This window comes from Marichromatium sp. PS1 (assembly GCF_041155115.1).
GTDB lineage: Bacteria > Pseudomonadota > Gammaproteobacteria > Chromatiales > Chromatiaceae > Marichromatium > Marichromatium gracile.
In genome coordinates this window covers 737,501-849,341 of record NZ_BAAFHB010000002.1, presented here as the reverse complement: position 1 = coordinate 849,341, position 111,841 = coordinate 737,501, and the positions used below count along the sequence as shown (strand labels likewise).

Below are 111,841 nucleotides of genomic sequence, written 5' to 3'. Positions count from 1 at the left end.
GGTCGGCGCGGTGCGCCGCCTCGGCGCCAAGGCGGTGCTCCACGGCGACTCCTATGACGAGGCCTATGCCCATGCCATGGCGCTGGTCGAGGCGCAGGGGCTGACCTTCATCCATCCCTTCGACGACCCCGAGGTGATCGCCGGCCAGGGCACCATCGGCATGGAGATCCTGCGCCAGCACCCGACCCCACCCGACGCCATCTTCGTCCCGGTCGGCGGCGGTGGGCTGATCGCCGGGATCGCCGCCTATGTGAAGTGGCTCTATCCTCAGGTGCGGATCATCGGCGTCGAGCCCGAGGAAGCGCCGACCCTGTACCAGGCACTCGCCGCCGGCGCCCCAGTCGAGCTCGAACGGGTCGGGCTGTTCGCCGACGGGGTCGCGGTCAGGCGCATCGGCGAGGAGACCTTCCGCATCGCCCGTGAGCACGTCGACGAGGTGGTGCTGGTGAGCACCGACGAACTCTGCGCCGCGGTCAAGGACATCTTCGACGACACCCGCGGCATCGCCGAGCCGGCCGGGGCGCTCGCGGTGGCGGGGATGAAGCGCTATGTCGCCACCCACGACATCCGCGACCAGCAGCTGGTGGCCATCGAGAGCGGCGCCAACGTCAACTTCGACCGCCTGCGCCATGTCGCCGAGCGTGCCGAACTCGGCGAACGGCGCGAGGCCCTGCTCGCCGTCGCCATCCCCGAGCGGCCGGGCAGCTTCCTCGCCTTCTGCAAGCTGCTCGGCAGGCGCCAGATCACCGAGTTCAACTATCGCTATGCCGATGCCCGTCAGGCCCAGGTCTTCGTCGGGGTCGAGCTGAGTCGGGGCCAGTCCGAGCGCGAGGAGCTGACCGCCAAGCTCGCCGCCAAGGGCCTCGAGGTCGTCGACATGAGCGACAACGAGACGGCCAAGCTGCACATCCGCTTCATGGTCGGCGGACACGCGCCGGGGATCGCCGACGAGGTGCTGGTGCGCTTCGAGTTCCCCGAGCGCCCCGGTGCCCTGCTCAACTTCCTCACCGCCATCGGCAAGCGCTGGAACATCAGCCTGTTCCACTACCGCAACCACGGCGCGGCCTATGGCCGGGTGCTGCTCGGCGCCCAGGTGCCGGCGGGCGAACGCGCCAACTTCCGCGCATCGCTCGACGCGCTCGGTTACAGCTATTGGGAGGAGACCGACAACCTCGCCTACCGACTGTTCGCCGGCGCCGGGCCGCTCAGCACGGCGGACGCCGATAACGCCGACGCTCGGTGAAGACCGCATCGAGCGCCACGTCCCAGGGGCGTGGCGCGATACGCTCGAGACGCTGACACTCGTGGGCGATGCCGAACAGCCGTGGCCGGCGCCAGCGACGATGACGGCGCAGGTGCGCCAGGGCGCGGTCGTAGAAACCGCCGCCCATGCCGATGCGATGACAATCGGCATCGAACCCCACCAGCGGCACCAGCACCAGATCGAGCTGCCTCACCGGGCGGATCGCACGACCGCGCGCACAGGGTTCGGGAATGCGGTAGCGATTGGGACACATCCGCCGTCCCGGCTGGTGGCGCACGAACCACAGCGTCGAGCCACGGGCCGGCGCCGGGCGACGCAGCACCGGCAGATAGAAGTCATGCCCGCGTCCGCGCAGGGTCTCGATCAGCGCACGCAGATCAGGCTCACCGTCGCTCGGCCAGTAGAGCGCGATGCGGCGGGCGCGCAACAGCGCGAGTTCGCGCCCCAGCCGTCGCGCGAGCGCGCGGGCATGCAGACGCTGGGTCCTCGCCCCGAGCGCGCGACGACGCTGGCGCAGGGTACGGCGCAATGATGGGAGAGAGGGATCGGACATCAAGGGATGGGGTAAAGGACACCCCCCACGGGTGCCGTCGCAGGCCTTCGTTCTTGAACCAGAGGGTTCAAGTGGGAACAGTCAGCAATGGCATCAGGCTTTCCGCTCGGGGCGGACATGCACAACAGCCTTGCGGTCATGCTCCCAGGGTCGAGATTAGGCTCAAGAAAATACCCAGACCGCTGTCGAACACTACAGGGGGTGTCGCAGTGACAGGCTAACCCTTTTCGGACGATGCGTCCAGGGGGGGGACGGCGTGCGCGAGCGCCTCGGCGAGCTGCCCCTGAAGATGCCCCAGACGCTCCACCAACACATCGTCGCGGGGCACCCCGCCGGCGCGCTGGAGCTGGATCAGCTCATGGGCGATGTTGAGCGCCGCGATCACCGCGATGCGGTCGGTACCGATCACCCGCCCGGTCTGGCGGATCTCGCGCATCCGGCCATCGAGCAGCCGCGCCGAATCGCGCAGGCCCTCTTCCTCGTGCGGCTCGCAGGCGACCCGGTAGTCCTTGTCGAGGATACGGATGCTGACCTGCAGCGGTTCATCGCTCACAAGCTCTCCTCCATCGCACGCAGCCGCGAGAGCATCGCCTCGACCCGGCTACGCGCCTGTTCGGTCTTCTCGATCAACTCGCCGCGCTCGGCCACCAGCGTCTCCTGACGCACGCGCAGCGAGGCGTTCTCCTCGCGCAGCCGCTGATTGAGCCGGATCAACGCAGCGACCTGCCGTTCCAGTTGGTCTAGATCGAAATCGGCCAAGGTGCGTGACTCCATTGCAGTTCAGCGCACTATAGAAGGGGCTCGGAAGAGGGTCAATCGGGCGCCGGCCACCGGGAGATTGCCTTAACCTCAAGGGCGCAGCGGCCAGCAACCAGCAACCAGCAACCAGCAACCAGCAACCAGCAACCAGCAACCAGCAACCAGCGGGATGGTGCACACGAAGAAGGCGACCAGCAACCAGCCTTCAGCTGCCAGCGTCGGTTTGCAGTCAACTGCAACGCCATAAGACAAGCCCGCTCCCCGCACTGGAGGCTGACAGCTGGAAGCTCAGACAGCTGATCGCTCCTCCCGGCAACCAGGGCACCCGTCGGCGCGCGCGCGCACCCACTGGCGGCTGACAGCCGCAGGCTGGTCGCTCTGCCCCTTCGCGGCTTTGCGGTTCAATCCTCCCAGCGACCGGCGACCGGCGACCGGCGACTGGCGACTGATGGCTGATGGCTGATGGCTGGCGGCTGGCGGCTGGCGGCTGGAACCCATGCTATGATCGATTGTCGATTCACCGCGACGAGCGCGCCCCATGCGCCACGGAGGTTGCCACGGACATCGACGACACCCGGCTCGACCAACTCCTTGAGGCGAGCCCACTCACCCCGACCGCGAGCGAGGCGCACGGCATGCTGTGCGGCTTGATCTGCGCCGGTATCACCGACCCCGAGCAACGCTGGCTCGACCAGCTGCTGCCCGCCAGCTCGCCCCAGGCCGACGCCGAGCAGTCCGAGGCGGCCCCGCCCGAGGCTGAGACCGCCCCCGTCGACAGCGAGGAGGCCGAGGCCGCACGCGAGGAGACCCGCGCCGCACTCGGCGAACTCGCGCGCGCGACCCGCGCCGCACTCGCCGACGAGGACTACGGCTTCAGCCCGCTGCTGCCCGACGAGGGCGCACCGCTCGCCCAGCGCGCCACCGCGCTCTACGACTGGGTACGCGGCTTCCTCTACGCCTTCGGCATGCTCGGCATCTCCGAGCAGGGACTCTCCGAGCAGGGGCGCGAGATCCTGCGCGACTTCGCCGACATCACCCGCATGGACCTCAACGACCTCGACGACAACGAGGAGAACGAGGCCGCGCTGACCGAGATCATCGAGTTCACCCGCGCCGCCGCACTGCTGATCCATGACGAGGCCCCGGCACGCCAGGACAGCGACCAGGGACAGGGCACGGCATGAGCGCCGGCGAGTATCAACGCCGACGCGCCGCGCTGGCCGAGCGCATCGGCCCGGAGGCGATCGCCATCGTCCCCGCCGCGCGCGAGACCGAGCGCAACGCCGGGGTCAATCACCCCTTCCGCCAGGACAGCGACTTCCGCTATCTCACCGGCTTTCCCGAACCCGATGCGATCGCGGTGATCGTCCCCGGGCGCGCCGAGGGCGAATTCGTGCTGTTCTGCCGCGAGCGCGACCCCGAGCGCGAGCAGTGGGACGGTCGACGCATCGGCGCCGAGGGCGCGGTGACCGACCACGGGGTCGACCAGGCCCATACCCTCGCGGAGCTCGATCAGCGGATGCCCGAGCTGCTCGCCGGACGTACCCGGCTGCATTGCCCGATCGGCGCCGACGCGGCCTTCGAGGCGCGCATCCAGGACTGGCTCGGTCGCGCCCGCGCCGCCACCCGCGGCAGCGCCCCGGTGCCCGAGACCCTGACCCGGATCGGTGTCGCCCTGCACGAGCTGCGGTTGCGCAAGGATCCCGCCGAGATCGCGCTGATGCGCCGCGCGGCCGAGATCTCGGCCGCGGCCCATCGTGCGCTGATGCGGCGTTGCCGACCGGGCCTGCCCGAACTCTCGCTCGAGGCCGAATTCCAGTATCGCTGCGCCGATGCCGGCGCGCGCCTCCAGGCCTACCCGCCGATCGTCGCCGGTGGCGCCAATGCCTGCATCCTTCACTACACCGAGAACGACGCCCTGCTGCGCGACGGCGAACTGGTGCTGATCGACGCCGGCGGCGAGTTCGAGGGCTATGCCGCCGACATCACCCGCACCTTCCCGGTCAACGGCCGCTTCAGCACCCCGCAGCGCGAACTCTACGACCTGGTGCTCGAGGCCCAGCGCGCGGCGATCGCCGTCGCCCGCCCCGGCGCCAGCGTCGATGCCCCGCACCAGGCCGCACTCGGCGTGCTCACCCGCGGGCTGGTCCGTCTCGGCATCCTCGAGGGCGACCCCGAGACGCTGTTGCAGGAGGGCGCCTATCGCCCCTATTACATGCACCGCACCGGCCACTGGCTGGGCATGGACGTGCACGACGTCGGCCGCTATCGCGATCAGGACGGCGCCTGGCGGGCGCTCGAACCGGGCATGGTGATCACCGTCGAACCCGGGCTCTACATGCCCGATGATGCCCAAGTCCCGATCGCCTATCGCGGCATCGGCATCCGCATCGAGGACGATGTGCTGATCACCGCCGACGGCCACGAGGTCCTCACCGAGGGCGCGCCCAAGGACCCCGAGGAGATCGAGGCGTTGATGGCGAGCTGAGAACGCCCGGACACCCTCAACAGATGTAGACAGACCCGCGAGAGAGCTATGCACGAGTACGATGTGGTGATCGTCGGCGGCGGGCTGGTCGGGGGCGCCCTGGCCTGCGCCCTCGCCCCGACCGGACTCAGGATCGCGCTGGTCGAGGCCGTCGCCCCCGAAACCATGCGCCAGCCGAGCTATGACGAGCGGGTGATCGCCCTCTCGCTCGGTAGCCAGCGCATCCTCCAGGGCATCGGGCTGTGGCCGCGCATCGCCGCCGAGGCCGAACCCATCCGCAGGATCCACGTCTCCGATCGCGGACACTGCGGCTTCACCCGCCTCGATCATGCCGAGCTCGGCGTCGAGGCGCTCGGCCAGGTGGCCCCGGCGCGGGTCATGGGGCATGCCATCCGCACCCGGCTCGCCACCCTCGACACCCTCACCACCCTGTGTCCGGCGCGGCTCTGCAACCATCGACTCGAGGGCGACCGGGTCACGCTCGACCTGCACTGTCAGGGACGCGACCTCCAGCTCGGCACCCGGCTGCTGGTGGCCGCCGACGGCGGCGACTCGGCCATCCGCGCCCGGCTCGGGCTCGGCACCCGGGGCCACGCCTACGGTCAGGACGCCATCATCACCACGGTCACCGCCGATCACGCCAGCCCCGGCACCGCCTACGAGCGTTTCACCGAGAGCGGTCCGCTGGCGCTGCTGCCGATGACCGAGGGGCGCTACTCGGTGGTCTGGACCTGCCGCGAGGACGAGACCGCCGAGCTGCTCGCGCTCTCCGACGCCGACTTCATCGCGCTGCTGCAGGCGCGCTTCGGCCACCGGCTCGGCCGGCTCGAACGCCCCTCGGCGCGCCAGGCCTATCCGCTGCGACTCGCGCTCACCCGCGAGCCGGTACAGCAGCGCGTGGTGCTGATCGGCAACGCCGCCCACACCCTCCACCCGGTCGCCGGTCAGGGCTTCAACCTCGGGCTGCGTGACGTCGCCGCGCTCGCCGAGGTGCTCGCCGAGCCGGCCGGGCGCGCCGATCCCGGCGACCCCGAGACCCTCGCCGCCTATCGTCGCTGGCGCGGCGGCGACCAGCTCGTCACCGGGCTGGTCACCGACCTGCTGGCGCGGGTCTTCGTCAACCCGTTGCGCCCGGTGCTCGGGTTGCGCGCCGCGGCGATGCTCGGCATCGACCTGCTCCCCGGCGCCCGCCAGCGGGTCGCGCGACGCTTCATGGGGCTGGAAGGAACCCAGCCCCGCCTTGCCTGTGGTCTACCCCTGAGGACGAGCCATGTCTGATCCGGACGCGACCCACGACCTGCTGATCGTCGGCGGTGGCATGGTCGGCGCGCTCTGCGCCGCCGCCTGTGCCGACAAGGGACTGCGCATCGCGGTGATCGAGCCGCGCGCCCCGATGCTCGACTGGGCGGAGGGCACGCGCGATCTTCGCGTCTGCGCGCTCAGCCGTGCCAGCCAACGCATCCTGCAACGGCTCGGGGTGTGGGAGCGCATCCTCGCGCTCGGCGCCAGCCCCTATCGCGAGATGCGGGTGTGGAGCGGCAAGGGCGGCGGCGTGCACTTCGACAGCCGCGCGCTCGGCGAGCCCGATCTCGGCCATATCGTCGAGAACCGGGTCATCCAGCGCGCGCTCTGGGAGCATCTGTCGGCACACACCGAGGTCGAGCTGATCACCCCGGCGCGGATCACCGAGTTCACCCACGACGCCGACCTCACCCGACTCGGCCTCGATGACGGCCGGCGGCTGCAGGGTCGACTGCTGGTCGGCTCCGACGGGCGCGACTCCCAGGTCCGCGCCCTCGCCGGGATCGAGACCTATGGCTGGGACTACGACCAGCGCGCCATCGTCGCCACCGTGCGTCCCGAGCACGGTCACCAGGAGACGGCCTGGCAGCGTTTCCTGCCAAGCGGGCCGCTGGCCCTGCTGCCGCTGCGCGACGGCGCCTGCTCGCTGGTCTGGTCGGCCACCGAGCAACGCGCCGAGACGCTGCTCGGTCTCGCCCCGGCCGCCTTCTCCGAGGCGCTCACCGAGGCCAGCGAGGGGCGGCTCGGCAGGCTGGTGCTCGAGGGCGAGCGCGCCGCCTTCCCGCTGCGCCTGCAACACGCCAAGCGCTACGTACAACCGGGGCTTGCGCTGATCGGCGATGCCGCCCACGCCATCCATCCGCTCGCCGGTCAGGGGGTCAACCTCGGCTTCCTCGACGCCGCCGAACTGGCCGCCGCGCTCGACCTGGCACGCGCCCGCGGACGCGCGATCAACGGCTGCTGGACGCTGCGTCACTACGAGCGCGCGCGCCGCGGCGACAACCTGGCGATGCTCGCCGCCATGGACGGCTTCAAGCGGCTGTTCGGCAACACCAACCCGTTACTGGCGCGACTGCGCGGTCTGGGGCTCAGCGCCACCGATCGCCTGCCCGCGCTCAAGCGCGCCTTCATCGCGCGTGCCCTGGGCCTCGGCGACGACCTGCCGCCACTGGCGCGCCCCTGAGCCCGGCCACGCCATACCCGAATCGGAAAAGCATCCAAGGGGGACCACCGACATGTCCGCGAAGAACGCCTTCTACGCCCAATCCGGCGGCGTCACCGCCGTCATCAACGCCTCGGCCTGCGGCGTGCTCGAGACCGCGCGCCAGCATCCCGACCGGATCGGCAAGGTCTATGCCGGGCGCAACGGCATCATCGGCGCGCTCACCGAGGACCTGATCGACACCTCGGCCGAGTCCGACGAGGCGATCGCCGCGCTGCGCTACACCCCGTCCGGCGCCTTCGGCTCCTGTCGCTACAAGCTCAAGAGCCTGGAGGCCAACCGCCGCGAGTACGAGCGCCTGATCGAGGTCTTCCGCGCCCACGACATCGGCTACTTCTTCTACAACGGCGGCGGCGACTCGGCCGACACCTGCTACAAGGTCTCCCAGCTCTCGGCCAGCCTCGGCTACCCGGTGCAGGCGATCCACATCCCCAAGACCGTCGACAACGACCTGCCGATCACCGACAACTGCCCCGGCTTCGGCTCGGTGGCCAAGTACATCGCCACCTCCACCCTCGAGGCCTCGTTCGACGTGCGCTCGATGGCCAAGACCTCGACCAAGGTCTTCGTGCTCGAGGTGATGGGCCGTCACGCCGGCTGGATCGCCGCCGCCGGAGCGCTCGCCGAGGACCACGGCATCCCGGTGCTGGTGCTCTTCCCCGAGGTCGAGTTCGACCAGACCCGTTTCCTCGCCGCGGTGCAGGAGAAGGTCGAGCGTCACGGTTTCTGCACTGTGGTGGTCTCCGAGGGCGCGCATCACCCCGATGGCCGCTTCCTCGCCGAGCAGGGTACCCGCGACGCCTTCGGCCACGCCCAGCTCGGCGGCGCCGCGCCGGTGGTGGCGAACATGGTCAAGGAGGCCTTCGGCTACAAGTTCCACTGGGCGGTGGCCGACTATCTGCAGCGCGCCGCACGTCATCTCGCCTCCAAGACCGACGTCGAGCAGGCCTACGCCATGGGCCGCGCCGGGGTCGAGTTCGCCCTCGCCGGGCACAACGCGGTGATGCCGACGGTGCGCCGTCTGAGCAACGATCCCTACGCCTGGGAGGTCGGCGAGGCCCCGCTCGCCGAGGTCGCCAACGTCGAGAAGTTCATGCCCAAGGAATTCATCTCCGCCGACGGCTACGGCATCACCCAGGCCTGCAAGGACTACCTGATCCCGCTGATCCAGGGCGAGGACTACCCGCCCTTCGAGCGCGGCCTGCCCAAATACGTCACCCTCCAGAACCGCGCCGTCGAGCGCAGACTCGGACTGTTCGAGGTCGAGTAGGTGAAACGCTGAACCACAAAGACGCGAAGCACGCAAAGAAGCATGCCGTTGCCGTCAGCCCACATCTGGGCTGGCGGACATCCATCGATCACACCACGGCTCCACCTGTCGTCTGTCAGCGCACGCACCGAAGCGCATCGAGACAACCTGGACAATGACGCCTTGATCACCTTCGCGCCTTGGCGGTTCAATCCCCGGCTGGGCTGACCGCCAAAACCCACCGAAACCGCCCGCGATTGGGATTCCGTCACGGGGATCGTCTACAATCCGTCGCTTTGCGTCGCGCGTGTGCGTCGGGGGATCGACCGCCCCCCGGGCCTGCGTGCGCGCCGCGACAACCACCCCTCGCAACCATCAGAGTACTTACATGGATCTGAAGAAAGTCTCCAGGGGCGACAACGTCCCCAACGAAATCAACGTCATCATCGAGATCCCGGCCCGCTCCGAGCCGGTGAAGTACGAGATGGACAAGGACACCGGCGCGATGTTCGTCGACCGCTTCATGTCGACGGCGATGTACTATCCCTGCAACTACGGCTATGTCCCCCACACCCTGTCGGCCGACGGCGACCCGGTCGACGTGCTGGTGGCCACGCCCTATCCGCTGCTGTGCGGCTCGGTGATCAAGTGCCGCCCGATCGGCGTGCTGAAGATGACCGACGAGTCGGGCGACGACGCCAAGGTGTTGGCGCTGCCGATCGACAAGCTCTACAAGGGCTATCGTCACATCACCAACTTCCGCGACATGCCCGAGCACCTGCTCGACCAGATCGCCCACTTCTTCGAGCACTACAAGGATCTCGACGAAGGCAAATGGGTCCGTGTCGACGGCTGGTTCGGCCGCGAGGAGGCGCGCCAGGAGATCATGGAGAGCGTGCGCATGTTCGACGAGGCCCCGGAGAAGCCGGCCTTCTGATCCGCGTCCCGCCCGCCCCTGGGCGGGCGGCGCCCCGACCGACGGAGCCCCGCCGATGGACGATCTCACCCATTTCGACGACCAGGGCGCGGCGCGCATGGTCGATGTCGGCGACAAGCCCTCGACCCGGCGCGGCGCACTCGCCGCGGGCCGCATTCGCATGCACCCCGCAACCCTCGAGCGCATCCGTCAGGGCGGCGCCGGCAAGGGCGACGTGCTCGGCGTGGCGCGCATCGCCGCCATCATGGGCGCCAAGCGCACCGCCGATCTGATCCCGCTCTGTCATCCGCTCGCGCTCTCGCGGGTGGAGATCGCCTTCACCCCCGACGCCGAGACCAGCACCATCGAGTGCAGCGCCCGGGTCGAGACCACCGGTCCCACCGGCGTCGAGATGGAGGCGCTGTGCGCCGTCCAGGTCGCGCTGCTCACCATCTATGACATGTGCAAGGCGAGCGATCGCGGCATGATCATCGAGCAGGTGCGCCTGATCGAGAAGCACGGCGGCCGCTCCGGACACTGGCAGCGCCCCGTCGAGGCTTGACGCCGCCCCGCCACTCAGGCATCCCTACCCATCCCGGCGCCAGACGCCATTCCCCTCGCCCACACGGCGACCAATCCAGCACGCACACTCCATGAATCCCTTCTATCAACGCGCCCACTTTCTCACCTCGGTCCCGAGGATCGATCAGGCCCCGACCGACAGCGGTCGCGAGGTCGCCTTCGCCGGTCGCTCCAACGCCGGCAAATCGAGTGCCATCAACACCCTCTGTCACCAGAAGGCGCTGGCGCGCACCAGCAAGACCCCGGGCCGTACCCAGCACCTGGTGTTCTTCGAGCTCGACGAGCAGCGCCGTCTGGTCGACCTGCCGGGCTACGGCTACGCCAAGGTCGCCGAGTCGATCAAGCGCCAGTGGCAGCAACATCTGGCCACCTACCTGATCGAGCGACGCGCGCTCGCCGGGCTGGTGGTGGTGATGGACATCCGTCATCCGCTCTCGGCCTTCGACCGGCAGATGATCGCCTGGGGGCAGGAAGCGGAGCTGCCGCTGTTGCTGCTGCTGACCAAGGCCGACAAGTACCGCAAGGGCGCGGCACGCGCCGCCGAACTGGCGGTGGCCAGGGAGCTGCGCGAGGCCGGCGACCTGATCACGGTACAGCGCTTCTCCTCGCTCGAACGACAGGGCGTCGAGGACGTGCACGCCTGGCTCGATGCCCGGCTGGCGGTCGGCGAGGAACTCACCGACTGAGGCGGGAGGACAGGCGCCCGGAACGACCGGGCGCGTGCCCGGCGACGTCGCAACGGACGTCGCCTGCGGGTCACTCGATCACATAGATCTCGACCCGGCGGTTGCTGGCGCGACCGCTCGCGGTGGCGTTGCTGGCGATCGGCTCGGCCTCGCCGATACCCTCGGCCTCGACCCGCGCGGCCTCCAGCCCACGCTCGATCAGTCCCTGGCGCACCGCCTCGGCGCGCTGGCGCGAGAGTTCCAGGTTGATCGCATCGCTGCCGGCGCTGTCGGTATGACCGACGATCCGCAGGGTCAGCCCCGGATTGTCGGCGAGCAGCGCGACGATACCATCGAGCACCGGCAGCTCGCCGGCGGGCAGGGTCGCCGCCCCCGAGGGGAAGCGCAGGGTGTCGTTGGCCAGCCGCAGCCGCATCCCCTGCTCGGTGTAGCTCGCCCCCAGCTCGGCCAGGCGTTGGTAGAGCGCGCGCACCCGAGCGGTCTCGGCGCGCTCGGCGGCGAGCGCCGCGCTCAGCGCCTCGACCTGCCCCTCAACCTCGGCGTCGTCGGCCTGCTCGGCGAGCGCGGCATCGGCCTCGGCCAGCCGTGCCTGCTGCGCGGCGAGCTGCGACTCCAGCTCGGAGATCCGCGCCTCGCGCGCCGCCAGCCGCTCGCGCAGACCGGCATCGGCGTCGGCACCGGCGGCGAAGGCCGCCAGCTCGTCCTCCAGCTCGGCGATCCGCGCCTGAGCCGCGGCGAGGGCCTGCTCGAGCTCGCTCACCCGCGCCGCGGTGGGACGGGCATCGAGTTCGGCACTCAGCGCCTGGTGCCCGGCCTCCAGCTCGGCGAGCGCGGCCTCCAGCTCGGCGATCCGCGCCTCGCGCACGGCCAGCTGCTCGCGCAGCGCGGCACTGACATCGGCCCCCTCGGCGGCGGCCGCCGCCTCGGTCTCCAGTCCCTCGATGCGGGCCCGCGCCTCGCCGAGCGCGCGTTCGAGCTCGGCAAGCTGCGCTGCGCTCGGACGCTCGGCGAGCGCGGCCTCGGCCTCGACCCGCTGCTGACCGACCGCCACCAGCCGCGCTTCCAGCTCGCTGATCCGCGCCTCGCGCGCGGCCAGGGTCCGGTTCAGCTCGGCGAGCTCGGCCACGGCCTCGCCGGCCTCGGCGGGACGCGTCTCGAGCGCCGCCAGCGCCTCGTCGTAGGCGATCTTGAGCTGCTCGAGCTCGGCGCCGCGCGCCTCGGCCTTGGCCTCGGCCTGCTCCAGCGCCTGGCGCAGATGGGCGCAGTCGACCTCGTACTTGGCGCGGGCGGCGGCATAGTCCTCCTGCAGCAGTTCGAGCTTGGTCTTGAGCTCGGCGATGGCCTGACGATCGGCCTCCGAGGGCACGACCCCGAGGTTCTGCGCCAGACGCAGCAGCTCGGCATCCATCGGGGTGGTGGTGGAGAGATGGATGCGCTCGTTGAGATGACGCTCCAGGGTCTCGATGTGGGCACGATGCTCGGCCGCGGTGGCGGCGATCGTCTCATGGACCCGGGAGAGATCGTCACGCAGCGCGGCGATGGTCTCCTCGGCCTGCTGATAGCGCGCCTCGAGCTCGGCATAGGCACCGCTCGCCTGGGCACGCTCGGAGTCGAGATCGACCTCCATCGCCTGATGGCGCTCGAGCAACGTCTGGTAGCGCTCCTCCAGGCCCTGCTTCTCGCCGAGCAGCGCGGCGAGTCGCTGCTCGAGCTCACTCAGCTGCTCCGCGTGCTCGGCGCCCAGCCGATCGAGCTCGGCGGCCAGCAGCTCACGGCGCGACTCGGCATCGGCGAGCCGGGCATCGAGCTGGCGGGCATTGCGCTCGGCCTGGGCGAGCGCGCTCTCCTGGCTGTCGAGCTGTTCATAGAGCCGGTCGTCATACCACTCGTAGAGCAGATAGACGCCGATCAGGGCGACCAGCAGGAACAGCGCAACCGGTCTCCAGAACGTGGAGCTGGTATCGGACATCGTCACCTCCTTGGGGTGGCTCGTTCGGTCGTTGTTCTCGTGCGTGGCCGACGGGAAACCCCAAGCGGACCACGGTTGAATGACCGATTATCTCGCATTTAACCGACAGGCCGCACATCCGACGGATCAGCAGCATGACAGCGCGCGTCCGCTCACTCCCCAACCGGCAGCCCGTGACCTGCGTAAAACATGAACGGCGCGCGGGCCTCGCCCGGCGCGCCGTTCATGTCTTGTACGCCTGATCGAGAGGACAGCGCCAGCCGCCACCGGCCAAGCGCTGGCGGCTGACGATCCCGTCGAGGTTCAGCGCCGCTTGCGCTCCACCGTGGCCAGGGTCTGCTGGGCGATCTCCAGCTCCTCGTTGGTGGGGATCACCCACAGCTGCACCCGGCTCTCGGCGGTGCTGATACGCAGTCCGGCCTCATCGGCGCGACCGGCGTTGGCCGTGGCGTCGAGCTCGATGCCCAGCGCCTCGAGACCGGCGCAGGCGCCGGCTCGGACCTCGGCGGAGTTCTCGCCGATCCCGCCGGTGAAGACGATGGCGTCGACCGCGCCGAGCTCGGCGTAATAGGCGCCGATGTACTTCTTCAGCCGATGGGTCATCATCCCCAGCGCCAGCTCGGCACGCTCGTTGCCGCGCTCGGCCAGACGCACCACCTCGCGCATGTCGTTGACGCCGCAGATGCCGAGCAGCCCGCTCTGACGGTTGAGCATGTGGTCGATCGCCTCGGCGTTGAGCCCGAGGTGCTTGCTCAGATAGATCGGCACCGCCGGATCCATGTCACCGCAGCGCGTGCCCATCACCAGCCCCTCGAGCGGGGTCAGCCCCATCGAGGTGTCGACACAGCGGCCGTTGCGGATGGCGCTGGCGCTGGCGCCGTTACCGAGATGCATGGTGATCAGGTTGCACTGCGCGAGCGGCTTGCCGAGCAGCTCGGCGGCGCGCTTGGCGACATAGTGGTGCGAGGTGCCGTGGAAGCCGTAGCGACGGATGCGGTGCTCGGTGTAGAGATACTCCGGGATCGCGTAGCGATAGGCCGTCGGCGGCATGGTCTGGTGGAATGCGGTGTCGAACACCACCACCGAAGGGACGCTCGGGAAGTGCTTGCGTGCGACCTCGATCCCGGCCAGATGACCGGGGTTGTGCAGCGGCGCGAGCGGGATCACCTCGTGGAGCTCGGCGAGGACATCGGCGTCGACGATCACCGGGTGCTTGAAGTGCGGCCCGCCGTGGACCACCCGATGGCCGATGGCGCTGAGTTCGGAGACGTCGCCGAGCACGCCGTGCGACTGCAGCGTCTCGACGATGAAGTCGATGCCTTCCTGGTGCGAGGGCACGGCGAGATCGTTCTGATCGCGCTGCATCACCCCATCGGCGTCGAGCCATTCGAGACGCATCTCGCCCTCGGTCTCGCCGATACGCGCGACCATGCCCGAGGCGATGGCGGTCCAGTCTTCGCTGCGGAAGAGCTGATATTTGATCGAGGAACTCCCCGAGTTGAGGACCAGCACCTTCATGCCTGGATCTCCTGTTCGGTCTGCGCCTGGATGGCGGTGATGGCGACGGTGTTGATGATGTCGGTCACGGTACAGCCGCGGCTGAGGTCGTTGACCGGCTTGTTGAGCCCCTGGAGCACCGGCCCGATGGCCACCGCCCCGGCGCTGCGCTGCACCGCCTTGTAGGTATTGTTGCCGGTGTTGAGGTCGGGGAACACCAGCACGGTGGCATGTCCGGCGACCTCGCTGTCGGGCATCTTCGAGCGCGCCACGTTGACGTCGACGGCGGCGTCGTACTGGATCGGACCCTCGATCTTGAGATCCGGACGACGCTCGCGGGCGAGCCGCGCGGCCTCGCGCACCCGCTCGACGTCCTCGCCCTTGCCCGAGCTGCCGCTCGAATAGGAGAGCATCGCCACGCGCGGCTCGAGGCCGAAGGCCGCGGCGGTCTCGGCCGAGGTCACGGCGATCTCGGCGAGCTGCTCGGCGGTCGGGTTGGGGTTGACCGCACAGTCGCCGTAGACCAGCACCCGGTCGGGCAGGCACATGAAGAACACGCTCGAGACCAGCTCGACGCCGGGCTTGGTCTTGACCGTCTCGAAGGCCGGGCGGATGGTGTGCTGGGTGGTGTGCACCGCGCCCGAGACCATGCCGTCGGCGTCGCCCACGTGCACCATCATGGTACCGAAGTAGCTGACGTCCTCGAGCACGTCGAGCGCCATCTGCTCGGAGATGCCCTTGTGCCGGCGCAGCTCGTAGTAGGCCTTGGCATAGCGCTCGCGCTCCGGCGCCGTGGCCGGGTCGAGGATGCGGATCCCCTCGAGCTTGAGCCCGAGCTCGCCGATGGTGCGATGGATCTCGTCGGGGTTGCCGAGCAGGGTGAGGTCGGCGACCTGGCGCAGCATCAGGATCTCGGCGGCGCGCAGCACCCGCTCGTCGTTGCCCTCGGGCAGCACGATGCGCTGGCGCCGCGCCTTGGCGCGCTGGATCAGCTCGTACTCGAACATCAGCGGGGTGACCCGCTCGGAACGCCGCCCGGTGAGCCGGGTACGCAGATCGTCGACGTCGACGTGCGCCTCGAACAGCCCCAGCGCGGCGGCGATCTTGCGCGCATCGCCGGGGAGGATGGTCGACTCGATGCCGTGCAGGTTCATCGCCGTGGTGAAGGTGTCGGTCGGCACCTGGAGGATGGCGACCTTGGTGCGACGCAGCCCCTCGATGAGCTGACGCACCTTGTCCGAGGGTTCGATGCCGCCGGTGAGCAGCAGCCCGGCCACCCGCGGGAAGGCGGCCGAGGCGTCGGCGGCGAGACTGGCGAGGATGATGTCGGCGCGGTCACCCGGGGTGATGATCAGGCTGCCGTCCTCGACATAGCCGAGGAAGTCGGGCACCGCCATGGCGGCGATCTTGTAGCTCGACACCACCTGGTTCATCGCGTCATCGTCGCCGTAGAGACGCTCGGCGCCGAGCGCCTGACAGACCTCGCCCACCGTCGGCATGCCGAGCTCGGCATCCTCGGGGATGACGCAAACGTTCTCCTTGTCGGTGAGCAGGTCGCGGGCACGGTCCTTGACCGTCTCCACGCACTCGGGCTCGACGCCGTTGACGATGCTCACCAGGAAGTCGCCGCCACGCTCGCGCATCAGTTCGTGAGCGATGTGCAACGCGTCCTGCGCCTCCTGCGGGGTGCGGCCGAAGCCCTTGACCACCGCCACCAGACCGCAGCCGAAGTGACTCGCCAGGTCGGCGTTGAAGCTGAGCTCGAGCGAGGGGATCAAACCGTTGTAGTCGGTCCCGGCGCAGACCACCAGGTCGCAGCGCTCCTCGAGCATCTTGAACTTGTTGAGGATCAGCTTCAGCAGCTCGTCGTAGCGGCCACTGCCGATCAGCTGACGGGCGGTCTCGACCGTACAGCCGTAAAGCATCTCGGGCGGGAACGGCAGATCGTAACGGCTACGGATCAGCGCGGTCAGGTTGTCCTCGGTCGCGCCCCGGGGGGCGAACGGCCGGAAGAACCCGACCTTCTGCTTGACCGACGAGAGCATCTCCATGAAGCCGAGCACGACCACGGACTTGCCGCTACCGCGTCCGGCGCCGGCGATATAGACGCTTTGCATTATTCTTCCTCTTACGGGGCATGACGATCGTGCGCGATCGTCAGACCGTCAAAAACAGCGACGCGGAAAAATAACAGATAATAACCATGCCGGGATCGCGCTATTTCAATGACGTAGCGCCGGACTCCCTGATTTTCCCAACACTAGCACTGTACACGAAACGGTCGATTTCACTCTCCGGGCGTCTCCACGCTCGCCCGCCAGCGACCATAGGGAAGGTCGCGATAGGCGCGGCTGTCGATGTATTCGAGCACCCGCCCGAGCCGATAGAAGCTCGCCACCGAGTCGACCCGCAGCAGCTCACGACCACGCTCGTCGAAGAACAGCACGGACGGCGCATAGAACAGGCCCAGCTCGGCGGCCCAGTCACGTGCGCGGACACGCCGACCGTCCGGGGTGATCACCGGGGTGGGGGCATCCATGTCGAGCTGTACCGCGTCGATCCGGGTGAAAGACGCATCCAGCCCGGTCCCGCGCAACACCTGGCCGTGGAGCACGTCGCAGGCATGACACTCGCCGCGCTCGAAGAAGACCGCCAGGGGCCGTTCGGCAGGGAAGCGACGATCGAGGTTGTGCGGCGGCGGCTGGAAGAAATCGGCCTCGTTGAGCGCGTCGAGCTCGAACACCAGACGATTGTCGCCACGGGCGAGATAGTCGCGGAAGGACTCGTTTTGATAGTGGGCGTCGGCGACGTATTCGAGCGCGGCGCGAAACTGATAGGGCGGGTAGTAACCGCGCAGCCGCAGCGCCAGTCGTCCCGCGGCGTCATAGAACAGGATCGTCGGGGTGAAGTCGGCCTGCTCGCGCAGCGCCAGCGCCCGCTCGCTGAGCACCGCGCCGTCGATGGCGGTGACCTCGGCCACGCCCCAGGCATCGAGTGCGACGACGTCGAAATGACGCCGGGTGTAGTCGCGGATGTCGGCCTGGCCGAACACCTCGTCCATCAGCAGATGACAATAGGCGCAGCGGCGCTGGCCGACATAGACCATCAGCCCGCGCTTGCCCGCCGCCACCGCCCTGGCCAGATCATCGGGAAGATCGAACAGGGTCTCGGTGAACCAATCGGGGTGTTCGAGCAGGGTCGCGCGCGGGCGATCGTCGAAGGCCCCACCGCCCTCCTCTGCCACCGCGGCGATCGTCACCCCCAGCAGAGCAGCGGCCAGCCATACTCGAATGATGGTCATGCGGATCCCTCCCGATATCGACCCCAGCGGTGACGGCGCGCCGCTCAGTCCCCGGCGGCGAGCGCGCGCTGCGCGAGAAAGAGCGCGGCAATGGCACGGGCCTCGTCAAAGTCCTCGCGCGCGAGCAGCGCATCGAGCGCGTCGAGGCGCCAGGGGACCACCTCGATCTCCTCGGGCTCGTCGCCCGGCAGGCGACTCGGATAGAGGTCCTGGGCAAGCACGATCAGGCTGCGATGGGCGATATAGCCGGGCACCAGCGAGACCCGATCGATGATGCGCAGCGTCCGCGCCCCATGCCCGACTTCTTCCTGGAGTTCACGGTTGGCGGCAGCGAGTGGATGCTCGTCGGGCTCCACCACCCCCTTGGGCAGACCGAGTTCGTAGCGTTCGCTGCCGGCGCCGTACTCGCGGATCAGCAACACCGTCTCGGCATCGAGCATCGGCACGATCATCACCGAGTCGTTGCCGCTGCCGGGCACCCGCTCATAGGTACGCCGCGCGCCGTTGGCGAACTCCAGATCGATCTGCTCGACCCGGAACAGTCGACTCTCGGCGACCACGCGACGGTCGAGGATCTTGGGTTTGGACCGCATCAGGGACTCCTTGCAGGGATGAGAGCGCCGCGGCGGCCCGACACCGGGCACGCGGCTCGAAACCACCATAACCGAAGGCCGCCGGGGCCCGGCGGGTTGGCGTCGCGCCCGGGCATCGGGCATCCTCTGCCCCACCGGCCCCGACCCAAGGCAGCCGTCTCCCACTCGCAACCAACCTCCGGCGCAGCACATGACCCCAGAGCCCATCGACATCGACTGGACGCGGATCGACACCGTCTTCCTCGACATGGACGGCACCCTGTTGGACCTGCACTTCGACAACCACTTCTGGCTCGAACACATGCCCCGGCGCTACGCCGAGGCGCGCGGCATCCCGGTGGCGACGGCCAGGGCCGAGCTGCACGCCCGCTATCACGATCTCGCCGGCACCATCGAGTGGTACTGTCTCGATCACTGGAGCCGCGAGCTCGGCTTCGACGTCGCCCTGCTCAAGCGCGAGGTCGAGCACCTGATCGCGGTCCACCCGCGGGTGGTCGAGTTCCTCGAGCTGCTCGGCGCGCGCGGCAGACGCCGGGTGCTGGTGACCAACGCCCACCAGCGCGCGCTCGCGCTCAAGCTCGAACGCACCCGTCTCGCCGGTCATTTCGAGCACATCATCTGCGCCCATGACCTCGGCGCGGTCAAGGAGACACCGGGATTCTGGTCGCGGGTGCAGACCATCGAGCCCTTCGACCCGACGCGCACCCTGTTCGTCGACGACAACCCGCAGGTGCTGCGCGCGGCCCACGACTACGGCTTCGGCTGGCTGCTCGCCGTCGGCGCGCCCGATTCACGCGCCGCGCCGCGCCGCGTCGAGGGCTTCGCCACCATCACCGACTTCGGACAGCTGATCCCCGGACTGGACGCGGCTCAGTCGACCGGCTCGATCTCCTCGGGCTTGGGCGACTGAACGCCTGTCTCCTGACTGGTTGAGGGCTTGCGCCGACGCCGCCGACGCCTCTTGCGCGGGGCCTCGGCCTGGCTGGCATCGGTCTCGGTGGGGGGCTGGGGGGCGGGATCGGTGGCGGGATCGGTGAGGGCACAGGAGGCCGGGGCGTCCGAGACCTTGGTCGAACGCCGTCGACGCGGGCGCGGCGGCTGCGCGGACGACTCGGTCGAGGCGTCACGGGTCGAGCCTTCGCTCTCCGCGACCGGCTCGGCCGATCTCGGTCGCGCGCTGCGTCTGCGCCCATCGCGTTCGCCATGGCCGCGCTCACCACGCTCGCCGGAACGATGCCCATCGCGACGCGCGCGCTCGGGACGCAAGCGGCTGCCGGGATCGACCTCGGCGAGCAGGCCCGGATCGACCGGCTCGACGGTGATCTTGGCGTCGATATAGGCCTCGATGTCGGGCAGACAGAAGGCATAGGTCTCGCAGACGAAGCCCACGGCATCGCCCGCGGCGCCGGCGCGCGCGGTGCGCCCGACGCGATGGACATAGTCCTCCGGGTCCTCGGGCAGGTCGAAGTTGACCACGTGGGTGACGTCGGGGATGTGCAGCCCGCGCGCGGCCACGTCGGTACCGACCAGCACCGGCAGCGAACCCTCGGTGAACTCGCGCAGCAGGCGCAACCGCTGTTTCTGCGGCACGTCGCCGGAGAGCACGGCGGTGTTGATGCCGTTGCCCTGCAGATAACCCCAGACGCGATCGGCCTCGCGCTTGGTGTTGACGAAGACCATGATCCGCGCATCGCCCTCGAGCCAGCCGCGCGCCAACCCGACCAGCAGCGGGATCTTCTCCTCGTTGGCGGTCATGTAGCAGCACTGGCGCACCCGATCGGCGGTGACCTGCTCGGTCTCGATCTTGATCAGGCGCGGCTGGTTCATGTGCTCATAGGCGAGCTCGGTGACCCGGTAGGAGAGCGTGGCCGAGAACAGCAGCCCCTGACGCGACTCGGGCGGCGGCATCCGCCGCAGCAGGAAGCGGATGTCCTTGATGAAACCGAGGTCGAACATGCGATCGGCCTCGTCGAGCACCACCACCTCGATGCCGCGCAGGTCGAACACCCGCTGCTTGAAGTAGTCGATCAGCCGTCCCGGGGTGCCGATGAGGATGTCGACACCTGCGGCCAGCTCATCGCGCTGTTTCTGATAGCCGGTGCCGCCATAGGCCAGCCCCAGACGCAACCCGGTGTGGGCGCCGAGGGCGAGCGCGTCCTTGTGGATCTGCACCGCCAGCTCGCGGGTCGGGGCGAGGATCAGCGCCCGCGGTCGACAGATGGTGTCGGCGGCATCGCGCGGCTCGGCGGGGTGGCCGAGCAGCCGCTGCATGGTCGCGAGCAGGAAGGCTGCGGTCTTGCCGGTGCCGGTCTGTGCCTGACCGGCGATGTCATGCCCCTCCAGGGCGATCGGCAGGGTCTCGGCCTGGATCGGTGTACAGTGGGTGAAACCGGTCTCGGCGAGACCCGCGAGGATCCGCGGATCAAGCGCCAGCGAGTCGAGGCGCGTCTGGGAGAGGTGTGTGTCTGTCATGACGTTTCGGGTATCCCTGAGCTACAGACCTCGCGGACGGGCAAGGCTTGCAAATTCTCTTCGCTTTGGATCAAATAGCATCTTACCCAAGGGCCCATATCAACGCCAATTCGCCCGCCCGCTCCACAGCCGACCCGCGCGACGCCTCAACGGCGAGTTCTCACGCCCTTCACCACACGAATTCAACGGGAGACGACTCCAGTGAGCGACAGCATCGTCCACGTGACCGATGACACCTTCGAGGAAGAGGTGCTGAAATCCTCCAAGCCGGTGCTCGTAGACTACTGGGCCGACTGGTGCGGTCCGTGCAAGATGATTGCCCCGGTCCTCGATGAGATCGCAAGCGAGTACGGCAAGGACCTCAAGGTCGCCAAGCTCAACATCGACGACAACCCCAACACCCCTCCCCGTTACGGCATCCGCGGCATCCCCACGCTGATGCTGTTCAAGGATGGCGAGGTCGAGGCGACCAAGGTGGGCGCCGTCTCCAAGTCGCAGCTGACCGCTTTCATCGACAGCAACCTCTGACACCCGGCAACCAACCAGCGCGCGGCGAGGCACCCGCGCGTTCGAGGCGATCGACTTTCTAATTTCCACGGGGCGTCCGCCCGGACGCCCCCTCTCCGGTGGGCTGCTGTCCTGCAGCCGCATCCTCTCGCGACACCGATCCTTCTCGCGGGGCGCTGCCCACCAGCCACGACCTCTGTCTTTAACGATAACCGTGATGAATCTAACCGAACTCAAGAAGACGCCTGTACCCGAGCTGGTTGCCCTTGCCCAATCGATGGACATCGAGGGTGTCGGACGCTCTCGCAAGCAGGACCTGATCTTCGCCATCCTCAAGGCACAGGCCAAGCGTGGCGAGGACATCTACGGCGACGGCGTGCTCGAGATCCTGCAGGACGGATTCGGGTTCCTGCGCTCGGCCGACGCCTCCTATCTCGCCGGCCCCGACGACATCTACGTCTCGCCCAGCCAAATCCGGCGCTTCGCGCTGCGCACCGGCGACACCATCTCGGGCAAGATCCGTCCGCCCAAGGACGGCGAGCGCTACTTCGCCCTGCTCAAGGTCTCGGACATCAACTTCGATCGCCCCGAGAACGCCAAGTCGAAGATCCTGTTCGAGAACTTCACCCCGCTGTTCGCCCAGGAGCGGCTCACCCTCGAGGTCGACAACGGCAGCACCGAGGACATCACCGCCCGCACCATCGACCTGGTCGCCCCCATCGGCAAGGGTCAGCGCGGCCTCATCGTCTCGCCGCCCAAGGCCGGTAAGACCATGATGCTGCAGAACATCGCCCAGTCGATCGGTCACAACCACCCCGACTGCTACCTGATCGTGCTGCTCATCGACGAGCGTCCGGAAGAGGTCACCGAGATGGCCCGCTCGGTGCGCGGCGAGGTCATCTCCTCGACCTTCGACGAGCCGGCCACGCGTCACGTCCAGGTCGCCGAGATGGTGATCGAGAAGGCCAAGCGTCTGGTCGAGCACAAGAAGGACGTGGTCATCCTGCTCGACTCCATCACCCGCCTGGCGCGCGCCTACAACACCGTGGTGCCCTCCTCGGGCAAGGTGCTCACCGGCGGCGTCGACGCCAACGCGCTGCAGCGTCCCAAGCGCTTCTTCGGCGCCGCGCGCAACGTCGAGGAAGGCGGCAGCCTCACCATCATCGCCACCGCGCTGGTCGACACCGGCTCGCGCATGGACGACGTGATCTACGAGGAGTTCAAGGGCACCGGCAACATGGAGATCCACATGGATCGCCGTATCGCCGAGCGTCGCATCTTCCCGGCGATCAACATCAACCGCTCCGGCACCCGCCGCGAGGAGTTGCTGATGGGCCCGGCGGAACTGCAGAAGATGTGGATCCTGCGCAAGATCCTGCACCCGATGGACGAACTGGCGGCCATGGAGTTCCTCTTCGACAAACTCAAGGCGACCAAGACCAACGACGAGTTCTTCTCCTCGATGAAGGGCTGAACGACCGCAGCTCGCCCCGAACACGCCAGGCGCGCGGCGTCACCGTCGCGCCATCGGCCCCGCCATCGCCGCACGTCCGCAACACCCCGCACCGCCCCCGTCTCTCCCCCCGCCCCGTCACCGGACATGCCGCACGGACGGTCGTCAGGGCACGGATCCCGAAAAGACATCGCCCCGGCCCGGCACGAGGCCGAACCGGGGCGATGGAGATGCCCGCCGAACCCGCTCCCGCGCGTCCGGCGAAACGACTCAGTTGGCGCCGAGTCGGCTCAGCACATCGAGCACCTCGGCATCGACCAGACCATTGACGGGCAGCTCGCGCACCCGCTGGAAGACCTTCAGCGCCTCGCGCGTCTGCGGCCCGAAGCGACCGTCGACACCACCGCCGTAGACCCCGAGCCCGCGCAGCGCGGCCTGCACATCACGCCGCTGCTCGAGGCTCAGTTCGCGATCGAAGGTCTCGGCGTCACCCGCCTCGGCCTGCTCGCTCTCCCCCGCCTCGACGACCGGCGCACCGACCTCCAGGGGACGCGCCTCGACCCAGATCACCGCATCCTGCGACAGCTCCTTGCCCTCGTGCGCCTTCTCCGGGCCACTGCCGAGACAGGCGAAGCCCCACACCCCGGGCGTCGGGATGCCGAAGGTGAAGCGCCCGTCGCTATCGGTGATGGCGACGATCGCGGTCGCCGGCACCGTGCCCAGGGTGTCCTCGCCGAAGGCGTTGGCGGTCATGTCGATCTCGGTGTTGATGTACTCGATCTCGCACTCGGCGCCGGCCACCGGCTGGCCCTCGGCGAGCAGCTGACCGGTGAAGGTGCCGCCGGCGAACACCTGATAGGGCTTGTTCAGCGGCACGATCTCGGTGGGCAGGCCGAGCGGCTCGCTCCAGTTGGTGGGCATCGCGCCCTTGTTCAGATAGGACTTGGTGATCTGCTGGATATAGATGTCCTCGCTACCCTCGTAATAGGGCGCGGGTACCAGCGCGAACACATAGTCACCGTTGCGCCGAACCTTGTAGGTCGCCTGATAGGCCTTGGCCTGGTTGTGGGCGCCCTGCCAGGTGATCGGCTGCAGCGCGTCCTTGAGGTCGATGCGCTGGTCCTTGAACTGGACGAAGAAATCGAGCGGCTCGCCCATGTCCATGGCGTGGCCGTTCTCCATCGGGTGCCCGAACACCAGCTTGAGATCGACCTCGGCCGGCGACTCGAGCATGGTCTCGGGGGTGTAGAGCAGCTGGAAGTGCGCCTGGGCGGCGCCGGTGCCGAGACCGAGCGCGGCGGCCGAGGCGAGGAGTGCGAGAGGGGTCTTCATCATCGTGGCTAGGGTTCCGGTGTCAGAAAGCGGGGTATTGCGGCCAGCGCGGCTGGCCCTTACTCGACGATGTCCTCGCCGTCGATCTCGATCTCGTGACCGGGACCGGCATCGAACACCACCTTGTACTCGCCATCGGGCTTGTCGAACTCGAACTCGCTGTCCTCGGTCATCGCGCCCTCGATGACGGCGCTGCCGCTGGCATCGAGCACGCGGATCGCCACGCCGGAGGCCGAGGAGCCGTCGGAGAAGCCGCCCTCGCAGAAGACGGTGCCGTCACCGTTGTCGTAGCAGGAGCACAGCGGCGTGTGGGCCAGGGCCGGGGTGGCGGCCAGGGTGGCTGCGAGCAGCGTCAGTGGCGGCAGGATCTTGCGCATCGAACTCTCCAGATTGCGATTTTCGTCGTCGCCGGGATCGGCATCCCGGTCGATTCGGGGCGCGAGAGACCTTACCCCAAGAGGGCATAATCACGCAAACGCTAATCTTTATCATTTGCGCCAAAGCATCAATAAGTCTAGAATTCCGCCCTCAGCCCGCTCGTACTGCTCAAGGCCCCGCCATGCCGAACCGACCGAACTGCCCCCACCGCACCCTCAACGACATGCGCCCCGGTCACCGCGCACGCATCCGTCGTCACCATGCGCGTGGCGCCGTACGCCAGCGCCTCATGGACCTGGGACTGATGCCGAACGTCGAGGTGGTGCTGGTGCGCAGCGCGCCACTGAACGACCCCATCGAACTGAAGCTGGAGGCGACCAACGTCACCCTGCGCCGTCAGGAGGCAGCCACCATCGAGGTCGGCGACGATGACTGAGCGCAGAGACCTGCTGGTCGCCCTCGCCGGTCAGCAGAACGCCGGCAAGTCGACCCTGTTCAACGCCCTCACCGGGGCGCGCCAGCACGTCGCCAACTACCCCGGGGTGACGGTCGACAAGAAGTACGGCCAGTACGGCGACACCGAGGGCCGGGTGCGCATCGTCGACCTGCCCGGCACCTACGGCCTGACCTCCTTCTCGCTGGAGGAGCGGGTGGCGCGCGACTTCCTCATCCAGGAGCGCCCGGACGTCGTCGTCAACGTGGTCGACGGCTCCAACCTGCGCCGTTCGCTGCACCTCACCCTGCAGCTCCAGGAGATGGAGCTGCCGCTGGTGCTGGCGCTGAACATGATGGACGTCGCCGCCGGGCGCGGGCTGGAGATCGACCCGCAGCGCCTCGCCGCCCGACTCGACGTCCCGGTGATCCCCACCGTCGGGCGCCGCTCCGAGGGGCGCGAGGCGCTGCGCGCGGCGATTCGCGCGCGCGCGTGCGATCACCGCAAGACCGCCGCCGCGGTCGACTACGGCGAGCTGGAGCCGGCGATCGGCGCACTCGTCGAGCACGCGACCACCACCCCGGAGCTGGCCGCCGTGCCCGCGCGCTGGCTCGCGCTCAAGCTGCTCGAGGACGACGCCCAGGCGCAGCGGCAGCTGCGCGAGCGCCTGCCCGCACCACAGGCCGAGGCCCTGCTCCAGGAGGCGGCGCGCCGCCGCGGCGACTTCGAGACCCAGGCGCGACTCGACGTCGCCGACCACCTCGCGGCCTGTCGCGACCAGACCGTCGGACAACTGCTCGCGGGCGTGGTCGAACGGCGCGAGGACCGTCCACGCACCACCCTCACCGAGCGCATCGACCGCGTGGTGCTCAACCGTCTCGCCGCGCCGGCCTTCCTGGTGCTCACCGTGTTCCTGATCTATCAGGTGGCGATCGTCTGGGGCTACGAGCTGACCAACTACACCTGGCCGCTGCTCGCCGGGATGCGCGAGCTGGTCGCCGGGGTGCTGCCCGATGCCGGCTTCCTGGTCGATCCCTACACCCGCGCGCTCGGGCTGTGGCTGGTCGACTCGGCCAACACCCTGCTCAACTATGTGCCGATCTTCCTCATCCTCTTCGCGCTGATCGCGGTGCTCGAGGACTCGGGCTACATGGCGCGCATCGCCTTCATCCTCGACAAGGTGCTGCACCGCTTCGGGCTGCACGGCCAGAGTACCCTGCCCTTCATCCTCGCCGGGGTGTTCGCCGGCGGCTGCGCGGTGCCCGGGGTGATGGCCACCAAGGGCATCCCCGACAACCGCGCACGGATGGCCACCATCCTCACCGTGCCCTTCATGAACTGTCTGGCCAAGGTGCCGCTCTACACCCTGCTGCTCGGGATCTTCTTCGTCGAGCACAAGGCGCTGATGATGTTCTACATCTCGACCATGACCATCATCTTCGCGCTGCTGGTGGCCAAGCTGCTCACCCGCACCGTGCTGCGCGGCGAGGAGACCTCGCCCTTCGTCATGGAGCTGCCGGCCTATCACCTGCCGACCCTCGGCGGCGTGCTGCGCCGCGCCATCGATCGCACCTGGCTCTACATCAAGAAGGTCGGCACCATCGTCATCGCGGTGGCGGTGGTGGTCTTCACCCTGCTGCACCTGCCCGGACTCTCCGACGCCCGCATGGCCGACTTCGAGGAGCGCGGTCGCGCGGCGGTGAGCAGCTTCGAGCAGGCGATGGCGGGCAACGCCTATGACTGGGTCGCCACCGCCGAGCACATCACCCCGCTGCTCAACTATTACAACGACTACAAGCGCGCCAAGCTCAACGCCTCCGGGGCCGAGGGCTCACGCGCGGTCAAGGCGCGCTTCGAGCGACGCAACCCCGACTACTTCCCGCTGGTCGCACCGCCCAAGGGCGATCGCGACGCCCGTCAGGCCAGTCGCGAGTTGCGCAAGCTCAGCTCGGCGCGCAAGTCGCTGCGCCGCGAGATGCGCGAGGAGCGCATCACCAGCTCGATCCTCGGCATCATCGGGCGCGGCATGGAGCCGGTGACCCGGTTCGCCGGCTTCGACTGGAAGATCAACGTCGCCCTGCTCTCCTCCTTCGCCGCGCGCGAGAGCAGCGTCGCCACCCTCGGGGTGCTGTTCCAGCAGGACGAGGACCAGAACGCCACGCTCGAGCAACGCATGGGCGAGGAGACCCGCGCCGGCGGCGCCACCGCACTCACCGCGGTGGCGGTGATCCTGTTCTTCGCGCTCTACCCGCCCTGTCTCGCCACCACGGTGATGGTCAAGGTCCAGACCGGCTCCTACAAGTGGATGCTGTTCTCGATCGTCTTCCCCACCCTGCTCGGGCTCGGTGTGGCCAGCGCGGTCTACAGCATCGGCGTCGCCACCGGCTCCTCGGGGATCGAGATGATGAGCTGGACCTACTTCGGCGCACTCGCGCTGCTGTTGCTGCTCGGGTTGTTCACCGGGCCGGGCCGGAGACGCCCCGTCGCCCTGACCACCGCACCCGAACACGGCTGACCGGGGGCCGGGGCCGCGCCCCGGCCGCCCCCATTCACAGACCACGGAGCACCGCATGCAAGAGACCGCAACCGACAGCAGCGCCGCGACGGTGGTCGCCGCCGGCAATGCGCTCGGCTGGGCCGACATCCTCATCCCGCTGATCGCGCTCGGCGCCGCGCTCTACTATCTCTACCGCACCCTGTGGGCCAACCGCGGTCGCTGCGGCGGCTGCTCGGGCAAGGGCAAGGGTGGCGGCTGCGCCACCGCCGCGCCGCCCCGGGTGATACCACCGCGCATCGGCCAGGGCCGTCGCTGAGCGCCCTCCCACGGATGAGCGACACCGCCAGCGAGGGCCCCGGCCTCATCCACCACGATGGCCGCCGCACCATCGATCGCGACCTCGCCCGCGTCCCACGCGCTCAGGTCGTCGCCCTGCCGGGCAATCCGGCCGCCGACGGACGTCCTGCGTCCCGTCGGCGGCCACGACCGGATGCTCGCGCAGCTCGCCGGGATCCGCCGCGCCGCGAGCCGCGACTGCGATGTGCTGGCGCGGATCGGCGGCGAGGAGTTCGCGCAGATCCTCCACCGCATCTCCCCCGAGCAGGCCCGCGCGCGGCTGGCGCGACTGCGCGAACGCCTGCACCGCGACCCGATCGGGCTCGATGGCGACACCCGCCTCAGGGTCATCGACAGCATCGGTGACACCGTGTGTCGGCGAGTGTCAGGCGCAGACCCAGTTCGCACCACCGCGCGCCCCTCAGGAGATCGTCAAGCGCGCCGACGACGCCCTCGACTGGGTCAAGGCCAGCGGGCGCAACGGCCGTATCGCCTGGAGCGAACTCGACCCCCACTACCGCAGACATCGACCGGCGCTGCTACACTGCGACACACGCCGCCCACCGTGCGTCTCCCCACCGACCGGCCAGGATCCGCGCGCCCCCTCCGAGCAACCCGACGAGCAGTGCTCTGCCACCAGCAACCCATGTCCCTGCAAGACCACGAACGCGTCCGCTTCCACGTCAGCGACGCCCTCGGCGGTCTCGAGTGGCTGAGCGCACGCTATGTCCACCAACGCTTCTCGCGCCATGCCCATGCCGGCTACAGCATCGCGCTGATCGAGCGCGGCACCCAGGGCTTCTTCAACGCCGGCGCCAACCATCTCGCCCCGACCGACAGCCTCATCCTCGTCAACGCCGACACCATCCACACCGGACAGGCCGCGAGCAGCGGCGGCTGGGCCTATCGCGCGCTCTACCCCACCCCCGAGCAGTTCGAGCAGGTCTGGCGCGTACTCGGCCAGCCCGGTCGTCGCGCCCCCTGGTTCCGCTCGCCGGTGGTGCACGACCCGGCCCTGGCGCACCGTCTGCGCACACTCTTCACCCTGCTCGATCGACCCGCGAGCCGGCTCGCGCGCGACACCGCGCTCCACGACACCCTCGCACGACTGATGCGCGATCACGCCGGGATGCACGCCGCACCCGGCGAGCCGGGCGCCAACCCCCGTCTCGCGCTGGTCCGCGACCGGCTCGAACAGGCCGCCGAGGAGGAGATCCCGCTCGCCGCGCTGGCGCGACTCGCCGGCTGCAGCCCGGCACATCTGGTGCGCGCCTTCCATCGTCGCTACGGCCTGCCTCCGCACGCCTATCAGGTCCAGGCCCGGCTCAGACGGGCCGCCGCGTTGCTGCGCCAAGGCGCGACGATCGGCGCGGCGGCCTGCGCCGCCGGCTTCCACGACCAGAGCCATCTGCACCGTCACTTCAAGCGCGCCCGCGGCATCACCCCGGGGCAATATCTCGCCCAGTACCGCGCAAGAACGTACAAGACGCCGCGCCCCCGCGAGCGCTAGGCTCGAACGCTCCACAACAGCACTAGAAACCGCATGAACGCAGCACCGCTCCCTCACCCCGGCAGACGTCTCGCGCGCGGCGCGGTGGCGATCGCACCACTCTGTCTGGCGGTCGTCCCCTGGGGACTGCTCGCCGGCTCCTATGCCGTCGGCAGCGGGCTCTCGCCGCTCGAGGGTCAGGCACTGTCGATGATCCTGTTCGCCGGCGCGGTCCAGCTGGTGGTGATCGGCATGGCCCAGGACGGCGCCTCGCTCGCCGCCATGTTGCTGGCCACCGCCTTCATCACCGCCCGTCACCTGCTCTACGGTCTCAGCCTGCGCGACCGGGTCGGCACGCTGCCGCTGCGCTGGCGACTGCCGCTGGGCTTTCTCCTCACCGACGAGCTGTTTGCCGTCTGCACCCGTCACGACACCCCCGCCTTCGACCGCTGGTACATGCTCGGCGCCGGACTGGTCTTCTATCTGGTGTGGAATCTGGCGACCCTGGTCGGGGTGGTGATGGGCGAGACCCTGCCCGGGATCGAAGGGCTGGGGCTGGAGTTCGCGGTGGCGGCGACCTTCATCGCCATCGTCGTCCCCAACCTGGTCGACCGGCCGCTGCGGGTCGCGGCGCTGAGCGCACTGGTGGTGGCGGTGCTCGCCGCCCATCTGGGGATCCCCGGCGGACTGGTGCTCGCCGCGCTGGCGGGGATGGGCGCGGGCTATGTCACCGAGCAGGTGGCGCCATGAGCCTGTTCGATCTGCTCGCCCTCACCCTGGTGATCTTCGCCAGCCGCTATCTGTTCCTCGAACCGGCGCTGCCGCTGCGGCTCAACCGCCATCTGCGCGGCATGCTGCGCTATGCCGGCCCGGCGGTGCTCACCGCGATCTGGGGCCCGGTGGTGTTCATCCACGGCGAGCCCGGCCGGTTCGCCCTCGCCCTCCCCGAGCTCGCCGCCGCCACCCTGGCCGCGCTGCTCGCCTGGCGCACCCACCGCGTACTGCTCACCGTCACCCTGAGCATGACGCTCTATTTCCTGTTGCGGCTGTGGTAGCGGCAGCGCTCAGCTCGCCAGCCACAGGATCAGCGCATAGCGCGCACCCTTGCCGAGGGCGACCAGCGGCAGGAACAGCCGCAGCGGTACCCGCATCACCCCGGCGACCAGGGTCAGGGCGTCACCGATCAGCGGCGCCCAGGCGAACAACAGGGTCCACACCCCGTAGCGGGCGAAGCGTGTCTGCGCGGCGGCGATCTGCGCCGGGGTGAAGTGGAACCAGCGCCGATCCTGGAAGCGCAACAGCGCCCGCCCCAGCCACCAGTTGAGCAACGACCCCAGGGTGTTGCCGAGGGTGGCGACGAGGAGCAGCAGCCAAGGCGTGGCCCCGGCCTGTAACAGCGCGTAGAGGGCGACCTCGGAGGAGGCCGGCAGCAGGGTCGCGGCGAGAAAGGCCGAGACGAAGAGCAGCAGATAGCCACCGATCACGACAGGATCAGTCGCGATAGAGCCCGATGGCGTCGAGACAGAGTTCAGCCTCGAAGGCGCGACCGATGGCGACCACACCCAGCCGGGTCAGCCGACGCGGGTCGAGCGGGCGATCGACACGGTGCGGCCTGAACGCGGCGAAGGGCAGATGGCAGGTGCGCCACGCCGGGGTCGCGGTGAACCCCGCACGATAGGACTGCCAGGGGTGGTGCAGCGCGTCGCTCTTGAGATGGAGGTTGTAATCCTCGCCGTTGCCGCGCACCCGCAGCCACAGCCCGGTGAAGTCACCGGCATCGAAGGTCCCCGACTCGGCGAGCGGCAGCAACAGCTGGAGGAATCCGCCACCCTCGGCCAGGCTCACCGCGCCGCGCATGCACAGCACCCGCCGACCGTCCTCCTCGCCGTACCAGTGCGCGCCCTGCGAGCGCCCGCCCATCACCTGATCGGCGACCAGCCGCCAGCGGGTGCCGAGGCACGAGCGGCCATCGGCGGCGCCGAAATCGTCGATCAGCCGCTCGCGCACAAGGCCGCCCGCAGCGCATCGACGAGCACCGCGTTCTCCTCCGGGGTGCCGACGGTGATGCGCAGACAATCGGCGAGGGCCGGGTCGCTGCCGTCGAGGTTCTTCACCAGCACGCCGCGCTCGCACAGCGCCGAGAACAGACCACCGGCGCGCCCCCTGGGGGTACGCACGAGGATGAAGTTGGCCTCGCTCGGATAGGGGTGCAGACCGTCGAGCGCGGCGAGCGCCGCGAACAGCCGCGCGCGCTCCTCACGGATCGCCCGGGTCTGGGCGTCGAACAGCGCCTTGTGACGCAGCGCGAACACCGCCGAGACCTGGGTGAGGACGTTGATGTTGTAGGGCAGCCGGGTCTTGTCGATCTGCGCCAGCCAGTCACGCGGCCCCACCAGATAGCCCAGACGCAGCCCCGCCAGCCCCATCTTCGAGACGGTGCGCATCACCAGCAGGTTGGGCCAGTCGCCGAGCAGACCGAGGAAGCTGGTGTCGGTGAAGGGCGCATAGGCCTCGTCGACCACCACCAGGCCGGGGGCGGCCTCGATGATGCGTACCATGTCCTCGGAGTCGAAGCGGTTGCCGGTGGGGTTGTTGGGATAGGCGAGGAAGATCAACGCCGGACGCTCGCGCTCGATCGCCGCGAGCACCGCCGGCAGGTCGATGGCGAAGTCGGCGCGCAGCGGCACGCCGACGTACTCCATGCCCGCGCACTGGGCGATCTGGCGATACATCACGAACCCCGGATCGAGCGACAGCAGCCGCCGTCCGGGGCCGCCGACGGTCATCGCCAGCATCTGGATGAGTTCGTCCGAGCCGTTGCCGAGCAACAGCTCGAACTCGGGGCCGATCCCCATGGTCTCGCGCAGCGCCGTGTGCAGCGCCTCGCCATTGGGGTCGGGGTAGCGGTTGAGATCGAGCCCGCGCAGGGTCTCGAGCCATTCCGCCTTCAACTCATCGGGCCAGCCGTAGGGGTTTTCCATCGCGTCGAGCTTGATCATCCCGTCCGCCGCCGCGACCCGGTAGGCCGGTATGGCCTGGATCTCGGGGCGGACCAACGCATCGATCACCGTGGTCATGTCACGCCACCAGAGGCTATTCGGCGGCGTCCTCGCCGCGATACTCGGCCGAGCGCGCGTGCGCGGTCAGACCCTCGCCCCGCGCCAACACCGAGGCGGTGCGCGAGAGCGTGGCGGCACCGGCCGCCGAGGCCATGATCAGGCTCGAGCGCTTCTGGAAGTCGTAGACCCCCAGCGGCGAAGAGAAGCGCGCGGTGCGCGAGGTCGGCAGCACGTGGTTGGGGCCGGCGCAGTAGTCACCCAGGGCCTCGGCGGTATAGCGACCCATGAAGATGGCGCCGGCGTGACGGATGCGCCCGACCACCGCCTGCGGATCGGCCAGCGACAGCTCGAGGTGCTCGGGGGCGATCTGGTTGGCCACCGCGATGGCGTCGTCGAGGTCGCACGCGGCGATCAGCGCGCCACGGGCGCGCAGCGCGGTGGCGATGATCTCGGCGCGCTCCATGGTCGGCAGCAGACGATCGATGCTCGCCGCCACCCGGTCGAGGAAATCGTGGTCCCAGCTCACCAGGATCGACTGCGCGTCCTGATCGTGCTCGGCCTGGGAGAAGAGGTCCATGGCGATCCAGTCGGGATCGGTCTGGCCGTCGCACACCACCAGGATCTCGGAGGGACCGGCGACCATGTCGATGCCGACCTGGCCGAACACCGCGCGCTTGGCGGTGGCGACATAGATGTTGCCGGGACCGACGACCTTGTCGACCGGCGGCACCGAGTCGGTACCGTAGGCGAGCGCGGCCACCGCCTGGGCGCCACCGATGGCGAAGGCGCGATCGACCCCGGCGACGTGCGCGGCGGCGAGCACCAGCTCGTTGAGTTCGCCATCCGGGGTCGGCACCACCATGATCAGCTCGGCGACCCCGGCGACCTTGGCCGGGATGGCGTTCATCAGCACCGAGGAGGGATAGGCCGCCTTGCCGCCGGGGACGTAGAGCCCGGCGCGATCGAGCGGCGTGACCTGCTGACCGAGCAGGGTGCCGTCGGCCTCCTCGAAGCTCCAGGACTCGACGCACTGGTGCTCGGCATAGGCACGGATGCGCGCGGCGGCCTGCTCCAGCGCCTCGCGCTGCGCCGCGGGGATGCGCTCCCAGGCGGTGGCCAGACGCGCACGCGGGATCTCCAGGTCGGCGGCACTGGCCGGCGACCAGCGATCGAAGCGGGCGGTGTAGTCGATCAGCGCCGCGTCGCCGCGCGCGCGCACCTCGCGGATGATCTCGGCGACCGTCTGCTGGACGCGATCGTCGGAGACCGACTCCCAGGCCAGAAGGCCGTCGAGCCGCTCCTGGTAGTCGGCGTCGGTGGTGTCAAGACGTTGGATCTCGGTCACGGATGTCACTCCCGGTCCGTCGCCACGGACCCCATAGCATTCAATTCTGGTTGCTTGCCAGCGCCTCGCGCAGGCTCTCGAGCAGCCCATTGACCGCGGCATGCTTCATCTTCCAGGCGGCCTTGTTGACCACCAGCCGCGAGCTGATGTCGCTGATGTGCTCGAGCGGCACCAGGCCATTGGCCTTGAGCGTGTTGCCGCTCTCGACGAGGTCGACGATACGATCGGCCAACCCGACCAGCGGGGCCAGCTCCATCGAACCGTAAAGCTTGATGATATCGACCTGCTCGCCCTTGGCGGCGTAATAGCGCTCGGCGCTGCGCACATACTTGGTGGCAATGCGCATGCGCCGGTTGGTCGGCGGCGTGCTGTCGGGCAGCCCGGCGACCATCAGCCGGCAGCGGGCGATGCGCAGGTCGAGTGGCTCGTAGAGCCCCTCGCCGCCGTGCTCGAGCAGCACGTCCTTGCCGGCGACGCCGAGATCGGCGGCGCCGTACTGGACATAGGTGGGGACGTCACTGGCGCGGATGATGACGAACTTCACCCGCGCGTCCGTGGTCTCGAGGATCAGCTTGCGGCTGCGCTCCGGATCATCCAGCGGATGGATCCCGGCATGGGCCAGCAGCGGCAGGGTCTGCTCGAAGATACGGCCCTTGGACAGGGCGATGGTCAGGGGGGTGTTCGCTGTCATGGTGTCGCGATCCTAGTCCGCGCCCGAGGTCCGCCGCAGATCGGCGCCCAGGGCGTGCAGCTTTGCTTCGATGTTGTCATACCCGCGATCGAGGTGGTAGAGGCGATCGACCAGGGTCTCGCCCTCGGCCACCAGACCGGCCAGCACCAGACCGGCCGAGGCGCGCAGATCGGTGGCCATCACCGGCGCGGCGGTCAGTCGTCCGACCCCGCGACAGATGGCGGTATTGCCCTCGATCCGGATCTCGGCGCCCATCCGCTCGAGCTCGGGGACGTGCATGAAGCGGTTCTCGAAGATGGTCTCGGTGACCGTGCCGACGCCCTCGGCGATGCTGTTGAGGGCGCAGAACTGGGCCTGCATGTCGGTCGGGAAACCGGGGTGCGGCGCGGTGTGGATGTCGACCGCGCGCGGGCGCCGACCGTGCATGTCGAGGGCGATCCAATCCTCGCCGGTCGCGACCTCGGCGCCGGCCTCGCGCAGCTTCTGTACCACCGCGTCGAGCGCCTCGGGACAGGTCCGCTCGACCCGCACCCGCCCGCCGGTCATGGCGGCGGCGACCAGGAAGGTGCCGGTCTCGATGCGATCGGGCATCACCCGATGGCTGCCGCCGCCGAGCCGCTCGACACCCTGGATGCGGATGCGATCGCTACCGGCGCCCTCGACGCGCGCCCCCAGGGTATTGAGGAAGGCGCCGAGGTCGGCCACCTCGGGCTCGCGCGCGGCGTTCTCGATCACCGTCTCGCCCTCGGCCAGGACGGCGGCCATCATCAGGTTCTCGGTGCCGGTGACCGAGACCATCTCCATCACCAGCCGCGCCCCGCGCAGACGGCGCGCGCGGGCGCGAATATAGCCGCCCTCGACGGTGATCTCGGCGCCCATCGCGCGCAGCCCCTCGATGTGCAGGTTGACCGGGCGGGCGCCGATGGCGCAGCCCCCGGGCAGGGAGACATCGGCACGACCATAGCGCGCGAGCAGCGGCCCGAGCACCAGGATCGAGGCGCGCATGGTCTTGACCAGCTCGTAGGGCGCGGCGAAGTCGTGCAGCGTGCGCGGCTCGACCTCGACCCGATCACCCTCGCGGCGCAGCGCCGCACCCATCCGCCCGAGCAGCTCCAGGGTGGTGGCGATATCGCGCAGGCGCGGGATATTGGTCAGGGTCACCGGCGCGTCGGCCAGCAGGGTGGCGGCGAGGATCGGCAGCGCCGCGTTCTTCGCCCCCGAGGCCTCGACCACGCCATCGAGCCTGGTCCCACCGTTAATCAGCAGCTTGTCCATGGTCTCGGCGAACCCCTGAGGGACGAAGGCGCTCGCGCCCGCTCCCTCGCTCTGTTTCGATTGCGACGGACACGCCGCCGCCGGCCCAGGCTCGAGCATCACTCCAGCATCCACCACAGGCTCCCTGTCAGCTCGATCGCGCCGCTGCCGGGGTGGTCGATACCGGCAACAACTCCAGGATGTTCGAAAAGGCCGCGATCCGCCGCAGCGAATCGGGAAGATTGGCATAGCTCAGCGCGACACCGCGCGCCCGGGCGAGGTCGAGCCATTCGAGCAGCAGCGCCAGACCGGCGCTGTTGGCGGCGCTGACGCCGGCCAAGTCGATCTCGACGGTCGTGGGCGCGCGCAGCAACGCCTCGCCCTCGACCGCCAGCCGGGTAACCGTGGCGAGATCGAGTACGCCGTCGAGACGCCAGCGACCCGGCGCGGTCTCGCTCAGGCGGGTGGCGCTCATTCGCGCCCCTTGAGGTTCATGTCCTCGAGCCGGGCGATCAGACCGTCGATCCCGGAGCGCTGGATCTCGGTGGCGAAGTCGCTGCGATAGTTGCCGACCAGGCTGGCATTGCTGATCACCACGTCATAGACCTTCCAGCCGGAACCACCGTCGTACATGCGGTAGTCGACCGGGATCGGCGAACCGCCCGACTGCTGAACCTCGGTGGCGACGGTCACCATGTTCGGGCGCGAACTCGGGCGCACCGGCAGATAGCGGATCTCCTCGCCCGAATAGCTCAGCAGCGAGCGCGCATAGGTGCGGATCAGCACCTGCTTGAAGCTGTCGACCAGACGCTGGCGCTGCGCCTGACTGGCCTCGCGCCAATAGCGACCGACCGCGCCCTGGGTGATGCGCACGAAGTCGAAGTGAGGCGCGACCTGGTCCTCGAGCAGACCATAGATCAGGCTCGGATCGCGCTCGATCTCGGCGCGGCGCTGCTCGAGGGTGTCGAGCATGCGCATGGTGGTGCGCTCGACCAGGGCGGTGGCCGACTCCTGGGCCGCGCTCGCCAGACCACTGCCGAGGCTCGCCAGCACCAGGGTCACCAGCAATAGAAAATGACGTTGCCGCAACATCAGCCGTCTCCGCTTGCCTTACTGAATAAGAATTGTCCGATCATCTGCTCGAGGATCATCGCCGACTGGGTCTGCATGATCTCGTCACCGTCGCGCAGCACGTCGGGGCTGCCGCCGGGCTCGAGTGCGACGTACTGCTCGCCGAGCAGTCCGGAGGTGAAGACGTTGGCGAAGGTGTCCATCGGCAGGTTGTCGACCGCCGAGTCGATGCGCAGCGTCACCACCGCCTCGAAGGTGCGGGGATCGAAGTCCACCGCTTCCACGCGCCCGACCCGAACCCCGGCCATGCTCACCGGCGCACGCGCCTTGAGGCTGCCGACGTTGGCAAAGCGTGCGGTGAGCCGATAACCCTCGTCGACCCCGGCGAGATTGAGGTTGCTGACCTGCATCGCGAGGAAGAACAGGGCGACGAAGCCGGCGACCATGAAGGCCCCGACCAGGATCTCGATGTTGCGTTGTCTTGCCATCTCATCAGCCTCCGAACATCAACGCGGTGAGCACGAAATCGAGCCCGAGCACGGCCAGCGCGCCATGCACCACGGTACGGGTGGTCGCGCGGCTCACGCCCTCGGAGGTCGGGCTGCAGTCATAGCCCTGGAACAGCGCGATCCAGGTCACCACCACGCCGAACACCAGCGACTTGATGACACCGTTGACCACGTCCTCGCGAAAATCGACCGCCGACTGCATCTGGCTCCAGAAGGCGCCGGCGTCGACGCCAAGCAGCCCGATGCCGACGAAATAGCCGCCGATCACGCCGACGGCACTGAACACCGCCGCCAGCAGCGGCATCGCCAACACCCCGCCGAACAACCGCGGCACCAGGATCCGGCGCACCGGATCGACGGCCATCAACTCCAGCCCGGCGAGCTGCTCGGTGGCCTTCATCAGGCCGATCTCGGCGGTCAGCGCCGAGCCCGCGCGACCGGCCACCAACAGCGCCGTGACCACCGGGCCGAGCTCACGCACCAGCGAGGCGGCGACCATCAGCCCCAGGCTCTCGGCGGCGCCGAAGCGAGCCAGCACATAGTAGCCCTGCAGCGCCAGCACCATGCCGACGAACAACCCGGAGACGCCGACGATCAGCATCGAGAGCACGCCGACGTTGTAGACCTGCGCGATCAGCAGCCGCGGCCGGCGCAGCACCTCACCGATGCCGAGCACCATCGCCAGCAGCAGCCGATGGGCGCGTCCGAAGCGCGCCAGGGCATCGAGCCCACCGCGACCGAGTCGCGCCAGGGGATCGAACAACATCTCAGCGTCCTCCCCGGCTCAGCAGGTCTTCGGCCAGCGAGGGCCCCGGATAGTGGAAATGCACCGGCCCGTCGGCCTGACCGTCCATGAACTGGCGCACCCAGGTCGAGCGCTCGGCGGCGATCTCGGCCGGTGAGCCCTGGGCGACCACCCGACCGTGCGAGATCAGATAGACATGATCGGCGATCCGGCTGGTCTCGGCCACATCGTGCGACACCAGCACGCTGGTGAGGTTCGCCGCGTCGTTGAGCTGGCGGATCAGCGACACCAGCGCGCCCATGGAGATCGGGTCCTGGCCGGTGAAGGGCTCATCGTAGAGGATCATCTCGGGATCGAGCGCGATCGCCCGCGCCAGCGCTACCCGACGCGCCATGCCGCCGGACAGCTCGCTCGGCATCAGCGCGCGCGCGCCGCGCAGCCCCACCGCCTCGAGCTTCAGCAATACCAGCTTGCGCAGCAGCGAAGGCGAGAGGTCGGTGTGCTCGCGCAGCGGATAGGCGACGTTGTCGAAGACGTTGAGATCGGTCAGCAGCGCCCCGCTCTGGAACAGCATGCCCATGCGTCGGCGCAATCGATAGAGCGCGCTCTTGTCGAGCTCGTGCACCGCCACACCGCCGATCTCGACGCGACCGGCGTCAGGACGCAGTTGTCCGGTAATCAGTTTGAGCAGCGTGGTCTTGCCGGTCCCGCTCGGTCCCATCACCGCAGTCACGGCGCCGCGACGGATGTCGAGATCGAGCCCGTCGAAGATGACCCGCTCGCCGCGGCGGAAGGTCAGGTCGCGGACCCGCACCAGCACATCGTCGGTGGCGGATGCCCGCGCGGCTCCATTGGTGCCCGCAGACGCGTCCTCGACCCGGACGCCCGGCGCGCCGCCTGGGCCCTGGCTTGGCATCATGGTGAAATGTCGCTATCGACGCATCGGTCGGCCAAAGCGGGCAATTCTCGCGGCCCCGGCGCGGGGCGTCAAGCAAAGGGCGGCCAGCGACCAAGAAGATTGAACCGCCAAGCCGCGAAGGGCGCAAAGAAGAGGTAGGGCCTCCAGCGACCAGCCTCCAGTCGCCAGTGGGTGTGCGTCCTCGACAACAGCACGGCCTGCCATCACCATTGGCGCCGGCGCTTGAGGACACGTGACCACGGGCCGCTGGTCGCCGACCACCTGAACACCTTTGCGCTCTTTGCGGCTTGGCGGTTCAATCCTGGCGGCTGGCGGCTGGCGGCTGGCGGCTGGCGGCTGGCGACAGCCCCCTCGCCCGATGCGACATGTCCGCGTGGCATGGTGTATTTTTCTTGGTTTGACCGACCACTCATCGGCTCCATCCCCGAGACCATGACCGAACGACGACAACTCGGCGCCCGTCTGGCGCCGCTCGATGCCGGCGAGCACCAACGCATCATCGATCTCGCCCGTGCCGTTCTCGACACCGAGGCCCAGGCGATCACGGCGCTCGCCGCACGGATCGACACCCCTTTTGTCACCGCCTGTCGCTACATGCTCGCCTGCGCCGGACGCATCGTGGTCACCGGCATGGGCAAGTCGGGGCACATCGGCGGCAAGATCGCCGCCACCCTGGCGAGCACCGGCAGTCCGGCCTTCTTCGTCCACCCCGGCGAGGCCAGCCACGGCGATCTGGGGATGATCACCCCGCTCGACGTCGTGGTGGCGATCTCCAATTCCGGCGAGACCGCCGAGGTGCTCACCATCCTGCCGGTGCTCAAGCGCCTCGGGGTGCCGATGATCGCGATGACCGGGCGGCGCGACTCGACCCTGGCGCGCGAGGCCGACGTCCATCTCGATGTCACCGTCTCGGCCGAGGCCTGCCCGCTCGGCCTGGCGCCGACCACCAGCACCACCGCGGCGCTGGCAATGGGGGATGCGCTCGCCGTGGCGCTACTCGAGGCGCGTGGCTTCACCGCCGAGGACTTCGCCCGCTCGCACCCGGCCGGGAGCCTGGGGCGGCGCCTGCTGCTGCACGTCGACGACATCATGCATCGCGACGAACGGGTCCCCCGCGTCGGGCGCGAGGCGAGCCTGCTGGCCACCCTCGAGGAGATCTCGCGCAAGGGGCTGGGGATGAGCGCGGTGGTCGACGAGGGTGGGCGGCTGTGCGGCATCTTCACCGACGGCGACCTGCGCCGTGCGCTCGATCGCGGCGTCGACGTCCACCACACCCGGATCGAGACGGTGATGACCCGCGACTGTGTCACCATCTCCCCCGGCGCGCTCGCCGCCGAGGCGCTGCAGCTGATGGAGGCGCGCTCGATCAACGCGCTGCTGGCGCTCGACGACGAGCGCCGCCCGGTCGGCGCACTCAACATGCACGACCTGTTGCGCGCGGGCGTGGTCTGAAACTGCCCCCGCTGGTCAAAACCGCCCGCGCACCCGACAATGCGCCGCACAGGGGCCCGCCCCTTCTTCCTCATCAAGGAGTCACCAGGGAGATGCAAGAGATCCGCAACCGCGCCGCCGCCATTCGTCTGGCGATCTTCGACGTCGACGGCGTACTCACCGACGGCAGCCTCTATCTCGGCGACGACGGTCAGGAATACAAGGCGTTCAACGCCCGCGACGGTCACGGCATGGTGATGTTGCGCGAGTCCGGCGTGACCCTCGCGGTGATCACCGGGCGCAGCTCGCGGGTGGTCACCATGCGGATGAAGGGATTGGGGGTGAACCACGTCTACCAGGGCCAGCGCGACAAGCTCGCCGCCTATCTCGAGCTGCGCGAGCGACTGGGGATCGAGGACGCCGCCGTGGCCTATCTCGGCGACGACGTCATCGACCTGCCGGTGATGCGCCAGGTCGGGCTCGCCGCGGCGGTGGCCGATGCCCACCCGATGGTACGCGCCGAGGCGCACTGGCACACCACGGCGCACGGCGGGCGCGGCGCCGCGCGCGAGTTCTGCGAACTGATCATGGACGCTCAGGGGACGCTCGCGCGACTGGCCGGACAGCGTCCATGAGCACCCGCGCGCACTGGCCGCTGCGCTACTACCTGCTCGCCGCCTTCTTCGCCTTCAGCGGGCTCGCGGGCTGGTGGCAGGTCCAGCGCATCGACCAGCCGCAGGGACCGGCCACCGTACGCCCCCGCGTCCCCGACTACGTGGTCCACGCGTTCACCGCGCTCGAGACCGACACCAGCGGCGCACCGAGCCGACGCCTGAGCGCGACCGAGTTGCGTCAGTTCGTCGCCGAGGATCTCTCCGAGCTCGACCGCCCACACATGCAGCTGTTCCAGTCCGACGGACCGCCGTGGCGCGCGCGCGCCGAGCACGGGCTGGTGCTCGACGGCGGCGCGGAGGTGCGGCTGACCGGCGACGTCCATCTCGAGCGCGACGCCACCGCCGAGGCCCCGCCCGCGCACATCGAGACCGAGCAGCTCAACGTCTGGCACCAGCGCGCCTATGCCCGTACCGACCTGCCGGTGCGGGTGGCCAGCGGCGAGGACTGGCTGAGCGCCACCGGCATGCAGCTGTGGTACGACGAGCCGGCGCGCGCCACCTTCCACGGTCGCACCCGGATGCTGCTCGCCCCGACCCAGGAGACCCAACCATGAGCCCTCCACTGCGCCTGCTGGCACTGTTGCTGTTGTTCGGCTGGAACCCGGCCAACGCGCTCGACGACGACCCCCAGCAACCGATGTACATCGAGGCCGACGACGTCGAGGTACGCGAGGCCGAGGGCACCAGCATCTATGTCGGCAACGTCGAGGTCACCCAGGGCAGCATGCGCCTGCACGCCGACCACATGACCGTCTATCACCGCGAGGACCGCCGCCCGCGCCAGATCATCGCCATCGGCACCCCGGCGCGCTTCCGTCAACTGCTCGAGGACGACCAGGGCGAGGTCCGCGCCTTCGCCAGGCGCATGGAGTTCGACACCGACCGCGACGAGCTGGTGCTGATCGACGAGGCGGTACTGATCCAGGGCGAGGACCGCGTCGCCAGCGAGCGCATCGTCTACGACCGTGCCCGCGAACACTTCCGTGCCGGCGGCAGCGGTCGGGTGCGGATCACCATCACCCCCGAGGAGGAGTCATGACAGGGATCGACGGATGAGCGTACTGCGCGCCGAACAGCTCAAGAAACGTTATCGCAGCCGCGAGGTCCTGCGGGGAGTGAGCGTCGAGGTCGAGGCCGGCGAGGTGGTCGGGCTGCTCGGCCCCAACGGCGCGGGCAAGACCACCTGCTTCTATCTCATCGTCGGGCTGATCCCTGCCGACCAGGGGCGCATCACCCTCGACGAGCACGATGTCACCCTGATGCCGATGCATGCGCGCGCGCGCGCCGGACTGAGCTATCTGGCGCAGGAGCCCTCGGTGTTTCGCAAGCTCAGCGCGCGCGACAACATCCTCGCGATCCTCGAGACCCGCGGCGACCTCGACCGCGAGCAGCGCGAGCAGCGTTGCGAGCAGCTGCTCGAGGAGCTCGGCATCGCCCATATCGGCGAGTCGCTGGCACTCAGCCTCTCCGGCGGCGAGCGCCGTCGTCTCGAGATCGCCCGCGCGCTGGCCGTCGACCCCAAGGTGATGCTGCTCGACGAGCCCTTCGCCGGCGTCGACCCGATCGCCGTGGGCGACATCAAGGCGATCGTCTCGCACCTGCGCGAGCGCGGCATCGGCGTGTTGATCACCGATCACAACGTGCGCGAGACGCTCGACATCTGCGATCGCGGCTACATCATCAGTAATGGCGAGGTGATCGCCGCCGGCCGCCCCGACGAGCTGCTCGCCAACCAGCAGGTACGCGACGTCTATCTCGGCGCCGACTTCGCCATGTAGCATGTAGGCGGCAGCATCCGCGCCCCGCTGCTACATATTGGGAGTAAGATGAAGACCATCGCGCCCCGGCAGGGGGCGCGCTTGACGTGACTCAGGCACCTTTGTTGCCACCCGACCTATAATCGTCATAGGACGGTCATCGACCCGGCATAGAGACAGACGCAAGACGCATCGGCGATCCATGAAGCAAACCATCCAGCTTCGCCTCGGCCAACACCTGACGATGACGCCCCAGCTGCAGCAGGCGATTCGCCTCCTGCAGCTGTCGACGCTCGAGCTGCAGAAGGAGATCCAGGAGGCGCTGGACTCCAACCTGATGCTCGAGGAGGCCGAGGAGGCCGACCGCTTCGCCGCCAACGGAGAGGACAGCGGCAATGGCGCACACGAGTCCCCGCCCAGCGATGAGCAGGGCAGCGCCGAGCGTGAGCTCCAGGGCGAGACCAACGAGATCCCCGATGAGCTCCCGGTCGACACCCAGTGGGCCGATGTCTACGACGGCTATCTACCGCCGAGCACCCAGGGCAGCGCCGAGAACGCCGATTTCGACCCCTTCCTCCACCAGAGCCGCCCTCAGACCCTGCACGATCACCTCCTCTGGCAGCTCAACCTGATCCGGCTGAGCGAGCGCGACGAGATGATCGCCGAGGCGGTGATCGATGCCATCGACGCGCGCGGCTATCTTCGGGCCGATCTCGACGAGCTGCTGAGCACCATCGGCGACGATCAGATCAGCCTCGAGGAGATCGCCACCATGGTGCACCGGGTGCAGTCGTTCGATCCCCCGGGGGTCGGCGCCCGCGATCTCGCCGAGTGCCTGCAGATCCAGCTGCGGCAGCTCCCCGCCGAGACCCCGCAGCGCGACCTCGCGCTGGCGATCTGTCGCGACGGCTTCGAGCACCTGCCGCGCAAGGACATCGCCGCGCTGATGCGCCGCTTCAAGCAGACCGAGCCCGAGATTCGTGGTGCACTCACGCTGATCTGCCAGCTCAACCCGCACCCCGGCGACTTGATCGCGCAGGAGCCCCCGGAGTACGTTGTACCCGACATCTTCGTGCGCAGAGAGAATGGTCGCTGGTCGGTGGAACTCAACCCGGAATCCACACCTAAACTGAGGGTGAACGCAGACTACGCCCGGCTGATCCGGCGCGCCGACACCAGCAGCGACAGCGTCACCATGCGCAACCACCTGCAGGAGGCGCGCTGGTTCATCAAGAGCCTGGCGAGCCGCAACGACACCGTGCTGCGGGTGGGCGCCAAGATCGTGGAGATGCAGCAGGCGTTCTTCGAGCACGGCGAGGAGGCGATGCGGCCGATGGTGCTGCGCGACGTCGCCGAGGCGCTCGAGCTGCACGAGTCGACCGTCTCCCGGGTCACCACGCAGAAATACATGCATACGCCGAGGGGCACCCTGGAGTTCAAGTACTTCTTCTCGTCCCACGTCAGCACCACTTCTGGTGGGGAGTGTTCATCAACGGCGATCCGCGCGCTCATTCGTAAGCTGATCGCCGCCGAACCCGCCAGAAAACCCTTGAGCGACAGCAAGATCGCGGCCGAACTGGCCGATCGCGGCATCCAGGTCGCGCGTCGAACCGTCGCCAAGTACCGCGAGGCCATGGGTATTCCAGCCTCGAACGAGCGCAAACGCCTGGCATGAGCAGGCTGTTTGGAACCCCTGTAAGGAGTCCAATGATGCAAATCAATCTGACGGGTCATCACGTCGACATCACCGAGGCACTGCGCGACTACGTCGACAGCAAATTCGCACGCCTGGCGCGTCACTTCGACCACGTCACCAATGCCCACGTCATTCTCAGCGTTGAGAAGCTCGACCAGAAGGCCGAGGCGACGCTGCACATCAATGGTGGGAAGCTCTTCGCCGACTCCGTGCATGAAGATATGTATGCCGCGATCGACGGCCTGACCGACAAGCTCGATCGCCAGATCCTGCGCCACAAGGAGAAGAAGAACGACTATCGCAGCGCACCCGGCCCGAAGGCGGCCGACTCTGAAGCCGAGGCCGACGCCGAGGCCGATACCGAATAGCCCGGCAACGGCCTGATGGCCCATGCGTCGGCGGGGCGTCGGGACACCCGACACCCGCCGGACCGACGCACCGACACCTCGAACGGATCCGTGATCGCGCCGTTCGGGGTGTTTTGCATTGAGACCCTGAGATCCGAGCCGATATCGACACCTGCGGGCTCCGACGACTCGAAGGACACCCAGAATCCATGACCACGACCACGCGCCCCGATCACCCGCCGGTATGGACACCGGACACCGTCACCGCCCAGCGCCCCTGTCCCTGCGACCACCAGGAGCCTTGACCGATGTTCAGTCCAGACCTGATCAGCGAGGCCCGAGTCAGCTGCGGTGCCGAGATCGCCAGCAAGAAGCGGCTGCTCGAGACGCTCGCCGAGCTGCTGGCCAACGACCACCCCCGTCTCAACACCGAACTCGTCTTCGAGCGTCTGCTCGAGCGCGAGCGACTCGGCAGCACCGGACTCGGTCACGGTGTGGCGCTGCCGCACGCCCGCATCAAGGAGATCAACGAGGTGCTCGGGGCCTTCGTCAGCACCAGCACCGGGGTCGACTATGACGCGATCGACGGCGAGCCGGTCGATCTCGCCTTCGCCCTGCTGGTCCCGGAGAGCGCCACCGAGGAGCATCTGCGCTTGCTCGCCCGGCTCGCCGGCATGTTCAGCGACCCGGCCACCCGCGCCGCGCTGCGCGAGGCCGGCTCGGCGGCGACCGTCCTGCAACTGATCGAGACGAGCGAGGCGCGCTAGCGCCACGCCGACCTGGGCCATGCTCGACAGCCTCCAGTCACTCCTCGAACAGACCGGCCCGCGGCTGCAGCTGCGCTGGCTCAACGGCGAGCCCGAACAAGGCTCCCCACTGCGCCGGCCCGAGCGCGCACGCTCGCGCGAGTCGCTGATCGGCTCGCTCAACTGCATCCATCCCAACTGTCTGCAGGTGATCGGGCGCGCCGAGCAGCGCTATCTCCAGGCACTGGGACGCACCGCCTTCGAGGAAACCCTCGAGCAACTCTTCGCCGAGCAGCCGGCGGCGATCCTGTTCGCCGACGGCCTCGAGCCCCACCCCGCCTTCTTCGCCTTCGCCGCCGAGCACGACACCCCGCTGCTCGGCTCGCCGCTCGGCGACGAGGAGCTGATCAACCACCTGCGCTATTTTCTCACCCACGCCCTGGCCGAGCGCCAGACCCTGCACGGCGTCTTCATCGAGGTGCTGGGGATGGGGGTATTGCTGGTCGGCGATCCGGCGGTGGGCAAGAGCGAGCTGGCGCTCGACCTGATCACCCGCGGTCATCGGCTCATCGCCGACGACGCGCCGCGCTTCGCGCGCATCGCCCCGGAGGCCATCGAGGGCACCTGCCCGGAGACCCTGCGGGACTTCCTCGAGGTGCGCGGGCTGGGTATCCTCAACATCCGCGCGATGTTCGGCGAGGGCGCGGTCCAGCGCAGCAAGACGCTGAACCTGATCATCGATCTGCAACCCCTCGACCAGCAACAGATCGCCGGTCTCGACCGGCTCACCGGCAGCCTCTCGGCAACCGACGTGCTCGGGGTGGCGATCCCAACCATCACCATGCCGGTGGCGCCGGGACGCAACCTGGCCATCCTGGTGGAAGCGGCAGTGCGCCACCAGATCCTACGTATCCGTGGCTATGACGCCGGCGTCGACTTCATCGACCGGCAGGCGCGGGCGATCCGTCTCGACCGCCCCGACCCGCCCGGCCCCGGATCCAGACCCTAGCACCGCTCCCGACCTCGATCGGGACCGGCCCGGAGCAACCCGCAGCCCATGAAACTCGTCATCCTCAGTGGCCTGTCCGGCTCGGGCAAGAGCGTCGCCCTGCATACGCTCGAGGACCTTGGCTATTACTGCATCGACAACCTGCCGCTGTTCCTGCTCAAGGACCTGGTCGCGGGGCTGCGCAAGGCCCCCGACGACGGCTTCTCCAGCACCGCGGTGGGCATCGACGCGCGCACCAGCCCGCGCGCGCTCGGTCGGCTCGCGGAGCTGATCGAGGAGGCACGCGCCCAGGGCATCGACTGTCGGGTGATGTTCCTCGACGCCGACACCGACACCCTCAAGCGCCGCTTCAGCGAGACCCGGCGGCGTCACCCGCTCACCCGCGGCAACCGCTCGCTCGACGAGGCCATCCGCCTCGAGCGCCGTCTGCTCGAGGCCATCGGCCGCTGCGCCGAGATCCGTATCGACACCACCCACACCAATGTGCACGAACTACGCGACCTGGTCCGCGCCCACCTCGTCGGCAGCGACTCGCCCAAGGTCTCGATCCTGCTGCAGTCGTTCGGCTTCAAGCACGGCGTGCCCAAGGACGTCGACTTCATCTTCGACGTGCGCTGCCTGCCCAACCCGCACTGGCAGCCGGAACTCAAGCCACTGACCGGACTCGATCAGCCGGTGATGGAGTTCCTCGACGCCAGCACCGAGGTCGGCGAGATGCGTGACGACATGCTCGCCTTCTTCGACCGCTGGATCCCGCGCTTCGAGACCGACGGGCGCAGTTATCTCACCATCGCCATCGGCTGTACCGGCGGCCAGCATCGCTCGGTCTACATGACCGAGGCGCTGCGCCGTCACTTCGAGCAGACCGGTCACAAGGTGCTGGTCAGACACCGGGAGTTACCGTGAGCATCGGACTGTTACTCATCACCCACCAGCCACTCGGCGGCGACCTGCTGCGCATCGCCAGCGCCATCCTCGGCACCGAGCCGGCAGCCACCGAAGCGCTCGAACTGGTCAACGACCGTCCCTGCGAGTGCATGCTGCGCGAGGCGCTCGACTGCGTCGACCGACTCGACCAGGGCGGCGGCGTACTGGTGCTCACCGATCTCTACGGTGCCACCCCGGCCAACATCGCCCTGGCGCTGCACGAGCAGCGACGCCGGGTGCGGGTGATCTCCGGGGTCAACCTGCCGATGCTGCTGCGCGCGCTCAACTATGCCGAGCTCGACCTCGACAGCGTCGCCGAGAAGGCGCTCGAGGGCGGGCGCGAGGGTGTGATTCGCTGCCAGGAGCAGGACGCATGACCAGCAAGGACTTCGAGATCATCAACAAACTCGGCCTCCACGCCCGCGCTGCGGCCAAGCTGGTGCAGTGCGCCAACGGCTTCACCAGCCGCATCGAGGTCGAGCGCCGCGGTCAGCGCGTCAACGGCAAGAGCATCATGGGGGTGATGATGCTGGCCGCCAGCCGCGGCACCTGGATCACCGTCAGCGCCGAGGGCGAGGACGAGGCCGCTGCACTGACGGCGATCGAGCAACTCATCGGCGACCGCTTCGGGGAAGGCGAGTGACCATCGCCTACCAGGGCATCGGCATCCACTCGACGCGCGCCATCGCGCTCGGGCCGGCGCTGGTCGACAGTCGCAGCCTGGCCACCATCGGCCATATCGAGATCAGCGACGAGCAGGTACCCGCCGAACTCGAGCGGCTGGAGCGGGCGATCGCCTCGGCACGTGGCGCGCTCGAGGCGGTGCGCGCGCAGATCCCCACCCAGACCCCGCAGAACATCGCCGAATTCATCGATACCCATCTGCTGATGCTCGAGGACGCGGCGCTGGTCGAGGAGGTCCGGCGCATCGTCAGCGCCGAGCGCTGCAGCGCCGAGTGGGCGCTGCAGCAGCAGCGCGACACCCTGGTGCGCATCTTCGACGAGATGGACGACCCCTATCTGCGCACCCGCCGTGACGACGTCGAGCACGTCGTCCACCAGATCCAGTCCTTCCTCGCCGGCGAGTCCCCGGAGCCGCGCCTGCCCGAGCACGATCTCGACGGCCATGTGGTGGTCGCCCGCGACCTCACCCCGGCCGATACCATCCTGCTCCATCATCGCGGCATCGCCGGCTTCGTCACCGAGTTCGGCGGGCCGATGTCGCACACCGCGATCCTCGCGCGCAGCCTCGGGGTCCCGGCGGTGATCGGGGTGCGCAACATCACCCGCTACATCGAGCCGCGCGAGTTCCTGGTGGTCGACGGCGAGAACGGCACCGTGCTGTGCGATGCCGACGACCTCACCATCGCCCACTTCCGTGATCGCGTCCGCGCCGCCGAGGCGCGCCAGCACCGGCTGCGCCGACTGATCGGACGCGCCGCGCGCACCCGCGATGGCATCGCAGTCGGCCTCCAGGCCAACCTCGAGCTGCCCGAGGACGTGGAGACGGCGCGCGCCAACGGCGCCGCCGGCGTCGGACTCTACCGCACCGAGTTCCTCTACATGAACCGCCTCGACCTGCCCGACGAGGAAGAGCAGTTCGCCAGCTACGCGGCGATGATCGAGGGACTCGGCGGCATCCCCACCACCATCCGCACCCTCGATCTCGGTGCCGACAAGGACAGCGCCGCCCAGCCCATCGAGCCGAGCGGCAATCCCGCGCTGGGGCTGCGCGCGATCCGTCTCTGTCTCAAGGAACCGGCACTGTTCCGACCACAGCTGCGTGCCATCCTGCGCGCCTCGGCGCTCGGTCCGGTGCGGCTGATGCTGCCGATGGTCTCGGGGGTGCGCGAGGTCATGGCGGTACGCCAACTGCTCGAGCAGCTCAAGCGCGAACTCGCCAGCGAGGGGCTGGCGCACGACCCGGCGCTACCGCTCGGCGCGATGATCGAGGTGCCGGCCGCGGCGCTCGCCGCCGGGGCCATCGCCCGTCACTGCGATTTCCTCTCGATCGGCACCAATGACCTCATCCAGTACACCCTCGCCATCGATCGCCTCGACGACGCCGTCAACGACCTCTACGACCCCACCCACCCGGCGATCCTGCGGCTGATCCGCATGACCATCGAGGCCGGTCGCGCCCGCGGCATCCCGGTCGGGATGTGCGGCGAGATGGCCGGCGACGCGCGCTTCACCCGTCTGCTGCTGGGGCTCGGGCTGCGCGAGTTCAGCATGCAGCCCGGTGCCCTGCTCGACGTCAAGGAGGTGGTGCTCGCCGCCGACACCAGCACCCTGCAGCGACGCACCGAGGCGCTCTTCGCCCGGCTCGACGAGGCCGACCCACAGGACCTGCTCGCGGCACTCAACACCGATTGACGCCGCCCCCAGGCCCCTCCCATCGGCTCTGTTAGGATAGGCGCAACCGAGCGCCGGCCCCCGCGATGCACCGCCACCCCGCGCCCGGCGAGCGTCTCCCAATCACAGCAGCCACGGGCAGCCATGACAGCCGCAGCACCCAGCACCACTGACGACCAGCGTTTCGCCGATCTTCACCAGGTTCTCGAGCAGGGCGCCATGCGCAAGGCCGCGCGCATGCTCAATGCACTGCAGCCGGCCGAGATCGCCCACCTGCTGGAGTCGCAGCCGCCCAAGGAGCGCGAGCTGGTGTGGAGTCTGGTCGATGCCGAGTACGACGGCGAGATCCTCACCTATCTCAACGACGACGTGCGCGAGCAGCTGATCAGCCAGATGGACGCCGGCGAGCTGGTCGCCGCCGTCGGCGGGCTCGACACCGACGACCTTGCCGACCTCATCCAGGACCTGCCGGTGACCATCACCAGCGAGGTCCTCAAGTCGCTCGACCAGCAGCGTCGCGAACGGCTGCAGACCGCCCTCGCCTTCCCCGAGGACAGCGCCGGCGGCTTGATGAACACCGACACCGTGACCGTCCGCCCCGAGGTCACGCTCGACGTGGTGATGCGCTATCTGCGCCGACTCAAGGACGGGCTGCCGGACATCACCGACAACCTCATCGTGGTCAACCGCGAGGGCTACTATCTCGGCGTACTCTATCTCACCGATCTGCTCACCCACGACCCCGAGGAGACGGTGGCCGAGGCGATGACCCTGGCGGTGCAGGCGATCCCGGCGACCTGGGGGGCGCGCGAGGTGGCCACCCGCTTCGAGCAGCACGACCTGGTCACCGCACCCGTGGTCGACGACTCGGGACTGCTGCTCGGGCGCATCACCGTCGACGACGTGATGGACGTCATCCGCGAGGAGGCCGAGCACCAGTTCCTCGGCCAGGCCGGTCTCTCCGAGACCGAGGACATGTTCGCCCCGGTGCTGCTCAGCGCGCGACGTCGCGCGCTGTGGCTCGGGGTGAACCTGCTCACCGCCTTCCTCGCCGCCTGGGTGATCGGTCGCTTCGAGGACACCATCCAGCAGGTGGTGGCGCTGGCGGTGCTGATGCCGGTGGTCGCGAGCATGGGCGGTATCGCCGGTACCCAGACCCTGACCCTGGCGATCCGCGGCCTGGCGATCGGTCAGCTCTCGAGCAAGAACGCCCGCTGGCTGCTGTGGAAGGAGCTGGCGGTGGCGGCGATCAACAGCGTGGTCTGGGCGGTGGTGGTGGCGGCGGTCGCCGCCTACTGGTTCGGCGATCCGCAGATCGCGCTGGTGATCGGCGTGGCGATCACCATCAACCTGCTCGCCGCCGCCCTCGCCGGGGCGCTGCTGCCGATGGCGCTGGAGCGCTTCGGCATCGACCCGGCGCTCGCCGGCGGGGTGATCCTCACCACCGTCACCGACGTGGTCGGCTTCGTCGCCTTCCTCGGGCTCGCCACCCTGTTCCTGGTCTGAGCCAGGCTCAGCCGCGCCAGCGCTCGAGCAGGGCCAGGGTCGCCTCGACCCGCGCCCGCGCACCTTCGGCGCTGTCGGCCTCGGCATAGACGCGCAGCTCCGGGGCGTTGCCCGAGGGGCGCAGATGGACGATCTCGCCGGCGGCGAAGGTGAGACGCAGCCCGTCGGTCTGGTCGACCTCGGCGACGGCGCCGAGCGCCTCACCGAACAAGGCGCCGATCGCCGCGGGATCGGCGGCGAGCGCAGCGATACGCGACTGCGCCTGCGCCGAAGGGAACTCGCGCAGCCGATCGCTCGCGGTGAAGCGTGGCGGCAGCTCGGCGGCGAGCGCGGCGAGCGGCAATGCGCGCGCGGCGCTCGCCTGCAGCAACGCGAGGGCGACGATCACCGCGTCGCGTGTCGGCAGCGCCGCCAGCACCCGCCCGTCGCGCTCGATGGCGCTGCCGAGCAGGAAACCACCATTGGCCTCATAACCGACCACCGGCGCCAGACCACGCCCGAGCAGCGTCGTCATCCCGGCGATCACATAGGGCGACCCGATACGGGTGCGCAGCACCTCGGTGAAGCCCCCGCAACGCTCGACGGCGGTATTGCTGCTCACCGGGGTGACCACCGCCGCGGCGCCGAGCTGGCGCGCGCAGAGGATGCCGGCGATATCCCCGCGCAGCCACTCGCCCCGGGCATCGGCGACCAGCGGGCGGTCGCCGTCGCCATCGGCCGAGACCAGCGCATCGAACGCGCCATCGGCGCACCACTCACGCGCCAGCGCGACGTCCTCGGGACGGATCGCCTCGGTATCGACCGGCACGAACCGATCGGCGCGCGCCAGCCGCCGCACCTCGGCGCCAAGTGCTTCGAGCAGCTCGGCGAGACAGTCGCGTACCACGCTCGAGTGCTCGTAGACCCCGACCCGCAGCCCACGCAGACAGCCCTCGGGGAAGAAGTCGAGATAGCGCCGCAGATAGGCGCTGCGCGCCGCGTCACTCGCCGGCGGCAGCGGCGCGGCGGCGGTGTCGACAAAGGCCCCCGCGGCGGTGAACAGCTCCCCGGGCGCGATCACCGGCAGGGCGCGGATCGCCGCCTCGTCGTCCTTGAGGATCTCGCCACTGGGCAGATTGAACTTGATGCCATTGCGGTCGTCCGGGATATGGCTGCCGGTGACCATCAGCGTCGGCACGCCCCGGGCAAGACCGTAGGCCGCAAGCGCCGGGGTGGGGATGCGACCGTGGTCGCGCGGTTCCAGACCGAGATCACGCGCGGCACGGGCACAGGCGCGGAGGATACGCTCGGTGCTCGGGCGCAGGTCGCCGGCGAGGCCGACCTCGGCGCCGGCGGCCAGCGCCCCCTGGTCACGAACATAACGGAGAAAGGCATGGGCATAGGCGTAACAGACCCGGTCGGTCATCGCCGTCGCCAGCCCACGAGCGCCACTGGTCCCGAACTTGACCCCTGAGGTCGTCATCAACTCGTCGATCAGCACCCTTGCCTCCCTTAGCTCTTCAACGCATGGCCGATTGCGACAGTCTAGAACCGCCAGCGGCCAGCGGCCAGCGGCCAGCGGCCAGCGGATTGAACCGCAAAGCCGCGAAGAACGCCAAGGGATGAATAGCAACCAGCCGCCGGCCTCCAGTGGGCGCGCAGCCTCGACGACGGGCGCACTGACGACTGGTGGCTGGAGGCTGATCGCTGGCGGCTAAGACCCGACGGCTACGCCGCCGTCACGGGTCCATGAACTCGAGTTCGCGGCCGATGTTGCGGCCGTAGAAGATCTCGCTCAGCTCGCGGCGCAGCAGCTTGTGGATGCGCTTGTACTCGCGATCGGAGAGGTCCTTGGCCTTGATGCAGAAGAGATAGTCATCGACGCGGAAGTGCTTGAGGACCATCTTGGTGTGGAACATGTTCTCCTGATAGACGTTGACGTCCATCATCTGGAACTTGCGCTTGGTGTCGTTCGAGAGATAGTTCTGGATCGAGCTGATGTTGTGGTCGATGAAGTGCTTCTTGCCACGCACGTCGCGGGTGAAGCCGCGCACCCGGTAGTCCATGGTGACCACATCCGACTCGAAGGAGTGGATCAGATAGTTGAGCGCGCGCAGCGGCGAGATCCGACCACAGGTCGAGACGTCGATATCGGCGCGGAAGGTACTGATCCCGGTCTGGGGATTGGTCTCGGGATAGGTGTGGACGGTGATGTGGCTCTTGTCGAGATGCGCCACCACCGCCTCGGGCAGCGGCCCCGGGGTGGCGTTGTTCGACAACGCCTCGGCGGCGATCGGCTCCTCCGAGATCAGCATGGTCACCGAGGCACCCTGGGGCTCATAGTCCTGATGCGCGATGTTGAGGATATTGGCGCCGATGATCTCGGTGACATCGGTCAGGATCGCGGTCAGGCGCTCGGCGTTGTAGGCCTCGTCGATATACTCGATATAGGCCTCGCGCTGCTCGTCCGAGTCGGCGTAGCAGACATCGTAGATATTGAAACTGAGCGACTTGGTCAGGTTGTTGAACCCTTCCAGGCGCAGCTTCTTCAACGGATTGGGCATTCCTCAGGAACCTCGGAAACAACGGAAGGCGCGGGCGCTAACGTGGTGGCGCATCCGCAACGGAGACGGCTGTATCACGCAGCTCGAAGTCGTGGGTGATCTCGGCGGTGGCGCCGAGCATGATCGAGGCCGAGCAGTACTTCTCGGCGCTGAGCGCGATCGCGCGCTCGACCCGCTTGGGGTCGAGTCCCTGTCCGCTGACGATGAAGTGCGCATGGATCCGGGTGAAGACCTTGGGGTCGCGCTCGGCACGCTCGGCCGTGAGCTCGACCACGCAGTCGCTGACCTGCTGGCGGGCCTTGCGCAGGATCTGCATCACATCGAACTGGGTGCAGCCACCCATGCCGATCAACAGCAGCTCCATCGGTCGAGGACCGAGGTTGCGCCCCCCGTACTGGGGCGGTCCGTCCATCACCACTGCATGTTCGGACCCCGCATCGCCGGCCATGCCGACCATGGCCGCACCCTCGAGCCACTTCACCCGCGCTTTCATATCCCGTTTGCTCCCGTCTGCTCCGCCGTCACCCGCCAGGCCACGCCCGACCGACCCCGGCCTCGAACCGGGCGAAGGCTAACACAGTTCGACAATGCACAGCAGCATGCATAGAATCGTGAGACGACAAGGCGCTCTGGCAAGCTTCGCATGAGCATTCTGACACCACCGAAAAAGGACCCGCCCTGGCTGCAGCCCTTCCTGTCGCAGTGTCATACCAAGACCTACGACAAGAACGTGGACTTCATCCGCCAGGGCCAGCCAGCGGAAAGCCTCTACTATCTGATCGAGGGGTCGGCTGCCGCATTGATCGATGACGCCGACGAGCGGCGCACGATCATGCTCGCCTATATCAACAAGGGCGAGTTCATCGGCGAGATGGGGCTGTTCGTGCCGCAGAACACGCGCAGCGTGATCGTGCGCACCCGCACCAAGTGCAAGGTCGCCGAGATCACCTATCAGCGCCTCGACCGGCTGCTCGAGAACGAGTTCAAGGTCTATGCCAAGGACTTCCTCTACAGCGTCGGCTACCAGCTCTCCACCCGGCTGCGCCAGACCAGTCGCAAGGTCAGCCATCTGGCCTTCCTCGACGTCACCGGGCGCATCGCCGGAACACTGCTGGATCTCTGCAAGCAGCCCGACGCCATGACCCACCCCGACGGGATGCAGATCCGCGTCACCCGTCAGGAGCTCGGACGCATCGTCGGCTGCTCGCGCGAGATGGCGGGCCGGGTGCTCAAGAACCTCGAGGAGCAGGGGCTGGTCAGCGTCAAGGGCAAGACCATCGTGGTGTTCGGCACCCGCTGAACCCCGGACCACGCCGGCCACAGCCCCCCGGTCGGCGCATCACGCCCGGCGGCACGCTCGCGGCGCATCTCCCCCGATCACGACTCACGGACTCGCCCCCGCGCGCCGTCGGTGCGATCGTGCACGCACGGGCTCGGGGATGATGCGGGACGAGGACCCGACCGCCGCCGCGTCCTCTCGGCAGCGCGGCGCGGCGCCGGGGTCTAGTCGGCGAAGAACAGGGCGTGCAACGCGGCGCCGGGGTCCTCGGCGCGCATGAAGGCCTCGCCGACGAGGAAGGCATTGACCCCGTGCCCGCGCATCCGGGTGACATCGGCACGCTCCAGGATCCCGCTCTCGGTCACCAGCAGTCGCTCTTCGGGTACCCGGTCGAGCAGTCCCAGGGTGGTCTCGAGACTGACCTCGAAGCTGCGCAGATCGCGGTTGTTGATACCGATCAGCTCACCGGGACAGGCCAGGGCGCGATCGAGCTCCTCGCCGTCGTGGACCTCGACGAGCACGTCGAGCCCAAGCTCGCCGGCCAGGGCGCCGAGATCGCGGAGCTGGGCGTCGTCGAGACAGGCGGCGATCAACAGGATGGCGTCGGCGCCGATGGCACGCGCCTCGACGACCTGATAGGGGTCGATGATGAAGTCCTTGCGGATCACCGGCAGCGCGCAGGCCGCGCGCGCCTCGCACAGATAGGTCTCGCTGCCCTGGAAGAAGTCGGCGTCGGTGAGCACCGAGAGACAGGCGGCGCCGGCGGCGGCGTAGCGCGCGGCGATCTCGTCCGGGACGAAGTGCTCGCGCAGCACCCCCTTGCTCGGGCTGGCCTTCTTCACCTCGGCGATCACCGCCGGGTCGCCGGCGGCGACACGCGCGCGCAGCGCCTGCGCGAAACCGCGCACCGGGGATTGCTCGGCGGCGGCGGCGCGCAACTCGGCGAGCGGGCGACGCGCGGCGCGCGCGCTCACCTCCTCGGCCTTGCGGTGGACGATCTTCTTCAGGATATCCGGGGTCTCTCGCATCTCTTCGTCCTCAAGTCGTGGCCAGCGCGGCTTCGAGACCGCCGGTCAGGGCGCACAGTCGATCGAGCCGGCGACGCGCCTCGCCGCTGTCGATCACCTCGGCGGCGCGCCCCACCCCCGCCGCCAACGAAGGCGCCCGCCCGGCGACATAGATCGCCGCGCCGGCATTGAGCAGCACCATCTCGCGCGCCGCGCCCGGCTCGCCGTCGAGCACCCCGCGCAACACCCGCAGACTCTCCTCCGGTCCCGACACCCGCACCTGCTCGAGTGCGGCGCGGGTCAATCCGAAGTCCTCCGGGCGCACGCTGTAGCGATGAATCTCACCGTCGCGCAGCTCGGCGATGTCGGTGCGCTCGCCGATGCTGATCTCGTCGAGCCCGTCGCGCGCGTGCACCACCATCACATGACGGCTGCCGAGCCGGCGCAACACCTCGGCCAGGGGTTCGAGCAGGTGCTCGGCGAACACCCCGAGCACCTGGTTGGAGACCCGTGCCGGATTGGTCAGCGGACCGAGCACGTTGAACAGGGTGCGCACCCCGAGCGCGCGACGCGGCTCGACCGCGTGCTTCATCGCGCTGTGATGCCCCGGGGCGAACATGAAGCCCACCCCGACCTCGTGGACACAGCGCGCCACCTCCGCCGGACTGAGGTCGAGACGTACCCCGGCGGCCTCGAGCACGTCGGCCGCGCCGGACTTGCTCGACACCGAGCGGTTGCCGTGCTTGGCCACCCGGCAACCGGCGGCGGCGGCGACGAACATGCTGGTGGTGGAGACGTTGAAGGTCCCCGAGGCGTCGCCCCCGGTGCCGACGATGTCGACGGCATGATCGAGACCGTCGAGCTCGACCCCGGCGGCGAGATCGCGCATCACCGCCGCGGCGGCGGCGATCTCGGTGACCGACTCGCCCTTCATCCGCAGCGCGACCAGGAAGCCGGCGATCTGTGCCGCGCTCGCCCCCCCGGTCATGATGGTGTGCATCACCGCGCGCATCTGCGCGTCGTCGAGGTCACGTCGCTCGATACAGTGTGCAATGGCGTCCTTGATGTCCATCAGTCCCGGTCCTCGATGAAGTTACGCAGCAGGTCATGACCGTGATCGCTGAGGATCGACTCCGGATGAAACTGCACCCCCTGGATCGGCAGGGTGCGGTGCCGCACCCCCATGATTGCATCGAGCGCGCCGTCCTCGGTCTGCGTCCAGGCGGTCACCTCGAGACACTCGGGGAGGCTCTCGGGGTCGATCACCAGCGAGTGATAGCGGGTCGCCACGAAGGGGTCGGCGAGCCCGGCGAACACCCCGCAGGCGCGGTGGTACACCGGCGAGGTCTTGCCGTGCATCACCTCGCGGGCGCGGACGATGCGCGCGCCGAACACCTGACCGATCGACTGGTGACCGAGACAGACGCCGAGGATCGGCACCCGCCCGGCCATGGCGTCGATCAGCGCCATCGAGATCCCCGCCTCGTTGGGGGTGCAGGGTCCGGGTGAGATGACGATGCGCTCGGGGCGCATCGCCACCACCTCATCGACCGTGCACTCGTCGTTGCGCACCACCCGCACCTCGGCGCCGAGTTCACCGAAATACTGCACCAGGTTGTAGGTGAAGGAGTCGTAGTTGTCGAGCATCAGCAACATGGTCATTCCCCCTTCAGCCCGCAGCCGTAACGATCGATGCCCATCTCGGCGGCACTCACCGCGCGGAAGATGGCGCGCCCCTTGTTCATGGTCTCCTGCCACTCCAGCTCGGGCTGGGAATCGGCGACGATGCCGGCGCCGGCCTGGATGTGCAGGGTCCCGTCGCGGATCACCGCGGTACGGATGGCGATGGCGGTATCCATGTTGCCGTTCCAGGAGAGATAGCCCACCGCGCCGGAGTAGATCCCGCGCTTGACCGGTTCGAGTTCGTCGATGATCTCCATGGCGCGGATCTTCGGCGCGCCGGAGACGGTGCCCGCGGGGAAGGTCGCGCGCAGCACGTCGATCGCGCTCATCCCCTCGCGCAACCGCCCGGTGACGTTGGAGACGATGTGCATGACGTGCGAGTAGCGCTCGATCACCATCTTGTCGGTGAGGCGCACGCTGCCGATCTCCGAGACCCGGCCGGCGTCGTTGCGCCCGAGGTCGATCAGCATCAGGTGCTCGGCCAGCTCCTTGGGGTCACTCAGCAGGTCGCGTTCGAGCGCCTGGTCCTCGGCCTCGTTGGCGCCGCGCTTGCGCGTCCCGGCGATCGGGCGCACGGTCACCTCCTCTTCCTCCAGCCGGGTGAGGATCTCCGGCGAGGAGCCGACGATCTGGAACTCGCCGAAGTCGAGGAAGTACATGTAGGGCGAGGGATTGAGCCCGCGCAGTGCGCGATAGAGATCGAGCGGCGGGGCCTTGAAGGGGATCGACAGACGCTGCGAGAGCACCACCTGCATGCAGTCGCCGGCAAGGATATAGTCCTTGGTCCGCTCGACCGCGTCCTTGAAGCCCTGCTCGGTGAAGCCGGAGACGAAGTCGCTCTCGTCGACCTGGCGGCGCTCGCCGCTGTGGTGCGGCACCAGCGGTCGACACATGCGCTCGGTGAGCGCGTTGATCCGCGCCTGCCCCGACTCCAGGGTGTCGCCCGCGGTGGGGTCGAGGTGGAGGACGATATAGAGCCGACCGCTGAGGTTGTCGAACACCACCACCTCGTCGGAGACCATCAGCAGGATGTCCGGGGTGTCGAGCTGATCGGGATTGGGCGAGTCGCCGAGCCGGGGCTCGATATAGCGGATGGTGTCGTAACCGAAATAGCCCACCAGACCGCCGGTGAAACGCGGCAGCCCCTCGACGTCGAAGGCCTCGAAACGCGCCTGATAGGACTCGATCCAGGCCAGCGGGTCGGCGACCTGGTGCGACTCGATCACGGCGCCGTCGCGCTCCAGGCTGACCTCGTGACCACGCACCCGCAGCAGGGTGCGACAGGGCAGGCCGATGATCGAGTAGCGTCCCCATTTCTCGCCGCCCTGGACGGACTCGAAGAGATAGGAGTTGGCGCCGGCGGCGAGCTTGAGATAGACGCTCAGCGGGGTCTCGAGGTCGGCGAGGACCTCGCTGACGAGCGGAATGCGGTTATAGCCCTGCTCGGCGAGGGCACAAAAGGTCTCGGGAGTCATATGGATCTCCTGACGGCTGAGTTTGGACGATAGGGGTCAGACGAAGGCGACTTAGCGTCGCCATCGCCACCCTACCGTCACTCGAGCCGCGTCGATCCACATGATGTGTCAGAGTCCGTTTGCCGTGTCGTCGCCCCGCGCTCAGCGGGACGGGGCCAGTATCCCGGTCAATTCGGTCAGCGAGTCGATGACCGCGTCGGGACCGCTGTCGCGGATGTCCTGGCCGTGATTGTACCCATAGCTGGTGCAAATAATACCGAATTTTGCCGCTCGTGCAGCACGCACATCGCTCACCGAGTCGCCGACCATCAGCGAGGCGGCCGGGTCGGCGCCGAAATGACGCGCCGCATGCTGCAGCGGTAACGGATCGGGCTTGCACGCCGGCAGGGTATCGCCGCTGATGATGATGCCAAAGTCCTCGTAGAGCCCGAGATGACGCAGCAGCGGCCCGGTGAAGCGCGCCGCCTTGTTGGTCACCAACCCGAGCGGATAACCGGCCGCCTTGAGGAAATCCAGCCCCTCGCGCACCCCGGGATAGAGCGCGGCGCGCTCGAAGGTGTACTCGGCATAGAGTTCGAGGAAGATCGGATAAGCGCGGTCGAACTCGCTCGCATCGGGCTCGCCATCGAGCGCGCCGACCAGGGCGCGGCGCACCAGCCGCTCGAGCCCGTTGCCGACCCAGTTGCGCACTGCCGCCTCGCCACAGGGCGCACGGCCCAGACGCGCCAGCATGGTATCAACGCAGTAGGCGAGGTCGGGGACGCTGTCGACCAGGGTGCCGTCGAGATCGCAGAGCACCATCTGCGGGCGGAGGAGCGAGGCGGCGGCGGTCATCAGCGCCCCGCCCCGGCCAGCGCCTCGCGCATCTGGCCGATGATGGTGTCGTAGCGGTTGGGGTCCTCGACGCGGCCCTTGCCGAAGATGCCGGAACCGGAGACGAAGGTGTCGGCGCCGGCGGCCTTGATCTCGGCGATGTTGTCGACCTTGACCCCGCCGTCGATCTCGAGACGGATGTCACGACCGCTGGCATCGATGCGACGGCGCGCCTCGCGCAGCTTGTCGAGGGTCGCGGGGATGAAGCTCTGGCCACCGAAGCCGGGGTTGACCGACATCAGCAACACCATGTCGACCTTGTCCATCACATAGTCGAGATAGCTCAGCGGCGTGGCCGGGTTGAACACCAGCCCCGACTTGCAGCCCTGGTCGCGGATCAGCTGCAGGCTGCGGTCGACGTGCTCGCTGGCCTCGGGGTGGAAGGTGATGTAGCTCGCCCCGGCGGCGGCGAAGTCGGGGATGATGCGATCGACCGGCTTGACCATCAGGTGCACGTCGATCGGGGCCTCGACCCCGTGCTTGCGCAGCGCCTCGCACACCAGCGGGCCGATGGTGAGGTTGGGCACGTAATGGTTGTCCATGACATCGAAGTGAACGATGTCGGCGCCGGCGGCCAGCACCTGATCGACCTCCTCGCCGAGCCGGGCGAAGTCGGCCGAGAGGATCGATGGCGCAATCAGGTCTCGAGTCATGGCTAGGTCCCCCTGGATTCGTTTTTTTCGGCGTCGCGCCCCGGGTAGGGCGCGGACTGGATCGATGCGCGCGTCGCGCGGCCTCAGAGCCCCAGCGGCGGCGACAGCGTGAAGGACACGCCCGGCGCCTCGTCATACTCGGCGTCGCCCTCCTCCCACTCGAGCGAGCCCATGCTGTGGGCGTCGCGCCAATAGGTCTGATAGAACTCGAGCATGGGGTTGTCGAGCACCTGACTGGGTGCGCCGAGGGTCGATTCGAGCTGATCGCGACTGGCGCGATACCAGTCGAGCCCGGCGTCCTCCTTGATGAAGGAGATCGCCGCCAGACGACCATCGACGAAGCGGTAGATGCGTTGATCGAAGCGCACATCGCCGACCGTGGGGGCGGCGGAGGGATCGACACAGAGGGTGAACTCGCGGCCCTGGAAACGCTCCTGGTGCAGCACCTCGAAGCCCGCCGGGCGGTCATCGTTCCAGTCCATGCCACCGAGTGCCTGATCGAGTCCGGCGGCGAGCGCCTGGCCTCCACACAGCAGCGCCAGCGCACCGATCAAACCGTACCCTTTCGCTCTACCGCTCATCCTACAGTACCGCCGTTGGTCATCTCCTTAGAGCGCCCGAGTATAGGCAGAGCCCGCACACGGGTGCAATGACAGGCCGGCGCCAGCGAACAGCGAACAGCGAACAGCGAACAGCGAACAGCGAACAGCGAACAGGAGATTGAACCGCCAAGATACCGTCTTGCCCGTCAATCGCCGATCATGCACACCAGCCTCGCCTACTGGAGGCTGGATGCTGATCGCTGGAAGCTGATTCGAACCGCAAAGCCGCAAAGCACGCAAAGCACGCAAAGCACGCAAAGGAAAGGTAGAGCCTCCAGCGACCAGGCTCCAGTCACCAGTGGGTGTGCGTCCTCGGCAGCAGCACGGCCTGCCATCACCTTGGCGCCGGTGTCAGCGACCAGCGACCACTGGTCGCTGGTCGCTGGTCGCTGGTCGCTGGTCGCTGACAACTTGAACACCTTTGCGCTCTTTGCGGCTTGGCGGTTCAATCCTCCCGGCTGGCGGCTGGCGGCTGGCGGCTGGCGGCTGATGGCTGATGGCTGATGGCTTGAATCCCTTCGCGCCCTTTGCGGTTCAAACTTCCTGGCGGCTGGCAAGCGCCAAGCGGCGGCACTCACCCGCGGGCGCGGGTGATGGTCTCGTAGGCGCGGCGGATCTCCTGGGTCTTCTGCGAGGCGGCGCGGATCTGCGCCTCGCTCACCCCCTGCGAGACCAGCTTGTCGGGGTGGTGCTGACTCATCAACCGGCGATAGGCATGCTTGACCTCGACGTCGCTCGCCCGGGCGCGGAGGCCGAGCACGGCATAGGCGCGTGAGAGCGGCAGCTCGCGCCGCGGCGCCGCGCCAGGCCCGGCGGAGCTGTCGCCACCGGCATCGCGGACCCGACGCTGCAGCGAGACCAGCAGCTCGATGCGTCGATAGGCGCCGTTGGAGACCTCGAGCCCGCGCCGGATGGTCTCGAGCGCGGCGCGCTGCGCGCGCGAGGGCGGACCGTCGACATAGGCCATCGACAGCGCCACCTCGAGCAGCAGATGCAGCATCGGCCCCTGACCGGCGGCGACCTCGTGCAGCGCCGCGATCTCGGGCGCCAGCGCGAACTCCGGCGCCTTGCCGGCGCCGAACAGCGCGATTGCGCTCTGGCGCTGAGGCGCGCCCAATCCCATCCGGGTCATCACCGATTCGGCATAGGCGATCTCGGCCTTGCTCACCCGGCCATCGGCCTTGGCCACATGCCCCATGACACGGAACCCGGCCTCGAAGAAGCGCTGCTGGATACGCGAACGCTGCTCCAGGGTGAGCCGCTCTCCCCCCTTGGCGCTCCAGCCACGATCGACGCCACGCCCGAGCGCGGCGCCGAACAGGGCACCGAGCGGACCGCCGAACACCAACCCGAGACCGCCGGCGACGGCCGTACCGAACCAGCGCATGCATGTACTCCGTATGATGATTGCGAGATCAGGATGTCGGGCCCGCCCCAGGAACACCAGGGGCCGGCGCAGGCTCGCAAGACTAGCACGGCACAGCGGGCCTAACCCGTCCGGTTTGGAGGGGTTGCTAAGATGGTGCGATCACCACTTCGCAGCGGTCACAGGAGACCCAGATGCACTACAGACGACTCGGCCGCACCGACCTCGAGGTCAGCGCGCTCTGTCTCGGCACCATGACCTTCGGCGAGCAGAACAGCGAGACCGAGGCGCACGCCCAGCTCGACCGCGCCCGCGCCGCCGGGATCAACCTCATCGATACCGCCGAGGTCTATCCGGTCCCGCCCCGCGGCGAGACCCAGGGGCGCACCGAGACCTATATCGGCAACTGGCTCAGACAGCGCGGCTGTCGCGACGAGATGGTGCTCGCCACCAAGGTCGCCGGTCCTGCCGACTGGCTGCCGCATCTGACCCGGCGGCTCGACCGGCACAACATCGCCAGCGCGATCGAGGGCAGCCTGCGCCGCCTGCAAACCGATGTGATCGATCTCTACCAGCTGCACTGGCCGGATCGTCAGACCAACTTCTTCGGTCGGCTCGGCTACAGCCCCGCCGAGATCGACGACAGCGTGCCGCTGCGCGAGAGCCTGGAGGCGCTCGCCGAGCTGGTGCGCGCCGGCAAGATCCGCCATGTCGGCCTCTCCAACGAGACCCCCTGGGGGCTGATGCACGCCCTGACCCTGGCCGAGCAGCACGGTCTGCCCCGGGTGGCGAGCATCCAGAACCCCTACAACCTGCTCAACCGCACCTTCGAGATCGGCCTCGCGGAGGTCGCACTGCGCGAGGACTGCGGTCTGCTCGCCTACTCGCCGCTGGCCTTCGGCGTACTCTCGGGCAAGTATCTCGACGGCAAGCGCCCGGCCGGGGCGCGAATCACGCGCTTCTCGCGCTTCAAGCGCTACAACAACCCCCAGGCCGAAGCGGCCACCGCCGAGTACGTCGCCCTCGCCCGTCACCACGGTCTCGACCCGGCGCAGATGGCGCTGGCCTGGGTCAACACCCGTCCCTTCGTCTCCAGCACCATCCTCGGCGCCACCACGCTCGAGCAGCTCGAGCACAACCTCGGCAGCCTCGAGATCACGCTCGACGCCGCACTGCTCGCCGAGATCGAGGCGATCCAGACCCGCTGGCCCAACCCATCCCCCTGAGCCGGCCCAGGGCTCAGTCGAGCACGCCGGCGGTCGCGAGCGCCGCATCGATCAGGTCGTCGAGACCGGGCCGGGCGCACTTGAACCCGGCCAGCCGCACCGCCCGCGCGCTCGCCTCCGCCAGCTCGAGCCCACGCAGCAGGCCGTCGATCACCCCGGCGTTGAGACAATCGCCCGCGCCCAGGCTGTCGACCACCCGCGCCAGCGGCCAGGCCGGATGATGACGCGGGGCGGCGCCGGGCACCCGGCTCCAGGCACCGCCCTCGCCCCAGCCGAGCACCCAGCAGGCCTGCGGCGCCAGCGGTGCCAAGGTCGCGAGCGCCCGCGCCGGCGTCTTGCCACCACCGGCGCGCGCATGATCGCGCCCGACCAGCACCAGGTCGGCCAGCGCGGCCAGCGACTCGATCCCGGGACGCGCTTTCTCCAGCTCGACCGAGATCCGCGCCCGCGGACGCAGTCGCCGCACCCGGCGCATCATCTCGGCGGTCTCGGCGGGGTTGCGGCCCTCGAAGTGCACCCAGTCGAACCCGTCGAGTCCGACGCGGGCGAAGCCTGCGGCATCGAGCTCGGGAAGATCGCGATGATGGACGATGGTGCGACTGCCGGAAGCACGGCTGAGGGTGACGTAGGAGGTCGGGGTGGCGGCCCCGGCGACCCGTTCCACCGCGGCGAGCGCGATCCCGCGCCGCGCCAGATCGGCGGCGATGAAGCGTCCCCCGGCATCGTCGGCCAGGGTACCGCTCCAGGCACAGCGCCACCCGAGCTGGGCCAGCACCGCCAGGGTATTGGTGGCATTGCCACCACGCGCCCGACGCTGCGCCAGGGCGCGCACCTCGGCATCCTCGGGCGGATAGTCGGCGACCTCGTTGATCAGATCGAGCGTGGCCACGCCGACGGCAAGCACCCGCGGACCGGGCTCAGGGGTCACGGGCGACCCGGAAACCGAGCATGTTGAGCTGGGTCCGCGGCGGGAAGTGCTGGCGCGCATAGGTGCGGATCGCCGTCGACGGCTGGCTGAAGGAGCCACCGCGGGCGACACGCTCGGTACAACCACCGTCGACCCGGGGACTGCCGTCGACGGGTGCATCCTGATAGCCGAAGACATAACAGTCGGCAACCCATTCCATGACATTACCGGCGGTATCGAACAGACCGAAGGGGTTGGCCCGCAGGCTGCCGATCGGGGCGCTGGAGCGTCGATCCCACTCGCTGCCGCAATCGAAACAAACCGCACGCCCCGGCTCCTTGCCGAACCCCCACCAGTAGGACCCCGTCCCGCCGGCGCGGGCGGCATACTCCCACTCGGCCTCGGAGGGCAGCCGGTAGCGATGACCGCTCGCGCGCGAGAGCCAGGCAACATAGGCGCTCGCATCCTCCCAGCTCACCCCGACCACCGGCCGGTCGCCACGCCCCCAACCGTAATCGTCCGGCAAGGGACGTCCGCTGGCGCGGGCGAAGCGATCGTAGTCGGCGAAGGTGACCTCGTAGGCGCCGATCAGGAAGGCGTCCACCCTCACCTGGTGCGCGGGCATGTGGTCGGTGCGGGCGAGCGAGTTGTAGCCCATGCGGAAGCTGCCCCCGGGCAGCTCCACCAGCTCGGGACCAAAGGCGCCGTCGGCCAACCGATCGCGCAGCAGCAGCGGCATCTGCTCGGCGCGCGGCGGCGCAGTGGCCGGGATCAAGGGGCGCGCGGTCACGGTCGGCGGCGGCGCGGGCGCTGCCGGGGACGATGTGGCCGGCTCCGGCGGCTCGGCCCAGATCAGCTCGGCCGGTCCATCGGAGAGCGACATCGCCGAGAACCAGACACGCAACTGCGGCAGGAAGACCGCGAGGCTGATCAGCACCAGCACCACCAGTACCAGACCGATGACCAGCCGTCCCTCGCGCTGCCCCCGTACGTACGCCAACGACGGCGACGGCGACGAGACCGGTGGGCGCGGCGGCGCCGCCGCACGGGCTGGGGCTGCACGGGGCGACGGCGGTGAGGCCGCAGCCGGGGGCGGCGAGAGTGGCGCACCATAGGCACGTTTCTGCAGCCAGGCCATCTCCTGACGCATGCGTTCGAGCTCACGCTGGGTCTCGCGCAGCGAGCTGTCGCGTTGCTCGAAGGCCTGCTGCAACCCGTCGAAGGCGAGATTGCGATCCTCGAGCAGGTCCTCGAGCCGCTGGCACTCGTCGGTGATCCGCGCCAGCGCCTGCTCCTTCACGCCCAGCGTCTGGCGCAACAGGGTCAGCTCCTGCTGCAGCGCCAGGCGCTCGGTCTCGGAGGCCACGCTGTCCTCGACGGCCTGCTCGCGCGCCACCAGGCGACGGTTGAGGCGGTCGATCTCGCGCGCAGCCTGCTCGCGCATCTGCTCGAGCGAGTCGCGCAGGGTCCGGGCCTCGCCGACACCGGTCTCCTCTGTTGGTTCGGACATGGTGAGTCGTCGTCGTTCTTGAGCGGCGCGCCCGCCAGCCACCAAGGGCCTTCGCGAACGCTATCGGACACCCATTGTCCGGGCACCCATCCGATTTTGCCAGGCGGGCGACGGAACCTCGCCCACGCGCGCCGGTCATCCTTTTCCGCTACTCTGAGCACCCGTGTCAACAACGAGCCTGTTTCAATCGATGTCCCCGGCCTTCAAGGAACACCCGCTGCGTCATTCGGTCACCGCCGAGCTGCACGCGCGCACCTTCGACCCGCTGCCTTCCCCTGCACGCGTCTTCCACCTTGCCGCGGTCTGTGGCGAGCGACGCAGCGGGGCCAATGCCGAGCACCTGCTGCGACTGCTCGATCATTTCGGCGTGCGTCGCCCCGAGCAGGTCGGGCAGTACTATGCGGTCGATCTCGGCGGCGGGCTGTGGCTGCGCTGGGAGCGCCATACCGAGTTCGTGACCTATACCTTCAGCCGTCACGAACGCTTCAACCACCCCTTCACCGACCCGCTGATCAACGAGCTGCCACAGGACTGGCTGCGCGAGATCCCGGGACAGGTGGTCACCGCCACCGCGCTGGCGCTGGAGTCGTGCGAGATGCCCGAGCGCGGCAGCAACGAGCTGCTGGCGCTGTTCGAGGGCAACCCCTTCATCGGCTCCGAGGTGGTCGGTGGTTCGAGCCGCGCCTGGTCGGACCTGCGCATCCACAGCGACGGCTATTCACGCATCCTGCTGCGTGACTGCGGGCTGTCGGAGAACCAGGCCGGGCGCCTGGCCAAGCGCATCCTCGAGGTCGATGCCTACCGCGCGATGGCGCTGCTCGGGCTGCCGGCGGCACGCGAGGCCACGCGCGCGCTGAGCGAGGCCGAGCGCCGCCTGGTGGCGCTGGCCGCGCGCATGACCGAGGGCAATGACCACGACCGCGGCGCCAGCGAGAGCGAACTGCTCGCCGAGCTCACCACCCTGGCCACCGAGATCGAGACCGTCGCCGCGCGCACCATCTATCGCTTCGAGGCCTCGCGCGCCTACTACCGCATCGTCCAGCAGCGGCTCGAACAGCTGCGTCAGCGTCGTATCGAAGGGCTGCAGACCTTCACCGAGTTCCTCGAGGCGCGGCTGGCCCCGGCGATCGCCACCTGCGACTCCACCCGCGAGCGGCAACAGGACCTGGCCAAGCGCGCCGCACGGCTGGCGAGCCTGCTGCGCGCGCGCGTCGAGGTCGACCTGCAGCACCAAAACCGCGGGCTGCTCGAATCGATGGACCGGCGCGCCCGGATCCAGCTCAGGCTGCAGGAGACGGTCGAGGGGCTGTCGGTGATCGCCATCGGCTACTACGGCGTCGGCCTGGTCGGCTATGCCCTCAAGGGTCTGGAGGCCCAGGGGCTGCTACCGATCGACGCGACCCTCGGCATGGGGCTCTCGGTGCCGATCGTGGTCGGTGCCGCCTGGCTCGGACTCAAGCGGATGAAGCGCCGGCTGCTCGACGGTCACCACTGAGCGGACGGGGCGCGACAGCGCTCAGTCCCCGCCCAGGGGACGCAGCGACAGGGTGCCGTCGCGCAGCACCACCTCCATGTGCTTGAGATAGGACATGCCGAGCAGCGCCTCCTCGCCCTGCATGTTGGGCAGCACCGTGGCCTTGACGTTGGTGACCGCCAACCCGCCGACGTCGACCCGTTCGAGGGTTGCGTGCCAGGTCGCCACGTTGCCGTTACCGGTCTTGCTGTAACCGCCGCTCCTCAGCCTCAGGCCGAGACGCTGGGCGAGCAGGTAGGGCATGGCGACATCAGCCGAGCCGGTATCGACGAGGAAGTCGACCGGATGGCCGTTGATCTGCCCGGTGGCGACGTACTGATCGACCTGGTTGGGCTCGAGCACCACCGCGGGCACGCCGTCGCTGCCGAGATAGGCGACCGGACGCGGATTGGGGTTATGGCGCTGGCCGAGCTGAGTCCCGACCAGGCCGACCAGGGTCAGCGCCGCGGCCAGCAGCAGCAACGAGCCGAAGCGACGGCGCAGCGACGGCGGCAGGGTGACGGGGCGGAGCGAAGGTTTCATCACGGGCATGTCCCTGGACGAACTGGGGAGAGGAGACGGCGGTCTCGCCGGTATCCGGGCCCGCCTGGGCGGACCCCGGCGACGTCTCGCGCGCGGCGGAGACGGCCGGAGTGTAACCCAGGCGAGGCGTGGCCACCCTCAGCGGTGATACTCGCCGCTGCGCTCGGGCTGATAGAGGACCTCCTCGATGCACACCCGCATCAGCGTGCCACCGGGACGCGGCCAGTCGATCTCGGCGCCCTCGGCGAGCCCGAGCAGCGCGCTGCCGACCGGCGCGAGGATGGAGACGGTGCCGCCCTCGGGGTCGACGTCCTTGGGATAGACCAGGGTCAGCACGAAGGTCTCGTCGGAGGACGAGACCCGCACCCGTACCCGGGAGTTCATGGTCACCACGTTTGCGGGCACCTGCTCCGAAGCGACGATCTCGGCGCGTTCGAGCTCCTCCTCGAGGTTGTCGCGTCCCGGGACGCCATCGGCAGGCAGGGTATCGAGCAATCGCTGCAGACGCTCGAAATCGGTTTCCGAAACGATCAGGGGTGGTTTCTGGCTCACGGTGTCATCTCGATGGAAAAGACCAGTCCGCGCCCCCTCATGGGGCGCTCGACATCAGGGATCGGGGCCGGCGCGCCAGGCGCGCGGCCCCGGATTTCTTGCAGCTCGCGCTGCCGGCGCCGGGCTCTCCAACCGACGCGCGAACGAACACGTCGCCACTGACGGCGACGCCTCGGCAACAGGGGGCGTAGGGGATCAGCCCGACGCAGGCCTCAGGGTCAGGGTCTCGCCGCGCTGGACGAGTTCGAGGCGCTCGAGAAAGCTCATCCCCAGCAGCACCTCGTCTCCCGGCATGTTCGGCAGTACGGCGGCGCGCACGTCATGGGCGACCAGACCTCCGAGCTCGACGCGCGCCAGCCGCGTGCGCCATACCCGCACCTCGCCGTTGGCGGTGCGGCTGATCCCACCGGGGCGCAACTCCAGGCCCAGGCGACGCGCCAGTGCCAGCGGCAGGGCGACATCGGTGGCGCCGGTGTCGACCAGAAATCGCACCGGCTCACCGTCGATCCGGCCATCGGCGACATAGTGCCCGGCGCGATTGCGCTCGAGCACCACGCTCGGCACCCCGTCGGGGGCGACGAACACCCGCGGCGGCGGTGCTCGATCGCGATCGAGCAGATCATCGAACAGCCACGCCAACAGCCCGAGCGCGACGACCCAGGCGGCCAGCAGCATCGCCCGACCGATCCGGTGGGGGAGTTCCTCGGGGCGTGACATCGATATCTGACGACCTGGGGTGCGGGAGTCCGGATTTCACGGGCGCCTGGCCGACCGCCCCCGGTCGTGACCGGCAACGCGGATGCGCGAGCGCGGACACGAGCCGAAGCGCGCCCAGCCACGGTGCGCGCAGGGGCTCTCACCCCCGGCCAGCGGGGCGGACAACCTGCACGATGCAGGTGACATCGCCCACTGACGCCGACACCACGGCGCCCATCTCGAATCGAGGGTGCCAAGCGGCGCGCCCAAAAGCAAGCGGGCCGCGACCGGCCACTGCACTATGCTGGACGCAGGACCGGCCGGACAGCCGTCGGGCCGGAATCGGCAACGCCGCCACGGAGATCCCGCCATGCCGCTGGAACCCCTGCATTACCGCATGATCGGCCAGGACGACTATGCCGTCGAGATCCGTATCGACGCCACTGGCGACTACCGCATCGAGAATGGCGACTACACCAGCCACGCCCCGCGCCGAGGCTGTCTCGACGAGACGCAGCGCGCGCGTCTGCAACGGCTGACGAGCGCCCTCGGCGCACCCGACGAACGTCCGGCGCCGACCGACACCTCGGGGTTCATCGTCGAGTTGAGCATCGGCGAGGGGGCGACCCAGCGACGCTACCGGGTCTGGGAGGGCGCGCTCGCCGAAGACCCCGAACTCGAGGCCCTGGTCCGCGCGCTCGAGGTGCTCTGAACCGAGCCTCGGGCGTTCAGCCGAAACAGCGCTCCAGCCCGATGCGCCAATCCTCGACGAAGGTCTCGATCGACTCGACGAACTCCGGCTCGGGGTCGTGCCGCGCGATGGTGCAGTGGATCATCACCGCACCGCCATCGATCGTCTCGGTCAGGGTCCAGGCCAGCGCATTGGGGCACTCCGGCAGGGCGAAGCGCACACCGCCACGAAGACACTCGCGACGCACCAGGAACTGCCCCCACAGACAGTAGAGCTCGCCCTCGCGCCATCATGCCAGAGCACCCGGTCGATGCTGGCGCAGCAGTCGGCGAGCTCGGCAATCCCGAGCCGTGACTGCAACGTCTGGGCCGCGAGCGCGACCCGCGCCAGGGCGAAACGCTCCATCCCCTAGTAACGCACGCAGCGCCCGCCGCGTCCCAGTGCCAGCCCCGGCGGACAGGGCTGCCCCTGATAGGGGCGCGGCCCATAGCGCGAGGGCGGCGGACGGCGCGAGGCGTTCTCGGCATCGATCAGATAGCCGCCGAGCGCGCCGGCACCGGCACCGATCAACGCACCCTTGCCGGCGTCGGCGCTCAACGAGCCGATCGCCGCACCGGTGGCCGCCCCCATCAGCGCGCCGCCGGTGGTGGCGCGCCCGGGTTGGGTGGCGCAACCGGCCGAGAGGAATGAAGCGAGCAGGCACAGCGCCGCTGCACCGAATCGGATGGACATGGGACAACACCTCACAGAAGGACGATCAACGACGCATGTGTCGTCGTTGCATCAGATGACGCAGCCGCGCCACCGTGGCCTGGTTGAAGCGCCCGGTGACCGCCAGCCCGTGATGACGCTGGAAACGCTTGATCGCCGAGCGGGTGGCCGGACCGTAGATCCCGTCCGCCGGGCCGGGGGCATAGCCGAGTTCCTGGAGCGCGATCTGGCCGCGCTGGACGTTGAAGGGCGCGGCGTGCAGCGGGGCGCTCAGCACCGCCAGACAGAGGATCGCGGAGATCAGGGCGAGACGTTTTGGAATACTGCGCATGGATTCCCTCGCGGTTCGGATGAACTGGATGGATGTATGCGTGGATCGAGTGACCCACCGGCATCGGCAGTCTAGCCGTCCCACCCCACCGATTGAAGCCGCCCTGAGCCAACCGCGCGTCCAGTGACGCGCGGTTGGCCCCTCAGCGCACCGCGCGTCTTACCTGGCCTTGCCGGTGAGCGAGCGCACCGTGCCAACCACGCGCGCCTGGAAATCACGCGCCCACTGCGGCTGCGGCCAGTTCCAGCCGATGACGATCCCAACGGCCAGGAGAAGCAGGACATACAACAACATGATGAAGACCTCCTCATCAACGAGATGCAAGAAAGTGGAACCAATACAACCATTCAGCAACCAGGGTTGTAGACCTGAGCCTAGCCCATAAGTGCCCGATTCGTTCCCGAGGCAGGCGCTCAAGCGATCGCCTGCAGATCGATACCGAGCGATTCCAGCAGCAGACCGGTGAGCGCGCCACCGAGCGCGCCGCCGAGCAGACCTGCCGGGACCTCGGCGAGAATCGCCTCGAAGGCCGCACCGGGCGCGACATGCAGCCCGGCGGTGGTACCGCCGACGATCCACACACTGGCGCCGACCACCGCGGCGATCAAGCCCGCCACCACTGGCGCCGACAGCCCGCCCGGCAGCCAGTCGGCGGCGTGCGCCAACCGACGCACCGAGAATTGATAGATCGAGCCGACCAGCGCCACGACCCCGGCGGCGAGCGTGAACATCCCGACCTCGATCCCGCTCAGCCCGAGGAGCAGCGCCAGCACCGTCCCGGCGAGCAGACCGGCGAGCAGACCGCTGAAGGTCTGCGCCAGGGGGCGGGCACCGCTGCTGATGGCCCAGGCATAGAAACCGCCGGCCAGCACCCCGGCGAGACCGGCAAGGCCGGCGATCAAGGGCAGCTCGACCTGATGCCCGGTGGCGATCAGATAGGCGATCGAGGCCAGCACCCCGGCCATGGCCCCGGCCAGGGCCACCGGCATGGCGCTGTAGAAGGCCGAGGTGGTGGTGGCGGCAATGGTGGCGGCGATCAGCAGCGGCAGCCAGCCCGCAATCCCCAACCCGACCAGCAATTGATACAGGCCCGCGAACAGCGCACCGAACAGCGCACCGGCGAACCCCCAGACGAACAGCCCCATGAAGATGGCCGCGACCTTGTCCCTATGTTGCATTGATGCTCTCTCGACAGCATGGATCCAGGCGGCCCGGCAGCGGTAGCGAACCCGATTGCCGCCCCATGGCATCAGTCTAGACTCGGCAAGGGCTGACGGCGCGCAAGCTCTTCTCTACACTGCGCCCCATTCCGGTCATTTCGATCCCAGCGACGTATGTCCCAGACCATCGCCAACGGCACCAGACGCAAGATCGACGGCGACACCCGGGTGCACTACGACGGGTACTGGATCAAGTACTACGAACCACCCGCCGACACCCTCGAGACCAAGCGCCAGCTGATCCAGGCGCTGACTCGCAGGCTGTTCAACCACGTCGAGCACGGCATCAACATCCCCGGCGCCCGGCTCGACGAGGCGCGCGCGGCCTATGCCGCCGAATGCCATCCGGAGCGCAAGCGGGTCAACGGCGCAATGCTCGCCGGCGCCCTGTTCAACCGCGCCGCCGACATCTTCAGCTGTCTCGTCGAGCTCCAGGCCACCGGGGTGGAGATCGGCCCCGACAACAGCCTGATGCGCGAGTGCGGACAGTATCTGCTCGAGGCGCTCGAACTCGGCAAGATCGTCCGTCATCGCGGCGGCGACGAGGGGATCGACGAACTCTGGGGCGAGCCCTTCAAGGCCTTCTCGATGCCGATCGCCGCCTTCTACGAGAGCCGCTATGTCAAGATTGCCATGACCATGCGCGACATCGACCGCATCGCCGGGGCGATCAAGGATGGCTTCGCCGCCAGTCGTCAGCTCCCCAAGATCGCCGCGCCGGTCGATGCCCTGGCCGAGACGGCCAAGCGCAAGTGCGAGATCCTGCGCACCGACCCGACCATCTTCGACGTCTGGCCCGCCTTCGCCGTCGCCAGCGACCGACTCTGCGAACTCGAGCCCCAGCTCCCGACGAATGCCGGCACCCTGGCCATCCGCGAGGCGCTCGAGGGATCGCGGCTGCTGTGCGAAGGGGCCGAGCTGGTCCGCTTCATCGTCCGCGCCCGCGTGCCCATGCCCAAGAGCACGCGCGAGTACATCGAGCGCTGCGCCCAGTTCCGCCAGACCTTCTTCGGCCCGACCGCCGACGAACGCCAGAGCCCGCCCACCATCCGCTGACCCCGACCCGGAACCACCCCGCCATGCTCGTCTATCTCCACGGCCTCAACAGCTCCAGCCGCTCGTTCAAGGCCGGTTTCCTGCGCGAACACCTCGCCCCCCACCCGGTGCGGGCGATCGACTACCCGGCCCATCGCCCCGATGCCGCAATCGCCACCCTCGAGCGCTTCTTCGCCGGGCTCGACCATCCCTCCCCGGCGGTCGTCGGCAGCTCGATGGGGGGCTTCTATGGTCAGTATCTGGCGCGCCGCTTCCGCTTCTCGCACCTCTATCTGATCAACCCCGCGCTCACCCCCTGGGCCTTCTTCGACGACTATGCCGGCCAGACCCTGACCACCGCAGACGGCGAGCGCTATCAGGTCAGTCGCGAGCAGACCGAACAGACCCGGCGCTATGCCGTCGAGCAGCCCTGCGACGGGGTCCCGACCACGGTCTTCCTCGACCGCGGCGACGAGGTCATCGACCATCGCATCGCCGAACGTCTCTATGGCGAGTGCGGCGCCGGCGCCCGGGTGCGGGTCTGGGACGGCGGCGATCACGCCTTCCAGCACCTCGACGAAGCGGTGGCGCTGATCCGCGCCCAGCTCGACGCCGACGCCTGAGCCGGGCGCCGGCGCGCTCAGTGCGCCTCGACCAGCTGGCCGACGATACGCAGTCCGGCGATATAGGTGCCGAGGGCCGAACCGAGCGAGCTGAGCAGGAACACCAGGAACACCCGCGCCACCCGGTTACGCCACCAGCCGCGCAGCGAGGCGACGTCGTCGCGCAGCCGGCTGAAGTCGCCGACGCTCGGCTTGCGCACCGACAACTCCACCGCGCCGGCGACCATGCCGGCGCCGATGGTCGGGTTGAGCGAGGTCAGCGGCGCGGCGACGAAGGCCGAGAGCACGGTCAGCGGGTGCGCGACGGCGACCAGGGCGCCGAGCGCCGAGAGCCCGCCGTTGATCACCACCCAGCTCACCACCAGTTCCCAGCCGAGTTCCGGGCTCATCGCGAAGCCATAGCCGAAGCCGGCGAGGATCAGCGCCACCAGCACCCAGGGCAGGCGACGCGGCCAGGGGTTGGGAGGCGGCAACCGCTCAAGCTCGGCGGTCACCTGGTCGGGCGACTCGTCCTCCTCGGCCAGACAGCGCCCGATGCCGCGCAGGTGGCCGACACCGATCACCGCCAGCACCCGCTTGGCACCGGTGCGCTCGGCCTCGCGCCGCAGCTTGGCGGCCATGTAGCGATCGCGCTCCTCGATCAGCGGCTGGTAGAGATCGCGACGATCGGCGGCGAACTCGGCGAAGGTGGTCTCGAGCACATCGCCCTCCTTGAGCCGCTCGACCTCCTCCTCGGTGACCTGCTCGGAGGTCACCATCGCCGCGAGCAGCCCGGTGAACAGGGTATAGCGCCGCCACCAACCGAGATTGGCCGAGATCCGCCGCAGCGTCGTCCCGATCTCGCGGTCGATCAGCAGCACCGGCAGTTCGCGCTCATCGGCCAGACGCAGCGCCATGCGCTGCTCGGCGCCGGGCTCGATGCCGAACTGATCGGCGAGACGCTGCTGATAGGCCGAGAGCGCGAGATTGGCGACCACCATGTAGACCCGGTTCTGGCGGATCACCGAGAACAGGTCCATCCGTGACAGCGACTTGGGGTCGATCACCGCCTTGTAACGGCTGCGACAGAGTTCAACCGCAACGGCATCGTAGTCGCCGCTGCGAATCAGTCGACGCACCTGCTCGGCGCTCACCCGCGAGACGTGGGCGGTGCCGAGCAGGGTGTAGTGGACCCCGTCTCGGACGATTTCGTGATTGGGTTCAGCGATCTCGGGCATCAGGGGTTCACCGCGGACAGCAACAGAAAAGGACACCGCAGCCCCGTTCCTGGAGGACAGCGGCACGGAATCAGGCTCATTCGGTTCATGGCCGCGGACGTTGGCAGCCGCGGGTCGAGTCCCGCCGAACCAGGGTGCGCTCGGCGAACCGACGAACAAACGCGGCGAGCGGCGCGGACAGCGGCGACACATCCCGGTGTCGATGAGGGCCGGCATCATACCCCCCCGGTCGCGGATTGGTCGAACGCGCCCGATGGCTTATCATCGCTCGACGGTGCAGCACAGGAACCCCGGAGCCCACATGCAGCCTCGCTCATCGACCCCAGGTTTCGTCTCGCTGGTCCTCGCCGCCGTCGTGCTGGCGCTGCTCGCCGGCGGTTGCGCCACGGTCGAGAGGGACAAGCGCAACAACAGCCTGCAGGCGGCCACCTACCGCTATCACACCGCCATCCGCTGGAGCTATTTCGATACCGCTTACGGCATGCTCGACCCCGAGCTGCGCGCCGAGGCGCCGATGCCCGATCTCTCCGGCGTCCGCGTCACCGGCTACGAAGTGATACGCCCGCTCAACCTGCCCGATGAGGACACCGCCAACCAGCTGGTGCTCATCGACTACCTGCACGAGGACACCCAGGTGCTGCGCCAGGTCAGCGACGCCCAGACCTGGCGCTGGGATGCCGAGCGTGAGACCTGGTGGCTGCACACCGGGCTGCCGCAGTTCGAGCTGCCGGCAGCGCGCGAGCGATGAGCGAGGAGATCGGCTTCAGCTCGGCAGCCCGGCTGCTGCTGGTCGCCGGCGCCTTCGTGGTGGTCATCGCCGGGATGCAGGCGGCCTCGTCGCTGATCGCCCCCTTCCTGCTCGCGGTGTTCATCGCGGTGATCGCCAGCCCGCCGCTCGGCTATCTGCGCCGCCGCGGCCTGCCCAACGGGCTGGCGCTGGTGGCGGTGATGCTCGGGCTGGTCGGGGTCGGCAGCATCGCCGGGGTGCTGGTGGCAGGCTCTCTCGGCGGCTTCGAGGCGAGCCTGCCGGAGTACCAGGAGCGGCTCAAGCAGCTCACCGGCGAACTGGTCGGCTGGCTCGACGGCATCGGTATCCACACCTCGCGCGAGGCGCTACAGACCTATATCGACCCGGCGCGCGCGCTCGGCTTCGCCGGCGAGCTGATCTCCGGGCTGAGCGGCGCGCTGACCAATACCTTCCTGATCCTGCTCACCGTGGTCTTCATCCTGCTCGAGGCCACCAACCTGCCGGCCAAGCTCACCCTCGCGCTCAAGACCCCGGAGGCCTCGATCGCGCGGCTCAAGCACGTGCTCGACAGCGTCAATCACTACATGGGGCTGAAGACCGTCACCAGCCTCGGCACCGGCTTCGCGGTCTGGGTGTGGCTGGCGATCCTCGGGGTGGACTTCGCGGTGTTGTGGGCGGCGGTGGCCTTCCTGCTCAACTTCGTGCCGACCATCGGCTCGATCCTCGCCGCGATCCCGGCGGTGCTGCTGGCGCTGGTCCAGCTCGACCTGCAGAGCGCGCTGCTGGTGGCGCTCGGCTATGTGTCCATCAACACCCTGGTCGGCAACATCCTCGAGCCCCGGATCATGGGCCGCGGACTCGGGCTCTCGACCCTGGTGGTGTTCGTCTCACTGGTGTTCTGGGGCTGGGTGCTGGGGCCGGTCGGCATGTTCCTCTCGGTGCCGCTGACGATGTCGCTGAAGATCGCGCTCGACGCCACCCCGCAGACCCGACCGATCGCGATCCTGCTCGGCCCCGAGGTCACCACCGGCGACACCCGCGAGGCGCACGCAGAATGAGGACCGGTCAATCGTCGCAACGCCATTGGCGCGCACAGCGCCACTCGGTCTCCACCAGCGCCGTCAAGCGCTCGACCGAACGCTGCTGCGACGCCGTCAGCCCGTGCCCCAGACGCCGCAGCGCTGGCAGCCCGGCGCGCGCCTCGGCGACGCGGGCCGCGGCGAGATCGGCGCGGATCTCGACCATCAGGGCATGCAGCGCGCGCAGCTGCGCGGCATCGGCGGGCGCGCCCGGATCACCGCCGCCGCAGCCGGACAACAGCACGGCGAGCAGCAACGGCCAGCAGCGCCGGAGCGGCGCCATCACGGGAATCGGGGGATGAGCGAGGAGCTGTTGGCGATCCTGCTGCTCGCCGCGCTCGCCGGGCTTTGGGCCGATGGTCTGCGCGCCCGCGAGCGGGCACTTGTCCTGTGCGATCGCGGCTGCGCCCAGCGCGACCTGCAGCTGCTCGACCAGACGGTCGCGCTGCGCCGGATCGGATTGAGCTGGGGCGCCGGCGGGGTGCGACTGCGCCGGGTCTATCGCTTCGAGTTCAGCGAGGAAGGGACCGGACGGCGCAGCGGCTATCTGGTGTTGCGCGGGATCGCGCTGGAGGAGCTGAGCTTCGGCCTGCCGGCGCGCAGCGAGGACGCCTGAACGCAAGTCGCGTTACTTGACGACCTTGAGGGTCGGGCCGCCCTTGCTCCTGGCCGGACGCGACGGCGCCTCATCGCGCGCACCCTCGCCACTCTCGACCGGACGCAGTGTCGGACCGCTCTCGACCGGGAGCTCGTCGTCGAGCAGCAGGTCCTCCTCGGGGGCATCGGGCTCCGGGAACACCATGCCCTGACCGTTCTCGCGGGTGAAGATGCCGATCACCGCCTCGGCCGGGATCAGCAGATCGCGGGCAACGCCACCGAAACGGGCGTTGAACTCGATCCACTCGTTGCCGATCAGCAGGTTACGGGTTGCCGAGGGCGAGATGTTGAGCACCAGGCGGCCATCCTCGGCGAACTCCGTGGGGACACGCATGCCCGGGTAGCTGACGTCGACGACCAGGTGCGGGGTCATGTCGTTGTCGAGGATCCACTCGTGGATGGCGCGGATCAGATAGGGTTTGGTCGAGGTCATCATAGCGGTCTGGTGTTGGAGGTCTGGGCGATCCGGGAAGGCCTGGATCGGCGGCGCCTGACGCACGGAATGGTGTTCCGGCACACCGCACACGGCACTCACCGGCCAAGCCCGGACGAGACGCTCAGTGTAGCGACGCGCCCGGACCGCCTACAAGAGTAGCAGCCGCCGCCATGCCGGGGCGACTCGGGGACCGACGGTCGGCTCAGCCCGCTAGGCGGCCATTTCCTTCTCGGCGTCGCTGAGGCTCTGACGGAAGGCGTCGGTGGAGAAGATCCGCTTCATGTAGGCGCGGATCGGCGCGCACTGCGCCGGGAGCTCGATGCCGAGACGCGGCAGACGCCACAGCAGCGGTGCCACGCAGCAGTCGACGATGGAGAACTCCTCGCTCATGAAGTAGGGATGGGCACCGAACACCGGGGCGGTCACGATCAGGCTCTCGAGCAGCTCCTTGCGAGCCTGCGCCGCTTCCTTCTGATCGCCCATGGCGATGCGCCGCATCAGCGCGTACCAGTCGCGGTCGATGCGATACATGAACAGACGCGCATTGGCCCGCGAGACCGGATCGACCGGCAGCAGCGGCGGATGCGGGAAACGTTCGTCGAGATACTCCATGATGATCTGCGACTCGTAGAGGCGCAGGTCACGATCGACCAGGGTCGGGACCGTACCATAGGGGTTGAAGTCCATGACCTCGTCGGGCAGATCGTGGGCGTCGACGTCGACCACGTCAACGCTGATTCCCTTCTCGGCGAGAACCATTCTCACCCGATGGCAATAAGGACAAACAGGATCCGAATATAGCGTCATCACAGCTCGTCTGCTCGCAGCCACTGCCATTCTTCCCTTCTCCAGCGCGTCGGCTGAGCCCGGCAGGGCTCCAAAGAGTCAAGACCGCCAGCCTACCCTGGCAGCGGCACCACCAGCCTCGCGCGAAAACCGCGCCATGCGCGCGCATCTACGCGACACCGTCATGTCGAGCCCGCACGCCTTGGCCATGCCTGGAGGGCGGACACCAACCCGGAGAGTATACTCTGACCCGGCTTTCACCGGGGTGTTTTTTCACCCACACCCCCTCGACAAGGCACCCCGGACATGCTAGGCCGACCCAAACGACGAGGCCCGTCACTCGCTAGAGTGACGGGCCTCGAGGGTCGCAGAGTTCAGCCTCGTGCGACCGGGCTCCACGAGTCAGCGACTAGTGGATGTCCTTCCAGTACTCCTTCTTCAGGAAGTAGGCGATGAGGAAGAACACGCCGAGGAACAGCAGGACATAGAGCCCCAGACGCTGACGCTCGAGCTTCATCGGCTCCCCGGCATAGGTCAGGAAGGCGGTGATGTCGCGCACCATGGTGTCGTACTCCTCGGTGGAGAGCGTGCCCTCCTCGACCAGCTCGACACCGACCGCGATCGCCTCGCCGCCGTCATGCGACTCGGACATCACCGGCTGCTGCACACCCTGCAGGCCGCCGAGCACGTGGGGCATGCCGACCAGCGGGAAGAGCACGTTGTTGACGCCGTAAGGACGGGTGTCGTCGACGTAGAAGCTCTTCAGGTAGGTGTAGACCCAGTCGGGCGAACGCCAGCGCGTCACCAGGGTGAGGTCCGGGATCGCGGTGCCGAACCACTTCTCGCCGTCATCGGGACGCATCGAGTTGGTCATCAGGTCGCCCGGCTTGGCGTCACCGAAGATCAGGTTCTCGCGCAGCGAGATCTCGTCGATGCCCAGGTCCTCGGCCATGCGGTTGTAGCGCATGTACTGCAGCGAGTGACACCCCATGCAGTAGTTGACGAAGTACTTGGCACCGCGCTGCAGCGAGGCCTTGTCGTGCAGATCGATGTCGGCGTCTTCCAGATGCGCGCCCCCACCCGAGGCCAGCAGCGTGACCGGCGAGAGCAGCAGCAGGGTGGCGATGATCAGTTTTCTCATGAGGTCACCCTCTCAGGAACGGGCTTGGTCTTGTCCAGCGAGCTGTAGATCGGCATCAGCAGGAAGAAGGCGAAGTACAGCACCGTGAAGATCTGCGACAGCAACGTGGAGAGATCGGAGGCCGGGCGCATGCCGAGCCATGCCAGCACCACGAAGGTCACCGCGAAGATACCCAGGGCAGCCTTGAAGATCGGACCCTTGTAGCGGATCGACTTGACCGGGCTGCGGTCGAGCCAGGGCAGCAGGAACATGATCAGGATGGCGCCGAACATCACCACCACGCCGGGGAACTGCGAACCCCACATCGGCGGCACTGCGCGCAGCATCGCGTAGTAGGGGGTGAAGTACCACACCGGAGCGATGTGCGCCGGGGTCTGCAGCGGGTTGGCCGGCTGGAAGTTCGGCGCTTCCAGGAACAGCCCGCCCATGGTCGGGGCATAGAACACCACCAGCGAGAACAGCGCGAGGAAGATGGCAACGCCGACCAGATCCTTGACCGTGTAGTAGGGGTGGAAGGGGATGCCGTCGGCCGGGGCGTTCTTGTCCCAGCGGTTGCCCTTGGGGCCCTTCTTGATCTCGATGCCGTCCGGGTTGCTGGAGCCGACGTGATGCAGCGCGACGATGTGCAGGAACACCAGCGCGGCGAGCACGAAGGGCAGCAGGAAGTGGAAGGCGAAGAAGCGGTTGAGGGTGGCGTCGGAGATCACATAGTCACCACGCACCCAGACCGAGAGGTCCTCGCCGATGCCGGGCACGGCGGCGAACAGGTTGACGATGACCTGCGCGCCCCAATAGGACATCTGGCCCCAGGGCAGCAGATAACCGAAGAAGGCGGTCGCCATCATCACCAGGTAGAGCACCAGGCCGATCATCCACAGCAGCTCGCGCGGCTTGCGGTAGGACCCCCACATCAGCCCGCGGAACATGTGCAGGTAGATGAGGATGAAGAAGGCCGAGGCACCGGTGGAGTGCATGTAACGAATCAGCCAGCCCCAGTCGACATCACGCATGATGTACTCGATCGAGGCAAAGGCCTCGGTCGCGGCAGGCTTGTAGCTCATTGCCAGCCAGATGCCGGTGAGGATCTGGATCACCAGGGTGAGCAGCGCCAGCGAGCCGAAGATGGACCAGAAGCCCATGTTCTTCGGCGCATAGTACTCGGCGACGTGCGCGCGCCAGGTCTTGGCCAGCGGGAAGCGCTGGTTCAGCCAGTCGAGGTTTTCAGTCTTTTCCGCACTCATCAGGCAGCTCCTCCATCCTCACCGATCAGGATGGTGGTGTCGTTGAGGTAGGTGTGCTTGGGGATGACCAGGTTGGTCGGGGCCGGCACACCCTTGAAGACGCGTGCCGCGAGGTCGAAGCGCGAGCCGTGGCAGGGACAGTGGAAGCCACCCTTCCAGTCGGCGCCGAGATCTTCCGGGGCGAACTCGGGGCGGTAGGTCGGCGAGCAGCCGAGGTGGGTACAGATGCCGATGGCGACCAGATACTCGGGCTTGATCGAGCGGGTCGGGTTCTGGCAGTACTCGGGCTGCTGCGGCACTTCGGAGCCCGGATCGACCAGCTTGGGATCGTTGCTCGCCAGTGCCTCGAGCATCTTCGGCGTGCGGTGCACCACCCACACCGGCTTGCCGCGCCACTTGACGCGCAGCAGTGCACCGGGCTCAAGCTTGCTGACATCGGCCTCGACCGGCGCACCCGCGGCCCGGGCGCGCGCGCTCGGGTTCATGGATGAGACGAACGGGACGAGAGCGAAGCCGGCACCGACGGCACCGACCGCGCTGGTCGCAGCGACGAGTACTCGTCGCCTCAGTTTGTTCACGCCTTGCGCGCTCATAGGCTAGCTACCCCCGACTGGTGCGGAGGCTGCCGACGGCATTCAGGCAGACACCACACGCAGATTGGACGAAAGGTTTAGATGGAAGATAAGAATATGACGATTGGCTACAGAACCGACCGCGCATTTTCCTTGATCTTGACGCGACGGGTCAAGAAAAACTCGGAAAAAGCACCATTTTACCACATTAACCACACCAGGCACTCAGGCCGGGTTGGCGATCTCAATGAATTGATGGCGCAATCCGAAGTGTTCGGCGACCCGTGTACCGAGCGCCTGGACACCATAACGCTCGGTCGCATGATGTCCCGCAGCCAGGTACGAGAGCCCGAGTTCGCGAGCCAGATGGGTGGTCTGCTCCGAGATCTCTCCGCTCAGAAACAGATCGACCCCCAAGTCGGCCGCCAGTTCAATGTGGCCCTGCCCTCCGCCGCTGCACCAAGCCACGCGCTCGACCGCTCGAGCGTGCTCGCCGACCAGTAACGGCACACGCCCGAGGCGCTCGGCCACCTGCGCGGCGACGGCCTCGGGGGCCTGCGCCGCGGCCAGTCGACCGGTCCACAGCAAGCCACCGCCAACGGACGCCGGCGCCGCGTCGAGGATGCCGAGTTCACGCCCCAGGGTGGCATTGTTGCCCACCTCGGGATGGGCATCGAGCGGCAGATGATAGGCGATCAGGCTCATCCCCGCCTTGAGCAGCGTCCTTGCACGTCGCCCCTTGATCCCGGTCAGGCAGGGCGGCTCGTTCTTCCAGAACCAACCGTGATGGACCAGGATGGCGTCGGCATCGAGGTCGCAGGCGGCCTCGATCAACGCTGCACTGGCGGTCACCCCGCTCACCAGGAGAGCGATCTCGCGCTCCCCCTCGGCCTGCAAACCATTGGGACAGTAGTCGGCAAAGGCCGACGCATCGAGCAACTGATCGCAGAAAGCGACCAGTTCGTGCGGCTGGCACATGACGCTTACCTCTGAGAGTCGATCCTGAGACGGCGCGCATCGGCATCATCCACGCGCAACGCGATCCCGACAGCCGGCAGGCCACCTGTCGGACGATCCTGTCACAGACTGACAGGCACGCTCGCGGGAAGGCCTCGTGGCGTCGCTGAAACGAACGCCCCGGGAACGGCAGGGACAAGGGACCCGCAAACCATAACATCCATCGGTTAGCTTCGGCGTATTTTTTGCTCTTCTACTCGCTGATCCGGCGCGTTAGCATGCCGGGGACAGGCGCCGACCGACGGCACACGAAAAGAGCATGATGATTGCTTTGATCGTCGCGGCAGCTCACAACAACATGCTGGAGACCCGGCACCGGATGCCGTGGGCCGACAGCGCACTAGTCCGGTAGCGATGCACGCACAGGTTCCCCGCTCCCCCACCGAGCACGTCGCCCCACGCTTCAGCGGTGGCTATCGCAAGCTCAACACCCTCACCGGCCTGGTGCTCAACATCCTGGTGGGCACCCTGTTGCTGATCTGCACCGCACCACTGTTCGTGCTGATCCCGATCGCGATCAAGCTCGCCGACGGCGGTCCGGTGTTCTACTCCAGCATCCGCCTGGGACGTCACAAGCGCCCCTTCGCGATGTACAAGTTCCGCACCCTCAAGCCCGATGCCGACCGCATCATCGGCGCCACCCTGCTCGGACGCGGACAGCGGCTCGAGACCCCGATCGGGCACTTCCTGCGCGAGACCCGGATCGACGAGCTGCCGCAGCTCATCAACGTCATCAAGGGCGACATGGACCTGATCGGACCACGCCCGGAACGCCCGGAGATCTACGAGCGTCTGTGTCGCGACATCCCCGGCTACGACCTGCGCTTCCAGACCCGCCCCGGGTTGATCGGCTACGCCCAGCTGTTCACCCCGCACGGCAGTCCCAAGCGTATCCGCTCGCTGATCGACAGCTTCTACCTGATCCGCAACCAGCGCATCGGCAACGACCTGCAACTGCTGGCCTATGCGCTGTGGGCGCTCGGCCTGAGGTTCCTGCGTACCCTGCTCGCCGCGCTACGGCAACGACTGCGGCGCAAGCGCGTACGCGACGAACGGCGCCTCCGCGAACGCATCGCACCGGACAACGGTCGGGTGTGGCTCGAAAGCAACGAGGAGCACGCCTGTGCCTGCACGCTCGTCGATCTCAACGACGAGGCCGTGCTGATCCGCTGCCCGCCCGGGCACCAGCCCCCGCCCCAGCCCGTGCGGCTGCGACTCGAGCGCCAGGCCAGTCACCCCGGCGGCAGCGTGAAAAAGCGCCGGATCGTGCGGTGCGAGGCCCAGCTGACCATGCAGCGCCCCAGCCCCGGACTGGAGGGCTATCATGACTATGTGCTGCAGATCCGACCGGCGACACCTTTGAACGCCTTCAAGCTCCAAAAATACTTCCTGCTCTCCAGCCTCTGTTAAATTGGGGCATCGACCTCCAGTCGAGTCCGGCAGGTCCCCCACTGCGGTCCACGGACAGCAGACGCACTTCTTGGAGATGGACGCATCCATGACACCCCCGCATTCACCGTTGAGCGTTGACTCCATCACCCCTGACGAACGCTCATCGTCCAGCGCAGACAGGGCGCGACCCTCGCCCCAGGACGGACCCGAGACGAACGCCCCGACCACGGAAGCACCCGGCGCACAGCGGCCATCGGCCCCGGCGAGCGAGGACGGCGGGCGCGCCGCGGAGGGCCTGGACGTCCCCCGCCAGGACAGCCTCACCGCCACCCCGACATCAACGCTGGTCGAGGAGCGCGCAGCCACGAGCACGCCGATGGCGCCGGCAAGCGAGACGATCGCCCCCCCCGCGACGCCTGTCGAGTCCGCGCCCAGCCCCTCGCCCCACGTCCAGCCCGGTCGACTCTACCTGGCCACCCGCACACTGCCCCAGCCGGTCGATGACCCGCGCCCGTGGTATCTCTTCGTCGCCATCGACCAGGCCACCCGCTGGCTGTTCGTGCGCGTCACCCACGAGCTCAGCCCGGCCGCGACCCGCGCCTTTCTCAAGACACTGCTCAAGACCTGTCCGATCCTGGTGCGCGAGCTGATCACCATCACCCCGTCCGACCAGACCGACGGCGGGGCCATGCTGCCCGACACCGAGGCGCTCGCCCAGCTGTGCGAGAGCCTCGACATCGCCCATCATCAGGAGACCGCCGAGCCGGTCAGCGCGACGACCCTGCTGCACGGCTTCGATACCCTGCTCGAGGCGCGTCTCGACGGCGCCGAGGAGAGGCTCGAGGCCCAGCCGCTCAAACGGGCACTGCGCCAGGCGGCGCGTGACTACAACCATCATCAGCCCCAACCGATCCTCGGCGCCCACACCCCGATCGAGGCGCTCGGCAAGTGGTACGCCGAGTCCCCGGACTACTTCGTCGCCCATCAGCAGCGGCTCTCGGCCTCCACCCTCGCACACACCGAGCACACCAGGGCCGAGGACCACGACGCACCGCCGTCACGACCGCCGGACACGCCGGCCTCGAACACGCCGGCGCCGGACAACACCCAGGCACTCGACCCGCTCCAGCTTGCACGCACCCTCAACCGCAACACGGCCGCCTCGTGCCTGATCCGGCTGCGCCAGCAGCCACCGCTCGGCTCGCTGCTGGTGAGCAGCTGCAACGACGGCGCCGGCAAGACCACGGTGACGCTGCAACTGGCCTATGCCGGGGTCCAGGACATCGGCCTGCGAGTGCTGCTGGTCGACGCCAACCCCACTCACCCACACCTGGCGAGCCTGTTCGAGACCGACGAGGGCCCCGGGCTGTGCGAGTTCTGCGCCGGGCGGGCCCAGACCGACGAGGTCATCCGCCCCACCGACACCCCGGGGCTCGACCTGGTCACCCTGGGACTCCATCAGCGTGACATGCTGGTACGCCAGGACCCGCAGCGCCTGCGCGCCCGTCTCGACGCATTGCGCGGCGCCGGCGCCGAGCGCTACGATCTGCTGCTGATCGACGGACCCAGCAGCCTCGGCGAGCAAGACCTGACCATCGGCGCCACCGCCTTCGACGGCGTGATCCTGGTGATCGAGAGCGAGCGCACCCGCTGGGAGGTGATGCAGTACACCCAGGATCGGCTGCAATCGGCCGGGGCGCGGCTGCTCGGCGCGGTGCTGAACAAGCGCAAGTACTACATCCCCAGGGGGCTGTATGCCTGAGTCCAGATCCCGATCCCGGCCGACGCCGGCCTTGCCGGTCCTCGTCCTCGCGTTGCTGATGCTGCTCGTCGGTTGCGCCCAGCAGCAGACCGTACTCGAGGTCGACGAGGAGGTCGTGGTCGCGCGTCAGTCCTTCTCCTTCACCGAGGGCGAGAAGTTCGACCTGATGCCGAAGTACACCGTCTCGCCCGGCGACACCCTCGACGTGCTGTTCCAGATCCGCACCTGGCTGGAGAAGGACACCTTCAACATCTCGGTCGATCACACCGTCGCGGTCAAGTTCATCTACACCCCCGAGCTCAACGAGGAGCAGCTGGTCCGCCCCAACGGCATGATCAGCCTGCCCTACATCGGCGAGTACTATGTCGTCGGCAAGACCCCGAAGCAGGTCGAGCAGGAGCTCAAAAAGGCCTATGCCGGCATCCTCAAGGACCCCGAGATCTACGTCCAGGTGCCCGAGTTCCAGTCCGCCATCAAGGAGCTCAAGCGCGATCTGCACACCGCCCCGCGCGGACTCAGCCGTCTGGTCACGGTTCGCCCCGACGGCTATGTCACCTTCCCGATGGTCGGCGAGGTGATGGCCGCCGGGCGCACCATCGAGGCGCTCAACACCGAGCTCAATCGCGATTACGAACAGCTGATCTCCGGGCTGCACGTCGACCTCTTCCTCGAGCGACACTCAGGCTCGCTGGTCTATGTGCTCGGCGCGGTCAACGAGCCGGGCGCCTTCACCATCGTCAAGCCGATCTCGGTGGCGCAGGCGCTGGCGCTGGCCGGCAGCTACAACGATGATGCCCAGCTCGACTCGGTGATCGTCGCCCGTCATCATCAGGGCAAGGTGATCGCCACCCGTATCGATCTCAGCCGCTCCGGCGCGCTCGGCGGGCGCAAGCCGATGTTCTATCTGATGCCCGACGATCTGGTGTTCGTGCCGCGCACCCGCATCAGCGAGGCCGCGCAGATCGCCCGACAGGTGAGCGAGGCGCTGATGTTCCGTGGCTGGCACATCACCGTCGAGAGCGTCTCGATCGACGAACTCTGACCAGGACAAGCTGACGTGGAACGTCCCCACCTTCGTACCGAGAACTATCTGCGCGAACTGCTGCAGATCTATTTCGCCCAGCAGCGACTGATCCTGCTCACCACCCTGGCGGTGTTCCTCGCCGCCGCGGCGATTGCCTTCCTCGCCCCGCCGATCTACTCGGCGCAGGGCGCGATCCTGCTGCGCGCCAGCGAACTCCAGCGCAGCCCGCAGTCGCTCGAGGAGACCGAGGTCCGCTCGTTCAAGGTCAGCGAGGAGGACCTGCGCTCCGAGCGTGAGCTGCTGCGCTCGCCGGCGGTGCAGCAAGGGGCCATCGCCCGACTCAAGGAGAGCCACCCCGAACTCGGCGACACCCTCGACTGGCACCGCGTGCGCAACCGACTGCAGATCGAGCTGGTGCCCGACTCGCGGGTGATCAACGTCGAGTTCCAGCATGCCGACGCCACCGCGGCGGTAATCATCCTCGACGCCATCCTCGCCGCCTATATCGAGCGGCGCGCCGAGATCCTCTACCCCGAGGGCACAGTCGACTTCTTCGTCAACCAGGTCGAGCGCTTCCGCGATCAGATCAGCACCACCGAACAGGCGCTGATCGAGCTGGCCAACACCACCGGCACCCCCAACCCGGCCAAGGAGATCGAGCTCAACCTGCTGATCAAGCAGAACGTCGAGGAGCGCCTGCTCGATCTCGACACCCGCGCCGTGACCCTGCGCGAACAGCTCGAGCACCTCGATCGCACCCTCGCCACCGACCATCTGCGCAACTACGCCTTCATCACCAACCAGACCGTCGCCGAGATCGCCGCGCGGATCATCGACCTGCGCATCGAGCGCGGCCGCACCGCGCGCCACTACGAGCCCGACGCCCACGCGGTCGCGGCGATCGACACCCAGATCGCCACCACCATGGAGCAGCTCAAGCAGGAGGTGGCCGACTATCGCGACCAGCTCGACAGCGAGTTCGCCGCACTGCGTGAGCAACAGCTGATCCTGCAGCGCCGCCTCGCCGAGATCGAGGCGCGCAACCTCGAGCTGCAGCGCCAGGGCATCGAGAGCGACCGGCTGAGCCGCGAGGCCGAGCTGCTGCGCCAGTCCTTCGGCACCTTCTTCAAGCGTCGCGAGGAGGCCGAGATCAACGCCGGGGTCGACTCCACCCTGTCGCTGTTCTTCGTCAGCATCCTCAGCCCTGCCTTCTCCACCGGCCAACCGGTCTTCCCCAACCGCCCGGTGTTGCTGGTGATCGGGCTGCTCGCCGGCTTCGTCACCGGCTTCAGCCTGGGCTTCGTGCGCGAGTTCTTCGACCACACCTTCAAGACCGCGCGCGATGTCGAGCAGTTCTCCGGCCTGCCGCTGCTGTTCTCGATCCCGGCGGTCAACGCACCGTCTCCCGAGCCATCGCAACCGCCACCGCGCTAGCCCGCGATGGAGCCACGCCGCGCCGACTTCAGCACCACCCTGACCCGCTATCTCTCGAGCAAGATCACTCGCCAGTTGATCGGCGCCATCACCGCCTTCCTCAGACCCCGACTGCTCACCCCCGAGCTGTTCGGGGTCTGGACCCTGCTCAAGCTGGTCCCGCAATACGCCAGTTACGCCCATCTCGGCGCGCGTACCACGCTGCGCGTCTACTACCCCTGGCACCTCGCCCGGGGCGAGGGCGAACGCGCCGAGTCGCTGGTCTCCGGGGCCATCCTCACCACCCTGCTGCTCGACTTCCTGGTGGCCGGCGCGCTGATACTGATCGCACTGCGCGGCGGCCAGGGCGAGGCATTGCGTCTGGGGCTGACGGCAATGGCTGGTGTGGTGCTGCTCCAGGCCTGGCACCACACCGCCTTCGCGGCGCTCAAGGCGCGTCACCGTTTCGACCTGATCGGTCGCGCCAACTATCTCGAGTCCGCGCTGCTGCTGGCCACTACCCTGGCGCTGCTGCCCACACTCGGTTTTCCCGGGTTGCTGCTGTCGCTGCTGATCACCGAGGCTGCGGTCGGGGTGCTGCTCTGGCAGCAGGCCGGGATCGTCCCACGCTGGCCGGCGCGACCACTCCGGCTCGGCGGCGAGATGATCCGGCGTGGCTGGCCGATCATGAGTCTGGAGCTGGCGATGATGCTGGTGGTCACCGCCGATCGGGTGATGGCCTGGGTGCTGCTCGGCGCCGGTGCACTCGGTCACTACGGGGTGGCGGTGATGATCGTCGGCTTCCTGCGCAACATCCCCGGCACCGCCCGCGAGATCCTCGAGCCGCGGCTGATGGGCGAACTCGCCGACGCCGACCGCAACCAGTTGCTGCGCGAACATCTGCTGCGCCCGGCGCTCAACGCCGTCTTCCTGATGCCGCTGCTGATCGGCCCGGTGGCCCTCGCCACCCCGCTGGCGATCGACTGGCTGCTGCCGCGCTACCAGGCGGCGATCGTCCCCACCCAGATCCTCGCCTGCGGGATCCACTTCCTCGCCCTCGCGTTGGTGCTGCGCAGCCTGGTGGTCGCCTTCGAGCAGCAGCGTCGTGCCGCGTTGCTGGTCCCAGTGGTGCTCGTCGGCGAGGGCATGAGCGCCTGGCTGGCAGTGCGCCTGGGCTGGGGACTGCCCGGCATCGCCGGCGCGAGCGTGCTGGGGTTTGCGCTGCTGTTCATGCTGTTTCGGCGCATCCTGCGCCCACAGCTCGACCACCTCGAGCGCAGCGAGCGGCGCCAGCTCGACTGGATCTGGCCGCTGTTCGTCCTCAACGGCACGCTGATCTGGACGCTGTCGCTGCTACCCTTGGGGCATGGCCCGGTGGCGACGGCGCTGCGCATCCTCGTCCACATCGCTCTGCTGCTGCTGCTCCACCGGCTCGCGCGCACCCGGCTCGCGCTGCTCTCGCCGCTGCCCTGGCGACGGCTGTTGCGGCTCAGGCGCTGATCCACCGAACCCGAGAGGGGGCCTCATGTCACGTCTCGTTCATCGCCTGCTGCTGGCATCCGTGCTGCTCGTCCCCGCCCTGCCCCGGGCCGCGCCACCGCCCGACATGGAGCGCCTCGCCGCCGGTCCCTGGATCGCACGCGCGCGACTTGCCGAACTGCCGACCACGGGCGCGGCCTGGGAGGCGGTGCGCGATGATGCCGAGCGTCTGGTGCCCGACCCCGACCTCTCCGATCAGAACGACCCGAGCAACGTGCGGGTCTTCGCCAAGGCGCTGGTCCACGCCCGCACCGGCGACCCGCTGATGGCCGCGGCGGTGCGCCGCGCCTGTCTCGACATCATCGGCAGCGAGCAGGGCGCCAGCTCGCTCGCGCTCGGGCGCGAGCTGATGGCCTATGTCCTCGCCGCCGATCTGGTCGGCCTCACTGCGGAGCAGGACGCGCTGTTTCGCGACTGGCTGGCGCGGGTGCGCGACGTCCCGATGTCGGAGGGGCGGACCCTGCGCCAGACCCACGAGCGTCGTCCCAATGGCTGGGGCACCTATGCCGGCGCCACCCGGCTGGCGATCGCCGTCTATCTCGATGAGCCCGAGGAGATCGCCGAGGTCGCGCGCATCTTCCGCGGCTGGCTCGGCGACCGCGCCGCCTACGCCGACTTCCGCTACGGCGACCTCGACTGGCAGGCCGATCCGCGCCGCCCGGTCGGCATCAATCCCTCGGGCGCGCAGCGCGCGGGCCACAGCATCGACGGCGCGATCGCCGAGGGGCTGAGACGCAGCGGCCCCTTCGACTGGCCGCCACCGCACGAGAACTACATCTACTCCACCCTGCAGGGCGCGCTGGCCCAGGCGGTGATCCTCGAGCGCGCCGGCTACGACGTCTTCGCCTGGCAGGACCAGGCCCTGCTGCGCGCCTTCGAGTGGCTGCACCAGCAGGCCGACTTCCCCGCCGAGGGCGACGACACCTGGCAGCCGCACCTGATCAATCATTTCTATCACCGCGACTTCCCCGCCCCGGTGCCGAGCCGCCCGGGCAAGAACATCGGCTATACCGACTGGACCCACGCCGACTGGGCGCCGAGCGACTAGCCGGGTGAGGCGGCCAACGCGGCATGGAGCCGCGCGGCGTTGTCGGACAGATCGAACTCGGCGAGCACCCGCGCGCGCCCGGCGCGTGCCAGCGCGCGCGCCTCCTCTGGATGATCGGCCACCCGCGCCAGGGCCGCGGCGATCGCGGCCGGCTCGCCCGGCGCGGCCAACAAGCCGGTGCGCCCGTGCTCGACCAGTTCGGGGATCCCCGAGAGCCGGCTGGCCACCACCGGGCGCTCGACGGCCAGCGCCTCCATCAGCGACACCGGGATGCCCTCGCGCCGCCCCCGGGCGTCCTGCACGCTGGTCAACGCCACCACGTCACAATCGCGCAGACAGGCGGTGACCTCGGGCCGGGTGAGCTGGCCGAGGAAACGGACGCGCGGGGCGATCCCCAGCGCCCGGCACTCGGCCTCCAGCTCGGCGCGCAGCCGACCATCGCCGACCAGGGTCAGGGTCCAGTCCCGCCCCTCGGCCGCAAGCTGGGCGCAGGCCCGCAGCAGATGGACATGCCCCTTGACCCGGCGCAGCGAGGCGACGCAGAGGATGTGTAGCACCCCGTCGCCGGCATCGGCGCGCGGTGGCAGCGGGGCGAAGGCGCCGGTGTCGATACCGCAGTGGATCACCCGCAGCCGCTCGGCCCAGCGCGCGCCCACCCGCGCCAGGGTGAAGTCGCGGTTGTAGCGCGAGATCATCACCGCGAAGTCGGCACGACGCAGCTTCTCGGCGAGCATGGTCTGATCGACGTGGAGATCGCTGCCGTGCGCGGTGAAGCTGTAGCGCACCCCGGTGAGCCGGTGCGCGATCCAGGCGGCGAGCGTCGGATGGGTACAGAAGTGCGCGTGCAGCCGACCGATGCCGCGACGCTCGGCCTCGCGGGCGATATAGACCGACTTGAGGAAGATCCCGGCCGCGCCCAGGGTGAAATTGCGGCTGGGTGCGACCCGCGCGAAGGTCTCGACCAGGGTGCGCAGATAGCGCCAGGGACGGCGCAGCACCAGCGCCAGGTTGGCGCGCAGGATCGGCCCCGAGACGAAGCGGCTGTAGACCACCTCGGCGCGCAGGTGCGCCAGCTGCGGATGGGTGGCGCGCGGGCGCTCGCGCAGCAGCGGAAAGAGGGTGATCTCGGCGCCCAGCGCCTCCAGCGCGAGCATCTCGTCGAGCACGAAGGTCTCGGTGAAGGTGGGGAAGCGCGAGACCAGATAGCCGACCCTCACCATTGGGTCACCCGCCGCCCGCGCAGGAAGTCGTACCAGCCCATCGCGATCCCGGCGTTGACGCACAGCGCCCAGGGGGCGAGCGTCAGCACCCGCGGCCAGCGCCCGGGGTCACGATCGAGCCCGAGCGCCGCGACCAGCCCGAGCGCGCCCCCGAGCCCGCCCAGCGCCGCCAGCGCCAGCACCAGCCAGCCGCCGCCGTCGCGCAGCGCCAGCGCGAGCAGCGCCGCGAGCCCCAGCACCAGCGCCAGCGGAAAGGCGCGGCGCAACACCTTGTGCGCGATCAGCGCCAGCGCATAACGACCGTGGCGTCTTACCGAGAGCGCCTGCGGACAGTGGCGCAGCGCGTTGAGCCCGCGACAGACGATGCGCCGCTGACGCGCGAACACCCGGCGCAGGGTGCGCGCCGGCGGCGGCATCAGCGCCACCGCCTCGGGCACGAAGACGAAGCGCCGCCCGGCGCCGACGGCGCACAGCCCGACGAAGAGGTCGTCGACCACGCCTGCCGGGATCGGTCGGAACAGCACGCGCCGGATCGCCAGCAGGGTGCCGTTGCTCGCGGTGATCGAGCCCAGCCGGGCCATCTCGCGCGCCTTGAGCCGGCTCTCGTGGTCCCAGTAACGCGCCTGCATCAGCCCGTCCTCACGATCGACCGCGACACGCGCGCAGGCGGCGCCGACATCGGCCTCGGCGAAGACCGCGACCATCGCCGCCAGCGCACCGGGGGCGAGTCGGGCGTCGAGATCGGAGAACAGCAGCAACTCGCCTGCACTCGCCGCGACCGCGGCGTTGAGCGCACCGTACTTACCGCGACGCGGGTTGCGGAGCACCCGGCAATCGACCCCGGGCAGGTCGGGGAGTACTGGCAGGTCGGCGACCGGACCGTCGAGCGAGAGGATCAGCTCCAGCCGACCCGGACCCCAGCGCTGACCACGCAGCGAGTCGAGCTTGGCCGCGAGCGCCGCGCCCGAGCCGTGCACCGGGACGATCAGCGACACCGTCCCCGGCAATCCGCCGCCCAGCCTCGCGCCCGGCTCACGCTCGGGCAGCAGGGTCAGCAGCGCGGGCAGCGCCAGTAGCGCAGCGATGGCTATGGCGGCAGCGACAGACAGCAGGATGACGAGCGACACCGTCACCCCGTCCCCTCGTCCGCGACGCTGAGCGCGAAGCGCAGCCACAGCTGCGACACCCCGAGCGAGAGCAGCATGTACTTCTGGAACACGTCGCTGAACATCGCCATGTAGAGCAACAGAAAGAGGAAGGCGAGCAGATAGTGCAACACCTGCGCGGCATGATAGGGATCACCGCGCGCCAGCAACAGCCGACGCGCCAGCCAGAGGTTGCGCGCCGCCACCGCCAGCAGGCCGAGAAAGCAGATCAACCCCAGCACCCCGGTGCCGACCACCACCTCGAGATAGGTGTTGTGGGCAAAGCGACGATTGGTCGCGCCCTCGCGATCGAAACGCTGCGCCCAGTCGGTCTTGGCATAGAGTTCGCGGAAGGTGCCCGGGCCGTGCCCGATCAGCGGGCGCTGCTCGAAGGCATCGCCGGCCACCACCAGATAGGAGGCACGACGGTTGATCGAGCGGTCGGTGTCCGAGGCGGTGAGCGTCGCCTGACGCTCCCAGTAACCCTGCGGCACCAGCAGCAACGCCACCAGCAACGCCATCGCCCCGCCGGCGAACAGCAACCCGAGATGACGCGGACGCAGTCCGCGCGCATTGACCACCAGCAGCGTCGCCAGCAACAGCGCCGTCACCAGCCCGCCGCTGCGCGAGAAGCTCACCACCATGGCACCGAGGTTGATCGCCAGCAGCACCAGCGCCGCCAGCCGGACCAGTGGCCGACGGCCATGGGCCAGCCAGAACACCACGAAGGGCAACACGAAGATGATCAGCATCGCCAGATTGTTGGGGTCGCTGGTCACGCCGGTGCTGCGGGTGAAGTCGTCACCCACCTCGATCGCGAACCAGGACACACCGAACAGATAGCCGATCAGCGCGAACATCGAGCCGAGCGAGACCGAAGCGACGATCACCACCGGCAGCTGTCGCACCAGCGCGTGGGCATCGAGAAAGACCAGTACCAGGGCGAAGAAGGCCATCGCCACCAGGGTCAGCACCACCTGCTGACCGGCCTCCAGCGGATAGGCCGACCACAGCGTGGAGAACAGACTGACGGCGAGAAACAGCCCCCACCAGGGCCACAGATTGGAGCGCAGCAGGCCGACGGCCTGCTGCTCGCGAAGCAATCGCAACGCCAGCACCACGAGCAACACCAGCGCCAGCACCCAGTGGATCTTGACGTCCGCGAGCGGACCGCCGAGTTGGCGGAAGTTACCGAAGGGGATCAGGAAGACGATCGCGTAGAGCCCCCAGCTCGGCGCGCGCCCGAGCAGCACCAGGGCGCCGAGGGCGACCCCCGGGAGCAGCGCAAGCGCAGGCCAGGGGGTCCACAGCGGCAGCAGGGTCGCGACCACCATCAGCACGATGAAACCGCCCCACAGCGGGTTGGCGGCGGCTCTGCTCGATCGTCTCATCTCACCCTGCCCGTGGCGTTCGCCCAGACCCGCCGCCCGGCAAGGCCGGAGTCATGGTCGGTCACGCCCTGATGTATGCTGCAACCAGTTTGTCGTGGATGTCCTCGCATGACCGATCTCGAACTCGAGCTGCACCGACTGGTCCATGTTCGGCTGCAGCAGCTTTCCACAAGCCATGTCGCCGTGGTGCGCAAGCGGCTCGGCCACTTCCGGGTCGAGCCCACCGGGGGTGCGCCCGACGTCCTCTGCGCGCCGCTGCCGGAGAGCGCAGCCATGCTGCGCGAACTCACCCCGCGGGTCGCCCCTCAGCAGGTCTCCACGGTCTGGTTCGAGGGGCGGCGCGTCCTACTCTACAGCCATCGCGGCCATCCCGACCTGATCCTCGACCCGGGCACCCCGGTGCGCCTCCTGGTCTCGCGCCGCGCCGGGGCCATCAAGCGCTTCTACAACGCGCTGCTGTTCGCCATCCATCTTAGCGCGACCCGGCGCGGCGGGCTGCTGCTCCATGCCGCGGCGTTGCGCGATCCGCACGGTCGCACCGCACTCGTGCTCGGCCCCAGACGCAGCCGCAAGACCCACCTGACACTGGAGCTGCTCGATCGCGGCTGGGACTATCTCGCCGATGACAAGCTGCTGCTGCACCAGGGGCGGGCGCACCTGTTCGAACACCGCTTGGTCATCCGCCGCCATCATCTCAGCGCCCTGCCCTGGCTGGCGGAACGGCTGGACGGCCCCGACGCACCGCGAACGATCCGCTCGCAGCCGCTGCGGCGGCTGCTCGACCGGCTGCAGCACGTCGCCTCGCGAACGATCAGCGAAAAGCTGCAACCGCTGCTGCAACCCTTGATCAACCCCGCCTTCCCCCAGGACCTGACCAGACACCTGCCAAGCGCGCGGATCCTCTCCAGCGCCCGGCCCGACGCGCTCTTCGTGCTGGCCCCCGGGGAGCGGCAGGACTGCGCACCGCTCGCAGCGACGCGCCTGCTGCGCCAGCTGGTCGCCATCGAGCGGCTCTATCTGGGGGGCATGGGGCCGCTCGAGGCGATGAGCGACTACGCACATCCCGACCCGGACAGCGCCGATCTGACCACGCTGCTCGAGCGCAACCTCGCGGGTGTCCCCGGATTCGGTCTCGCGGTCGCGGAGCAGGCAAGTACGGCTGAACTCGCCGACCGACTGGCCCGCCGACTCGCCGACCTCGAACCGGAGACCACCACGCCATGTCCGGCCTGACGCTGCGCATCGACCCGGCGCAGCGGCTGCACCGACTCACACCCCGAGAGTCGGTGCTCGCCGCTCCCGGCGCGTTACTCGAGCTCGACCCGACGGCGAGCGAGCCGACGCGCAGCTGGGAGGATCATCGCACACTGGTATTGCTCGACGGTTGGATCGAGGGCTGCGACCACGCACCGCCACGACGCCTGATCGAGGCACTGCTCGACGAGGACTGGGCGGCGGCCGGCGCAACGTTGGAGACGCTCGACGGCGACTTCGTGCTGCTGATCCACGACAAGGCGAGCGAGCGCTGGCTGATCGTCAACGACCTGCTGGCACGCCGCCCGCTCTATCTGCTCGAGCGCCCCGGCGCCATCCTCGTCAGCCGAGACATCGCCCGCGCCGTCGCCGCCGACCCCGATCGCACCACCGACCCGCTGGGCGCCGCCGAGATGCTGCTGTTCGGTCACGGTCTGGGCGAGCGCACGCCGTGGCGCGCCATCGCCCTGCTCGCCCCGGCGACGCTGCTGCGGATCGACGCCGGGGCCAACACCGAGCGCCGCACCCTGGCGCGACTCAGCGTCGAGACGCCGCACAGCGACGCGAGCCTGAACCAACAGGCCGCGGTACTCGCCGATCACTTCATCACCGCCTGTGAGCGACTGAGCAGACGCGCCGACACGCCGGTGCTGGCGCTCAGCGGCGGGCTCGACTCGCGCACGGTGGCCGCCGGTCTCGCCGCCACCGGCACCCCCTTCAGCTGCGCGAGCATGGCGCGCGCCGGCTGGTATGCCGCGAGCGAACAACGGCTCGCCGCGACGGTCGCGCAACACCTCGATCGCCCCTGGCACTGCTTCGAGGTACCGCCCAGCACCGGCGCCGACTATCTGCGACTGTTGCAGATCAAGCAGGGACTCAACGACCTCGATCTCGCCTTCCACCTGCCCTTCTTCGATCACCTCCGCGCGCGCTACGGCAGCACGATGAGCTATGTCACCGGCGACGGCGGCGACAAGCTGCTGCCCGACCTCGGCGCCGGGCTGGCGCTGCGCGACGCGCGCGCGACCTGTGACTACATCGTGGCGCGCCGCGGACGCTTCACCCTCGATCAGTGCGCCGCCCTGACGGGACTGGAGCGCGCGGACCTGGAGCGCGCCCTGCGCGCGCACTTCGCCGCCTATCCAGAGGACGAGGGCAACGCCCTCCATGCCCGCTTCCTCATCCACGAGCGCGCCCGGCGCTGGCTGTTCGAGGGCGAGGACCGCAACCGTCACTGGTTCCCCAGCCTCACCCCCTTCTACTCACTGCCCTTCCTGCGCGCCGCCCTCGCCGCGCCGCGCGCGCTCAAGCGCGACTACCGGCTCTATCGCGCCCTGCTCGAACGGCTCGACCCGACGCTGGCCGCTCTACCCCGCGCCGGGGTCCCGGGGGCGCTGGGCTCGCCACGTTTTCTCATCCATCACCGCCTCGAGACGCTGGCCAAGGCGCACCCGCGACCGGCGCGCAGGCTCCAGCAGCTGATCCGACGCCGACGCGGCCTCGACCCGAGGGCACCGCTCATCGGGCTGCTGCGCCATCAGCTCGAACACTGCCCCGAGCTCGACCCGGGCGCCTGGCGGCCGCTCCTCGCCACCGCCGACCAGCGCCCCCGAGCACAATTGCTCGCCCTGCTCAACCTCGCCACCCAGCTCGACCCGGCGCGCGGCGCGACCGGGCTCGCCGCCTGGCGCGACCAACCCCTGCCCTGACCCGATGCCCGAGATCCTCGCCGAACACCCGCTGATCAGCGTCTACCTGCCGACCCGCAACCGCGCCGCGCTGCTGATGCGCGCGATCGACTCGGTACTCGCCCAGGACTATCCGCACCTGGAGCTGATCGTGGTCGACGACGCCTCGACCGATGACACCGCGGCGCGGATCGCGGCGCACCCGGCACGCGCGCGGCTGCGCTATCTGCGCCAGCCCGAGCCGGGCGGGGCCTGCGCCGCGCGCAATCGCGCCATCGCCGATGCGCGCGGCGCGCTGATCACCGGGCTCGACGACGACGACGCCTTCCTCCCAGGGCGGTTGAGCGGGCTGCTGGCACGCTTCGCCGAGGGGCAGTGGTCGTGCGTGAGCAGCTCCGTCCGCGAGCGCACCCCACGGGGCGACATCACCCGCAGGGTCGATGTCGGGCGGATCGACCTCGAGGCGATGCTCCATTACAACCGGCTGGGCAATCAGGTCCTCACCCGCACCGCGTGGCTGCGCGAGATCGGCGGCTTCGACCCGGCGCTGCCGGCACTGCAGGACTACGACACCTGGGTACGACTGGTGACGGCGCGCGGCGCCGCCTACCGCTTGCGCGAGGCGAGCTATGTGCAGTTCAAGGACCACGAGCTGGCACGCATCTCCGGGGATCGTACCCGGGTGCTCGAGGGACTGGGACGCTTCGTCGCCAAGCATCGCGACCAGCTCGCCCCGCGCCACCTCGACTCGCTCGAGATCCTGCGTCGCCGCCTCGCCGGCGAGACGCTACCGCCGGGCGACTTCCTCCGCCTGGTCAACCGCGGCAACCTCAAGGGCGCGCTGCCGCTGCTGATCAACACCACCCCGACACTCGCCGCACTCAAGCGACTCCTGGCGCTGCGCTACCGCGCGCGCTGATTCGGGCAGACAAAAAAAAAGCCCGGCGCGGGGCCGGGCTGCAAACGTCTCATAGTGAGAGAGACGAGGAGGACTCTGTAGGACCATTGGGGTCCGGCATGGTGTTTTTTCGCCGGACCTCGTCCGAATTCAGTGGATGAAGAGTCCGCCATTGACCGGCAGATTGGCGCCGGTGACATAGGCGGTCTCGTCGCTCGCGAGGAAGGCGACCGCGGCGGCGATCTCTTCGGGCTGCGCCATGCGGCGCATCGGGATGCCGGAGATGATACTCTCGCGGACCTCGTCCTTCATTGCCAGGGTCATGGCAGTCTCGACATAACCGGGCGAAACCGTGTTCACGGTCACACCCTTGGCGGCCCCTTCCTGAGCCAGCGCCATGGTGAAGCCGTGCATGCCGGCCTTGGCCGCCGAGTAGTTGGTCTGACCGAACTGACCCTTTTGGCCATTCACCGACGAGATGTTGATGATACGCCCGAAACCGCGCTCGAGCATGCCTTCCCAGAGCGGCTTGGTGACATTGAAGACGCTCTTGAGGTTGATGTCGAGGACGGCGTTCCAGTGCTCCGGCACCATCCGCTTGAAGGTCTTGTCGCGGGTGATGCCGGCGCAATTGACGAGGATGTCGACCGGACCATGACGCTCGGCGATCGCTGCGGCCATCCGTGCGCAGTCCTCGGGATCGGCCACGTCGGCGGCGATGGTGTCGAACTCCAACCCCTCGGCGGCGCGCTCGCGCTTCCAGGTCTCGGCGACCTCGGTCTCGGCGGGATGGTGGTTGGCGATCACCACGCAGCCATCGGCGGCGAGGCGCTTGCAGATGGCGGTCCCGATACCGCCGATACCACCGGTGACGAGCGCAATACGAGACATATCTGTTTCCTCCTCAGGTCTTGTCGTCGTTCGGGTTCGCCCCGTCTCGGGGCGGACCCGCATCCTTCATCCACAACGCCCCGGCACTCCGGCCGGGGTCATTGTCAATGGCGGTCCGGTACTGGACCGCGCGGTCTGCGGACGTCAGCTCGCGGCCACGCCCTTGCGCACGTCGGCGCCGATCTCGGCCATGTTCTTCTCGAGCCAGGTGCGATACTCCTCGCGGGTCTCGCCGAGCACCTGCATGGTGGCCTTGCTCTCGTCCATCATACGCTCGGTCAACGCCTTGGTCGCCTCGACCTGGCCCTTGAAGAACTCATTGTACCCCTTCGACTCGGTGGCAAGCGTCATCAGCCGCATCGAGTGGTCCATGTAGAGGTTCAGCGCGTCCATCTGACGGCTGGCGAGCTTCTCGAAGATACTGACGTTGAGTTCACCGAGGCTGGTCATGCGATCCATGCCCTTGGTGGTCATGTCGTTGAAGGTCTTGAAGGTTTCGTTCGTGCTCATGGGTCATCTCCGAAGGTTTGTGCGTTGCAGCATTTGTTGCAGTGCACAATAGACCCCGTACACGGAAGCGTCAATGAAGATTTTTTTAATCTTCAGCATTGACGAAATTCAATCTTCGGGGATGGCGCGACACCGACGCCGCGCTGAGGCACGCCCGAGGACCGGGCGCGATCGGCAAGGCAGGCGGATCAGTCGCTGTCGTCGGGGGGCTTGGGCTTGTCGCGATCACGACCGAGATCGAAGCCGGCGCTCCGCATGAACTCGCGCTGCAGCTCGCCCCACAGCTCGACGTTCTGCTGCGCCATGCGGGTCATGGTGTCGAGCGGGGTATCGGCCCACGACTGGGTCAGCTCCTGCTGCTGCCTGGCGAACACGTCCAGCGCGCCCTCGAGATAGCGCGCAAAGGTGCCCTGCAGGGTGCCGCCATAGAAGCGGATGATCTGCGCCAGCATGTTGGCGCTGAACAGCGGCTCGCCGCCGCTCTCCTCTTCGAGCATGATCTGCAACAGGATCGCCCGGGTGATGTCGGTATCGTTGGCGGTGTCGAACACCTTGAAGGGGACGCCGCCCATCACCAGGGCACGGACGTCGGCCAAGGTGATGTAACGACTGATCTCGGTGTCGTAGAGGCGCCGGTTGGGGTACTTCTTGATGATGCGCGATTTGTCCATTGACACCTGTCGCCGGTTCGGCGATCTGCGATTGGCTGGAGACTGAGGCGGCCGAACCGCTCCGGGTCATCGGAATGGTCGCCGGCGATATCGGCGACCGGTGTTGCGCACACAGTTTACCCTAGTCATCGACGACTGGCTGCCACTGCGCCCTCGCTCGCCCCGGGCGGCGTTCACCCGGAGCGAGCGAGGGGTTCAGACGCGCTCGACGGCCAGCGCAACCCCCTGACCACCGCCGATGCACAGGGTCGCCAGACCCTTGCGGGCCTCGCGCCGACGCATCTCGTAGAGCAGGCTGACCAGCACCCGGGCGCCGGAGGCGCCGATCGGATGACCGAGCGCGATCGCCCCGCCGTTGACGTTGACCTTGTCGAGATCCCAGCCCATCTCCTGGTTGACCGACATCGCCTGGGCGGCGAAGGCCTCGTTGGCCTCGATCAGGTCGAGCTCGGCCGGGGTCCAGCCCGCCTTCTCCAGGCACTTGTTGGAGGCCGGGATGGGACCGGTCCCCATGATCTTGGGGTCGACGCCGGCGCTGGCGAAGGCGACCAGTCGCGCCATCGGGGTCAGCCCCAGCGCCGCGGCGGTCGATGCCCGCATCACCACCACCATCGCCGCGCCATCGTTGATCCCCGAGGCATTGCCGGCGGTCACCGTCCCCTCGCGATCGAAGGCCGGGCGCAGCCGCCCGAGCTTCTCGGCGGTGGTGCCGGCGCGCGGGAACTCGTCACGGTCGAAGACCAGCGGCTCGCCCTTGCGCTGCGGGATGCTCACCGGAACGATCTCGTCGGTGAAGCGCCCGGCCTCGATCGCCGCCTCGGCCTTGCGCTGCGAGTCGGCGGCGAAGGCGTCCTGCGCCTCGCGGGTGAAACCGTACTGCCTGGCGATGTTCTCCGCGGTCATGCCCATGTGGCACTGATCGAAGGCGTCGGTCAGTCCATCGACCAGCATGGTGTCCTTGAGCTTCCAGTCACCCATGCGCTGGCCGTCGCGCGAGCGCGGCAGCACGTGCGGCGACTGGCTCATGCTCTCCTGTCCACCGGCGATCACGACCTCGGCGTCGCCACAGGCGACCGCCTGCATCGCCAGGTGGACGGCCTTGAGACCACTGCCGCAGACCTTGTTGATGGTCATCGCCGACACCCCATGCGGCAGCCCGGCATTGAGCGCGGTCTGGCGCGCCGGGTTCTGTCCGACGCCGGCGGCGAGCACCTGACCGAGCACCACCTCGTCGACCCGCTGCGGATCGAGTCCGGTGCGCGCCAGCAGTGCCTTGAGCACGACCGTGCCCAGTTCCGTGGCCGGCAGGGAGGAGAGACTGCCGCCGAAGTTGCCGACGGCGGTACGTCCGGCGTCGACAATGACGATATCTTCACTCATCGTGTATACGCTCTCTCGCTTGGATTGATCGATTAGGTCGGGCGAATGGTTGTGAATACCGGCAACCGCCGGTCGAAGCACCGTTGCGCAATGACCGCCGGATTGCAACCCCCGCGAGCCTGTACTATCCGGTTCAGGACACGAGGCGATGCGCCGGTCCGGTTTCAAAGGGGATTCTACGCACCTTTGTTGCAGTGCACAAATCAGCATGCTAACGTTCGTTCAAACCCGATCCTGAGGAAGGCAATAGCATGAGTAAGAGCATCTTTTTCGACGATGACTGGCTCGAACTGCAGCGCAAGTACTGGGATGGCTGGACCGAGATGAGCCGCAAGGCGATGGGCGCGACGGAACACGCCAAGCCGACCAACGCCTGGTCGGAGGCGGTCGAGCAATGGTGGCGGGCGATGTCGCCCGCGGCCCCGGACAACACCCGCGCCTTCATGGACAAGCTGATCGAACAGGGTCAGACCCTGTTCGGGCTGGGTGAACAATTCGTCAACGGCGGTGGCGACAGCAAAGACCCGATGAGCACCTGGCTCAAGGCCATGGAGGAGATGCAGCGGCGCTTCAGCGGCGGTCTCGACGGCGGCAACGAGGCGATGCAGCGGATGAGCGCGTTCTGGGAGCTGCCGCTCGACAACTGGCAGCGGATGATGTCCTCGCTCTCGCCGGTCCCGGGCGACTTCCTGCGCAACATGCCACACGACCAGCTCAGGGACCGTCTCGATCAGGCGCTCTCGGCGCCGGGGCTCGGCTACACCCGCGAGGAGCAGGCACAGTACCAGGAGCTACTGCGCTGCTCGATGGACTATCAGTCGGCACTGCAGGAATACACCGGGTTCTACAGCCGGCTCGGGATGAAGTCGGTCGAGCGCATGGGCAGCTTCATCCAGGGCGTGGTCGAGTCCGGCAAGAGCATCGATTCGGCCCGCGCGCTCTACGACAACTGGGTGGGGTGCTGCGAGAGCGTCTATGCCGAGGAGGTCGCCACCCCCGAGTACGCACGCATCCACGGTCGGCTGATCAACGCCCAGATGCGGTTCAAGAAGCGCATGTCGGTGATCGTCGACGAGAACCTCGGCGCACTGAACATGCCCACCCGCAGCGAGCTGCGCACCCTGCAGGACCGGCTGCAGGAGACCCGCCGTGAGAACAAGCAGCTGCGCTGCCGCCTGCACCAGCTCGAGAAGCGGGTGGAGGCCGCGCTCGGCGAGCCGGCGAAGGAGCCGGCCACCGCGCTCAAGCGCACCCCGGCGACGCGCAAGACCACGGCGCGCAAGAAGACCACCGCCAAACCGACCACGAGCAGCTGACCGAGTCGCCCCGCCGACGCAGCCGCGCGCACCCGCCGCACACTGAGAGGAACGAGATCGTGATCCCCATCGATATCCGACCCGACAAGCTCGCCCAGGAGATGCTCGACTACAATCGCAAGCTCGGCCAGGGCATGGAGAACCTGATCAGCGCCGGCGAGATCGACACCGGCGTGACCCCCAAGGAGGCGGTCTATCAGGAGGACAAGCTGACCCTCTACCGCTATCAGGCACCTGAGGGCACGGCGCGCCAACCGATCCCGCTGCTGGTGGTCTACGCCCTGGTCAACCGCCCCTACATGACCGACATCCAGGAGGATCGCTCGACCATCAAGGGGCTGCTCGCCACCGGGCAGGACGTCTATCTGATCGACTGGGGCTATCCCGATCAGGCCGATCGCGCGCTGACCCTCGACGACTACATCAACGGCTATATCGACCGCTGCGTCGACCACATCCGCGAGACCCACGACATCGACCGCGTCAACATCCTCGGCATCTGCCAGGGCGGCGCCTTCAGCCTGATGTACACCTCGCTCCACCAGGACAAGGTCAACAACCTGGTCACCATGGTCACCCCGGTCGACTTCCAGACCCCGGACAACCTGCTCTCGGCCTGGGTGCAGGACGTCGATGTCGACCTCGCCGTCGACACCATGGGCAACATCCCGGGCGAGCTGCTCAACTGGACCTTCCTCTCGCTCAAGCCGTTCAGCCTGACCGGGCAGAAATACATCAACATGGTCGACCTGCTCGACGACCCGCGCAAGGTGAAGAACTTCCTGCGCATGGAGAAGTGGATCTTCGACAGCCCCGATCAGGCCGGCGAGACCTTCCGCCAGTTCATCAAGGACTTCTACCAGCGCAACGGCTTCATCAACGGCGGCGTGCGGATCGGCGAGGACGAGATCGATCTGGCCCGGATCAGCTGCCCGGTGCTCAACATCTACGCCCTGCAGGACCACCTGGTGCCGCCGGATGCCTCACGCGCGCTCAAGGGCCTGGTCGGCAGCGAGGACTACACCGAGCTGGCCTTCCCCGGCGGCCACATCGGCATCTATGTCAGCGGCAAGGCGCAGAAGGAGGTCACCCCGGCGATCGGCGACTGGCTCAACGCCCGGACCTGAGTCACCGCCATCGAGCGCGACAGGCACCCTTCTGAACAGGGGCCTATCGCGGCTGGCGGCGGATCGCTGGAGTCGCGTCGGTTGGGTTGCCGCCTTTCGGCACCCCAACGCCAGCGTCAGCGCCTGCCGACGGCGCCGGTGCAGAAACCAATGGACTCGCACACACGCCCCGGCCTCAGCCGCACATCTTCGCCCCCTTAGCGTGCTGTGGGGCTTTGCGGTTCAATCCCGCGACTGGCGACTGGCGACTGGCGACTGGCAACTGGCAACTGGCAACTGGCAACTGGCAACTGGCAACTGGCAACTGGCAACTGGCAACTGGCAACTGGCAACTGATTCAACCCTGGACATAGAAGTAACGCCAGCTCAGGCCACTGGCCCGAGTCAACAGATCGAGCAGCGCCGGGGTCGGCACCGCCTCGCCGGGGAACACCGCCTCGACCTCCACGAAGGTCCGCCCGAACCCGCCCCGTCGCCCCCAGTCCCACCCCCAGGGTGGTCGGACCACACCACAACCGTCGCAACGCCAACCGCTGCGCGGCTGGCTGTGCCACAACTCCAGTCGACGCGGCCAGTCCTCCAGCCGCGAGCGGCATTCATGACAGCGCGGCGCCCGGGTGTTGTGCCCCAGGCAGGGGCGCGCCCGCGCACTCGGGCGCGGGATCCCGACCCGGCACCAGGGCCCCTCGCCCTCACCCGTCGGATCGATCCGCACCGCGCAACCGGCAAAGCTCACCAGCGCCAGGAAATCATCACCGACCCGGTAGATCGGTCGCCCCGGCCACAGCGGCGCACCGATGAAGCCGGCCTCGGTCAATTGACCGACCAACAGCCGCATCCCTGGACGACCACGCGGATCGGTCGGGGTCAGCACCAGCCGACCGACACCGGCAGCGGGGCGCGATCCGTTGGCCGCGGCGTGAACGTGGGGGACAGCGGCGGATTCTCGATCAAGCATGGCACGACCCTCCAGAGATGGCGAAATCACGGCAACCGCGTGAATTCGCGGTTGAAATCATGGCGTCCTTTCTATAGCTTCGAGTGACATTCACTGCTGGGGGTGTCCGCGCCGATTCGCGGGCGGCGACCGCGAGATCCGCGGCGCGCGCCGGGGCCGGAACGGGCTGAGAAGAGACCCTTCGAACCTGACCCGGATCATGCCGGCGCAGGAAAGCAGGCAATGGAGCCGACGGCGATCCTGCGGCACCCCACCCGGTGCCCGCGCCCGACCCGCTCCAACCATGCCGCACACCTGCCCGACGGCGCTCGCCAACATCCATGCGGCGCATCGAGGTCGACCCGCAGCCCATGCTGGCCGAGCCAGCAATCGCGTGGAGCCCAGCGCCCCGCTCCAGTCCTGAGGAAACCCGATGAGCGCCATTCCAGAAGACTTCGTCCACAAGACCGCGCAACTCTCCGAGGCCGCGACCCGCCCCTTCCCGAATTCGCGCAAGGTCTATGTCACCGGCTCGCGTCCCGATCTGCGCGTGCCCATGCGCGAGGTCGCCCAGAGTCCGACGCTCACCAGCGGCGAGCCGGAGGAGAATCCGCCGATCCCGGTCTACGACACCTCGGGGCCCTATACCGACCCGAATGCCAGCATCGATCTGATGGCCGGCCTGCCCGATCTGCGTTCGGGCTGGATCGAGGCGCGGGGCGACACCGAGCAGCTCGACAGTCCGACCTCGGCCTTCGGTCGCGCCCGTCAGAGTGATCCAGCGCTGGCCCACCTGCGTTTCGAACATCTGCGTACCCCCCGCCGCGCTAAGCCCGGCCAGACCATCACCCAGATGGCCTATGCCCGCCGCGGCATCATCACCCCGGAGATGGAGTTCGTCGCGATCCGCGAGAACATGCGGCTCGACGAACTGCGCGCCGATCCGCGCTATGCCAAGCTGCTGCGCCAGCACCCCGGCAACGCCTTCGGCCAGCCGCTGCCCGAGCAGATCACCCCGGAGTTCGTGCGCGATGAGGTGGCGCGCGGTCGCGCGGTGATCCCGGCCAACATCAACCACCCTGAGGTGGAGCCGATGATCATCGGTCGCAACTTCCGGGTGAAGATCAACACCAATATCGGTAACTCGGCCACCACCTCATCGATCGAGGAAGAGGTCGAGAAGATGGTGTGGTCGGCGCGCTGGGGTGGCGACACCCTGATGGACCTGTCGACCGGCAAGAACATCCACGAGACCCGCGAGTGGATCCTGCGCAACTCGCCGGTGCCGATCGGCACCGTGCCCATCTACCAGGCGCTGGAGAAGGTCGATGGCCGTCCCGAGGAGCTGACCTGGGAGCTGGTGCGCGACACCCTGATCGAGCAGGCCGAGCAGGGCGTCGACTACTTCACCATCCACGCCGGGCTGCTGCTGCGCTACATCCCGCTGACCGCCGATCGGGTCACCGGCATCGTCTCGCGTGGCGGCTCGATCCTCGCCAAGTGGTGTCTGGCGCACCACCAGGAGAACTTCCTCTACACCAACTTCGAGGAGCTGTGCGAGATCCTGCGCACCTATGACGTCGCCGTCAGCCTCGGCGACGGGCTGCGTCCGGGCTCGCTCGCCGACGCCAACGACCGCGCCCAGTTCGCCGAGCTCGAAACCCTCGGCGAGCTGACCAAGCGCGCCTGGGAGCACGACGTGCAGGTGATGATCGAGGGCCCCGGTCACGTGCCGCTACAGATGATCCAGGAGAACGTCACCAAGGAGCTGGTCGACTGCTTCGAGGCGCCCTTCTACACCCTCGGCCCGCTGATCACCGACATCGCGCCGGCCTACGACCACATCACCTCGGGTATCGGCGCGGCCAACATCGGCTGGTACGGCACCGCCATGCTCTGCTACGTCACCCCCAAGGAACACCTCGGCCTGCCCGACAAGGAGGACGTGCGCAGCGGCATCATCACCTACAAGATCGCCGCCCACGGCGCCGATCTCGGCAAGGGCCTACCGGGCGCGCAGATCCAAGACAACGCGCTGAGCAAGGCGCGCTTCGAGTTCCGCTGGGAGGATCAGTTCAACCTCTCGCTCGATCCCGAGCGCGCGCGCGAGTTCCACGACCGTACCCTGCCGCACGATTCGCACAAGGTCGCCCACTTCTGCTCGATGTGCGGACCGCACTTCTGTTCGATGAAGATCACCCAGGACGTGCGCGAATACGCCAACAGCCAGAAGATCGAGGACCTCGACCGGGCGGTCGAGAGCGGCATGCAGGAGAAGGCCCGCGAGTTCCGCGAGGCCGGCGCCGAGCTCTACAAGGAGGTCTGAGCCCGACGCCTGCCCGCCCCATTGCGGGGCGGGCGCCCGATCCGCCGCGCACGGACCGGGGTTCATACCCCCCGGCGATCACCGCCGGGGTCGGTTCACTCAGCCCTCGAGGCCGCAGGCCTCGGCCACCGCCTCGACCACCTCGCGCTGCACCTCTTCGGTGAGATAGGGGTGCATCGGCAGGCTGATCACACGCTCGGCCACCTCGGCACTGACCGGTGTCGCCGGCGCTCCCGGGACATGGAACACCGGCTGCTCGTTGAGCGGCACCGGATAGTGCACCGCGGTGGGGATGTCGCGCGCCTTGAGTGCCTCGGCCACCGCCTCGCGATCCGCCACCTGCAGGGTGTACTGGGCATAGACCGAGGTGTTGTCGGGAGCGATCGAGGGGGTCAGCACACCGCTCTCGCCGGGCTCGGCGGTCGTTCCCGCGCCGCGCGCGCGCAGCAGTTCGCTGTAGCGTGCACCCAGTCGACCACGGGCCTCGACCTCATCGGGGAAGATCGCCAGCTTGGACTGCAGCACCGCCGCCTGCATGGTGTCGAGACGACCATTGATGCCGAGACGCGGATGGTAGTAACGACGCGACTGGCCGTGATTGCGCACCTCGCGCAGCTGGCGCGCCAGATCGGCATCATTGGTGAAACAGGCACCCGCATCGCCATAGGCGCCGAGCGGCTTGGCCGGGAAGAAGGAGGTGCAACCGATGGTCGAGAGCCCACAGGAGCGCTTGCCCTTGTAGGTCGCGCCGAAGCTCTGCGCCGCGTCCTCGATCACCGCCAGATTATGTGCCTCGGCCACGGCATTGACCGCATCCATGTCGGCGCACTGGCCATAGAGCGAAACCGGCATGATCGCACGGGTACGGCCGGTGATCGCATCCTCCAGCGCATTGGGATCGATGTTATAGGTCACCGGGTCGATGTCGACGAACACCGGGCGGGCACCGAGCAGAGCGATCATCTCGGCGGTGGCGATGAAGGTGAAGGGACTGGTGATGACCTCGTCACCACGCCCGATCTCGAGCGCCATCATCGCCGCGAGCAGCGCATCGGTCCCACTCGACAGCCCGACGCAGTGCTCGACCCCGACAAAGGTCGCAAGCTCTTCCTCGAGCGCCTGGACCTCGGGGCCCATGATGTACTGACCGTGACTCAGAACCGCGTCGATACGGCTCCGAACGTCCTGCTCGATGCGCGCGTACTGCGTTTTCAGATCGATGAATTGCATTCAACTCGCCTTTGATTTCGGGTGCAGAAGGACCAGTTCACCGCGCCGGTGCTACCCTCGAATGGCTCTGCACGACAACGGCAGGCATCACGGCACGGGCGATTGATCGTTGTGCTTGAATCCTAACCCAATTGCGTGACGAGGGTAACGAGCGGCCAGCGGCCAGCGGCCAGCGGCCAGCGGCCAGCGGCCAGCGGCCAGCGGCCAGCGGCCAGCGGCCAGCGGCCAGCGGCCAGGAGATTGAACCGCAAAGGCGCCAAGGGCGCGAAGGGTTTTGAATGTGGGGGGCGGTCGACGTCCGGCGCACAGCCCCGTCGGTTGGGTTGCCGGCTTTTACCAGCGTCAACGTCTGCTGAGAACGGCAATCGGCGCCGGGACAGGAACCGAACGCTGGCCACGCACTCGCGCGCGCCGCGGCGTCAGCCGCGTATTCCCGATACTCCTTCGCGTCCTTTGAGCCTTTGCGGTTCAATCCTACTGACCGCTGGCAGCTTTCAGCTGCCGGGACAGGAACCGAGCGCAGATCATGCACTCGCACGCGCTGCGGCGTCAGCCGCACATCCCCGACGCCCCTTGGCGTTCTTTGGGTCTTTGCGGTTCAATCTTTCCGGCTGACGGCTGACGGCTGACGGCTGACGGCTGGCGGCTGGCGGCTGGCGGCTTTTTTCGGCGCACAAAGTAAAACCCCCGAGCACAGGGTGCTCGGGGGTTTTGGGATAAGGTCCTGGCAGTGACCTACTTTCGCATGGGGAGGCCCCACACTATCATCGGCGAGGTCCTGTTTCACTTCTGAGTTCGGGATGGGATCAGGTGGTTCCAGGACTCTATGGCCGCCAGGAAAACTGCTTTGTCTTGCCCGATCATCTCGGACAGGACCAATTCGGTTCAGATCGTTGTCGGCAGTTGCGTGAGCCGAGGCCCGTACAACGCACTTGGGTGTTATATGGTCAAGCCGCACGGTCAATTAGTACAGGTTAGCTTCACACGTTACCGCGCTTCCACATCCTGCCTATCAACGTCGTGGTCTTCGACGGACCTTCAGGGGCATCAAGTGCCCAGGGAGACCTCATCTTGGGAGGGGCTTCCCGCTTAGATGCTTTCAGCGGTTATCCCGTCCGTACATAGCTACCCGGCAATGCCACTGGCGTGACAACCGGAACACCAGGGGTACGTCCACTCCGGTCCTCTCGTACTAGGAGCAGCTTCCCTCAAGTCTCCAACGCCCACGGCAGATAGGGACCGAACTGTCTCACGACGTTCTAAACCCAGCTCGCGTACCACTTTAAATGGCGAACAGCCATACCCTTGGGACCGACTTCAGCCCCAGGATGTGATGAGCCGACATCGAGGTGCCAAACACCGCCGTCGATATGAACTCTTGGGCGGTATCAGCCTGTTATCCCCGGAGTACCTTTTATCCGTTGAGCGATGGCCCTTCCATACAGAACCACCGGATCACTAAGACCTACTTTCGTACCTGCTCGACGTGTCTGTCTCGCAGTCAAGCACCCTTATGCCTTTGCACTCATTGCGCGATTTCCGACCGCGCTGAGGGTACCTTCGTGCTCCTCCGTTACGCTTTGGGAGGAGACCGCCCCAGTCAAACTACCCACCATGCACTGTCCCTGATCCGGATCACGGACCGAGGTTAGAACTCCGAACATACCAGGGTGGTATTTCAAGGTTGGCTCCACAGCAGCTGGCGCCACTGTTTCAAAGCCTCCCACCTATCCTACACAAGTAGGTTCAAAGTCCAGTGCAAAGCTATAGTAAAGGTTCACGGGGTCTTTCCGTCTAGCCGCGGGTACTCGGCATCTTGACCGAGATTTCAATTTCACTGAGTCCCTGGTGGAGACAGTGCCGCCATCGTTACGCCATTCGTGCAGGTCGGAACTTACCCGACAAGGAATTTCGCTACCTTAGGACCGTTATAGTTACGGCCGCCGTTTACCGGGGCTTCGATCAAGAGCTTCTCCGAAGATAACCCCATCACTTAACCTTCCGGCACCGGGCAGGCGTCACACCCTATACGTCCTCTTACGAGTTTGCAGAGTGCTGTGTTTTTAATAAACAGTCGCAGCGGCCTGGTCACTGCAACCCTCTTCGGCTCCACGAGCAAGTCGCTTCACCTACCAAGGGCGTACCTTCTCCCGAAGTTACGGTACCATTTTGCCTAGTTCCTTCACCAGGGTTCTCTCAAGCGCCTTGGGATTCTCACCCTGCCCACCTGTGTCGGTTTGGGGTACGGTCATCTGTAACCTGAAGCTTAGAGACTTTTCCTGGAAGCTTGGCATCAATCACTTCGTTCCCGTGGGAACTCGTCATCACGTCTCAGGATTGTGTCCCCGGATTTGCCTAAGGACACTCCCTACTCGCTTGGACCGGCACTACCATCGGCCGGCTGACCTAGCCTTCTCCGTCATCCCA

At 68.3% G+C, this 111,841-nt stretch carries 110 protein-coding genes, 2 rRNA genes, 1 other RNA gene, 3 pseudogenes and 1 riboswitch (2 of these 117 cut by a window edge); of the genes and pseudogenes, 53 read left to right on the top strand and 63 right to left on the bottom strand.

Translation table 11 applies throughout. The features are described 5' to 3' along the window. A pseudogene (gene ilvA / locus ACAM26_RS05145) lies at positions 1 to 1,243 on the top strand (threonine ammonia-lyase, biosynthetic); its annotated part reaches 326 nt to the left of the window's first position; the annotation flags it as partial. Here ilvA and ACAM26_RS05140 read toward each other — a convergent pair. From ACAM26_RS05140 to ACAM26_RS05125, 4 genes are all read right to left on the bottom strand, one after another. Continuing rightward, on the bottom strand, positions 1,206 to 1,817 hold the full coding sequence (locus tag ACAM26_RS05140; RefSeq protein ID WP_123139499.1) for a 5-formyltetrahydrofolate cyclo-ligase: 612 nt from the start codon (positions 1,815 to 1,817) through the stop codon (positions 1,206 to 1,208). The pseudogene ilvA and the gene ACAM26_RS05140 overlap by 38 nt on opposite strands. A gap of 18 nt (positions 1,818 to 1,835) precedes the next feature. After that, a non-coding RNA gene (gene ssrS / locus ACAM26_RS05135) (6S RNA) lies at positions 1,836 to 2,021 on the bottom strand. A gap of 13 nt (positions 2,022 to 2,034) precedes the next feature. Next, complete coding sequence (locus ACAM26_RS05130; protein WP_369613223.1) at positions 2,035 to 2,370, bottom strand: cell division protein ZapA; 336 nt, start codon at positions 2,368 to 2,370, stop codon at positions 2,035 to 2,037. Further along, on the bottom strand, positions 2,367 to 2,576 hold the full coding sequence (locus ACAM26_RS05125; RefSeq protein ID WP_223806062.1) for a TIGR02449 family protein: 210 nt from the start codon (positions 2,574 to 2,576) through the stop codon (positions 2,367 to 2,369). The genes ACAM26_RS05130 and ACAM26_RS05125 overlap by 4 nt, the downstream gene beginning before the upstream one ends. A gap of 509 nt (positions 2,577 to 3,085) precedes the next feature. Here ACAM26_RS05125 and ACAM26_RS05120 point away from each other — a divergent pair. From ACAM26_RS05120 to yihA, 8 genes are all read left to right on the top strand, one after another. Further along, positions 3,086 to 3,760 carry a UPF0149 family protein gene (locus tag ACAM26_RS05120; protein WP_223806063.1) on the top strand — a complete coding sequence of 225 codons (675 nt, stop codon included), beginning with the start codon at positions 3,086 to 3,088 and terminating at the stop codon, positions 3,758 to 3,760. Further along, on the top strand, positions 3,757 to 5,064 hold the full coding sequence (gene pepP / locus ACAM26_RS05115) for a Xaa-Pro aminopeptidase (RefSeq protein ID WP_369613222.1): 1,308 nt from the start codon (positions 3,757 to 3,759) through the stop codon (positions 5,062 to 5,064). Before ACAM26_RS05120 ends, pepP begins: the two co-directional genes overlap by 4 nt. Positions 5,065 to 5,112: 48 nt before the next feature. Further along, the gene (gene ubiH / locus ACAM26_RS05110) at positions 5,113 to 6,342 is read left to right on the top strand and encodes a 2-octaprenyl-6-methoxyphenyl hydroxylase (protein WP_369613221.1); all 1,230 of its coding nucleotides are present in this window, start codon (positions 5,113 to 5,115) and stop codon (positions 6,340 to 6,342) included. Then, positions 6,335 to 7,549: a UbiH/UbiF/VisC/COQ6 family ubiquinone biosynthesis hydroxylase gene (locus ACAM26_RS05105; RefSeq protein ID WP_123139502.1), complete on the top strand. Its 1,215-nt coding sequence runs from the start codon at positions 6,335 to 6,337 to the stop codon at positions 7,547 to 7,549. The genes ubiH and ACAM26_RS05105 overlap by 8 nt, the downstream gene beginning before the upstream one ends. 52 nt (positions 7,550 to 7,601) lie before the next feature. Further along, complete coding sequence (locus ACAM26_RS05100; protein ID WP_123142283.1) at positions 7,602 to 8,858, top strand: 6-phosphofructokinase; 1,257 nt, start codon at positions 7,602 to 7,604, stop codon at positions 8,856 to 8,858. Between the two features lie 367 nt (positions 8,859 to 9,225). Continuing rightward, complete coding sequence (ppa, locus tag ACAM26_RS05095; RefSeq protein ID WP_005224447.1) at positions 9,226 to 9,774, top strand: inorganic diphosphatase; 549 nt, start codon at positions 9,226 to 9,228, stop codon at positions 9,772 to 9,774. Between the two features lie 55 nt (positions 9,775 to 9,829). After that, on the top strand, positions 9,830 to 10,315 hold the full coding sequence (gene moaC / locus ACAM26_RS05090; protein ID WP_123139504.1) for a cyclic pyranopterin monophosphate synthase MoaC: 486 nt from the start codon (positions 9,830 to 9,832) through the stop codon (positions 10,313 to 10,315). Between the two features lie 91 nt (positions 10,316 to 10,406). Next, on the top strand, positions 10,407 to 11,021 hold the full coding sequence (yihA, locus tag ACAM26_RS05085; protein WP_123139505.1) for a ribosome biogenesis GTP-binding protein YihA/YsxC: 615 nt from the start codon (positions 10,407 to 10,409) through the stop codon (positions 11,019 to 11,021). 70 nt (positions 11,022 to 11,091) lie between these two features. On the opposite strand, the gene ACAM26_RS05080 is transcribed toward yihA, so the two are convergent. The 5 genes from ACAM26_RS05080 to nudE form a co-directional block, all read right to left on the bottom strand. Continuing rightward, positions 11,092 to 12,990 carry an OmpA family protein gene (locus ACAM26_RS05080; protein WP_369613220.1) on the bottom strand — a complete coding sequence of 633 codons (1,899 nt, stop codon included), beginning with the start codon at positions 12,988 to 12,990 and terminating at the stop codon, positions 11,092 to 11,094. Between the two features lie 303 nt (positions 12,991 to 13,293). Further along, complete coding sequence (locus tag ACAM26_RS05075; protein WP_369613219.1) at positions 13,294 to 14,508, bottom strand: acetate/propionate family kinase; 1,215 nt, start codon at positions 14,506 to 14,508, stop codon at positions 13,294 to 13,296. Continuing rightward, positions 14,505 to 16,604, bottom strand: coding sequence for a phosphate acetyltransferase (gene pta, locus ACAM26_RS05070; protein WP_123139508.1), 2,100 nt, complete (start codon positions 16,602 to 16,604; stop codon positions 14,505 to 14,507). The genes ACAM26_RS05075 and pta overlap by 4 nt, the downstream gene beginning before the upstream one ends. A 170-nt stretch (positions 16,605 to 16,774) precedes the next feature. Next, positions 16,775 to 17,788, bottom strand: a complete 1,014-nt coding sequence (locus tag ACAM26_RS05065) for a thioredoxin family protein (protein ID WP_369613218.1) — start codon at positions 17,786 to 17,788, stop codon at positions 16,775 to 16,777. 44 nt (positions 17,789 to 17,832) lie between these two features. Then, complete coding sequence (gene nudE, locus ACAM26_RS05060) at positions 17,833 to 18,381, bottom strand: ADP compounds hydrolase NudE (RefSeq protein WP_123142533.1); 549 nt, start codon at positions 18,379 to 18,381, stop codon at positions 17,833 to 17,835. A 190-nt stretch (positions 18,382 to 18,571) separates the two neighbouring features. Between nudE and yrfG the strand changes: the two genes are divergently transcribed. Next, positions 18,572 to 19,291, top strand: a complete 720-nt coding sequence (yrfG, locus tag ACAM26_RS05055; protein WP_132229003.1) for a GMP/IMP nucleotidase — start codon at positions 18,572 to 18,574, stop codon at positions 19,289 to 19,291. Here the strand turns inward: yrfG and ACAM26_RS05050 are convergent. After that, entirely contained in the window at positions 19,252 to 20,853 is a 1,602-nt protein-coding gene (locus tag ACAM26_RS05050) for a DEAD/DEAH box helicase (RefSeq protein ID WP_123139512.1), read from the bottom strand. The two genes, yrfG and ACAM26_RS05050, sit on opposite strands and share 40 nt — an antisense overlap. Positions 20,854 to 21,054: 201 nt before the next feature. On the opposite strand from ACAM26_RS05050, the gene trxA reads away from it, so the two are divergent. Together trxA and rho are read left to right on the top strand one after the other, a co-directional pair. Beyond that, positions 21,055 to 21,381 (top strand): thioredoxin TrxA, encoded by a 327-nt coding sequence (gene trxA / locus ACAM26_RS05045; protein ID WP_062273231.1) that lies wholly within the window; start codon positions 21,055 to 21,057, stop codon positions 21,379 to 21,381. 196 nt (positions 21,382 to 21,577) lie between these two features. Then, positions 21,578 to 22,834, top strand: a complete 1,257-nt coding sequence (gene rho, locus ACAM26_RS05040) for a transcription termination factor Rho (protein ID WP_369613217.1) — start codon at positions 21,578 to 21,580, stop codon at positions 22,832 to 22,834. 249 nt (positions 22,835 to 23,083) lie between these two features. On the opposite strand, the gene ACAM26_RS05035 is transcribed toward rho, so the two are convergent. Both ACAM26_RS05035 and ACAM26_RS05030 read right to left on the bottom strand, forming a co-directional pair. Continuing rightward, positions 23,084 to 24,148 (bottom strand): DUF4198 domain-containing protein, encoded by a 1,065-nt coding sequence (locus ACAM26_RS05035; protein WP_369613216.1) that lies wholly within the window; start codon positions 24,146 to 24,148, stop codon positions 23,084 to 23,086. Between the two features lie 56 nt (positions 24,149 to 24,204). Then, positions 24,205 to 24,522, bottom strand: a complete 318-nt coding sequence (locus ACAM26_RS05030) for a hypothetical protein (protein ID WP_123139514.1) — start codon at positions 24,520 to 24,522, stop codon at positions 24,205 to 24,207. Positions 24,523 to 24,704: 182 nt separating this feature from the next. Here ACAM26_RS05030 and ACAM26_RS05025 point away from each other — a divergent pair, with 182 nt between their 5' ends. The 6 genes from ACAM26_RS05025 (at position 24,705) to ACAM26_RS05000 (ending at position 30,333) form a co-directional block, all read left to right on the top strand. After that, the gene (locus ACAM26_RS05025) at positions 24,705 to 24,959 is read left to right on the top strand and encodes a FeoA domain-containing protein (protein WP_132229001.1); all 255 of its coding nucleotides are present in this window, start codon (positions 24,705 to 24,707) and stop codon (positions 24,957 to 24,959) included. Beyond that, entirely contained in the window at positions 24,952 to 27,471 is a 2,520-nt protein-coding gene (feoB, locus tag ACAM26_RS05020) for a ferrous iron transport protein B (RefSeq protein WP_369613215.1), read from the top strand. Before ACAM26_RS05025 ends, feoB begins: the two co-directional genes overlap by 8 nt. 55 nt (positions 27,472 to 27,526) lie before the next feature. Then, complete coding sequence (locus ACAM26_RS05015; RefSeq protein WP_132228997.1) at positions 27,527 to 27,769, top strand: hypothetical protein; 243 nt, start codon at positions 27,527 to 27,529, stop codon at positions 27,767 to 27,769. A gap of 666 nt (positions 27,770 to 28,435) precedes the next feature. Then, positions 28,436 to 29,299, top strand: a complete 864-nt coding sequence (locus ACAM26_RS05010; RefSeq protein WP_369613214.1) for an AraC family ligand binding domain-containing protein — start codon at positions 28,436 to 28,438, stop codon at positions 29,297 to 29,299. A 33-nt stretch (positions 29,300 to 29,332) separates the two neighbouring features. Then, complete coding sequence (locus ACAM26_RS05005) at positions 29,333 to 30,028, top strand: AzlC family ABC transporter permease (protein WP_369613213.1); 696 nt, start codon at positions 29,333 to 29,335, stop codon at positions 30,026 to 30,028. Next, entirely contained in the window at positions 30,025 to 30,333 is a 309-nt protein-coding gene (locus tag ACAM26_RS05000; RefSeq protein ID WP_123139520.1) for an AzlD domain-containing protein, read from the top strand. Before ACAM26_RS05005 ends, ACAM26_RS05000 begins: the two co-directional genes overlap by 4 nt. Positions 30,334 to 30,342: 9 nt before the next feature. On the opposite strand, the gene ACAM26_RS04995 is transcribed toward ACAM26_RS05000, so the two are convergent. The 11 genes from ACAM26_RS04995 to ACAM26_RS04945 form a co-directional block, all read right to left on the bottom strand. Beyond that, complete coding sequence (locus tag ACAM26_RS04995; RefSeq protein ID WP_123142528.1) at positions 30,343 to 30,762, bottom strand: YqaA family protein; 420 nt, start codon at positions 30,760 to 30,762, stop codon at positions 30,343 to 30,345. A gap of 7 nt (positions 30,763 to 30,769) precedes the next feature. Next, positions 30,770 to 31,285, bottom strand: a complete 516-nt coding sequence (locus ACAM26_RS04990; RefSeq protein ID WP_123139522.1) for a CIA30 family protein — start codon at positions 31,283 to 31,285, stop codon at positions 30,770 to 30,772. Beyond that, positions 31,270 to 32,355: a histidinol-phosphate transaminase gene (gene hisC, locus ACAM26_RS04985; RefSeq protein WP_369613212.1), complete on the bottom strand. Its 1,086-nt coding sequence runs from the start codon at positions 32,353 to 32,355 to the stop codon at positions 31,270 to 31,272. The genes ACAM26_RS04990 and hisC overlap by 16 nt, the downstream gene beginning before the upstream one ends. A gap of 16 nt (positions 32,356 to 32,371) precedes the next feature. Continuing rightward, entirely contained in the window at positions 32,372 to 33,682 is a 1,311-nt protein-coding gene (hisD, locus tag ACAM26_RS04980; RefSeq protein WP_369613211.1) for a histidinol dehydrogenase, read from the bottom strand. A 40-nt stretch (positions 33,683 to 33,722) separates the two neighbouring features. Continuing rightward, entirely contained in the window at positions 33,723 to 34,373 is a 651-nt protein-coding gene (gene hisG, locus ACAM26_RS04975) for an ATP phosphoribosyltransferase (RefSeq protein ID WP_123139525.1), read from the bottom strand. A gap of 12 nt (positions 34,374 to 34,385) precedes the next feature. Further along, positions 34,386 to 35,648, bottom strand: a complete 1,263-nt coding sequence (gene murA / locus ACAM26_RS04970; protein WP_123139526.1) for a UDP-N-acetylglucosamine 1-carboxyvinyltransferase — start codon at positions 35,646 to 35,648, stop codon at positions 34,386 to 34,388. Positions 35,649 to 35,775: 127 nt separating this feature from the next. Continuing rightward, positions 35,776 to 36,102, bottom strand: coding sequence for a lipid asymmetry maintenance protein MlaB (locus ACAM26_RS04965; protein ID WP_123139527.1), 327 nt, complete (start codon positions 36,100 to 36,102; stop codon positions 35,776 to 35,778). Beyond that, positions 36,099 to 36,719, bottom strand: coding sequence for a phospholipid-binding protein MlaC (locus ACAM26_RS04960; protein WP_123139528.1), 621 nt, complete (start codon positions 36,717 to 36,719; stop codon positions 36,099 to 36,101). The genes ACAM26_RS04965 and ACAM26_RS04960 overlap by 4 nt, the downstream gene beginning before the upstream one ends. After that, positions 36,719 to 37,186, bottom strand: a complete 468-nt coding sequence (gene mlaD / locus ACAM26_RS04955; protein WP_234524881.1) for an outer membrane lipid asymmetry maintenance protein MlaD — start codon at positions 37,184 to 37,186, stop codon at positions 36,719 to 36,721. Before mlaD ends, ACAM26_RS04960 begins: the two co-directional genes overlap by 1 nt. Positions 37,187 to 37,190: 4 nt before the next feature. After that, complete coding sequence (gene mlaE / locus ACAM26_RS04950) at positions 37,191 to 37,973, bottom strand: lipid asymmetry maintenance ABC transporter permease subunit MlaE (RefSeq protein WP_005224479.1); 783 nt, start codon at positions 37,971 to 37,973, stop codon at positions 37,191 to 37,193. Position 37,974: 1 nt separating this feature from the next. Further along, complete coding sequence (locus ACAM26_RS04945; RefSeq protein WP_123139530.1) at positions 37,975 to 38,871, bottom strand: ABC transporter ATP-binding protein; 897 nt, start codon at positions 38,869 to 38,871, stop codon at positions 37,975 to 37,977. 432 nt (positions 38,872 to 39,303) lie between these two features. On the opposite strand from ACAM26_RS04945, the gene ACAM26_RS04940 reads away from it, so the two are divergent. The 14 genes from ACAM26_RS04940 (at position 39,304) to mgtE (ending at position 51,319) form a co-directional block, all read left to right on the top strand. After that, positions 39,304 to 40,323: a KpsF/GutQ family sugar-phosphate isomerase gene (locus tag ACAM26_RS04940; protein ID WP_123139531.1), complete on the top strand. Its 1,020-nt coding sequence runs from the start codon at positions 39,304 to 39,306 to the stop codon at positions 40,321 to 40,323. Between the two features lie 92 nt (positions 40,324 to 40,415). Further along, positions 40,416 to 40,937, top strand: coding sequence for a 3-deoxy-manno-octulosonate-8-phosphatase KdsC (gene kdsC / locus ACAM26_RS04935; protein WP_123139532.1), 522 nt, complete (start codon positions 40,416 to 40,418; stop codon positions 40,935 to 40,937). Continuing rightward, positions 40,934 to 41,530, top strand: coding sequence for an LPS export ABC transporter periplasmic protein LptC (gene lptC / locus ACAM26_RS04930; RefSeq protein ID WP_123139533.1), 597 nt, complete (start codon positions 40,934 to 40,936; stop codon positions 41,528 to 41,530). Before kdsC ends, lptC begins: the two co-directional genes overlap by 4 nt. Next, on the top strand, positions 41,527 to 42,015 hold the full coding sequence (lptA, locus tag ACAM26_RS04925) for a lipopolysaccharide transport periplasmic protein LptA (protein ID WP_123139534.1): 489 nt from the start codon (positions 41,527 to 41,529) through the stop codon (positions 42,013 to 42,015). The genes lptC and lptA overlap by 4 nt, the downstream gene beginning before the upstream one ends. 13 nt (positions 42,016 to 42,028) lie before the next feature. Next, positions 42,029 to 42,754 (top strand): LPS export ABC transporter ATP-binding protein, encoded by a 726-nt coding sequence (gene lptB, locus ACAM26_RS04920; protein WP_123139535.1) that lies wholly within the window; start codon positions 42,029 to 42,031, stop codon positions 42,752 to 42,754. Positions 42,755 to 42,935: 181 nt separating this feature from the next. Further along, complete coding sequence (locus ACAM26_RS04915) at positions 42,936 to 44,408, top strand: RNA polymerase factor sigma-54 (protein ID WP_123139536.1); 1,473 nt, start codon at positions 42,936 to 42,938, stop codon at positions 44,406 to 44,408. Positions 44,409 to 44,443: 35 nt separating this feature from the next. Beyond that, complete coding sequence (raiA, locus tag ACAM26_RS04910) at positions 44,444 to 44,797, top strand: ribosome-associated translation inhibitor RaiA (RefSeq protein WP_062273339.1); 354 nt, start codon at positions 44,444 to 44,446, stop codon at positions 44,795 to 44,797. A 287-nt stretch (positions 44,798 to 45,084) separates the two neighbouring features. Continuing rightward, positions 45,085 to 45,543 carry a PTS sugar transporter subunit IIA gene (locus ACAM26_RS04905; protein WP_062273166.1) on the top strand — a complete coding sequence of 153 codons (459 nt, stop codon included), beginning with the start codon at positions 45,085 to 45,087 and terminating at the stop codon, positions 45,541 to 45,543. A gap of 19 nt (positions 45,544 to 45,562) precedes the next feature. After that, a complete protein-coding gene (hprK, locus tag ACAM26_RS04900) occupies positions 45,563 to 46,531 on the top strand; it encodes an HPr(Ser) kinase/phosphatase (protein ID WP_123139537.1) in 969 nt (322 codons plus the stop codon). A 48-nt stretch (positions 46,532 to 46,579) separates the two neighbouring features. Continuing rightward, complete coding sequence (gene rapZ, locus ACAM26_RS04895; RefSeq protein WP_123139538.1) at positions 46,580 to 47,437, top strand: RNase adapter RapZ; 858 nt, start codon at positions 46,580 to 46,582, stop codon at positions 47,435 to 47,437. Further along, positions 47,434 to 47,835 (top strand): PTS sugar transporter subunit IIA, encoded by a 402-nt coding sequence (locus tag ACAM26_RS04890; protein WP_123142522.1) that lies wholly within the window; start codon positions 47,434 to 47,436, stop codon positions 47,833 to 47,835. Before rapZ ends, ACAM26_RS04890 begins: the two co-directional genes overlap by 4 nt. Next, positions 47,832 to 48,101: an HPr family phosphocarrier protein gene (locus ACAM26_RS04885; RefSeq protein ID WP_123139540.1), complete on the top strand. Its 270-nt coding sequence runs from the start codon at positions 47,832 to 47,834 to the stop codon at positions 48,099 to 48,101. Before ACAM26_RS04890 ends, ACAM26_RS04885 begins: the two co-directional genes overlap by 4 nt. Further along, positions 48,098 to 49,834 (top strand): phosphoenolpyruvate--protein phosphotransferase, encoded by a 1,737-nt coding sequence (ptsP, locus tag ACAM26_RS04880; protein ID WP_123139541.1) that lies wholly within the window; start codon positions 48,098 to 48,100, stop codon positions 49,832 to 49,834. Before ACAM26_RS04885 ends, ptsP begins: the two co-directional genes overlap by 4 nt. A gap of 123 nt (positions 49,835 to 49,957) precedes the next feature. Further along, positions 49,958 to 51,319 (top strand): magnesium transporter, encoded by a 1,362-nt coding sequence (gene mgtE / locus ACAM26_RS04875; protein ID WP_123139542.1) that lies wholly within the window; start codon positions 49,958 to 49,960, stop codon positions 51,317 to 51,319. A 7-nt stretch (positions 51,320 to 51,326) separates the two neighbouring features. On the opposite strand, the gene ACAM26_RS04870 is transcribed toward mgtE, so the two are convergent. The 3 genes from ACAM26_RS04870 to ACAM26_RS04860 all read right to left on the bottom strand — a co-directional run bounded on the left by ACAM26_RS04870 (position 51,327) and on the right by ACAM26_RS04860 (position 54,355). Continuing rightward, positions 51,327 to 52,799 carry a phosphomannomutase gene (locus ACAM26_RS04870; RefSeq protein WP_369613210.1) on the bottom strand — a complete coding sequence of 491 codons (1,473 nt, stop codon included), beginning with the start codon at positions 52,797 to 52,799 and terminating at the stop codon, positions 51,327 to 51,329. A 238-nt stretch (positions 52,800 to 53,037) separates the two neighbouring features. Then, positions 53,038 to 53,862 (bottom strand): adenosylmethionine decarboxylase, encoded by an 825-nt coding sequence (speD, locus tag ACAM26_RS04865; protein ID WP_123139544.1) that lies wholly within the window; start codon positions 53,860 to 53,862, stop codon positions 53,038 to 53,040. Between the two features lie 37 nt (positions 53,863 to 53,899). Next, positions 53,900 to 54,355 (bottom strand): OsmC family protein, encoded by a 456-nt coding sequence (locus ACAM26_RS04860; RefSeq protein WP_005224497.1) that lies wholly within the window; start codon positions 54,353 to 54,355, stop codon positions 53,900 to 53,902. A gap of 150 nt (positions 54,356 to 54,505) precedes the next feature. Between ACAM26_RS04860 and crp the strand changes: the two genes are divergently transcribed. Beyond that, positions 54,506 to 55,162 (top strand): cAMP-activated global transcriptional regulator CRP, encoded by a 657-nt coding sequence (gene crp / locus ACAM26_RS04855; RefSeq protein ID WP_005224498.1) that lies wholly within the window; start codon positions 54,506 to 54,508, stop codon positions 55,160 to 55,162. A gap of 203 nt (positions 55,163 to 55,365) precedes the next feature. Here the strand turns inward: crp and trpC are convergent, their stop codons facing one another. From trpC to djlA, 8 genes are all read right to left on the bottom strand, one after another. Beyond that, the gene (trpC, locus tag ACAM26_RS04850) at positions 55,366 to 56,169 is read right to left on the bottom strand and encodes an indole-3-glycerol phosphate synthase TrpC (protein ID WP_369613209.1); all 804 of its coding nucleotides are present in this window, start codon (positions 56,167 to 56,169) and stop codon (positions 55,366 to 55,368) included. A gap of 10 nt (positions 56,170 to 56,179) precedes the next feature. Next, positions 56,180 to 57,220, bottom strand: a complete 1,041-nt coding sequence (trpD, locus tag ACAM26_RS04845; protein WP_123139546.1) for an anthranilate phosphoribosyltransferase — start codon at positions 57,218 to 57,220, stop codon at positions 56,180 to 56,182. After that, the gene (locus ACAM26_RS04840; protein ID WP_123139547.1) at positions 57,220 to 57,804 is read right to left on the bottom strand and encodes an aminodeoxychorismate/anthranilate synthase component II; all 585 of its coding nucleotides are present in this window, start codon (positions 57,802 to 57,804) and stop codon (positions 57,220 to 57,222) included. Before ACAM26_RS04840 ends, trpD begins: the two co-directional genes overlap by 1 nt. Before the next feature lie 2 nt (positions 57,805 to 57,806). Beyond that, on the bottom strand, positions 57,807 to 59,306 hold the full coding sequence (gene trpE, locus ACAM26_RS04835) for an anthranilate synthase component I (RefSeq protein ID WP_123139548.1): 1,500 nt from the start codon (positions 59,304 to 59,306) through the stop codon (positions 57,807 to 57,809). Between the two features lie 141 nt (positions 59,307 to 59,447). Further along, the gene (locus ACAM26_RS04830; RefSeq protein WP_123139549.1) at positions 59,448 to 60,140 is read right to left on the bottom strand and encodes a phosphoglycolate phosphatase; all 693 of its coding nucleotides are present in this window, start codon (positions 60,138 to 60,140) and stop codon (positions 59,448 to 59,450) included. Beyond that, positions 60,140 to 60,832 (bottom strand): ribulose-phosphate 3-epimerase, encoded by a 693-nt coding sequence (rpe, locus tag ACAM26_RS04825; RefSeq protein WP_123139550.1) that lies wholly within the window; start codon positions 60,830 to 60,832, stop codon positions 60,140 to 60,142. The genes ACAM26_RS04830 and rpe overlap by 1 nt, the downstream gene beginning before the upstream one ends. 83 nt (positions 60,833 to 60,915) lie before the next feature. Next, complete coding sequence (locus ACAM26_RS04820) at positions 60,916 to 61,413, bottom strand: hypothetical protein (protein WP_132228978.1); 498 nt, start codon at positions 61,411 to 61,413, stop codon at positions 60,916 to 60,918. 595 nt (positions 61,414 to 62,008) lie between these two features. After that, on the bottom strand, positions 62,009 to 62,821 hold the full coding sequence (gene djlA / locus ACAM26_RS04815; RefSeq protein ID WP_123139552.1) for a co-chaperone DjlA: 813 nt from the start codon (positions 62,819 to 62,821) through the stop codon (positions 62,009 to 62,011). A 173-nt stretch (positions 62,822 to 62,994) separates the two neighbouring features. Between djlA and ACAM26_RS04810 the strand changes: the two genes are divergently transcribed. Beyond that, entirely contained in the window at positions 62,995 to 64,026 is a 1,032-nt protein-coding gene (locus ACAM26_RS04810; RefSeq protein ID WP_369613208.1) for an NADP(H)-dependent aldo-keto reductase, read from the top strand. A 13-nt stretch (positions 64,027 to 64,039) separates the two neighbouring features. On the opposite strand, the gene ACAM26_RS04805 is transcribed toward ACAM26_RS04810, so the two are convergent. Together ACAM26_RS04805 and ACAM26_RS04800 are read right to left on the bottom strand one after the other, a co-directional pair. Further along, on the bottom strand, positions 64,040 to 64,954 hold the full coding sequence (locus tag ACAM26_RS04805; RefSeq protein ID WP_223806948.1) for a PfkB family carbohydrate kinase: 915 nt from the start codon (positions 64,952 to 64,954) through the stop codon (positions 64,040 to 64,042). Beyond that, positions 64,944 to 66,443, bottom strand: a complete 1,500-nt coding sequence (locus ACAM26_RS04800) for an SUMF1/EgtB/PvdO family nonheme iron enzyme (protein ID WP_369613207.1) — start codon at positions 66,441 to 66,443, stop codon at positions 64,944 to 64,946. The genes ACAM26_RS04805 and ACAM26_RS04800 overlap by 11 nt, the downstream gene beginning before the upstream one ends. A 190-nt stretch (positions 66,444 to 66,633) precedes the next feature. On the opposite strand from ACAM26_RS04800, the gene ACAM26_RS04795 reads away from it, so the two are divergent. Next, positions 66,634 to 67,938, top strand: a complete 1,305-nt coding sequence (locus ACAM26_RS04795) for a DUF3422 family protein (protein ID WP_123139556.1) — start codon at positions 66,634 to 66,636, stop codon at positions 67,936 to 67,938. Positions 67,939 to 67,959: 21 nt separating this feature from the next. Here ACAM26_RS04795 and ACAM26_RS04790 read toward each other — a convergent pair whose 3' ends face one another. From ACAM26_RS04790 to ACAM26_RS04780, 3 genes are all read right to left on the bottom strand, one after another. Further along, a complete protein-coding gene (locus tag ACAM26_RS04790) occupies positions 67,960 to 68,499 on the bottom strand; it encodes a TIGR02281 family clan AA aspartic protease (protein ID WP_123139557.1) in 540 nt (179 codons plus the stop codon). A 138-nt stretch (positions 68,500 to 68,637) separates the two neighbouring features. Continuing rightward, a complete protein-coding gene (rnk, locus tag ACAM26_RS04785) occupies positions 68,638 to 69,051 on the bottom strand; it encodes a nucleoside diphosphate kinase regulator (protein WP_062273124.1) in 414 nt (137 codons plus the stop codon). 195 nt (positions 69,052 to 69,246) lie between these two features. Further along, positions 69,247 to 69,768, bottom strand: coding sequence for a TIGR02281 family clan AA aspartic protease (locus tag ACAM26_RS04780; protein WP_369613206.1), 522 nt, complete (start codon positions 69,766 to 69,768; stop codon positions 69,247 to 69,249). Positions 69,769 to 70,117: 349 nt separating this feature from the next. On the opposite strand from ACAM26_RS04780, the gene ACAM26_RS04775 reads away from it, so the two are divergent. Continuing rightward, complete coding sequence (locus ACAM26_RS04775) at positions 70,118 to 70,459, top strand: hypothetical protein (protein WP_123143409.1); 342 nt, start codon at positions 70,118 to 70,120, stop codon at positions 70,457 to 70,459. Positions 70,460 to 70,475: 16 nt separating this feature from the next. Here the strand turns inward: ACAM26_RS04775 and ACAM26_RS04770 are convergent. The 5 genes and pseudogenes from ACAM26_RS04770 to ACAM26_RS04750 form a co-directional block, all read right to left on the bottom strand. Next, positions 70,476 to 70,843, bottom strand: a pseudogene (locus ACAM26_RS04770) (hypothetical protein). Between the two features lie 3 nt (positions 70,844 to 70,846). Beyond that, positions 70,847 to 71,077, bottom strand: a pseudogene (locus ACAM26_RS04765) (glycine zipper domain-containing protein); the annotation flags it as partial. A 118-nt stretch (positions 71,078 to 71,195) separates the two neighbouring features. Then, entirely contained in the window at positions 71,196 to 71,480 is a 285-nt protein-coding gene (locus ACAM26_RS04760) for a peptidoglycan-binding domain-containing protein (RefSeq protein ID WP_123143411.1), read from the bottom strand. 159 nt (positions 71,481 to 71,639) lie between these two features. Beyond that, positions 71,640 to 71,774, bottom strand: coding sequence for a hypothetical protein (locus ACAM26_RS04755; protein WP_369613205.1), 135 nt, complete (start codon positions 71,772 to 71,774; stop codon positions 71,640 to 71,642). 119 nt (positions 71,775 to 71,893) lie between these two features. Further along, positions 71,894 to 72,658, bottom strand: coding sequence for a spermidine synthase (locus ACAM26_RS04750; protein ID WP_369613204.1), 765 nt, complete (start codon positions 72,656 to 72,658; stop codon positions 71,894 to 71,896). 156 nt (positions 72,659 to 72,814) lie between these two features. Between ACAM26_RS04750 and ACAM26_RS04745 the strand changes: the two genes are divergently transcribed. Together ACAM26_RS04745 and ACAM26_RS04740 are read left to right on the top strand one after the other, a co-directional pair. Then, the gene (locus ACAM26_RS04745; RefSeq protein WP_369613203.1) at positions 72,815 to 73,756 is read left to right on the top strand and encodes a hypothetical protein; all 942 of its coding nucleotides are present in this window, start codon (positions 72,815 to 72,817) and stop codon (positions 73,754 to 73,756) included. A 23-nt stretch (positions 73,757 to 73,779) separates the two neighbouring features. Next, complete coding sequence (locus tag ACAM26_RS04740; protein ID WP_123139565.1) at positions 73,780 to 74,358, top strand: YqiA/YcfP family alpha/beta fold hydrolase; 579 nt, start codon at positions 73,780 to 73,782, stop codon at positions 74,356 to 74,358. A 17-nt stretch (positions 74,359 to 74,375) separates the two neighbouring features. On the opposite strand, the gene ACAM26_RS04735 is transcribed toward ACAM26_RS04740, so the two are convergent. Next, a complete protein-coding gene (locus ACAM26_RS04735) occupies positions 74,376 to 75,575 on the bottom strand; it encodes a TraB/GumN family protein (protein WP_369613202.1) in 1,200 nt (399 codons plus the stop codon). A 301-nt stretch (positions 75,576 to 75,876) separates the two neighbouring features. Here ACAM26_RS04735 and ACAM26_RS04730 point away from each other — a divergent pair, with 301 nt between their 5' ends. Next, positions 75,877 to 76,323, top strand: coding sequence for a hypothetical protein (locus tag ACAM26_RS04730; protein ID WP_123139567.1), 447 nt, complete (start codon positions 75,877 to 75,879; stop codon positions 76,321 to 76,323). Then, a complete protein-coding gene (locus tag ACAM26_RS04725; protein WP_123139568.1) occupies positions 76,320 to 77,381 on the top strand; it encodes an AI-2E family transporter in 1,062 nt (353 codons plus the stop codon). Before ACAM26_RS04730 ends, ACAM26_RS04725 begins: the two co-directional genes overlap by 4 nt. 7 nt (positions 77,382 to 77,388) lie before the next feature. On the opposite strand, the gene ACAM26_RS04720 is transcribed toward ACAM26_RS04725, so the two are convergent. Further along, entirely contained in the window at positions 77,389 to 77,685 is a 297-nt protein-coding gene (locus ACAM26_RS04720; RefSeq protein WP_123143414.1) for a hypothetical protein, read from the bottom strand. A gap of 15 nt (positions 77,686 to 77,700) precedes the next feature. On the opposite strand from ACAM26_RS04720, the gene ACAM26_RS04715 reads away from it, so the two are divergent. Further along, on the top strand, positions 77,701 to 78,018 hold the full coding sequence (locus tag ACAM26_RS04715; RefSeq protein WP_123139570.1) for a DUF3301 domain-containing protein: 318 nt from the start codon (positions 77,701 to 77,703) through the stop codon (positions 78,016 to 78,018). A gap of 12 nt (positions 78,019 to 78,030) precedes the next feature. On the opposite strand, the gene ACAM26_RS04710 is transcribed toward ACAM26_RS04715, so the two are convergent. The 6 genes from ACAM26_RS04710 to ACAM26_RS04685 all read right to left on the bottom strand — a co-directional run bounded on the left by ACAM26_RS04710 (position 78,031) and on the right by ACAM26_RS04685 (position 83,213). Continuing rightward, positions 78,031 to 78,492 (bottom strand): ClpXP protease specificity-enhancing factor, encoded by a 462-nt coding sequence (locus ACAM26_RS04710; RefSeq protein WP_123139604.1) that lies wholly within the window; start codon positions 78,490 to 78,492, stop codon positions 78,031 to 78,033. Between the two features lie 213 nt (positions 78,493 to 78,705). Next, positions 78,706 to 79,332, bottom strand: a complete 627-nt coding sequence (gene sspA, locus ACAM26_RS04705; protein ID WP_025275053.1) for a stringent starvation protein SspA — start codon at positions 79,330 to 79,332, stop codon at positions 78,706 to 78,708. A 358-nt stretch (positions 79,333 to 79,690) separates the two neighbouring features. Continuing rightward, positions 79,691 to 80,422, bottom strand: coding sequence for a cytochrome c1 (locus ACAM26_RS04700; RefSeq protein WP_132228964.1), 732 nt, complete (start codon positions 80,420 to 80,422; stop codon positions 79,691 to 79,693). Further along, on the bottom strand, positions 80,419 to 81,663 hold the full coding sequence (locus tag ACAM26_RS04695) for a cytochrome b N-terminal domain-containing protein (RefSeq protein ID WP_123139572.1): 1,245 nt from the start codon (positions 81,661 to 81,663) through the stop codon (positions 80,419 to 80,421). The genes ACAM26_RS04700 and ACAM26_RS04695 overlap by 4 nt, the downstream gene beginning before the upstream one ends. Continuing rightward, a complete protein-coding gene (gene petA, locus ACAM26_RS04690; protein WP_123139573.1) occupies positions 81,663 to 82,256 on the bottom strand; it encodes a ubiquinol-cytochrome c reductase iron-sulfur subunit in 594 nt (197 codons plus the stop codon). The genes ACAM26_RS04695 and petA overlap by 1 nt, the downstream gene beginning before the upstream one ends. Positions 82,257 to 82,460: 204 nt before the next feature. Then, positions 82,461 to 83,213: a Nif3-like dinuclear metal center hexameric protein gene (locus ACAM26_RS04685; RefSeq protein WP_123139574.1), complete on the bottom strand. Its 753-nt coding sequence runs from the start codon at positions 83,211 to 83,213 to the stop codon at positions 82,461 to 82,463. Positions 83,214 to 83,606: 393 nt separating this feature from the next. Between ACAM26_RS04685 and ACAM26_RS04680 the strand changes: the two genes are divergently transcribed. The 6 genes from ACAM26_RS04680 to ACAM26_RS04655 all read left to right on the top strand — a co-directional run bounded on the left by ACAM26_RS04680 (position 83,607) and on the right by ACAM26_RS04655 (position 91,430). Beyond that, positions 83,607 to 84,662 carry a sugar transferase gene (locus ACAM26_RS04680; RefSeq protein ID WP_369613201.1) on the top strand — a complete coding sequence of 352 codons (1,056 nt, stop codon included), beginning with the start codon at positions 83,607 to 83,609 and terminating at the stop codon, positions 84,660 to 84,662. Positions 84,663 to 85,020: 358 nt separating this feature from the next. Further along, complete coding sequence (locus ACAM26_RS04675; RefSeq protein ID WP_369613200.1) at positions 85,021 to 86,406, top strand: P-loop NTPase; 1,386 nt, start codon at positions 85,021 to 85,023, stop codon at positions 86,404 to 86,406. Between the two features lie 31 nt (positions 86,407 to 86,437). Then, the gene (locus ACAM26_RS04670; RefSeq protein ID WP_223806148.1) at positions 86,438 to 87,448 is read left to right on the top strand and encodes a polysaccharide biosynthesis/export family protein; all 1,011 of its coding nucleotides are present in this window, start codon (positions 86,438 to 86,440) and stop codon (positions 87,446 to 87,448) included. A gap of 15 nt (positions 87,449 to 87,463) precedes the next feature. Beyond that, positions 87,464 to 88,864, top strand: coding sequence for a Wzz/FepE/Etk N-terminal domain-containing protein (locus ACAM26_RS04665; RefSeq protein WP_123143148.1), 1,401 nt, complete (start codon positions 87,464 to 87,466; stop codon positions 88,862 to 88,864). Between the two features lie 6 nt (positions 88,865 to 88,870). Then, positions 88,871 to 90,343, top strand: a complete 1,473-nt coding sequence (locus ACAM26_RS04660; RefSeq protein ID WP_369613199.1) for a lipopolysaccharide biosynthesis protein — start codon at positions 88,871 to 88,873, stop codon at positions 90,341 to 90,343. A 25-nt stretch (positions 90,344 to 90,368) separates the two neighbouring features. Next, positions 90,369 to 91,430 (top strand): alginate lyase family protein, encoded by a 1,062-nt coding sequence (locus ACAM26_RS04655; protein WP_123143150.1) that lies wholly within the window; start codon positions 90,369 to 90,371, stop codon positions 91,428 to 91,430. Here the strand turns inward: ACAM26_RS04655 and ACAM26_RS04650 are convergent. The 3 genes from ACAM26_RS04650 to ACAM26_RS04640 are packed head-to-tail and all read right to left on the bottom strand — an operon-like array spanning position 91,427 to position 95,186. After that, positions 91,427 to 92,650 carry a glycosyltransferase gene (locus tag ACAM26_RS04650; RefSeq protein WP_369613198.1) on the bottom strand — a complete coding sequence of 408 codons (1,224 nt, stop codon included), beginning with the start codon at positions 92,648 to 92,650 and terminating at the stop codon, positions 91,427 to 91,429. The genes ACAM26_RS04655 and ACAM26_RS04650 overlap by 4 nt on opposite strands. Continuing rightward, the gene (locus ACAM26_RS04645) at positions 92,644 to 93,777 is read right to left on the bottom strand and encodes a glycosyltransferase (RefSeq protein ID WP_369613197.1); all 1,134 of its coding nucleotides are present in this window, start codon (positions 93,775 to 93,777) and stop codon (positions 92,644 to 92,646) included. The genes ACAM26_RS04650 and ACAM26_RS04645 overlap by 7 nt, the downstream gene beginning before the upstream one ends. Positions 93,778 to 93,779: 2 nt before the next feature. Continuing rightward, positions 93,780 to 95,186, bottom strand: a complete 1,407-nt coding sequence (locus ACAM26_RS04640) for an O-antigen ligase (RefSeq protein WP_123143153.1) — start codon at positions 95,184 to 95,186, stop codon at positions 93,780 to 93,782. Between the two features lie 108 nt (positions 95,187 to 95,294). Between ACAM26_RS04640 and ACAM26_RS04635 the strand changes: the two genes are divergently transcribed. Genes ACAM26_RS04635 through ACAM26_RS04625 form a run of 3 tightly spaced genes read left to right on the top strand, consistent with a single transcriptional unit; the run spans position 95,295 to position 99,047 of the window. After that, a complete protein-coding gene (locus ACAM26_RS04635; RefSeq protein ID WP_123143154.1) occupies positions 95,295 to 96,419 on the top strand; it encodes a hypothetical protein in 1,125 nt (374 codons plus the stop codon). Beyond that, positions 96,407 to 98,149, top strand: coding sequence for an asparagine synthase-related protein (locus ACAM26_RS04630; protein WP_369613196.1), 1,743 nt, complete (start codon positions 96,407 to 96,409; stop codon positions 98,147 to 98,149). Before ACAM26_RS04635 ends, ACAM26_RS04630 begins: the two co-directional genes overlap by 13 nt. Positions 98,150 to 98,153: 4 nt before the next feature. Continuing rightward, entirely contained in the window at positions 98,154 to 99,047 is an 894-nt protein-coding gene (locus tag ACAM26_RS04625; protein WP_132228950.1) for a glycosyltransferase, read from the top strand. A gap of 129 nt (positions 99,048 to 99,176) precedes the next feature. Here the strand turns inward: ACAM26_RS04625 and phbB are convergent, their stop codons facing one another. The 4 genes from phbB to ACAM26_RS04605 form a co-directional block, all read right to left on the bottom strand. After that, positions 99,177 to 99,917 (bottom strand): acetoacetyl-CoA reductase, encoded by a 741-nt coding sequence (gene phbB, locus ACAM26_RS04620; RefSeq protein ID WP_369613195.1) that lies wholly within the window; start codon positions 99,915 to 99,917, stop codon positions 99,177 to 99,179. Positions 99,918 to 100,061: 144 nt separating this feature from the next. Continuing rightward, the gene (locus ACAM26_RS04615) at positions 100,062 to 100,427 is read right to left on the bottom strand and encodes a phasin family protein (protein ID WP_123139588.1); all 366 of its coding nucleotides are present in this window, start codon (positions 100,425 to 100,427) and stop codon (positions 100,062 to 100,064) included. A 188-nt stretch (positions 100,428 to 100,615) separates the two neighbouring features. Beyond that, positions 100,616 to 101,098 (bottom strand): polyhydroxyalkanoate synthesis repressor PhaR, encoded by a 483-nt coding sequence (gene phaR, locus ACAM26_RS04610; protein ID WP_062273069.1) that lies wholly within the window; start codon positions 101,096 to 101,098, stop codon positions 100,616 to 100,618. 195 nt (positions 101,099 to 101,293) lie between these two features. Next, complete coding sequence (locus ACAM26_RS04605) at positions 101,294 to 102,478, bottom strand: acetyl-CoA C-acetyltransferase (RefSeq protein WP_123139589.1); 1,185 nt, start codon at positions 102,476 to 102,478, stop codon at positions 101,294 to 101,296. A gap of 251 nt (positions 102,479 to 102,729) precedes the next feature. Here ACAM26_RS04605 and phaE point away from each other — a divergent pair, with 251 nt between their 5' ends. After that, complete coding sequence (gene phaE, locus ACAM26_RS04600) at positions 102,730 to 103,794, top strand: class III poly(R)-hydroxyalkanoic acid synthase subunit PhaE (RefSeq protein ID WP_369613194.1); 1,065 nt, start codon at positions 102,730 to 102,732, stop codon at positions 103,792 to 103,794. 59 nt (positions 103,795 to 103,853) lie between these two features. Next, on the top strand, positions 103,854 to 104,921 hold the full coding sequence (locus ACAM26_RS04595; RefSeq protein ID WP_123139591.1) for a class III poly(R)-hydroxyalkanoic acid synthase subunit PhaC: 1,068 nt from the start codon (positions 103,854 to 103,856) through the stop codon (positions 104,919 to 104,921). Between the two features lie 337 nt (positions 104,922 to 105,258). Here the strand turns inward: ACAM26_RS04595 and ACAM26_RS04590 are convergent, their stop codons facing one another. Continuing rightward, positions 105,259 to 105,879: a hypothetical protein gene (locus tag ACAM26_RS04590; RefSeq protein WP_223806176.1), complete on the bottom strand. Its 621-nt coding sequence runs from the start codon at positions 105,877 to 105,879 to the stop codon at positions 105,259 to 105,261. Positions 105,880 to 105,967: 88 nt separating this feature from the next. Beyond that, positions 105,968 to 106,110, top strand: a riboswitch (TPP riboswitch). A 181-nt stretch (positions 106,111 to 106,291) separates the two neighbouring features. Here ACAM26_RS04590 and thiC point away from each other — a divergent pair. Continuing rightward, a complete protein-coding gene (gene thiC, locus ACAM26_RS04585; protein ID WP_369613193.1) occupies positions 106,292 to 108,184 on the top strand; it encodes a phosphomethylpyrimidine synthase ThiC in 1,893 nt (630 codons plus the stop codon). A gap of 99 nt (positions 108,185 to 108,283) precedes the next feature. Here thiC and ACAM26_RS04580 read toward each other — a convergent pair whose 3' ends face one another. The 3 genes from ACAM26_RS04580 to ACAM26_RS04570 all read right to left on the bottom strand — a co-directional run. Then, entirely contained in the window at positions 108,284 to 109,414 is a 1,131-nt protein-coding gene (locus ACAM26_RS04580; protein ID WP_123143429.1) for a DegT/DnrJ/EryC1/StrS aminotransferase family protein, read from the bottom strand. Between the two features lie 722 nt (positions 109,415 to 110,136). Further along, positions 110,137 to 110,252, bottom strand: a 5S ribosomal RNA gene (gene rrf / locus ACAM26_RS04575). 105 nt (positions 110,253 to 110,357) lie between these two features. Beyond that, positions 110,358 to 111,841 (bottom strand): 23S ribosomal RNA (locus ACAM26_RS04570) (it continues 1,404 nt past the right edge of the window).

Bases quoted from the DNA above. Each gene is read 5' to 3' on its own strand.
- trpD (WP_123139546.1), bottom strand. From the start codon at position 57,220: ATGGACATCAAGGACGCCATTGCACACTGTATCGAGCGACGTGACCTC.
- yrfG (WP_132229003.1), top strand. From the start codon at position 18,572: ATGACCCCAGAGCCCATCGACATCGACTGGACGCGGATCGACACCGTC.
- ACAM26_RS04795 (WP_123139556.1), top strand. From the start codon at position 66,634: ATGTCCCCGGCCTTCAAGGAACACCCGCTGCGTCATTCGGTCACCGCC.
- ACAM26_RS04695 (WP_123139572.1), bottom strand. From the start codon at position 81,663: ATGAGTGCGGAAAAGACTGAAAACCTCGACTGGCTGAACCAGCGCTTC.
- ACAM26_RS04745 (WP_369613203.1), top strand. From the start codon at position 72,815: ATGTCCCAGACCATCGCCAACGGCACCAGACGCAAGATCGACGGCGAC.
- ACAM26_RS04675 (WP_369613200.1), top strand. From the start codon at position 85,021: ATGGCGCCGGCAAGCGAGACGATCGCCCCCCCCGCGACGCCTGTCGAG.
- ACAM26_RS04715 (WP_123139570.1), top strand. From the start codon at position 77,701: ATGAGCGAGGAGCTGTTGGCGATCCTGCTGCTCGCCGCGCTCGCCGGG.
- ACAM26_RS04800 (WP_369613207.1), bottom strand. From the start codon at position 66,443: ATGTCCGAACCAACAGAGGAGACCGGTGTCGGCGAGGCCCGGACCCTG.
- hisG (WP_123139525.1), bottom strand. From the start codon at position 34,373: ATGACAGCGAACACCCCCCTGACCATCGCCCTGTCCAAGGGCCGTATC.
- moaC (WP_123139504.1), top strand. From the start codon at position 9,830: ATGGACGATCTCACCCATTTCGACGACCAGGGCGCGGCGCGCATGGTC.
- ACAM26_RS05050 (WP_123139512.1), bottom strand. From the start codon at position 20,853: ATGACAGACACACACCTCTCCCAGACGCGCCTCGACTCGCTGGCGCTT.
- lptB (WP_123139535.1), top strand. From the start codon at position 42,029: ATGAGCGTACTGCGCGCCGAACAGCTCAAGAAACGTTATCGCAGCCGC.
- ACAM26_RS04625 (WP_132228950.1), top strand. From the start codon at position 98,154: ATGCCCGAGATCCTCGCCGAACACCCGCTGATCAGCGTCTACCTGCCG.
- mlaD (WP_234524881.1), bottom strand. From the start codon at position 37,186: ATGGCAAGACAACGCAACATCGAGATCCTGGTCGGGGCCTTCATGGTC.
- ACAM26_RS05065 (WP_369613218.1), bottom strand. From the start codon at position 17,788: ATGACCATCATTCGAGTATGGCTGGCCGCTGCTCTGCTGGGGGTGACG.
- yihA (WP_123139505.1), top strand. From the start codon at position 10,407: ATGAATCCCTTCTATCAACGCGCCCACTTTCTCACCTCGGTCCCGAGG.
- djlA (WP_123139552.1), bottom strand. From the start codon at position 62,821: ATGCGCTGGTTCGGTACGGCCGTCGCCGGCGGTCTCGGGTTGGTGTTC.
- rpe (WP_123139550.1), bottom strand. From the start codon at position 60,832: ATGACTCGAGACCTGATTGCGCCATCGATCCTCTCGGCCGACTTCGCC.
- ACAM26_RS05010 (WP_369613214.1), top strand. From the start codon at position 28,436: ATGTCCCTGCAAGACCACGAACGCGTCCGCTTCCACGTCAGCGACGCC.
- lptA (WP_123139534.1), top strand. From the start codon at position 41,527: ATGAGCCCTCCACTGCGCCTGCTGGCACTGTTGCTGTTGTTCGGCTGG.
- ACAM26_RS04905 (WP_062273166.1), top strand. From the start codon at position 45,085: ATGTTCAGTCCAGACCTGATCAGCGAGGCCCGAGTCAGCTGCGGTGCC.
- ACAM26_RS04630 (WP_369613196.1), top strand. From the start codon at position 96,407: ATGTCCGGCCTGACGCTGCGCATCGACCCGGCGCAGCGGCTGCACCGA.
- sspA (WP_025275053.1), bottom strand. From the start codon at position 79,332: ATGGCAGTGGCTGCGAGCAGACGAGCTGTGATGACGCTATATTCGGAT.
- ACAM26_RS04650 (WP_369613198.1), bottom strand. From the start codon at position 92,650: ATGGTGAGGGTCGGCTATCTGGTCTCGCGCTTCCCCACCTTCACCGAG.
- ACAM26_RS04590 (WP_223806176.1), bottom strand. From the start codon at position 105,879: ATGCTTGATCGAGAATCCGCCGCTGTCCCCCACGTTCACGCCGCGGCC.
- ubiH (WP_369613221.1), top strand. From the start codon at position 5,113: ATGCACGAGTACGATGTGGTGATCGTCGGCGGCGGGCTGGTCGGGGGC.
- ACAM26_RS04580 (WP_123143429.1), bottom strand. From the start codon at position 109,414: ATGCAATTCATCGATCTGAAAACGCAGTACGCGCGCATCGAGCAGGAC.
- nudE (WP_123142533.1), bottom strand. From the start codon at position 18,381: ATGCGGTCCAAACCCAAGATCCTCGACCGTCGCGTGGTCGCCGAGAGT.
- ACAM26_RS05025 (WP_132229001.1), top strand. From the start codon at position 24,705: ATGCCGAACCGACCGAACTGCCCCCACCGCACCCTCAACGACATGCGC.
- ACAM26_RS04780 (WP_369613206.1), bottom strand. From the start codon at position 69,768: ATGTCACGCCCCGAGGAACTCCCCCACCGGATCGGTCGGGCGATGCTG.
- ACAM26_RS05035 (WP_369613216.1), bottom strand. From the start codon at position 24,148: ATGATGAAGACCCCTCTCGCACTCCTCGCCTCGGCCGCCGCGCTCGGT.
- ACAM26_RS04750 (WP_369613204.1), bottom strand. From the start codon at position 72,658: ATGCAACATAGGGACAAGGTCGCGGCCATCTTCATGGGGCTGTTCGTC.
- ACAM26_RS04840 (WP_123139547.1), bottom strand. From the start codon at position 57,804: ATGTTGCTGATGCTCGACAACTACGACTCCTTCACCTACAACCTGGTG.
- ACAM26_RS05000 (WP_123139520.1), top strand. From the start codon at position 30,025: ATGAGCCTGTTCGATCTGCTCGCCCTCACCCTGGTGATCTTCGCCAGC.
- ACAM26_RS04680 (WP_369613201.1), top strand. From the start codon at position 83,607: ATGCACGCACAGGTTCCCCGCTCCCCCACCGAGCACGTCGCCCCACGC.
- pta (WP_123139508.1), bottom strand. From the start codon at position 16,604: ATGCAAAGCGTCTATATCGCCGGCGCCGGACGCGGTAGCGGCAAGTCC.
- ACAM26_RS04640 (WP_123143153.1), bottom strand. From the start codon at position 95,186: ATGAGACGATCGAGCAGAGCCGCCGCCAACCCGCTGTGGGGCGGTTTC.
- petA (WP_123139573.1), bottom strand. From the start codon at position 82,256: ATGAGCGCGCAAGGCGTGAACAAACTGAGGCGACGAGTACTCGTCGCT.
- feoB (WP_369613215.1), top strand. From the start codon at position 24,952: ATGACTGAGCGCAGAGACCTGCTGGTCGCCCTCGCCGGTCAGCAGAAC.
- lptC (WP_123139533.1), top strand. From the start codon at position 40,934: ATGAGCACCCGCGCGCACTGGCCGCTGCGCTACTACCTGCTCGCCGCC.
- ACAM26_RS04965 (WP_123139527.1), bottom strand. From the start codon at position 36,102: ATGAGCGCCACCCGCCTGAGCGAGACCGCGCCGGGTCGCTGGCGTCTC.
- ACAM26_RS04660 (WP_369613199.1), top strand. From the start codon at position 88,871: ATGGAGCCACGCCGCGCCGACTTCAGCACCACCCTGACCCGCTATCTC.
- ACAM26_RS04830 (WP_123139549.1), bottom strand. From the start codon at position 60,140: ATGACCGCCGCCGCCTCGCTCCTCCGCCCGCAGATGGTGCTCTGCGAT.
- ACAM26_RS05100 (WP_123142283.1), top strand. From the start codon at position 7,602: ATGTCCGCGAAGAACGCCTTCTACGCCCAATCCGGCGGCGTCACCGCC.
- ACAM26_RS04760 (WP_123143411.1), bottom strand. From the start codon at position 71,480: ATGCGCAGTATTCCAAAACGTCTCGCCCTGATCTCCGCGATCCTCTGT.
- ACAM26_RS05080 (WP_369613220.1), bottom strand. From the start codon at position 12,990: ATGTCCGATACCAGCTCCACGTTCTGGAGACCGGTTGCGCTGTTCCTG.
- ACAM26_RS04915 (WP_123139536.1), top strand. From the start codon at position 42,936: ATGAAGCAAACCATCCAGCTTCGCCTCGGCCAACACCTGACGATGACG.
- ACAM26_RS05075 (WP_369613219.1), bottom strand. From the start codon at position 14,508: ATGAAGGTGCTGGTCCTCAACTCGGGGAGTTCCTCGATCAAATATCAG.
- speD (WP_123139544.1), bottom strand. From the start codon at position 53,862: ATGCCCAATCCGTTGAAGAAGCTGCGCCTGGAAGGGTTCAACAACCTG.
- ppa (WP_005224447.1), top strand. From the start codon at position 9,226: ATGGATCTGAAGAAAGTCTCCAGGGGCGACAACGTCCCCAACGAAATC.
- ACAM26_RS04740 (WP_123139565.1), top strand. From the start codon at position 73,780: ATGCTCGTCTATCTCCACGGCCTCAACAGCTCCAGCCGCTCGTTCAAG.
- phaR (WP_062273069.1), bottom strand. From the start codon at position 101,098: ATGGACAAATCGCGCATCATCAAGAAGTACCCCAACCGGCGCCTCTAC.
- ACAM26_RS04730 (WP_123139567.1), top strand. From the start codon at position 75,877: ATGCAGCCTCGCTCATCGACCCCAGGTTTCGTCTCGCTGGTCCTCGCC.
- ACAM26_RS04885 (WP_123139540.1), top strand. From the start codon at position 47,832: ATGACCAGCAAGGACTTCGAGATCATCAACAAACTCGGCCTCCACGCC.
- ACAM26_RS04960 (WP_123139528.1), bottom strand. From the start codon at position 36,719: ATGTTGCGGCAACGTCATTTTCTATTGCTGGTGACCCTGGTGCTGGCG.
- mlaE (WP_005224479.1), bottom strand. From the start codon at position 37,973: ATGTTGTTCGATCCCCTGGCGCGACTCGGTCGCGGTGGGCTCGATGCC.
- ACAM26_RS04710 (WP_123139604.1), bottom strand. From the start codon at position 78,492: ATGACCTCGACCAAACCCTATCTGATCCGCGCCATCCACGAGTGGATC.
- ACAM26_RS04755 (WP_369613205.1), bottom strand. From the start codon at position 71,774: ATGTTGTTGTATGTCCTGCTTCTCCTGGCCGTTGGGATCGTCATCGGC.
- ACAM26_RS04790 (WP_123139557.1), bottom strand. From the start codon at position 68,499: ATGAAACCTTCGCTCCGCCCCGTCACCCTGCCGCCGTCGCTGCGCCGT.
- ACAM26_RS04605 (WP_123139589.1), bottom strand. From the start codon at position 102,478: ATGAGTGAAGATATCGTCATTGTCGACGCCGGACGTACCGCCGTCGGC.
- ACAM26_RS05015 (WP_132228997.1), top strand. From the start codon at position 27,527: ATGCAAGAGACCGCAACCGACAGCAGCGCCGCGACGGTGGTCGCCGCC.
- ACAM26_RS04615 (WP_123139588.1), bottom strand. From the start codon at position 100,427: ATGAGCACGAACGAAACCTTCAAGACCTTCAACGACATGACCACCAAG.
- phbB (WP_369613195.1), bottom strand. From the start codon at position 99,917: ATGTCTCGTATTGCGCTCGTCACCGGTGGTATCGGCGGTATCGGGACC.
- murA (WP_123139526.1), bottom strand. From the start codon at position 35,648: ATGGACAAGCTGCTGATTAACGGTGGGACCAGGCTCGATGGCGTGGTC.
- ACAM26_RS04940 (WP_123139531.1), top strand. From the start codon at position 39,304: ATGACCGAACGACGACAACTCGGCGCCCGTCTGGCGCCGCTCGATGCC.
- ACAM26_RS04655 (WP_123143150.1), top strand. From the start codon at position 90,369: ATGTCACGTCTCGTTCATCGCCTGCTGCTGGCATCCGTGCTGCTCGTC.
- crp (WP_005224498.1), top strand. From the start codon at position 54,506: ATGAGCATTCTGACACCACCGAAAAAGGACCCGCCCTGGCTGCAGCCC.
- rapZ (WP_123139538.1), top strand. From the start codon at position 46,580: ATGAAACTCGTCATCCTCAGTGGCCTGTCCGGCTCGGGCAAGAGCGTC.
- raiA (WP_062273339.1), top strand. From the start codon at position 44,444: ATGCAAATCAATCTGACGGGTCATCACGTCGACATCACCGAGGCACTG.
- ACAM26_RS04685 (WP_123139574.1), bottom strand. From the start codon at position 83,213: ATGTGCCAGCCGCACGAACTGGTCGCTTTCTGCGATCAGTTGCTCGAT.
- ACAM26_RS04860 (WP_005224497.1), bottom strand. From the start codon at position 54,355: ATGAAAGCGCGGGTGAAGTGGCTCGAGGGTGCGGCCATGGTCGGCATG.
- pepP (WP_369613222.1), top strand. From the start codon at position 3,757: ATGAGCGCCGGCGAGTATCAACGCCGACGCGCCGCGCTGGCCGAGCGC.
- trpE (WP_123139548.1), bottom strand. From the start codon at position 59,306: ATGACTCCCGAGACCTTTTGTGCCCTCGCCGAGCAGGGCTATAACCGC.
- ACAM26_RS04820 (WP_132228978.1), bottom strand. From the start codon at position 61,413: ATGAGCGGTAGAGCGAAAGGGTACGGTTTGATCGGTGCGCTGGCGCTG.
- rho (WP_369613217.1), top strand. From the start codon at position 21,578: ATGAATCTAACCGAACTCAAGAAGACGCCTGTACCCGAGCTGGTTGCC.
- ACAM26_RS05140 (WP_123139499.1), bottom strand. From the start codon at position 1,817: ATGTCCGATCCCTCTCTCCCATCATTGCGCCGTACCCTGCGCCAGCGT.
- ACAM26_RS04810 (WP_369613208.1), top strand. From the start codon at position 62,995: ATGCACTACAGACGACTCGGCCGCACCGACCTCGAGGTCAGCGCGCTC.
- hisC (WP_369613212.1), bottom strand. From the start codon at position 32,355: ATGACCACGGTGATCGATGCGTTGGTCCGCCCCGAGATCCAGGCCATA.
- kdsC (WP_123139532.1), top strand. From the start codon at position 40,416: ATGCAAGAGATCCGCAACCGCGCCGCCGCCATTCGTCTGGCGATCTTC.
- phaE (WP_369613194.1), top strand. From the start codon at position 102,730: ATGAGTAAGAGCATCTTTTTCGACGATGACTGGCTCGAACTGCAGCGC.
- hprK (WP_123139537.1), top strand. From the start codon at position 45,563: ATGCTCGACAGCCTCCAGTCACTCCTCGAACAGACCGGCCCGCGGCTG.
- ACAM26_RS04735 (WP_369613202.1), bottom strand. From the start codon at position 75,575: ATGCCCGAGATCGCTGAACCCAATCACGAAATCGTCCGAGACGGGGTC.
- ACAM26_RS04945 (WP_123139530.1), bottom strand. From the start codon at position 38,871: ATGATGCCAAGCCAGGGCCCAGGCGGCGCGCCGGGCGTCCGGGTCGAG.
- ACAM26_RS04635 (WP_123143154.1), top strand. From the start codon at position 95,295: ATGACCGATCTCGAACTCGAGCTGCACCGACTGGTCCATGTTCGGCTG.
- ACAM26_RS05005 (WP_369613213.1), top strand. From the start codon at position 29,333: ATGAACGCAGCACCGCTCCCTCACCCCGGCAGACGTCTCGCGCGCGGC.
- ACAM26_RS04775 (WP_123143409.1), top strand. From the start codon at position 70,118: ATGCCGCTGGAACCCCTGCATTACCGCATGATCGGCCAGGACGACTAT.
- thiC (WP_369613193.1), top strand. From the start codon at position 106,292: ATGAGCGCCATTCCAGAAGACTTCGTCCACAAGACCGCGCAACTCTCC.
- trpC (WP_369613209.1), bottom strand. From the start codon at position 56,169: ATGCGAGAGACCCCGGATATCCTGAAGAAGATCGTCCACCGCAAGGCC.
- ACAM26_RS04725 (WP_123139568.1), top strand. From the start codon at position 76,320: ATGAGCGAGGAGATCGGCTTCAGCTCGGCAGCCCGGCTGCTGCTGGTC.
- mgtE (WP_123139542.1), top strand. From the start codon at position 49,958: ATGACAGCCGCAGCACCCAGCACCACTGACGACCAGCGTTTCGCCGAT.
- ACAM26_RS05105 (WP_123139502.1), top strand. From the start codon at position 6,335: ATGTCTGATCCGGACGCGACCCACGACCTGCTGATCGTCGGCGGTGGC.
- ACAM26_RS04720 (WP_123143414.1), bottom strand. From the start codon at position 77,685: ATGGCGCCGCTCCGGCGCTGCTGGCCGTTGCTGCTCGCCGTGCTGTTG.
- ACAM26_RS05030 (WP_123139514.1), bottom strand. From the start codon at position 24,522: ATGCGCAAGATCCTGCCGCCACTGACGCTGCTCGCAGCCACCCTGGCC.
- ACAM26_RS04700 (WP_132228964.1), bottom strand. From the start codon at position 80,422: ATGAGAAAACTGATCATCGCCACCCTGCTGCTGCTCTCGCCGGTCACG.